The sequence below is a fragment of the Agathobaculum sp. TL06 genome (assembly GCF_054658635.1).
On record NZ_BAAGGY010000005.1, the window covers coordinates 57,502 to 147,395 of the forward strand.

Annotated in this window: 78 protein-coding genes (1 of these 78 running past the window's edge); 23 read left to right on the plus strand and 55 right to left on the minus strand. The window is 62.8% G+C overall.

What is annotated here, in order from left to right; genetic code table 11:
• Positions 1-105, minus strand: the 5' end (the start) of a protein-coding gene (locus ACYQ3S_RS04275) for a hypothetical protein (RefSeq protein WP_459687481.1). The gene continues 387 nt to the left of window position 1, outside the view; only the first 105 of its 492 coding nucleotides appear in the window; the start codon lies at positions 103-105; its stop codon lies beyond the left edge, outside the window.
• Positions 106-268: 163 nt separating this feature from the next.
• Here ACYQ3S_RS04275 and ACYQ3S_RS04280 point away from each other — a divergent pair, with 163 nt between their 5' ends.
• Positions 269-1,714 (plus strand): lipopolysaccharide biosynthesis protein, encoded by a 1,446-nt coding sequence (locus ACYQ3S_RS04280; protein ID WP_459687482.1) that lies wholly within the window; start codon positions 269-271, stop codon positions 1,712-1,714.
• Positions 1,715-1,764: 50 nt separating this feature from the next.
• On the opposite strand, the gene ACYQ3S_RS04285 is transcribed toward ACYQ3S_RS04280, so the two are convergent.
• Together ACYQ3S_RS04285 and ACYQ3S_RS04290 are read right to left on the minus strand one after the other, a co-directional pair.
• Positions 1,765-2,271 (minus strand): helix-turn-helix domain-containing protein, encoded by a 507-nt coding sequence (locus ACYQ3S_RS04285; protein WP_459687483.1) that lies wholly within the window; start codon positions 2,269-2,271, stop codon positions 1,765-1,767.
• A 181-nt stretch (positions 2,272-2,452) separates the two neighbouring features.
• A complete protein-coding gene (locus ACYQ3S_RS04290) occupies positions 2,453-2,662 on the minus strand; it encodes a helix-turn-helix domain-containing protein (protein ID WP_459687554.1) in 210 nt (69 codons plus the stop codon).
• A 90-nt stretch (positions 2,663-2,752) separates the two neighbouring features.
• Here ACYQ3S_RS04290 and ACYQ3S_RS04295 point away from each other — a divergent pair, with 90 nt between their 5' ends.
• The 3 genes from ACYQ3S_RS04295 to ACYQ3S_RS04305 all read left to right on the plus strand — a co-directional run bounded on the left by ACYQ3S_RS04295 (position 2,753) and on the right by ACYQ3S_RS04305 (position 7,118).
• Entirely contained in the window at positions 2,753-3,175 is a 423-nt protein-coding gene (locus tag ACYQ3S_RS04295) for a sigma factor-like helix-turn-helix DNA-binding protein (protein ID WP_459687484.1), read from the plus strand.
• A 103-nt stretch (positions 3,176-3,278) separates the two neighbouring features.
• Positions 3,279-4,604, plus strand: a complete 1,326-nt coding sequence (aspS, locus tag ACYQ3S_RS04300; protein ID WP_459687485.1) for an aspartate--tRNA(Asn) ligase — start codon at positions 3,279-3,281, stop codon at positions 4,602-4,604.
• A gap of 309 nt (positions 4,605-4,913) precedes the next feature.
• The gene (locus ACYQ3S_RS04305) at positions 4,914-7,118 is read left to right on the plus strand and encodes an S-layer homology domain-containing protein (RefSeq protein ID WP_459687486.1); all 2,205 of its coding nucleotides are present in this window, start codon (positions 4,914-4,916) and stop codon (positions 7,116-7,118) included.
• 102 nt (positions 7,119-7,220) lie between these two features.
• On the opposite strand, the gene ACYQ3S_RS04310 is transcribed toward ACYQ3S_RS04305, so the two are convergent.
• Positions 7,221-7,442, minus strand: coding sequence for a helix-turn-helix domain-containing protein (locus ACYQ3S_RS04310; protein ID WP_459687487.1), 222 nt, complete (start codon positions 7,440-7,442; stop codon positions 7,221-7,223).
• Between the two features lie 11 nt (positions 7,443-7,453).
• A complete protein-coding gene (locus ACYQ3S_RS04315; RefSeq protein ID WP_459687488.1) occupies positions 7,454-8,056 on the minus strand; it encodes a hypothetical protein in 603 nt (200 codons plus the stop codon).
• Between the two features lie 221 nt (positions 8,057-8,277).
• Here ACYQ3S_RS04315 and ACYQ3S_RS04320 point away from each other — a divergent pair, with 221 nt between their 5' ends.
• The 3 genes from ACYQ3S_RS04320 (at position 8,278) to ACYQ3S_RS04330 (ending at position 10,712) form a co-directional block, all read left to right on the plus strand.
• Entirely contained in the window at positions 8,278-8,817 is a 540-nt protein-coding gene (locus tag ACYQ3S_RS04320) for an RNA polymerase sigma factor (RefSeq protein ID WP_459687489.1), read from the plus strand.
• Entirely contained in the window at positions 8,798-10,180 is a 1,383-nt protein-coding gene (locus tag ACYQ3S_RS04325; protein WP_459687490.1) for a hypothetical protein, read from the plus strand. The genes ACYQ3S_RS04320 and ACYQ3S_RS04325 overlap by 20 nt, the downstream gene beginning before the upstream one ends.
• A gap of 274 nt (positions 10,181-10,454) precedes the next feature.
• On the plus strand, positions 10,455-10,712 hold the full coding sequence (locus tag ACYQ3S_RS04330) for a hypothetical protein (RefSeq protein WP_054328076.1): 258 nt from the start codon (positions 10,455-10,457) through the stop codon (positions 10,710-10,712).
• 38 nt (positions 10,713-10,750) lie between these two features.
• Here the strand turns inward: ACYQ3S_RS04330 and ACYQ3S_RS04335 are convergent, their stop codons facing one another.
• Genes ACYQ3S_RS04335 through ACYQ3S_RS04355 form a run of 5 tightly spaced genes read right to left on the minus strand, consistent with a single transcriptional unit; the run spans position 10,751 to position 14,365 of the window.
• Complete coding sequence (locus tag ACYQ3S_RS04335) at positions 10,751-11,500, minus strand: GNAT family N-acetyltransferase (protein ID WP_459687491.1); 750 nt, start codon at positions 11,498-11,500, stop codon at positions 10,751-10,753.
• A complete protein-coding gene (locus ACYQ3S_RS04340) occupies positions 11,497-12,561 on the minus strand; it encodes an aminopeptidase P family protein (protein WP_459687492.1) in 1,065 nt (354 codons plus the stop codon). The genes ACYQ3S_RS04335 and ACYQ3S_RS04340 overlap by 4 nt, the downstream gene beginning before the upstream one ends.
• Positions 12,562-12,568: 7 nt before the next feature.
• Positions 12,569-13,003, minus strand: a complete 435-nt coding sequence (gene aroQ, locus ACYQ3S_RS04345) for a type II 3-dehydroquinate dehydratase (RefSeq protein ID WP_459687493.1) — start codon at positions 13,001-13,003, stop codon at positions 12,569-12,571.
• Positions 13,000-13,860, minus strand: coding sequence for a TIM barrel protein (locus tag ACYQ3S_RS04350; protein ID WP_459687494.1), 861 nt, complete (start codon positions 13,858-13,860; stop codon positions 13,000-13,002). Before ACYQ3S_RS04350 ends, aroQ begins: the two co-directional genes overlap by 4 nt.
• Positions 13,853-14,365: a YqeG family HAD IIIA-type phosphatase gene (locus tag ACYQ3S_RS04355; protein WP_459687495.1), complete on the minus strand. Its 513-nt coding sequence runs from the start codon at positions 14,363-14,365 to the stop codon at positions 13,853-13,855. The genes ACYQ3S_RS04350 and ACYQ3S_RS04355 overlap by 8 nt, the downstream gene beginning before the upstream one ends.
• A 90-nt stretch (positions 14,366-14,455) precedes the next feature.
• On the opposite strand from ACYQ3S_RS04355, the gene ACYQ3S_RS04360 reads away from it, so the two are divergent.
• Positions 14,456-15,226, plus strand: coding sequence for a hypothetical protein (locus tag ACYQ3S_RS04360; RefSeq protein WP_459687496.1), 771 nt, complete (start codon positions 14,456-14,458; stop codon positions 15,224-15,226).
• On the opposite strand, the gene ybaK is transcribed toward ACYQ3S_RS04360, so the two are convergent.
• From ybaK to ACYQ3S_RS04385, 5 genes are all read right to left on the minus strand, one after another.
• Complete coding sequence (gene ybaK / locus ACYQ3S_RS04365; RefSeq protein WP_459687497.1) at positions 15,213-15,692, minus strand: Cys-tRNA(Pro) deacylase; 480 nt, start codon at positions 15,690-15,692, stop codon at positions 15,213-15,215. The two genes, ACYQ3S_RS04360 and ybaK, sit on opposite strands and share 14 nt — an antisense overlap.
• Before the next feature lie 115 nt (positions 15,693-15,807).
• On the minus strand, positions 15,808-17,658 hold the full coding sequence (locus ACYQ3S_RS04370) for an S-layer homology domain-containing protein (protein ID WP_459687498.1): 1,851 nt from the start codon (positions 17,656-17,658) through the stop codon (positions 15,808-15,810).
• Positions 17,659-17,775: 117 nt separating this feature from the next.
• Positions 17,776-18,951: an ABC transporter permease gene (locus ACYQ3S_RS04375; RefSeq protein ID WP_459687499.1), complete on the minus strand. Its 1,176-nt coding sequence runs from the start codon at positions 18,949-18,951 to the stop codon at positions 17,776-17,778.
• Between the two features lie 2 nt (positions 18,952-18,953).
• A complete protein-coding gene (locus tag ACYQ3S_RS04380; RefSeq protein ID WP_459687555.1) occupies positions 18,954-19,676 on the minus strand; it encodes an ABC transporter ATP-binding protein in 723 nt (240 codons plus the stop codon).
• Positions 19,676-21,487 (minus strand): efflux RND transporter periplasmic adaptor subunit, encoded by a 1,812-nt coding sequence (locus ACYQ3S_RS04385; protein ID WP_459687500.1) that lies wholly within the window; start codon positions 21,485-21,487, stop codon positions 19,676-19,678. The genes ACYQ3S_RS04380 and ACYQ3S_RS04385 overlap by 1 nt, the downstream gene beginning before the upstream one ends.
• A gap of 170 nt (positions 21,488-21,657) precedes the next feature.
• Between ACYQ3S_RS04385 and ACYQ3S_RS04390 the strand changes: the two genes are divergently transcribed.
• On the plus strand, positions 21,658-22,338 hold the full coding sequence (locus tag ACYQ3S_RS04390) for a response regulator transcription factor (protein ID WP_459687501.1): 681 nt from the start codon (positions 21,658-21,660) through the stop codon (positions 22,336-22,338).
• 332 nt (positions 22,339-22,670) lie between these two features.
• Here the strand turns inward: ACYQ3S_RS04390 and ACYQ3S_RS04395 are convergent, their stop codons facing one another.
• The 4 genes from ACYQ3S_RS04395 to ACYQ3S_RS04410 all read right to left on the minus strand — a co-directional run bounded on the left by ACYQ3S_RS04395 (position 22,671) and on the right by ACYQ3S_RS04410 (position 25,366).
• Positions 22,671-23,933 carry a DNA recombination protein RmuC gene (locus ACYQ3S_RS04395; RefSeq protein WP_459687502.1) on the minus strand — a complete coding sequence of 421 codons (1,263 nt, stop codon included), beginning with the start codon at positions 23,931-23,933 and terminating at the stop codon, positions 22,671-22,673.
• 28 nt (positions 23,934-23,961) lie between these two features.
• On the minus strand, positions 23,962-24,630 hold the full coding sequence (locus ACYQ3S_RS04400; protein WP_459687503.1) for a GTP pyrophosphokinase: 669 nt from the start codon (positions 24,628-24,630) through the stop codon (positions 23,962-23,964).
• 105 nt (positions 24,631-24,735) lie between these two features.
• Complete coding sequence (locus ACYQ3S_RS04405) at positions 24,736-25,149, minus strand: hypothetical protein (RefSeq protein WP_459687504.1); 414 nt, start codon at positions 25,147-25,149, stop codon at positions 24,736-24,738.
• Positions 25,136-25,366 carry a helix-turn-helix transcriptional regulator gene (locus ACYQ3S_RS04410; protein ID WP_459687505.1) on the minus strand — a complete coding sequence of 77 codons (231 nt, stop codon included), beginning with the start codon at positions 25,364-25,366 and terminating at the stop codon, positions 25,136-25,138. Before ACYQ3S_RS04410 ends, ACYQ3S_RS04405 begins: the two co-directional genes overlap by 14 nt.
• Positions 25,367-25,761: 395 nt before the next feature.
• Between ACYQ3S_RS04410 and ACYQ3S_RS04415 the strand changes: the two genes are divergently transcribed.
• Together ACYQ3S_RS04415 and ACYQ3S_RS04420 are read left to right on the plus strand one after the other, a co-directional pair.
• The gene (locus tag ACYQ3S_RS04415) at positions 25,762-27,417 is read left to right on the plus strand and encodes a tryptophanase (protein ID WP_459687506.1); all 1,656 of its coding nucleotides are present in this window, start codon (positions 25,762-25,764) and stop codon (positions 27,415-27,417) included.
• 181 nt (positions 27,418-27,598) lie between these two features.
• On the plus strand, positions 27,599-28,789 hold the full coding sequence (locus ACYQ3S_RS04420; RefSeq protein ID WP_459687507.1) for a pyridoxal phosphate-dependent aminotransferase: 1,191 nt from the start codon (positions 27,599-27,601) through the stop codon (positions 28,787-28,789).
• Between the two features lie 21 nt (positions 28,790-28,810).
• On the opposite strand, the gene ACYQ3S_RS04425 is transcribed toward ACYQ3S_RS04420, so the two are convergent.
• Complete coding sequence (locus tag ACYQ3S_RS04425) at positions 28,811-29,422, minus strand: GntR family transcriptional regulator (protein ID WP_459687508.1); 612 nt, start codon at positions 29,420-29,422, stop codon at positions 28,811-28,813.
• A gap of 129 nt (positions 29,423-29,551) precedes the next feature.
• Between ACYQ3S_RS04425 and ACYQ3S_RS04430 the strand changes: the two genes are divergently transcribed.
• From ACYQ3S_RS04430 to ACYQ3S_RS04440, 3 genes are all read left to right on the plus strand, one after another.
• Positions 29,552-30,823 carry a YkvI family membrane protein gene (locus tag ACYQ3S_RS04430; protein ID WP_459687509.1) on the plus strand — a complete coding sequence of 424 codons (1,272 nt, stop codon included), beginning with the start codon at positions 29,552-29,554 and terminating at the stop codon, positions 30,821-30,823.
• 102 nt (positions 30,824-30,925) lie between these two features.
• Positions 30,926-32,242, plus strand: coding sequence for a sensor histidine kinase (locus ACYQ3S_RS04435; protein WP_459687510.1), 1,317 nt, complete (start codon positions 30,926-30,928; stop codon positions 32,240-32,242).
• Positions 32,243-32,417: 175 nt separating this feature from the next.
• On the plus strand, positions 32,418-34,940 hold the full coding sequence (locus ACYQ3S_RS04440) for an ATP-binding protein (RefSeq protein ID WP_459687511.1): 2,523 nt from the start codon (positions 32,418-32,420) through the stop codon (positions 34,938-34,940).
• Positions 34,941-35,034: 94 nt separating this feature from the next.
• On the opposite strand, the gene ACYQ3S_RS04445 is transcribed toward ACYQ3S_RS04440, so the two are convergent.
• The 30 genes from ACYQ3S_RS04445 to ACYQ3S_RS04590 all read right to left on the minus strand — a co-directional run bounded on the left by ACYQ3S_RS04445 (position 35,035) and on the right by ACYQ3S_RS04590 (position 71,779).
• Positions 35,035-37,605, minus strand: coding sequence for a response regulator (locus ACYQ3S_RS04445; RefSeq protein WP_459687512.1), 2,571 nt, complete (start codon positions 37,603-37,605; stop codon positions 35,035-35,037).
• Between the two features lie 29 nt (positions 37,606-37,634).
• The gene (locus ACYQ3S_RS04450; protein ID WP_459687513.1) at positions 37,635-37,988 is read right to left on the minus strand and encodes an Hpt domain-containing protein; all 354 of its coding nucleotides are present in this window, start codon (positions 37,986-37,988) and stop codon (positions 37,635-37,637) included.
• Between the two features lie 16 nt (positions 37,989-38,004).
• Positions 38,005-39,111 (minus strand): HD domain-containing phosphohydrolase, encoded by a 1,107-nt coding sequence (locus tag ACYQ3S_RS04455; protein ID WP_459687514.1) that lies wholly within the window; start codon positions 39,109-39,111, stop codon positions 38,005-38,007.
• A 378-nt stretch (positions 39,112-39,489) separates the two neighbouring features.
• On the minus strand, positions 39,490-40,980 hold the full coding sequence (locus ACYQ3S_RS04460) for a PP2C family protein-serine/threonine phosphatase (RefSeq protein WP_459687515.1): 1,491 nt from the start codon (positions 40,978-40,980) through the stop codon (positions 39,490-39,492).
• Entirely contained in the window at positions 40,977-43,160 is a 2,184-nt protein-coding gene (locus ACYQ3S_RS04465) for an ATP-binding protein (RefSeq protein WP_459687516.1), read from the minus strand. The genes ACYQ3S_RS04460 and ACYQ3S_RS04465 overlap by 4 nt, the downstream gene beginning before the upstream one ends.
• Positions 43,161-43,174: 14 nt before the next feature.
• The gene (locus ACYQ3S_RS04470) at positions 43,175-43,552 is read right to left on the minus strand and encodes a DUF4280 domain-containing protein (RefSeq protein WP_459687517.1); all 378 of its coding nucleotides are present in this window, start codon (positions 43,550-43,552) and stop codon (positions 43,175-43,177) included.
• 11 nt (positions 43,553-43,563) lie between these two features.
• The gene (locus ACYQ3S_RS04475; protein ID WP_459687518.1) at positions 43,564-44,880 is read right to left on the minus strand and encodes a DUF4255 domain-containing protein; all 1,317 of its coding nucleotides are present in this window, start codon (positions 44,878-44,880) and stop codon (positions 43,564-43,566) included.
• A gap of 20 nt (positions 44,881-44,900) precedes the next feature.
• Positions 44,901-47,231: an MORN repeat-containing protein gene (locus ACYQ3S_RS04480; RefSeq protein WP_459687519.1), complete on the minus strand. Its 2,331-nt coding sequence runs from the start codon at positions 47,229-47,231 to the stop codon at positions 44,901-44,903.
• Between the two features lie 47 nt (positions 47,232-47,278).
• Complete coding sequence (locus ACYQ3S_RS04485) at positions 47,279-47,695, minus strand: hypothetical protein (RefSeq protein WP_459687520.1); 417 nt, start codon at positions 47,693-47,695, stop codon at positions 47,279-47,281.
• Between the two features lie 15 nt (positions 47,696-47,710).
• Positions 47,711-50,296: a HAMP domain-containing protein gene (locus tag ACYQ3S_RS04490; protein ID WP_459687521.1), complete on the minus strand. Its 2,586-nt coding sequence runs from the start codon at positions 50,294-50,296 to the stop codon at positions 47,711-47,713.
• Positions 50,297-50,300: 4 nt separating this feature from the next.
• Positions 50,301-51,029, minus strand: a complete 729-nt coding sequence (locus ACYQ3S_RS04495; RefSeq protein WP_459687522.1) for a hypothetical protein — start codon at positions 51,027-51,029, stop codon at positions 50,301-50,303.
• 28 nt (positions 51,030-51,057) lie between these two features.
• Complete coding sequence (locus tag ACYQ3S_RS04500) at positions 51,058-52,839, minus strand: immunoglobulin domain-containing family protein (RefSeq protein ID WP_459687523.1); 1,782 nt, start codon at positions 52,837-52,839, stop codon at positions 51,058-51,060.
• On the minus strand, positions 52,836-53,933 hold the full coding sequence (locus ACYQ3S_RS04505; protein ID WP_459687524.1) for a hypothetical protein: 1,098 nt from the start codon (positions 53,931-53,933) through the stop codon (positions 52,836-52,838). Before ACYQ3S_RS04505 ends, ACYQ3S_RS04500 begins: the two co-directional genes overlap by 4 nt.
• A gap of 29 nt (positions 53,934-53,962) precedes the next feature.
• Positions 53,963-56,020 (minus strand): baseplate J/gp47 family protein, encoded by a 2,058-nt coding sequence (locus ACYQ3S_RS04510; protein ID WP_459687525.1) that lies wholly within the window; start codon positions 56,018-56,020, stop codon positions 53,963-53,965.
• 30 nt (positions 56,021-56,050) lie between these two features.
• The gene (locus ACYQ3S_RS04515) at positions 56,051-58,942 is read right to left on the minus strand and encodes a baseplate J/gp47 family protein (protein WP_459687526.1); all 2,892 of its coding nucleotides are present in this window, start codon (positions 58,940-58,942) and stop codon (positions 56,051-56,053) included.
• Entirely contained in the window at positions 58,939-59,358 is a 420-nt protein-coding gene (locus ACYQ3S_RS04520; protein ID WP_459687527.1) for a GPW/gp25 family protein, read from the minus strand. The genes ACYQ3S_RS04515 and ACYQ3S_RS04520 overlap by 4 nt, the downstream gene beginning before the upstream one ends.
• A 52-nt stretch (positions 59,359-59,410) precedes the next feature.
• On the minus strand, positions 59,411-60,199 hold the full coding sequence (locus tag ACYQ3S_RS04525) for a phage baseplate assembly protein V (RefSeq protein ID WP_459687528.1): 789 nt from the start codon (positions 60,197-60,199) through the stop codon (positions 59,411-59,413).
• Positions 60,196-61,305: a phage late control D family protein gene (locus ACYQ3S_RS04530; RefSeq protein ID WP_459687529.1), complete on the minus strand. Its 1,110-nt coding sequence runs from the start codon at positions 61,303-61,305 to the stop codon at positions 60,196-60,198. The genes ACYQ3S_RS04525 and ACYQ3S_RS04530 overlap by 4 nt, the downstream gene beginning before the upstream one ends.
• Positions 61,306-61,329: 24 nt before the next feature.
• Entirely contained in the window at positions 61,330-62,067 is a 738-nt protein-coding gene (locus tag ACYQ3S_RS04535) for a CIS tube protein (protein WP_459687530.1), read from the minus strand.
• Between the two features lie 18 nt (positions 62,068-62,085).
• Complete coding sequence (locus tag ACYQ3S_RS04540; protein ID WP_459687531.1) at positions 62,086-65,466, minus strand: hypothetical protein; 3,381 nt, start codon at positions 65,464-65,466, stop codon at positions 62,086-62,088.
• Positions 65,466-65,885 (minus strand): phage tail protein, encoded by a 420-nt coding sequence (locus tag ACYQ3S_RS04545; RefSeq protein ID WP_262564140.1) that lies wholly within the window; start codon positions 65,883-65,885, stop codon positions 65,466-65,468. The genes ACYQ3S_RS04540 and ACYQ3S_RS04545 overlap by 1 nt, the downstream gene beginning before the upstream one ends.
• Before the next feature lie 45 nt (positions 65,886-65,930).
• A complete protein-coding gene (locus tag ACYQ3S_RS04550) occupies positions 65,931-66,416 on the minus strand; it encodes a phage tail protein (RefSeq protein ID WP_459687532.1) in 486 nt (161 codons plus the stop codon).
• A gap of 20 nt (positions 66,417-66,436) precedes the next feature.
• On the minus strand, positions 66,437-66,616 hold the full coding sequence (locus ACYQ3S_RS04555) for a DUF6760 family protein (protein WP_459687533.1): 180 nt from the start codon (positions 66,614-66,616) through the stop codon (positions 66,437-66,439).
• Between the two features lie 5 nt (positions 66,617-66,621).
• Entirely contained in the window at positions 66,622-66,981 is a 360-nt protein-coding gene (locus tag ACYQ3S_RS04560; protein ID WP_054326474.1) for a hypothetical protein, read from the minus strand.
• A gap of 125 nt (positions 66,982-67,106) precedes the next feature.
• Positions 67,107-67,586 carry a phage tail protein gene (locus tag ACYQ3S_RS04565; protein ID WP_459687534.1) on the minus strand — a complete coding sequence of 160 codons (480 nt, stop codon included), beginning with the start codon at positions 67,584-67,586 and terminating at the stop codon, positions 67,107-67,109.
• Between the two features lie 35 nt (positions 67,587-67,621).
• Positions 67,622-69,394, minus strand: coding sequence for a phage tail sheath subtilisin-like domain-containing protein (locus tag ACYQ3S_RS04570; protein ID WP_459687535.1), 1,773 nt, complete (start codon positions 69,392-69,394; stop codon positions 67,622-67,624).
• A gap of 163 nt (positions 69,395-69,557) precedes the next feature.
• On the minus strand, positions 69,558-69,953 hold the full coding sequence (locus tag ACYQ3S_RS04575) for a hypothetical protein (RefSeq protein ID WP_459687536.1): 396 nt from the start codon (positions 69,951-69,953) through the stop codon (positions 69,558-69,560).
• Positions 69,940-70,359, minus strand: a complete 420-nt coding sequence (locus ACYQ3S_RS04580) for a hypothetical protein (protein ID WP_459687537.1) — start codon at positions 70,357-70,359, stop codon at positions 69,940-69,942. The genes ACYQ3S_RS04575 and ACYQ3S_RS04580 overlap by 14 nt, the downstream gene beginning before the upstream one ends.
• On the minus strand, positions 70,346-71,392 hold the full coding sequence (locus ACYQ3S_RS04585) for a hypothetical protein (protein ID WP_459687538.1): 1,047 nt from the start codon (positions 71,390-71,392) through the stop codon (positions 70,346-70,348). Before ACYQ3S_RS04585 ends, ACYQ3S_RS04580 begins: the two co-directional genes overlap by 14 nt.
• A 24-nt stretch (positions 71,393-71,416) precedes the next feature.
• Positions 71,417-71,779, minus strand: a complete 363-nt coding sequence (locus ACYQ3S_RS04590) for a response regulator (RefSeq protein ID WP_459687539.1) — start codon at positions 71,777-71,779, stop codon at positions 71,417-71,419.
• A gap of 286 nt (positions 71,780-72,065) precedes the next feature.
• Here ACYQ3S_RS04590 and ACYQ3S_RS04595 point away from each other — a divergent pair, with 286 nt between their 5' ends.
• Positions 72,066-75,131: an eCIS core domain-containing protein gene (locus ACYQ3S_RS04595; protein WP_459687540.1), complete on the plus strand. Its 3,066-nt coding sequence runs from the start codon at positions 72,066-72,068 to the stop codon at positions 75,129-75,131.
• A gap of 91 nt (positions 75,132-75,222) precedes the next feature.
• Positions 75,223-75,708 (plus strand): hypothetical protein, encoded by a 486-nt coding sequence (locus ACYQ3S_RS04600; RefSeq protein WP_459687541.1) that lies wholly within the window; start codon positions 75,223-75,225, stop codon positions 75,706-75,708.
• Between the two features lie 62 nt (positions 75,709-75,770).
• On the opposite strand, the gene ACYQ3S_RS04605 is transcribed toward ACYQ3S_RS04600, so the two are convergent.
• Positions 75,771-76,514 (minus strand): LytR/AlgR family response regulator transcription factor, encoded by a 744-nt coding sequence (locus ACYQ3S_RS04605; RefSeq protein WP_459687542.1) that lies wholly within the window; start codon positions 76,512-76,514, stop codon positions 75,771-75,773.
• 1 nt (position 76,515) lies between these two features.
• Positions 76,516-77,238 carry a LytR/AlgR family response regulator transcription factor gene (locus tag ACYQ3S_RS04610; protein ID WP_459687543.1) on the minus strand — a complete coding sequence of 241 codons (723 nt, stop codon included), beginning with the start codon at positions 77,236-77,238 and terminating at the stop codon, positions 76,516-76,518.
• A gap of 145 nt (positions 77,239-77,383) precedes the next feature.
• On the opposite strand from ACYQ3S_RS04610, the gene ACYQ3S_RS04615 reads away from it, so the two are divergent.
• The 7 genes from ACYQ3S_RS04615 to ACYQ3S_RS04645 all read left to right on the plus strand — a co-directional run bounded on the left by ACYQ3S_RS04615 (position 77,384) and on the right by ACYQ3S_RS04645 (position 87,367).
• Entirely contained in the window at positions 77,384-78,166 is a 783-nt protein-coding gene (locus tag ACYQ3S_RS04615; protein ID WP_459687544.1) for a response regulator, read from the plus strand.
• A gap of 66 nt (positions 78,167-78,232) precedes the next feature.
• Positions 78,233-78,679, plus strand: a complete 447-nt coding sequence (locus ACYQ3S_RS04620) for a LytR/AlgR family response regulator transcription factor (protein ID WP_459687545.1) — start codon at positions 78,233-78,235, stop codon at positions 78,677-78,679.
• Positions 78,680-78,711: 32 nt separating this feature from the next.
• Positions 78,712-79,017, plus strand: a complete 306-nt coding sequence (locus tag ACYQ3S_RS04625; RefSeq protein ID WP_054326459.1) for an STAS domain-containing protein — start codon at positions 78,712-78,714, stop codon at positions 79,015-79,017.
• Positions 79,018-79,111: 94 nt separating this feature from the next.
• A complete protein-coding gene (locus ACYQ3S_RS04630) occupies positions 79,112-83,377 on the plus strand; it encodes an amino acid adenylation domain-containing protein (RefSeq protein ID WP_459687546.1) in 4,266 nt (1,421 codons plus the stop codon).
• Positions 83,378-83,406: 29 nt separating this feature from the next.
• Entirely contained in the window at positions 83,407-84,882 is a 1,476-nt protein-coding gene (locus ACYQ3S_RS04635; protein ID WP_459687547.1) for a PP2C family protein-serine/threonine phosphatase, read from the plus strand.
• Positions 84,879-85,289 carry an ATP-binding protein gene (locus tag ACYQ3S_RS04640; protein WP_459687548.1) on the plus strand — a complete coding sequence of 137 codons (411 nt, stop codon included), beginning with the start codon at positions 84,879-84,881 and terminating at the stop codon, positions 85,287-85,289. The genes ACYQ3S_RS04635 and ACYQ3S_RS04640 overlap by 4 nt, the downstream gene beginning before the upstream one ends.
• A 158-nt stretch (positions 85,290-85,447) precedes the next feature.
• Positions 85,448-87,367 (plus strand): sensor histidine kinase, encoded by a 1,920-nt coding sequence (locus ACYQ3S_RS04645; protein ID WP_459687549.1) that lies wholly within the window; start codon positions 85,448-85,450, stop codon positions 87,365-87,367.
• Between the two features lie 65 nt (positions 87,368-87,432).
• On the opposite strand, the gene rbsK is transcribed toward ACYQ3S_RS04645, so the two are convergent.
• The 3 genes from rbsK to ACYQ3S_RS04660 form a co-directional block, all read right to left on the minus strand.
• Positions 87,433-88,449, minus strand: a complete 1,017-nt coding sequence (rbsK, locus tag ACYQ3S_RS04650; RefSeq protein WP_459687550.1) for a ribokinase — start codon at positions 88,447-88,449, stop codon at positions 87,433-87,435.
• A 24-nt stretch (positions 88,450-88,473) separates the two neighbouring features.
• Entirely contained in the window at positions 88,474-89,481 is a 1,008-nt protein-coding gene (locus ACYQ3S_RS04655; RefSeq protein ID WP_459687551.1) for a Gfo/Idh/MocA family protein, read from the minus strand.
• Between the two features lie 48 nt (positions 89,482-89,529).
• Positions 89,530-89,894, minus strand: a 365-nt coding sequence (locus ACYQ3S_RS04660; RefSeq protein ID WP_459687552.1) for a sugar phosphate isomerase/epimerase family protein, incomplete at its 5' end; no start/stop codon positions are given.

The following is an 89,894-nucleotide window of genomic DNA, read 5'->3' on the forward strand; positions in this document are numbered from 1 at the left end:
CACGCCGGCCAGCCCGCCGCTGAACAGGTAGCCGCCCAAAATAACGGCCAGAAGCAAAATAAAAACATAAGGCGGTATCCTGATCTTCCCTCTTTGGCTGTACATTGCATTCCTCCGTTCACAGCTTGTGTATTGTTCCGTCCGGTTTTATCATAACATACCGCCGCGCCCGCCGCAAGGAAAAGGCGTTTCCGGCAAAGCCGTATTTGTTTTTGCCGCCCAACCATGCTATACTATAGCTATCTGACCGAAAGCGAGGGCTCCCCATTTGTCCGGTAAAAACACTATGACGCGCGACGCGATGCTGTTCCTCCCCGCCAAGGTGGTCGAAGGGCTGCTCGTCATCGCGTGCTCTTCCCTGTATACGCATATTTTCACACAGAACGCGGTCGGCACGTTCGGCATCGTCAACACGACCGTGCAGTTCTGTTATCTGGTCGTCGCGGGCTGGATGGCGAACGCCGCCACGCGCTATGTGGGCGAGGAATTCCGCAGGGACCGCGCCAGCGCGCTGTTTTCGACCGTTTCAGCCATCTATCTGCTGATCTGCGCGGCCGTCGCGGCCGTCGCGCTCTGCGCGGCCGCGGTCACGCGCGATCCGGTCTGGCTCGGCGGCGCGTGCATGTTCTTCAGCTATACCGTGTTCCAGATCCTCAACTCCGCGCTGATCCAGCTCGGCCGGATGCGCGCCTCCATCTCGCTCAGCCTGTTTTCCGCGGCGGGCAAGCTGGCCATCGCCTATGCGATCGTCCACGGCGCATCCGATTACCCCTCCGCCGCGCCCGCGTTCATCGCCAACACCCTCGCGGACGGTCTGGCCGGCCTGGGCGCGGTCTTTGCGCTGTCCATCCCGACGGTCGTGCGCCTGCGCTGGTTCTCCCGCCCCCTGCTGCACAAGTTTTTCGCCTACGGCGTGCCGCTCATGGGGGTATCGATCGCGGTCGCGCTGCTCAACATGATCGACCGCTATCTGGTGACGGGCTTTTTCGGCAAGGAGGCCTTTGCGGTCTACAACCAGAACAACTCGATCGCCTCCGGTATTTTTACGATGATCTCGGTCGGCATCATGCGCGGCGTATATCCGAACGTGCTGCGCGCCTGGCGCGACGGCGGACAGGCCGCCGCCAAGCCGCTGCTCGACCAGGGCGTGCGGCTGTATCTGCTGATCGCGGTGCCGGCTGTCGCGGGGCTGTCCGCGGTGGCGCTGCCCATGTCCCGCTTCCTGTTCGCGGCGGGGTACGACGCAGGCGCGCCGGTCATCGCCTACACCGCGCTCGCCATGCTTTTCATGGGGCTGACCGAATACGCCAACAAAGCGTATGAACTGGAGCAGTCCACCATCCATGTGCTGCAGAACAGCGCAGCGGCGGCGGCCATCAAGGTGGTGTGCAGCGTCGTGCTGCTCAAAACGCTCGGGTTCACCGGCGGCGCGCTCGGCTCGGTCGTCGCGTTTGCCTCGTATTTTATCATTACGGCGGTGCGCGTGCGCAAGCGCTTTATTTTCCGCGTACCCGCGAAAAACCTGGCGCGCATCCTGGTCTGTGCGCTGCTCTGCGGCGCGGCGGCGTTTGGCTGCACGCTGCTGCCCGTCAGCAACCTGCTGCGGCTGATCTGCGCGGTCGCGGCAGGCGCGGCGGTGTATGCAATAGCCATCATCGCCAGCGGCGAGGGCCGCGCGGAAGCGCAAGCCGTACTGAAAAGGCTGAAACGATAGGATAAAAGGCAGATACACTCATACGGTATCTGCCTTTCAGGTTTTATCATCTATTCCTTTCGTGTCAGGAAAAGTCCAAGGAATGCGGCAATCAGGATAATCGGCGCCGCTCTGACAAACAGCCATTCGAATGCGTGCAGCGCAACGCCGAGAACAGCCGTTTCCGGATCACTGTAGTCCCAGCCCAGGTAAGGGCTTTCCAATGCCAATACGCATGCAAAAATCACTGCTATGCCTGCGCACAATGCGATAAGGCACCAATGCAGCATCCTCTTTCCCGCGGCTTTTCTCTGTGCGAGCTGCAAGTTTATCACCTCCAGTTTTGCGGAAATCGCCTTTAAGTCATCGGCTTCCTGCTCCATGACGTTCTCTCCAAGCAGCGTGCTTACGGGTGTTTCAAGCGCTTCCGATAGGGCGATCAGCATATCGGAATCAGGAACTGACAAGCTTTGCTCCCACTTGGAAATTGTTTGCCGCACCACGTTCAGCTTTACAGCAAGCTCCTGCTGCGAAAGACCTTTTGATTTTCTGATTGCTTTTATATTTTCGTTGAGCATCAGGGGTAACCTCCTTTCTTCCGGTCTTTGTCATAATTATATGAGGAGCTGCCCGTTGCTGCAAGCAACGCATTTTAACATTGAAGCGGACCGTCCGTTTTGTCCTATTATTTCATTGTATTTTGCTGTACTGTGACAAAAATAAACAAAACGCACCGTTTTCCCTCAAAACAGTGCGTTTTCATTTTAAGTGTTTGTTGTCGGTCAACCCTGCCAGATAATCCAGACTCACTTGATAGTACTGCGCCAGCTTGATAAACAAAGCGAGCGGCAAATCGCGCTCTCCACGCTCATATTTGGAGTACAGGGATTGGTCGCAATGCAAATATGCCGCAACCTCTTTTTGCGTCAGGTCCTTATCCTCCCGCAAATCGCGGATTCTAAGCTTCATCATATCACCGTGACCATTATATTTTAGTACAATATGTCCACTTGTATTTTTGGACTAATAGTCCTAAAATATTTTTGAGGTGATTTCATTATGACCGAATGTTCCGAACAGAATTTGGGTATCCTGACCAAACGTCAGCGTGAAGTCTACCTGCTGCGGCAGCAAAAACTGACATTCCGAAAAATCGCCGAACAGCTTGGCGGCAGTCCTTCCGCTGTCCGCGCAGCCTACCAACTGGCGTTACGCCGCCTGCGAGAGCAACAGGCGAAATTGCTGCAAGCAGAGCTGGAGCAGCAGCCGGCTGATTTTCCGGTCACCCTCGGCGAACTTGACTTGATCTGCAAGGGCCTTCTCCTTTTATACCGCGATATGTACCGCCGCGTGGGCGTAAAGCCCTCAGACGGGAACGCCCTCCCACCGCAGGTTGAGCAGGTACTTGACCTGCTCCTCCGCGCCCACCAGACACATTTCAACGCCGCGCCGCCCGTTATCCTGCGCAAGAGTACAAAATAATGTGTCCCGCCTGCTTTTTCCCGTAAAAAAACTTGTTTATCTTCTCTTTTCATGGTACAATGTATTCCTGTATGAGAATGCTGAATAGAGAGGCGTTATAATTATGGAAATGATTCATGAAGCGGGACAGTACGTTGATACCGTCAAGCGCGTCTGCGGCGCGGTCGGCAGCGAGGTCACGTTCCGCGGCACCGTACACCGCGCCCGTGATATGTCCGATTTTTCGTTCGTCATCATGCGTGTCGAGCGCGGCCTGATTCAATGCACGTTCCAGGGGGACGAGATCGGCGGCGTCAAGCGCGCGGATATTCGGGACGCCATGGTGCTCGAGGTCACCGGCAAGGTGCATGAGGAACCCCGCGCCGAGCACGGCGTCGAGGTTGTGCTGAGCGCGGTCAAGGTCATCGGCCGCCCGTACGAGCAGCTTCCCGTGCCGCTGGGCAAAAAATATATGGGCCTGTCGCTCGACGTCGATCTGCCGCTGCGCCCGATCACCCTGCGCCATCCGGTCAAGCAGGCGGTGTTCCGTGTGCAGGGCGCGATTGCGGACGGCTTCGCCCAGTATATGCAGTCGCAGGGCTTTACCCACATCCACACACCCAAGATCGTTGTCGCGGGCGCGGAGGGCGGCGCGAACCTGTTCAAGCTGGACTACTTCGGTCAGCCCGCTTACCTGGCGCAGTCGCCCCAGTTCCACAAGCAGTACCTTGCGGGCGCGTTCGGCCGCGTGTTCGAAATCGGCTCGGTTTACCGCGCCGAGCGGCATAATACCTCGCGCCATTTGAATGAGTATATCGGCCTTGATTTCGAGATGGCCTATATCGATTCCATGTATGACGTGATGGCGATGGAAATCGGCATGCTCAAGGCGGTCATGGCTTATGTCAAGGAGCATTGCGCGGAGGAGCTGGCGCTTCTCAAGGCCGACGTGCCGGAGATCCGCGAGATCCCGACCATCCGCTTCCATGAGGCCAAGCAGATCATGGAGGAAAAATACGGCCATAAATCCAAAAACCGTTACGACCTCAATCCGGACGAAGAGGTCCTGCTGTGCCAGTGGGCCAAGGAGGAGCACGACAGCGAGTTCGTGTTCGTTACGCACTTCCCGTCCGCCAAGCGTCCGTTTTACGCGATGGACGATCCGGAGGACCCCAAGCTGGCGTTGTCGTTCGACCTGCTGTTCCGCGGGCTGGAGATCACGACGGGCGGCCAGCGCATTCATGATTATCAGGAGCAGATGGACAAACTCGCGGCCCGCAAGATGAACGCGGAGCTGTTTGAGTCGTTCACCATTCTGCACAAGTACGGCATGCCGCCGCACGGCGGTCTGGGCATCGGCCTGGAGCGCCTGACCATGCAGCTCCTGAAGCTGAACAATGTGCGCGACGCTTCCATGTTCCCGCGCGACATGAACCGCCTGGAGCCGTAAACCCTCCCTCCCCATTAATTACTTTGTTCTGAAAAAGGCCGCTGAAACGCATCGTTTCAGCGGTCTTTTCCCGTTGCCCGTCCTCAACAAGCCTGCACATGGTTTTACTCCAAAAAGTTCTGTTATTTTGTTGTTTTTCTATTTTCTTCTTGTTATGGAATCCACATTGTTCTAAAACCAGCTTTTTATCCTTGTTTTCCGCTCGAAATTGTCGTATAGTAAGCACCAGAGCGCGGTACCGCGCACCGTTACCGCCCGCACGACCGCGGGCTCACCGCTATACGACCAATGAGGAGAATGCAAATGCGAATGAAAAAATCACTGGCCGCGATCTTGTCCACCACGATGGCGCTGTCCATGCTGTCCGTTTCGGCCGCAGCCGCCGATGCAAAGCCCGTTATGGAGGACGCGGCAAACAGCTGGGCCGCCAGCTCGATCGACCGCTGGGTGCAGCACGGCATCGTAGAGGGCAACAGCGACGGCACCTTCAAGCCGTACCGCTCCCTGTCCCGCGGCGAGCTTGCCGCTATTTTCACCCGCATGTTCGGCTTGACCGAAAAGGCGGAAAACAAGTATGCCGACCTGACCGGCAGCGAGTGGTACGCGGACGCGATCCTGAAATGCACCGCAGCCGGCATCCTTGAAGGCGACGGAAAAAACGCCAATGCGGCGGACCCCGTCACCCGTCAGGAGGCAATGACCATGTTCGCCCGCGCAATGGGTATGGCGCCGGACGCCTCCCCCGACCTGAGCCAGTTCACCGACGGAGGCCGAGTCGCAGATTGGGCGGCGGGCTATATGGCGCCGCTCGCGGAAATGGGTATCCTGGACGGCGTAGGCGGCGGGCGTGTCGCGCCGGACGAGCATATCGACCGCGCTTCCACCATGGCGCTTCTGGACAAGGCGATCGAGGAATACATAACCTCGTCCGGCGAGGCTGTGCTGGAAAATGAAAACGGCTTTACCGTTATCAATGCCGCCGCCAGCGCGCGCGATACCGAGGGCGTCACCCTTTCCGGCAAGACCGCGGGCCTTGTCATTTCCGCGGGTACCACGGCGGATGTGACGGCGGACGGCCTTGCCGCCGGCAGCGTCCGGATTGATGGGCGGACCTCGGTCGCGCTGGACGGAGCTGCCCGCGCCGGCCGCGTGAACGTCCATGCCGCCGCGTCGGTCAGCGTCAGCGCCGCCGCCCAGGTCGGAGAGGTCACGCTTTACGGCGCGGATGCGTCGCTGTCCGTTTCCGGTTCGGCAGACCGCGTCGAAATCGCTGAAACCGCCGCCTCCGCTTCGGTCATGATTGCCGCGGATGCGTCTGTAGAAACCGTCGCTATTTCCGCAGCGCAAACAGAGCTGTCCGTTTCCGGCTCGGTCGCTTCGGTCGATGTGACCAAACAGGCCGCGGATACGCTGATTTCCGCGGAAAGCGGCGCGCAGATCGATCGGGTATCGACCGCCGGCACGGGTACGACCGTCAAGGGTGCGGGCAAGGTGTCCCATGTTGCGGTTTCCGACGGCGCTTCCGGCGTCACAGTCAACACCACCGGCTCCAAAATCGACAATAACAGCAGCGAGGCGGTAGCCTCCGGCACCGGCTCGATCCAGCCCGGCCATGCCGGCACCTCGAACGGCGAGAACGGCGCGCCGACGCAGGACGGCCCCTCGAGCGGCGGCTCGGGTTCGGGCGGCGGAGATACCGTCCAGCAGGCCGATATCGTCAAGGCGCCGCTCCTCGACCAGTCGGGAACCATTGACGCCGATGCGCTTGTGCGGGATTATCAGGTTTCCAGCACGGTCAAAGGGGATGTGACCGAGGTCACCATCAGCGGCGCGCACCTGATGAAGCACCAGAACGCCCAGGGCGTTTCCGACTACTGGATTGGCTTCGGCATTCCGGCCAAGGAGGGCAATACCTACTATGCCGGATACGGCGCTGTTCCGGAAGAGCTCGGCGCGCCCGTGGACTCCATTGCAGACCGCACCTATGAGGAAAACGGCAAGACCTATCATACGGTCTACTTCGGCCTGAAAGACGTGGATCTGGAAAACGGCGCGTATGTCGTCGTCAAAAACGGCGAGGACACCGCAGCCTATCGCGTCTCTTTCCAGGTTACGCTGGCGCCCGCGGTGGAAAATGTGCAGGTTTGGGTCGTAAACGACCAGGCCTCCTATGAGCGCCTCCCCGCGGACTATACGGACGCGCATCCGTGGGACGATGCCTACCTGCAGCCGGAAAACGCGGCCGCGCTTCCGTGGCTGGCGGTCAGCTATGACAGCAACGTGACCGGCGCGGTGGAAATCCAGGTGACCAAGGACGGCACGCCGGTCGGCAGCAAATCGCACGCGGAAAGCACGGTCAGCACAGGCAGCTACCAGCTCTGGCACCTGACCAAGCCCGCCGATTTCGAGGGCAGGGATTATTTTGACCAGGAGGATGCCGCTGGGACCTATGTCGTTACCATCCGCAAGGACGGCCAGACGGTATCGAGCGAGGCGCTCGTATACGCGCCGTAAGAGAGGCGCGCCGCCCTCCCATTCTCAAACACAGCCGGCTGCCGGCAGACGCGGCGCCGGACATGCGCAGGGGCGCTGGAAGCAAAGCTTCCAGCGCCCCTGTTATTTTTCTTCCGTTTCCTCGCGCCGGTACTCCAGGATATCTCCCGGCTGGCAGTCCAGCGCGCTGCAGATCGCGTTAAGCGTGGAAAAACGGATCGCACTGATCTTTCCGGTTTTGATTTTGGACAGGTTGACGTTGGAAATGCCCACCCGCTCGGCCAGCTCGCCCAGCGACATCTTCCGGTCCGCCATCACACGGTCAAGCCGCAATATGATTGCCATACGCCACCGCCCTACAGTGTCTCGTCGGCTTCCCGCTGCAAATGCGCGCCATAGGCAAACGCATAGGACAGGCACAAAACCACGCCGCCAAGCAGCAGGTAGTTCCAGTTGACCAGCGAGCCGCCGCCGGTTTCCATCACGATGCGCACGCCGCCGCGAAGCAGCGTCTCCTGCCGATCCACCGCAAAACCGCAGACAGTATAGAGCAGCTCGGGCAGGCCGCCGCGCAGCAGGCCCAGCGCCATCACAAGCAGGCCGATGCCGCGCACCGCACGGACATGGCACGGCAGGAACGGCGTCCCCTGCCGGTCGATTCCCCGGAATATAGCGCAGCCCAGCCGCAGGACCCCCGCGATCACAATCCAGAACAGCGTGCTCCACCAGAACGAGACCCCGCAGGCAAACCGTACCGCGCCCTGCCAGTCCTCCGTACCGGTCCAGCTTACGCCAAGGGAAAAATGCTCCACCAGCATCTCCGCGGGCTGGAACAGCAGCCACGTCCCATAGACAAGGCGCACCGCAACCAAAGCCACGGTGATCCAGAACAGGACCCGCAGCAGCGTCCCAATATCTGCGCATCTTGCCCGAACGATATTCTTCTGCGTTTCCAGCATACCTTTCACCTCTTCCTGAAGAATAGCACAGGTTTATATCTTTGTCAATTATAATTTAATGATAATCGATAAATATTATATAAATTTCATTAATCTTCGGTTTGCATCCCCTGTGCTGCTTTGGTAACAAAACGGAAAAAACTCGCGCGGGCATGTCACAAAACCAGGCCGCCGCACGTTATAAGAAATGAACATGTTCTTTTCAGAAAGGGGGGCGCCGGATGGACGCCCGCACCTTGGACGAGCGCTTCGCCCTGGGCGGGGAACAGGCGCTCGCCGATGCGATCGAGCTGTACGGCCAGCCGCTTTTGCGGTATTGCCATCACATCCTCTGTGATTACCACGAAGCGCAGGACGCCGTGCAGACCACCTTTATCAAGGCCTATGATAACCGCAGCCGTTTCCGGACAGGCACCAGCCTGAGCGCCTGGCTTTACCGCCTTGCCTATACCACCTGTATCGACATGCTGCGCCGCCGGAAGTTCCAGCTTCTCACACCGCCGCCAGCCGCCGCCGATCCGGATTATATCGGGGACAACCTGCGGCGGGCGCTGCAGGCCTTGTCGCCGGAGCAGAGAGCGCTGGTATTCGGCCGCGTGATCGAGCAGCGCAGCTTCGATGCGTTGGCTGTCATTTACGGAAAGCCCGCCGCCACCCTGCGCAAGCGCTATGAACGCGCCCGCAAAAAGCTCGCGCAGGCATTGGAAGGCACGCCGGCAGAAAGGAGGAGGAAGCAGCCGTATGAGTCCAACACCCGATGAAATCCGCATCCGCGAAGCGCTTGAGCGCATCCAGACACCCGCTTACGACATCGCCGGAGCCGTCAGGGAGCAGCGCGCCCGGCGCGGCAGGCGTATGCCGCTGCGCAGTCCGCGGCGGCTTGTCTCCGCCGTGCTGGCGGCGGCCCTGCTGACCGTAACGGCCGCCGCCGTATTTCAGGTTTCGGTCGGCTGGAAAACCATCTTTGGGCAGGATGTCGTAATTCCCGACGAGCTCGCCATCCCTCTGCAGAAGGGCGCCACCATGAACGGCTGCACGCTGACCGTGGAGGATGCCATCGTCACCCGCACCGGCGTCGCGCTCATCTATTCCTTCCGTTATGCGGATGGCTCCCCCCTTTCCAACCCAATCCACTTTGAAACGGTTTCCCTTTTGACCGACGGGACGGATACCGCCTATTCCAGCCGCGGGCAGAGCATCTTTACGGATTCCCGCGAGGCCGTCCAATATTTTTATCAGGAGTTCGCCCTTGCCGAAGACCCCGGCGACCGTGACCTTACCCTGACCATCGGCCCCGCCTCCAGCATGGAAACCAGCGAAGTCCTTACCGCCAGCCTTGACCTTGCGGCGGTTTATCAGGCGCATCCCATCGCGTTTCCCACCGACCAGCAGGACGCCTACCGCACCTCCGCCTATTTGGAGCAGGATACTTCCTCCGTCCCGCTTCCGCAGGCCTGGGAGCCTTCGGAGGTACAGTTCGCCGGCGTTGGTTTTATGGGGGACGAATTATGCCTTGCGCTGATCACACCGCCCTATGACCTCTATCAAGGCGTTTCCGGTGATATCGTTTCCCTGCTGGACACCCGAACGGGAAAAATGATCGATAATACCGGCAGCGGCACCTACCCGCTGGAGGGAGCGGACAGGGAAATCCGCGAGGCACGCTTCCAGGGCTTGACCGCAGACGACCTGCCATATCTGCAGCCGCAGATCATCTACACCCGCAGCGTGCCGCTGACGCAGAAGCCTTGGGAGGTTTCTTTCCGCGCCAAAAGCGCGCAGACCTATTCCCGCGCGCTCAGCCTGGACCTTTCGGACGGCAGCCATATTGACCATCTGTTCCTGTCCCCGCTCGGCATCCGGATCGAGGGGACGCGTCCCGCCTCACTGGACGAGGAGGGGTTCTTGGACCGCGCGCCCCATATCGCCGTGATCCTGCAGGACAACAGTATGATCGGCGCCTCGGTTTCCGAGTGCGGCCTGACCAGAGAGGAATCGTCCGCGCGCGAAACGTTCGAGGTCACTTATGTTTACCAGGCAGGCACTGACAGCCGGCGCTTCCTGTCCGTCTCCGACGTGACGGGCATCCGCATCGGCGATACGACAATATCGATAGCAGAGTAGAAAGCCCGTGGGGGCGAATAGCCGTGCGGCGGTGTGGGGCCGCTGCACGGCAAAAAGAGCAGCCGGTTGGATCGGGCTGCTCTTTCACTTATTGTACAATTTTTATTCTCTCGTTTTGTGCATCTCCCACAATTATTATGACCCACCGCCGGTTCAGCGGCTCAAAATGATGAAAATGCAGAAATCTGCAAAAAACGCTTTATTTTCCTGTCTTTTATGCTATAATGATAGCAGAAATCAGATTTTTGCAAGCATTGCACAGGAGGTAAGTACTATGACCAGAGGAATCCGCGTAAAAAATACGGACGACATTCAGAAGATCAACAAGATCGTCACCAAGTATGGCTTTGATATCTGGATCCACGGCAAGAGCGGCATGGTAGACGCCAAGAGCCTGCTCGGCATGTTCCTGCTCTCCCTCAACGAGCCTCTGCAGATCGTGCTGGAGGACAGCGTTGACCCGACCGCGTTGTTCAAGGATCTCGCCGATTACCTTGAGATCGACGACGAGGACGTTGACGAAAAGAAATGATTCCGCGCAAAAAGCCGCTGCTGAAGCAGCGGCTTTTTCTATTGCCATAGCTCATACGCCGGATATGCGCCTGCCGGAAGATAGCCCAGCGTTTCGGCCAGATGTGCGGATACCGGATTCGCGGCATCCCAGGACGGATGCAGCCCCCGTTCGAGGCACGCGAGGATAAGCGCCGCCGCGCAGGCGCGCGCCAGACCCAGCCTCCGGTGCGACGGATGGGTGTCGATCTCCACTTCAATGCCGTCCGGCCAGTCCGCATAGCAGGACGCGCCGCACAGCAGCAGCCCCGCCTTTACTGCCGCTATCCCCAGCCCATGCGCCGCAAAGTCATCCCAGTCAGGGTATTGGGAGGTCAGATCCCTGCTCCATTCCTCCTGCCCCGCCTGGCGGAACAGCGCCCCGTCCATCCGACGCAGGGCGTACCCATCCGGCACGCGGGCGGCCAGCACTGACAGCTTCTCACGCGGAAAGGCGCTCTTTTTTGCAAAGGCATACCGCTCCGTCAGGCGCGCCTGCAGATAGCACTGTTCGATCAGCGGCCGCCAGTCTGGTGTGCGCGGGATCAGTATGGTATATGGCCGTGCGTTCTCCGGCTGCCAGGCCACGACACGCGCGTCCGGCTCTCCCGCGAAAAAGCAGAAATCCCCGACGCGCACCTGCGCCGACCGGTACGCCCCATCCGCGACCGCATATCCCATCCGTCCGGCAAGATAGGCGTACAGCATGCCCTCCTCCCAGCCGTTTAGCAGCGGGCCGATGCATTGGGGCGACGCAACGCGCCCGATCACAGGACCACCAGCGCCTTGGGCGCTTCGGTCAGGTTGATACAGCCGTCCTCAATCACATACAGCATATCCTCGATGCGCACGCCGAAGCGTCCCGACAGATAGATGCCCGGCTCGGCGGTTACGACCGCCCCCGCCGGAAGCCGCGCCTCGCCGCGCGGTCCCGCGGTCGGCGCCTCATGGATCTCCAGGCCGACGCCATGGCCAAAGCCGTGGCCGAACGCATCGCCGTACCCCGCGTCCGCAATGACCTGACGCGCCGCCGCATCCACCGCCCGTCCGGTGACGCCCGCCTTGCAGCACGCAATCCCCGCAAGCTGCGCGTTCAGCACCGTATCATATACGGTCTGCATCTCGTCGGTCACATAGCCGACCGCCACCGTGCGCGTCATGTCCGAGCAGTATCCGTCCACAATGCAGCCAAAGTCCATGGTGACGAAATCCCCTGCCGCGATCGCCTTATCTGTCGGCACACCGTGCGGCTTGGAGCTGTTCGCACCCGATACGACGATAGGGTCGAACGACATGTTCTCCGCGCCGTAATGCAGCATCAGGTAGGTCAGCCGCGCGGCGACCTCTTTTTCGGTCACGCCAATCCGGATATCGTTCAGCACCTCTTCGAGCGCCCGCTCGGCAATGCGCTGTGCGGCGACAATCCGATTAACCTCATCGTCCTCTTTTGTGATGCGCAGGCGCTCCACACCATCCTCCAGGCGCATCGCCGCAGCGTGCAGCGCGGAGGACCAGGACATGTACTCCGCATAGGTCATCTGCTTGTCTTCCAGCGCGATTTTCTTTACGCCGTCCTGCTCGATCAGCTCGTTGATGACAGCGGAATAGCTCTTCCCGCTGCCGATCTCGCGCACCTCGAACCCTGATACCGCGGCGCGCGCCGCCTCGACATAGCGGAAATCCGTATAGAACACCGCCTGATCCGCCGACAGGTAGACCGCGCCGGCGGTCGAATGGAAGCCGGTCGCATACCGCCGGCTGATTTCACTGGTCAGCACCATCGCGTCATACGGCGCCTCGCACAGCAGCGCGCGCAATTCTTCCCGTTTCATAGCCGCCTCACCCGATGATCGCCTTGACCGCGTCCACGGCCAGCAGGTAGCTGTGCTTGCCGAAGCCCGCGATCACGCCCGCGCACACCGGCCCGATGACCGATTTGTGCCGGAACTCCTCGCGCGCATGCACGTTGGACATGTGGACCTCCACACAGGGCAGGCGCACCGCCGCGATCGCGTCCCGAAGCGCGTAGCTGTAATGCGTATACGCGCCCGCGTTGATTATAATGGCCGCGCAGTCCTCGCGCGCCGCGTGGATGCGGTCGATCAGCGCCCCTTCCACGTTGGACTGGAACACCGAGCAGCTCATGCCAAGGCGCTCGCACTTGGCCACGACCTCGGCGTTGATCGCGGCAAGCGTGTCCGAGCCGTAGATGCCCGGCTCGCGCTGGCCGGTCAGGTTGAGGTTTGGTCCATGAATCAGCAGCACTTTTTTCATTTTTCCGTCTCCTTTTTATATAAGTCCATCATCATCCGCGCGTCCTCGGCCTGTGTGCCGGCCGATTCGCAGATAAAGGTCGGCGTATAGCCGCGCGCCGCCGTTTCCTGCGCAACCGGCAGGAAATCCGGCCCGTATACGGTATCCGAAAAGGTCAGGTGGCGCACCTCGCCTTTGTCATTGTATTCGATATGGGAAAAGTGCGCGTGCAGAATGCGTGTCCGCTCCGCACCGATGCCGTTTTCCAGCCGATCGAACAGGCGCGCCACATCCTCCCGCGTGGACATCCCGCCGCCTGTGCGGCAGTTCAGGTGTCCGAAATCGATGCACGGCAGCAGGCGCTCGTCTGCCGCCACCAGCTCGCAGACCTCCTCCGCGGAACCGAGCACGCTTTTTTTGCCCATGGTTTCCAGACAGACCGCGCAGCCGGTCAGATGCTCCTCCTCCAGCGCGCGCAGGATGTTTTTCACATTTTCATGCGTGTTGCGCATCGCGCGCTCGCGCGTCAGCTTTCCCTGTCCGCCGCAATGGACCACCATGCGCACCGCGCCCAGCGGCACGGCAAGCCGCGCCGTATCCAGCACATACCCGATGTTTTTCTCCATCCGCTCGCTTTCCTCAGAGGAAAGGTTGATGAAATACGGCGCGTGAATGCTCATCTGGATGCCGTGCGCACGCGCGGCCGCACCGATCTTTTTCGCGGTATCCTCCCCGCAGCGCACGCCGCGGCCGCACTGGTATTCAAACGCGGTCAGCCCCCTGGCCGCAATCCAGGCGGGGGCGTCCTCGCTTTTTTTGAAGCCCTCGGCGGCAAAGGATTCCGAATTGCCGGCGGGTCCGAACCTTGCCTCAATCATGCCGCGCCCTCGCTTCCATCCGGCGCCTGCCGCGCTCGATAAAGCCGCGTTCGAGCTGGTAGCGCACATTCACCCAGAAAAAGCGGCGGTCCAGCGTCTGCACATAGCAGGTCAGCGCGCCGACACGGTTGCCGCCGAACACGTCGGTAAAGATCTGGTCGCCCACCACGGCAGTCTGGGAGAGCGGTACGCCCAGCCGTTCCGCCGCGCGCTGGAACCCGCCGGAAAACGGCTTCCCCGCGCGGCTGATGAAATCCACACCGAGCGCGGCGCAGAATTTCCCCACGCGCGCGGCCCTGTTATTGGAAAACACCAGCACCTTCAGCCCCGCGTCGCGCAGCGCGCGCACAAACGGCGCCAGCGAGTCCGGCGGCAGCGCGGCCTTATGCGAGGCCAGTGTGCCGTCCAGGTCGATCAGCACGCCGCGCACATGGTTCTCGCGCAGCAATTGCGGGGTAATGTCATAAATCGACTCAAATACATAGTCGGGAATCAGTTTGCTCATTCGTTTACTCCTGCGTTCTCACTTTGGGAATTGCCACATATAGTGTAATGGAATTTGTCCGAAAAGTCCAGAGCAAGGGAGTCGATCACAATGGTATATACGAAAAATCTCATCCTGGTATGCACCGGCCGCGACACGGTATATGCGGCGAAGCACGGCATCCCCGTGCTGCACCTCTGTCTTGGCATCACGCCCACGGGCGCGCTGCAGCGCCTGCAGCTTCCCACTGTGCAGGCGCGTTGCCTGCTCGGCCTGTGCGACCCGCCGCGCTCGCTCGCCGACTGCAATGCAGACAGGCTTGCCGCCGACCTGGTGTTCGAGGCAAAGCGCACGGGCGCGCCCGGTGTGTTCGCGGATTTTGAGCACGATACCCCGCGCGGCCGAATGCTGCTCGCTGCGTTCGACAAGGCGCTGCACGAGGCGGAAATCCCGTTCTACGTCCCGCTCGCCTGCGGCCGGTCGCTGACGCATGCGATCCTCACCACGCCGACCGCGCTGTCCGGCGGCAGCCTGACCGACTACATCTCCTCCCTGCAGGGCATTTACGGCGCGGCCCGCATCGCGGCGTTCCTGCAGCCGGTCTCGCAGGATTTCACGCTTCCGTCCAACTCGCCCAACGGCAAACCGCTCACCGACACCGAACGCGAAACCCTGCTCGGCCGCACCGGATCGCAGACCTTTTTCTCCCGCGAGCTGTGCGCCAAGTATTTCACCTATACGGACAGCGAGGGACGCGCGCACTTTGTCCTGTTCGACGACGCCTCCACGCTCGAAGCCAAGCTCGCACAGCTTTCCGGCTGCGGCGTGCAGGCCGTGTTCGCCCTGTTTCCGGACGCAAAGCAGCTGCTCAGTCCGTCGTGACCGGCGCGGTCCTGGCCTGCGTCAGGCCGAGCAGATCCGCCGGCGCGCACTCGATCTGGAAACCGATCCTGCCCGCGGAGACAATAACGGACGGCAGGCGGTTTACACTTTCGTCAAACACGGTCGGGAACGCCTTCTTCATCCCGACCGGCGAGCAGCCGCCGCGCACATACCCCGTCAGGCCGAGCAGTTCTCGGACATGCACCAGCTCGACCGCCTTTTCCTCCGCCGCCTTGGCCGCTTTTTTCAGGTCAAGCTCCTTCGCCACCGGAATGACGAACACATGGCAGCCGCCCGACCGGCCGCGCGCCACCAGCGTCTTGAACACCTGCGCCTCATCCTGCCCCAAAAGCCGCGCGACCGTTACGCCGTCCACCGCTTCCTTTCCGTGCGGATACGCATGCGCCGTATAGGGGATCCCGTGCTGCTCCAGCACCCGCATCACATTGGTTTTATCCGAAGCCATCGTCCTCGCTCCTATCTGCGTTTTATACAGATATTATAGCTATTGTTTGTGCAACAAGCAAGAAATATCAAAGGGGTTTCTCCTCAGAGAAACCCCTTTTCCCGCGTCGCCCGCTTTATTTTTCGCGCGCGATGATGATGCGGATGCGCCCGCAGTCCACGGTGTCCTTGTCATAATAGCAGGTGATGCTGTATGAATCGAAATTGTTCCGCAGCTCGGTCAGGGAGAGCAGGCTGTAGCTCGCGTTTTCGGACCGGTATACCGCGCATTCATCCGAAAACAGCCAACTGTCCCCGTCCTTGGACACGCCGAGCTGCGTGATGGCGTCCGGATTCTTGATCTCCTCCAGCGCGCGCACCGCGGAAAGCTGCCCGTCCTCGACCGTCAGCCTGGCCGGTCCGTTGGAGGCGCCCAGCGTTCTGCCGTTGGTGGAAAGCGTCTGTTTTTCTCCATTCACCAGATAGGTATAGCTGCCGGAAACGCTCATGTCGTCCGACTGCTCCTTGACGCTGGTGATGATGCCGTATTCATACAGGTCACCGGTAAAATCGCGCAGGATCAGGTCGGTGATCTCGCCCGCACCGTTCGTCGCGCAGTAGCGCACGTCCGTAGAGTCCAGCGTTGCGCCGTTCAAGCGGGAGTAATACACCCGCTTGGCGCTTGAGGCGTTGGTATCCAGGATGCGCACGTCCTTTGCCATCGTTTTGCTGCCGATCGTGTAGCCAGACACCGCCCCGCGCACCGTGGAGGACTTCAGGATAGAAACATCGGTTTCGGACGAGCCGAAACCGATGGATACCAAATCCCCTGTGCTGATCGAGGACCGTGTGCAGGGATATACATAGCTGTTGCCATCCATCGCCGTGACCGTAATGGTGCGCGAGGTATAGGCGTTGCCGACCGAATTGTAGTAGGTGCCGGTCCCCGTGGCGGTCACCATGCCGACAACCTCGGCCCCATATTCGTCCGCCGGCAGCGCGGCGGCGACCTTGCCGTCGCGCCCGAGCAGCAGGGTCACGATATCGCCTATATTCAGCCCACCCAGCGTGGACAGCTCGAAGGCGGCGTCGCTGGTCTCAAGCTCATAGGTGTTGCCCGCGACCGTCACAGAGGTCGGGGACGCCGCCGAGGGCGAGGCAGACTGGTAGGTGCCTGTCACCGCGTTGGCATACGCCCATACCGCGGAGCCGGTGTAATACACCACGTCGTACCGCTGTATCGCATCCGCGGAGGAGGCATAGCCGTTGCGGTACACGGTTTTCCCCTCTGTCGAAACGATGCTGGATATGCCGTTTTCCACAATGTAGGGTCCCTTCATCGTATCGGAAACGATATTCAGGTAATCGATCTCATCGTTCTCGTTCAGGGTGTAGCCCAGCGTCTGCGCGTAAACCTGTCCGTCCTTGGTATCCGCGTTGAGCAGGTTGTAAAACAGGTACATCATGTTCCGCCGCGTCATGGCCGAGCCCTGCGACGCGGTGACCTTGCTGTCCAGCCCCAGTGATTCGTACAGGGCGAGCTGCCCGTACGGATAGGAGCCGGAAAAGTCCTCGGTCGTATAGCCGAGCAGCTTGAGCACGCCGGTCGCGGCCTCCTCCAGCGTGACGGTTTTATCCGGCCGGAAGCTGCCGTCCAGATAGCCGGTCAGCCAGCCCTGCTGCACGGCGGTCTTGATATAGCCTGCCGCCCAGTGGGTATACGGCACATCCTTGAACGGGGAAGAATTGGACGTCCCCGCCACCTTGTCCTGATAGGTGGAGGCCGCGACCAGCATCTTCGCGTATTCCGCGCGGGTGACCGTTTTGTCCAGGTTCATATCCCCGTTTTGGTCGCCCACCATAATCTCCGTGGACCGGATCACCTGCTCGATCACGCTGTCCGACACCTCGGACGCGGCCAGCGCGGCGGGCAGGCCGCCCAGCAGCACTGCCGCCGCCGTCAGCAGCGAAAGCAGTTTTTTCTTCAAGAGTAACTCCTCCTTTTTTGTGCGCCCATCGCGGAGGCGAGGGCGGGTTATCCGAAAACGGTTTCCGCGGGAAGCGTTTTCGGTATCCAAGGGGGGACCAGCCCCCTCGGGTGCTTTTCAGTCGTACCGCAGCGCGTCGATCGGGTTGAGCTTCGCCGCCTTGTTCGCAGGCATGAAGCCGAAGAACACGCCGATAAACACGGAAACGCCGAAGCTGATTGCGACCGCGCCCACGCTCGGCGTCGTGGTCATGCCGATGATCTGACCGGCGATCACCGCGACCACCGAGCCGAACACAATGCCGATCACGCCGCCCAGAGCGGAGGTCGTACCCGCTTCGATCACGAACTGCCGCATGATATCCTTTTTCTTTGCGCCGAGCGACTTGCGGATACCGATTTCACGGGTGCGCTCCGTGACCGAGACCAGCATGATGTTCATAATGCCGATGCCGCCGACCAGCAGCGAGATGCCCGCGATGCCGACCAGCACCATGGTCATCATATTGGTCATCTCGGTCATGGAATCCACCATTTCCTGCATGTCAGAGATCATGTAATAATCGTCGTTCTGGAACACCGCATACAGCGCGTTATCGATCAGGGTGGTGCCTTCGCTGTTGAGGGACGCATCCCAGGTGGCAAACAGAAAGCTGGATATTGCGCCGAACGTCAGCTTGGAGGCCGTGGTATACGGCAGGTATATGCAGTCGTCTGCCGAGCCTTCGGAGGAATCATCCTGCTCCTCCAGCACGCCGACCACGGTCAGCGCGTTGCCGTTGACCTTGATGGTCTGCCCGACCGCATCGCCGCCCAGCATATTCGCCACATAGGTCCCGACGACCGCCACCCTGCCGCGGGCCTCCAGGTCCGCGTAGCTGATGAAGCGGCCCTCCCGCAGCGTCAGCTTGGATATCTCCGCGTACTGCTCGGAAACGCCGGTCACGCCTGTGGAGCTGAAGGAATCCGAATCCGTTCCTGTTTTCACCGAACCCATGACCGATACCGTCGGGCTCATGCCCATAAAGGTGTCCGTGTTTTCCTCATACAGCGCGTACATGTCGTCCGTATCCACCGTGCGCGAGGAGCCGCGTCCGGTTACGGTCACGGTCAGCGTATTGGTACCCATATCCTCGAACATGGAGGTCACCTCGCCCGTCATGCCCTGCATGAGCGAAACCAGAATGATGACCGACGCCACGCCGATGATAATGCCCAGCATGGTCAGGAACGCACGCATCTTGCTGCCCGACAGGCTTTTGAACGCCAGCTTGAACGCCTGTGTGAACCCCATCGTCAGTCCCCCCTCGGAAACGCGTCGCGCGCCGCGCCGTCAAAAATGATTTTGCCATCCGCCACGCGCACGACGCGCTTGGCCTCCTGCGCGATGCCGTTGTCATGCGTGATGAGCACGATTGTATTGCCCTCGTCGTTGAGCTTTTTCAAGAAGTCCAGCACCTCGCGGCTGGTGCGCGAATCGAGCGCGCCGGTCGGCTCGTCGGCCAGGATGACCGAAGGGTCGCCCGCCAGCGCCCGCGCGATGGAAACGCGCTGCTGCTGGCCGCCGGAAAGCTGCGCGGGCAGGTTTTTCTCCTTGCCCGCGAGCCCGACCCGTTTGAGCTGAAGCCGCGCCCGCTCGGCGCGCTCCTCGGCGGGCATGCCCGCGTAAAGCAGCGACAGCTCGACGTTTTCCTGCACGTTCAGCTTGGGGATCAGGTTGTACTGCTGGAAAATAAAGCCCAGCGTCTTATTGCGGATCTCGGCTTGCTCGTCGTCGGTCAGCTCGGACACGTCCTCGCCATTGAGCAGGTACTGCCCGCTGGTCGGCACGTCCAGACAGCCGATAATGTTCATCAGCGTCGACTTACCCGACCCCGACTGCCCGACGATGGCCACAAATTCTCCCTTGTATATCTTGAGCGAAACGCCATCCGAGGCATGCACCTCGGTATCGCCCATCTGGTAGATCTTATAAATATCGCGCAGCTCGATCAGCGGCGTCCTGGTTTCGGTTGTCATCACGGCATACCGCCTCCGCCGCCCGGGCCGCCCGGCATGCCGCCTCGGCCGCCTGCCATACCGCCGCCGGAGGGCATACCGCCCATGCCGCCCATATCGCCGCCCGGCATCATGCCGAAATCATCGCCGGACGAGTCGCGCTGCACCTCGGGTACATAGACGATGTCGCCCGGCTCGATGCCGGAGGTGATCTCAATATAGCTGTCGTCCGACAGGCCGGTTTCGACCTCGACCGCCCGCCATCCGTCGGGCAGCAGCACGCCGCCCACCATGGCGTTTTCCGTGTTTTTCGCGCTGTCATCCTTGACATAGACCGTGTTCCCGCGCTGCACCGCCGCGATCGGCACGGCGACCGCGTCCGCCGCCTCGTCCACCACGATAGTCGCGTCCACGTTCATGCCCGGCAGCAGGCCTTCCGGCGGGTTATCGATCTGCACGGTCACCGGATAGGTGGTCACACCGTTGGAGGTCGTACCCGCGACCGAAACCTTGGTTACAACGCCTTCGATCGTCCCCGCGTCCGTGAGCGAATCACAGGTGATATTGACCGCCTGGCCGACCTCCACCTCGTTCACATCCAGCTCGTCGAGCGAGATATCGAACGTCAGGTAGGAAAGGTCGTAAATGACCGCAAGCGTGGTCTGCCCATTGGTGGTGTCGAGCGTATCGCCCACCTTGGTGTTCTTGGTGATGACCGTCCCGTCAATCGGCGCGGTGATCGTGTAGTCGTCCAGCTTATCCACCGTATTCTGATAGGAAAGCTGTTGCTGTGCGAGCGACAAGCGGCTGCTCTCCACCTGCTGCTCGACCGAGGAGGAGGACAAAACCGCTATGACCGTGCCGGGCGAAACCTGCGCGCCCTCGCTCACCTTCAGGCTCGTCACCGTACCCGAAGCGTCCGAGGTGATCGTGGATTCCGACCGGTATGTAAAGCTCGCGCCCTGGTTGCTGGCGATGCCGTTCACGGTCGCAGAGGCGGTGGAGGACGTTGAAAGCCCGCCCGGATTGCTGACCTGTATCGTCACATATTTGACGATCTGGTAACCGTCCAGCACGGTTTCGGCCGCGTCGATCGCCGTGACCGTGCCGCTCAGCGTCTCGAACGAGCTGTCCATTGTCACGGTTGCGGCCGCGCCGACGCCGAAGCTTTCCACATCCGCGGAATTGAACGGCACCTCCAGCTCCATCACGGAGGAATCGCGCACATCCGCGATCGTCGCGCCCGCCTGCACCTCGTCGCCCACCTCAACATACAGTTCGGTAATCATGCCCGACTTTTTCGAGGTTACATTCAGGTCGTCCAGGCTTCCCAGCGTCTGGCTGTAGCTGTTCTGGCTCTGCTGCAGGGAAAGCTGCGCCTGCTCGACCGAGCTTTGTGCGTCCGAGCTGTCGATCTCATACATGACATCGCCCTTTTTTACCTCGTCGCCCTCCTCAAACGTGCAGGACAGCACCTCGCCCTGCACCGATGCGGTCACGCCGTACTGGTTGGCCGGCTCGATGGTTCCCGTCGCGGACAGCGTCAGCTGGATGTCCTGCCGGACCGCCTCGCTTTCCGTATAGGCCTGCGTTCCGTCCGCGCCGCCGGCTGTCAAAATATGATGCACGCCCCAGCCGCCGGCAAGCAGCACCACCGCCGCCACAGGGATGACCACCTTCTTTTTCAGCTTCCTGCGCTTTTTCTTTTTGCTGTGCGCGCCGGCCGGTGCCATATCCGCAGCCGTATCTTCCTTTTGCTTTTTCTTTCCCGAAAACAGCATTTTTCCTTTCCAGGGGGCCTTCCCGCGTAGTTTTTCAAACGGCAATTTCAAACCCTATTCCCTCCCGTGCTGGTTTATCAATTCGCGCTCTATCATAAGCGCAGTATATTGAAAAAGCATTGAAGAAATCCGGCTTTAACAAATTTTCCACCGCTCATACACAAAAACTCCATACACGGCCTGCAAAATAAAGGCATCATCTGCCAAAGGAGGCGCCGGCTATGCGTGTTCTGCTGATCGGCCCCAACCCCAATGAAAAAATCCTGCCGGCGCTGCGGCGCGACCATATCCTTGCCGACTGCCTGCCCCAGCCGGAGCAGACGCAGACCGGCTTTCCGGAAAACCTTTACGACGTGGTCGTCCTCTTTTCCGATACGGACGCCGCCGCCCTGCCCATCCGGCTCCGCATGGTGCGGGAGGACGGCGTTTCGGTTCCCATTCTTGTGGTTGCGCCGCGCTCCTCCGCGCGCGACCGCATCCGTGCGCTGGACGCCGGCGCGGACGATTTCCTGACCGAGCCGTTCCTGATCGCCGAGCTGCTGGCACGGGTGCGCGCGCTCGGGCGGCGCGGACGCATCCTTCAGCCGCGGCTGCTGCGTGCGGGCGACCTGACGCTCGACCGCGGGCATTTTCTCCTTTCCGGCCGCGCGGGCGAGGTGCGCCTCTCCAGCAAGGAGCTGCAGCTGGCGGAGCTGTTTCTACTCCATCCCGGCCAGATCCTGCCGCGCGACACCTTGCGGCAAAAGGTCTGGGGCTGCGATACCGAGGCGCGCTACAACAACATTGAAGTATACCTGTCCCTCCTGCGGCGCAAGCTGCGCGCGGTCGATTCCGTTGTCCAAATCCAGGCCGAGCGCGGCGTTGGCTACTATCTGGAGGTCCAGCCCAATATGCAGGCATAATAAAACGCCGCAGCGGTCATCCCGCTGCGGCGTTCTTGCTTTTTACAGGCCGCGGTACTTACCGCGCTCGATCGGGCCGAACCAACTGTCCGCGATGCGCTTCAGCAGGGTCCACAGCCCGCCGAACCTCAAACCATAGTGTTTCATGCCATGCCCCTTCCTCTGTCCGCATTTCCTGTCCCGCGCCTTATGTATCACAAGGCTTGTCCTTGATTGTATTGTACCCCTTTTTTCTTGCGGTTTCCCTCTCAAAATAATGAAAATTTTCTTAAGATTTTGTTAATCTTCTCCTGAAAAAGGGGCTGTCCCCCCGGGACAGCCCCTTTTTCTCTTTACTCCTCCGGCTCCGCCGCGTCCTCTCCCAAGGCAAGCACGGTTTCGCTTTCCGCTTCGCTCAGCTCGGTCACGCTTTTGAGCTTGCGCCGAATCGCGCGGGTGCGCGTGCCGACCAGCTTGTCCAGCTCGCGGCTGGCCTGATCCAAACGGGTCTGCGTCTGCGTCAGGCAGGCCTCAAATTTATCAAACTCGGTCTTGACCGCCCCGAGCACACTCCATACCTCGCCGGACCGCTTTTGTATCGCAATCGTGCGGAACGACATTTGCAGCGAATTAAGCAGCGCCGCCATCGTGCTCGGCCCCGCGATGTTCACATGGTAATCGCGCTGCAGCACCTCCACCATGCCGCGGCTGACCGCTTCCGCATACAACCCCTCGAACGGCAGGAACAGGATGCCGAAATCCGTCGTATACGGCGGCTCCAGATATTTGTCGCGGATATCCTTTGCTTCCGCTTTCAGCGTGTTGACCAGCGTTTTGGCGCAGGCGTCGATCTGTTCGCGCGCGCCGTTCTCATAGGCGTCGCGCAGCGCGCCATACGTCTCGCCTGGGAATTTGGAGTCAATCGGCAGCCAGATAAAGCCCCCATCCTCCACCGGCAGCTTGACCGCGTATTCAACCACGTTGCGGCTTCCCGGCCGTGTGGCGACGTTCACCTCATACTGCTCGGGCGCAAGGATATCCTCCAGAATGGCGCCGAGCTGGATCTCGCCCACAATGCCGCGGGTCTTGACATTGGTGAGGACCTTTTTCAAATCGCCCACGCCCTGCGCCAGCGTCTGCATCTCACCAAGGCCCTTATAGACCTGTTCCAGCCGCTCATTGACCAGCTTGAACGATTCATTCATGCGGTCGGACAGCGTTTTCTGCAGCTTTTCGTCCACGATCCGCCGCATATCGTCCAGCTTCCTATTGTTATCCTCCTGCAGGGCGCGCAGGTTTTTATCCACGGCTGCGCGGATGTTTTCCAGGCTTTGCGTCGTTTCCGCCGTAAAGCCGTGCAGCCGCTTTTCAAACTGCCCCAACTGGTCGGTCACGCCGCCCATCCTGCCGGACAGGCTTTTCTCCATCGCGGAAAGCTGGTCCAACTGCGCCGCGCGGCCTTCCTTCAGATTTTGGCTGACCAGCGTCCCCAGCGCCGCGATCGCGCCGCTGTCCTCCTGCCGTTCCTGGACCGCGGGCTTCCGCGTCAGCAGGATGATGACCAGCACCAGCAGGATAACGACCAGTACCAGCGTGGCCACAGATAGGTATTGCATTGTCTCGGTCCTTTCTCAGCTTTGTGTTTTACTGCAGGACATGCAGCTCCTTGGCAATGCGCTGCATCTCCTCATCGGTCGCCGCGATGACATCCGCGCACTCCTTCAGGTCGTCCGAAATGTGCGGCGGCACCTGCACATCGGATTTATACCGAAGCTGATGCTCCAGGCTCGCCCAGAAATCCATGGCAATCGTCCGCAGCTGCAGCTCAATCCGCACCGGCTTGGTCGTTTCCGACAGGAAAATCGGCACCTCCAGGATCAGGTGCAGGCTGCGGTAACCATTCGGCTTGGGGTTGGCAATATAATCCTTCTTTTCGATCAGTGTCAGGTCGCTTTGCCGCATCAGCATATCCGCCACCGTATAGATATCCTGGATAAAGGGGCAGATCACGCGGATGCCGCCGATGTCGTTCAGGTTATCCATCATGGACTGTAGAGAAATCGGGAAGCCGCGCCGCTTGAGCTTTTTGATAATGCTGCGCGGCGATTTGATGCGGCTCTTGATCGAATCAATCGGACTTGGCTTGCCGGAGATATTCGATTCGTCGCTCAAAATATCCAGCTTTGTCTTGATCTCTCGGATTCCCGCCTCATACAGCAGCATGATCTGCTGCAGCTGCATGGCGGATTCCAGCAGTTTTTCCGCGTCGTGTTCACCCAGCATATCCATTTCGAGAAAATCGGTCAGTTCCATTGCATTCCTCCTGCGCACAGGTTTTACATTTCTTTATTTGCATTATAGCATAAAAGCGCCGGCCGGGCAATCCGGCCGGCGCAGCCTGCGCAAAAACAGACGGCATCAAAGCCTTTTGTTGTAATACACCAGCGTAAGCAATTCGACAAGCAGCATCGCGGTAAGCATCAAGCCAAACGCTGCCAGCATCCCGCCAAAGAACGCCTCCATCACCTGCATCCCGAAAATACTGAACAGGATGCACACAAAGCATACCAGTTCCGCGATGCCCAATGCGCGGCTTTTGGCGCGCCACTCAACCATGCGGTTTCGCTCATCCAGTTCGGCGATCTTGTCCTCGCGCGACATTTCCCGGGAAAAGCTGCGGACCAGCCCTCCGCCGCCGATCAGCAGGCACAGAACCGTCATAACCGTTCCTTTCAGGTCAAAGCCTTGCCATATGCCGGTCAGCAGCAGGAGCGCGCCAAGCACAATAAAGCCCAGTCCATACCGGAACGTTTTTTTGTTATAAATTTTCATACCGCTTATCCTCCTCTTCTCTGTTTTCTTTCAGACAATAGAGTTCCTCGATCGATGTGCCGAACTGCTCCGCTAAACGGTAGGCCAGCAGCAGCGAGGGGTTGTACTGTCCTTTTTCCAGCGAAATGATCGTTCTGGAGGACACATGGACCAGCTCCGCTAATTGCTGCTGTGTTATGCCAGCGGCCGTTCGCAGTTCCTTTACACGGTTTTTCACTACATCACCGCCGAATATGAAGTTTATTTCATGTGAAGTATACTTCATATTATATAGATATTATCTGAATTGTCAAGGGGGAAATTACCCGACTTCGCGGTCAATACAAAACCCATGATATCCTATTTTTTTATCCCTCAAGAATCCTCTGTTTCTTACCATCCGTTGTTACACAGGCTTCCTGTTTGCCCATACACTGGTTGGTAACTTCCCAACGCGCGGCCGTTGTTCTATGCAATTTTGCTAAAATACTCCGTGATATTTTTTATAATTCATATATTGTTTTTTTCTTTTCAAAAAGATATATTTTTATAAGTTAGATATCATATATATAAATTGATATCAATTATGTGGAAAACGAAAGAGAAGGATGAAGGATGAAAGAGGTAATAAATATGGACAAAAAAATGGCTCACTATCCGCTGGATGTACCTGCACCGCATCACTATACGTTCGCTGTTCGTGATATCCCCGAAGTCACGATCGAGCAGCGCGAGCGCGCGCTGAACGCGACGCACTGGAACGAGTTCGCGTTTCCGGCCGCTATGCTGACGGTCGATATGCTGTCGGACTCGGGTACCACCGCGATGACCAACCATCAGTGGGCGTCGCTGTTCCTGGGCGACGAGGCGTATGGCCGCAACACGGGCTACTATGTACTGCTTGATACCTTCCGCGACATTTTCGAGCGCGGGGGCGAAAAGAACTGGAAGAAGATCATCGACCTGGTGCGCACGGACTGCCGCGACGTAGAGAAGATGATGAACGAGGTATACCTGTGCGAGTACGAGGGCGGGCTGTTCAACGGCGGCGCCAAGCAGATGGAGCGTCCGAACTCCTTTATCATCCAGCAGGGCCGCGCGGCGGAGTCCGTGCTGATGGAGATTGTCCGCAATATTCTGGCCCGCCGTTACCCGGGCAAGAAGTTCACCATCCCGTCCAACGGCCACTTTGACACGACCGAGGGCAACATCAAGCAGATGGGCTCGATCCCGCGCAACCTGTACAACAAGGAATTGCTGTACGAAGTACCCGAAGGCGGCCGCTACGAGAAGAACCCGTTCAAGGGCAATATGGACATTGAGAAGCTCGAGCAGCTCATCCAGGGCGTGGGTCCGGAGAACGTGCCGCTGGTATTCTGCTGCATCACGAACAATCCGGTATGCGGCCAGGCGGTCTCCATGGCGAACATCAAGGAGATCAACCGCGTGGCGCACAAGTACAACATCCCGCTGGTATTCGACGTTGCACGCTGGGCGGAGAACTGCTACTTCATCAAGATGAACGAAGAGGGCTACGCCGACAAGTCCATCGCGGAGATCGCGACCGAGATGTTCCAGTACTGCGACGCGTTCACCATGTCCGCCAAGAAGGACGGCCATGCGAACATGGGCGGCATGCTGGCGTTCCGCGACAAGGGCCTGTTCTGGAAGAACTTCTCCGACTTTGACGAGAACGGCAACATCATCACCGACGTCGGCGTTACGCTGAAGGTCAAGCAGATCTCCTGCTACGGCAACGACTCGTACGGCGGCATGTCGGGCCGTGATATCATGGCGCTGGCGGTCGGCCTGTACGAGAGCTGCGACTTCAACTACCTGAACGAGCGCGTTGCACAGTGCAACTATCTGGCCGAGGGCTTCTACAAGGCGGGCGTCAAGGGCGTTGTGCTGCCGGCTGGCGGCCATGCGGTGTACATCAACATGGATGAGTTCTTTGACGGCAAGCGCGGCCACGATACCTTCGCGGGCGAGGGCTTCTCGCTGGAGCTGATCCGCCGCTACGGCATCCGTGTATCCGAGCTGGGCGACTACTCCATGGAATACGACCTGAAGACCCCAGAGCAGCAGGCTGAGCTGGCGAACGTGGTCCGCTTTGCGATCGATCGCAGCCGTCTGACCCAGGAGCATCTGGATTACGTCATCGCGGCGGTCAAGGCGCTGTATGAGGATCGCGAGTCCATCCCGAATATGCGCATCGTTTGGGGCCACAAGCTGCCGATGCGTCACTTCCATGCCTTCCTCGAGCCCTACCCCAACGAAGAAAAGTAACCATATCCGTGTGAAAATCTGGGCGTAACCTGCGCCGCGTGGAAAGCGCGCGGCCCCGGAACAGCATGCAGCGCCGGTGAACAACCCTATCGGTTTCACCGGCGCTGCCATAATAACGCTTTTGTATTTCCCAAGCACAGCAAAACAACATCTACCGTACAAAAATCAAGGAGGGGTAACCATGACGCCTTGCCGGATATCGGCAAATCCCTATATCTGCGGCTACATCCCGAAGGACTATGCCGGCAACACACCGGAGGGGAATGTAAAGATCGACTGCTCCCTCGGCGTCAACGCCGACCTTCTGGGCAACTGCATTTTCCAGCGTCTGCACGCATTTCAGCAGAAAACGGATATCTACAACGGCGACTATGCCGAAATCAAATATTACCCGCACGGGGAATCCCTCAAGCACGCGCTTGCCGACTGGTACCACCGGAACCATGTGGGCGAGGGCTGGCTGACAGAGAAAAACTTCATCCTCGGCAACGGCTCGTATGATATCCTGTGCAATCTGAACCTCCTGTGCCTGACGCATGGGCAAAAGGTCCTCGGGCGTGCGCCCCAGTTCACCGCATACATCGACCATGTCAATTGCAGCGGTTCTTCTTATGAATGCTACTATCTGGATAAAGCGCAAAACTATCGTTTTGACGCGGCTGGCTATATCGCGTGCATGAGCGCCGAATATCGTCTGTTCATTGTAGAAAACCCGAACAACCCCACCGGACAGGCCATTCCTCTGGCCGCGCTGCGAAGCATCGCGCAGCGGGCGCAGGCGCTTGGCCGGATTCTGGTTGTGGACGAAGCCTATGCGGAATATATCCCGTTCGCCAGCAGCGCCATCAACCTCGTTGCGGAATTCCCGCAGCTGATCGTCACCCGAAGCTTTTCCAAGGGCTGGGGCATGGCGGGCGTGCGGCTGGGCTACGCGGTCGCCTCGACCGAAAGCGACCTTCTGGAGCAGCTCTCCAAGCTGGTGCTGCCTTTCAACAGCAACGGCATCGCCCGGGCGCTTGCGGAAACCGCGCTTCAGACCAAGCTGGAACATCCGCAGGACCCCTTCGGGATACTCCCTGTCAAGCAGAGCAAGCGCGAGCTGTCCGAAGCGGTCGCGCGATACAGCCGGCAGTTCGGCAAGCCGCTCCGCATTGCCGAAACCTATGACAGCACGCCAATCCTCATGCTGTATTACGATGGCGACCCGGGCTTTCATTTGCAGCGGCACCTGATGAAAAGCGGCATTCTTACCGTCAGCTGCGAGTCGTATGTGGGTCTGGACAGCCGCGCGGTGCGTCTGATGCTGCCGGAGCGGTCCAGCATCCCGCTGCTGCTCACGCTGCTAGCGCAGGCGGTGCAAAGCCTTCCCTGAGCGCAGCGCGGGCAGAGCCGCTCACAGGAGCGGGAACAGGAACCTCTGGCGCTCATCCAGATAATGCAGCGCCATCCTCTCGTCCCGCGCTGTGATCGCATCGAGCAGAGCCCGCGTGCTCTCCAGGCTTTTGAGATGCTCTTCCGTTGTGGAGGCGGAGCGCTTGCGAATCACGGCAATGTAGCTGGAATAAGTCTCCAAAATGGATTCGACCCGCTGGTATTTTGCAATGTGGTACATCATCTGATAGAATTTTTCCACCTCTTGCAGTCCATCCTCGATCATATTGTTGCGAATAAAGACATCGATCCGGTCAAAGGATTTTGTCAGGGCGGCAAATTCCTCCTCCGTCCCCACGCGGATCACGCGCTTGACGATCACGCCCTCCAGGGCCTGCCGGATATCGTCTATCTCTTCGAAAAAGCTGTCCGGCAGCTCGAGTACAAAATAGCCGCGGTTATGGATATGCTCCACCATGCACTCGTCCTGCAATCGCTGCAGCGCGCGTTTGACATACAGGCGGCTGACCTTGTATTCCGTCGCGATCGGGATCTCCCCAAGCCGTTCACCGGCCTTCAGGTCACCGTTCAGTATCCGCGCGCGGAGCGCCTGATATAAGTCCTCTGCATTCATATCATGCAACTTCTCCCTCACTCTATCGTACTTTTATGGTTCCATTATAGCAAAATTGCCGTATGCTTGCAATCTGATTCACGGAAATGCCGGCAGGCAACCACACAAATACCATGGGAGGTAAAAAAGATGAAAAAGGTAACCTCATTCGGCGTGGCCATGACCTTCGTCGGCTCCATGATCGGCGCGGGCTTTGCTTCCGGCCAGGAGCTTCTGCAATTCTTCGGCGGGTTCGGCCTGCACGGATTTGCAGGGATATTCGTATCGGCGGCGCTGTACGCGATATACGGCGCGCTGATCATGCTGCTTGCCCGCCGCATGCAGACGGACAACTACAATCTGCTGATCGTCCCCGGCGGCAACAGGCTCCTGCTGGACATTGTGGACGTATTCATGGCGTTCCTGCTGTTCGGCATGTTTGCCATCATGATTGCCGGCGCCGGCTCGCTTCTGGACGCGCAGTTCGGCCTGACCCCGCTGCTCGGCGGCGTCATCATGGTCGTCCTTTCCATCCTGACGGTCTACTGGGGCTCGGACAGCCTGATTGCAAGCTTTAATATCGTGGTCCCTCTGATGACGGTTGCCGCGCTGGCGGTAAGCATCGCGGCGATACTGCGGGCGCCCGTAGTTGCTTTCTCCGACCCGACAGGCGCCATCCAGCCCAACAGCATGGTCGGCAACTGGTTTCTCTCCGCCCTCCTCTTTGTTTTTTACAGCACGCTGGGCGGTGTGGGCGCGCTCCCTCCCCTTGCCCTGAAAATGAAAAACGACCGCGGCGCGGCCCTCGCCCCCGTCCTGAGCGCGGCTATCCTCGGGCTTTTCGCAGCCGTTGTCTACATAGCGGTCATTTCGCACGCGGGAACGGTAGCGGGCGCTGATATGCCCATGCTCTCCCTGGCGTCCGAAGTCAGCCCGGCAGTCGGAATCGTTTACGTCCTCGTCCTGTTCGCGGCCATTTACACCACGGCCGTCGGCGCGCTGTTCGGCATTAAGGCGCGCGTGGACACCATTGGCAGACTCTCCGCCTCCAGAAAGAATATGGTCATTATCGCGGTTGCCGTTGTGGCGCTGCTCTCGACCCAGATCGGCTTTGTCAATCTGGTATCCTTCCTCTATTCGCTGTACGGCTACATGGGTATTTTGATCTTCCTCGGCATGCTGGTCAATTATAATCCTGGCAAAGCGCGGGAAAGCCGCGCAGGAAAAGGCATGATCCTTTCACGAGGCGCAGCCGCAGGGGCGCGCGGGGCTTTTCGCCCTGCGCGCCCCTGCGGCTGCCACCTGTCCCCATACGCTCCTCGCAGCTTTTCAAAATCAATATTTCGTCCCCCTCTCCACCGCGCACAACGAAACGCGCCTGTTTTCCCCGTACAACTTCCCTGCCTATTGTGGGACGGGTGAAAAAATGCTATAATTTTAATAAAATAGCACACAAAAACGAAATATCGATTTCGTCCCCCGCCAGGGGGCCGTCAAATCGAAAGAAACAAGGGGGGACGAACCATGAGTCTGCATGTCACCAACATGATTTTCAACACCGTGCTGATTTTCTGCCAACTCAATACCATGGCGGCGGCGCTCCCCTCCCGCTTTTCCCGCAAAGCCACCTTCCTGTTCTTTAACGCCGTGGGACTGGCCCTGTTGGGCTGCTGCGGTGTGCTGGCGGCGCTTTTCGATCCGGATACCGCCATCTCCATATTCGGCACCGCCTACTGGTTCCCTCAGATCGCTGCGGGGCTTTTTGTTGCCCAGCGGCGGGACGGGCAGTTCTGGTGCATCTTTTTTTCCTGCGACGTGGCTTCCGTCCTGAGTTCTACCGCGGGCTATGTGATCGGGTCCTGGTTTTTCCCCTTTGACACCGCAAACCTTGGCATGCTTTCCGTGCGCAGCCTGGGCGTCATCCTGGGGACCGTCTTTGCGGTGCGCTTCCTGATCCCCCGCTTCAAGCACCTGTGGCACGCCGAAGGGGTACCCTGGGCGCCGCTGGCCATGACGGTGTTCATGCTGGAGCTGATGATCCTCGCCATGACCACCTATCCCGAGCTGATCTTCTACCGCCAGGGCGAGCATATCAACCTGCTGCTCGTATGCGTAGTCAGCGGCGTGGTGCTGTCCATGCTGGTGATTTCCCTGAGTCGGGTAAAGGCCGCCGCGGATCACGCCAAGGAGCTGGAGGTCCAACTGGCCATGTCCGAACGGTATTACGCCGAGCTTACGGCCCAGCTGCAGGAAAACCGCATCCGGCTTCACGATTTACGCCACCATGTCAACGCCTTGAGCGGCCTGTGCAGCCAGGGCGATATGGCAGGGATCGTTTCCTATGTCGCGGGAATGGAGCAGTCCATCCCCTCCTCCAGCTACCGGCCCTATTGCGTCAGCGGCGCGGTGAACGCGCTGCTGGGCCACTACGAGACTACCTGCAGGGAGCGGGGCATCGACTTTGACTGCCAGATGTGCCTGCCCGTCCTGAAGGTCGTCGATCCGCTGCATCTGTGCGTCATTTTCGGCAACGCGCTGCAAAACGCACTGGAAGCGATGGAAAAGCTGCCGCAGGACGCGCCCCGCTGGCTCAAAATCCGCGCGGCCTGGACGGACGGGCGCATCGCCATCACCGTGTCCAACCCCTTTGCCGGAACGGTGTCGTTCGCGCGCGGCGGCCTCCCCGCCAGCAGCAAACGGCAGGCGGGGCATGGCTTCGGCCTGTTGAGCATCCAAAACACGGTGCGCCGCTACAGCGGATGGTTCAACGCAGAGGCGCAGGGTCAGACATTCGTGCTTCAGGCTGTGCTGAAGGACCTCCCCATGCAGCGGCCATCCTGATGTGTTTCTGCGGAACCGCATCACGGGTAATGCGCCCGCCGTACCATACAGCGAAATGCGGCGGCAATATTGCAAAGCCCCGTTACGCTGTGATAAAATAGTAAAATACAGAGCTATCAGCGGAGAAACGCTTTGTTTCACGCAGTATCCAAGCAACAGGGGGATATCGTCCATTATGAAACGGCCGCTTCGATTTTCCATTAACACGGTTTTGAGCTTTGTCCTTTTGCTCCTGATCGCGCTTTTGATGTTTATCAGTGTTTCCCTGGTTCGGGACAAGCTGATGCACAACACACAGGAGATGGGCATGTCCCTGGCGCAAAGCTATGGCGCTGAAACCGAGCTGCGGCTGGACGATTACCTCAAGGCACTGGATATGGCGGGCAAATATATGGACGAGCTGTGTCGGGAAGACGCAGGGAACGGCGCACTGCAGGCATGGCTGCGGAGCTACAGCGACAAGCTGGAAGAACTGTTCGGAAGCTATATCGTGGACCCTTACGCCGTGATCGGCGGGGAGATCATTGCGGCTTACCCCTGGGAGGGGGATGCGACATATGATTACGGCTCTGCCGACTGGTACCGCAGCGCGCTGTCCGCCGGCGGCGGGATCGTATTCAGCGACGTATACACAGACGCGATCACAGGCAGTCCGGTTTTCACCATCTCCCGCAGCCTGGAAAGAACAGGGGACGTGCTGGCTATGGATGTCTACCTGACCAACGAAAGCGTCATGGATATCGAGGACACGGTTCCCGAAAGCTATCATTTCATTATTTTGGATTCCAAGGGAGAGCTGTTGTACAGCCGGCTGGACAAGGAGGCCGGCTCGGAAGAGGTTGCCCGCTATCTCGCAGAACTGACCGCCGGTGTGGAGAACGGCTCGCTGTTTGCCTATGACGCGACCATCACCGGTCCGGAGGGGCGGAACCGCGGCGTATACTACGCTGTCATGAACAATGGCTGGTCGGTCATCATCACCGTTCCGCTGGAGGATATCCTCATGGGCGCGGACAGCCCGCTGGTCGGCATTCTGGCCGCTATCAGCATCATGCTGTTCCTCATCCTTACCATTCTGGTGTTCCGCGATCTGAGGAACCGGAAAAAGATATCGGCCGACAGCAACACGATCCATATCCTCAGCGACTCGTTCTACGCCATCTATCGGGTGGACTTTGACGCGGAAACCTATACGGCGATCAAAATGTCGCCCGATCTGATCGGCACGCTCCCCACCCACGGGGAGTATGCGCATCTGCTGGATACCGTCAAACAGCTCGTGCGCAGCGAAACCTATCAGGAGTTTGAACAGAATTTCTCCATCCCCAGCATCCGCCAGCGGGTGCTGCAGGAAATTCCGGATTACGGCGGCGACTACAAGCGCAAGTTTGACGACACCTATAAGTGGGTCAATATCCGTACCATCTACGAGAAAAACCTGGCGCCCCATGAGGTGATCCTGTGCTTCCGAGATGTGGATATCGAAAAGAAACAGCAGCTTCAGTACACCGCATTGCTGGAGGACGCGCTTTCCACCGCCAAGCAGAGCACCAAGGCGCAGACGACCTTTTTCAGCAATATGTCCCACGACATGCGCACCCCGCTCAACGCCATCATCGGCTTTGCCGCCCTGGCGCAGCAGGAGCCGGAGGACTGTGCCAGGCACCAGGACTACCTGCAGAAGATCGAATTTTCCGCCAAGCAGCTGCTAAGCCTGATTAACGACATCCTGGAAATGAGCAAGATGGAGGCCGGTCAGACCTCGCTGGACAACAAGCCTTTCGGCCTGCGCGCCTTTATCGACGAGACGACCGCCCATTTCCATGTGCAGGCGGCGCAGCAGAAAAAGCACTTTTCGGTGCAGACCGAGCTCCACGATGATACGGTGAAGGGCGATTCTTTCAAGCTTGGCCAGATCATGAACAACCTGCTCTCCAACGCCTTCAAGTACAGCGACGCGGGAGCGGATATCCGTTTGGAGGTCCGGCAGCAGGAGTACCAGAACCGCAGCAGGTTCCTCTTCACCGTCTCTGACAGCGGTATCGGGATGTCTCAGGAATTTCTGGAGCATATTTTCGAGCCCTATGCACGCGAAACCCACTTCACGGCCAAATCCACCGTGGGGACGGGCTTGGGCATGGCCATCGTCAAGAACCTGGTCCAGCAGATGAGCGGCGAGATCCATGTGGAAAGCGAGCTGGGCAAGGGAACGTCCTTCTATGTGACGCTGCCCCTGGAGACGAATGTGCGGCTCAGTCCGCCGGAAACCAGGGAGGAAAACGGCAAAACGCCTGCGGACCTGTCCGGAAGGCGCATCCTGATCGCAGAGGACAACGAACTGAATATGGAGATCGCCGTGGAGCTGCTCTCCATGAACGGCGTTGAGGTGCTGCAGGCGTGGAACGGTCGGGAGGCCGTGCAGATTTTCACTGCGGCCGCGCCCTACTCCATCGATGCGATCCTGATGGATATGCAGATGCCGGTGATGGACGGCTGCGAAGCGGCCCGCGCCATCCGCGCCTTGGATAAACCGGACGCCGCCACCGTCCCCATTATCGCTGTCACCGCGAACGCTTTTACAGAAGATATGGACAAGACCGCAGCCGCCGGCATGAACGGCCACATCCCCAAGCCCATTGATTTCACCCTGCTCCATAAAACCCTGGAGGAGTTCCTGCCTGACGTTTCAACACCATAAAAAAGAAGAAAATTCCGGCAAAGAGGACGCGGCTGCGTCTTCTTTGCCGGAATTTATTATGCACAAAAGATCAGTCTACCCAGGCCGTCCCCACTTACTGTGCGAAATGCTTTTGCAGCGTCCGCAGCAGCTCGGGTATATCCAGCGGCTTGGCCACATGACCGTTCATACCAACCGCCAGGCATTTGCTGACATCCTCCGCGAAAGCGTCCGCCGTCATGGCAATAATGGGGATGCTTTTAGCGTCGGGGCGGTCCAGGGCGCGGATGGCCTCTGCGGCTTCCAGACCGTTCATCACCGGCATGCGCAGATCCATCAATATCGCGTCATAGTAGCCGGGGACGTGCGCCTGGAACTGCTCCACGCAAAGCCTGCCGTTTTCCGCCCAATCCAGCGCAAACCCAACGGAGGACAGCAGCTCGTTGGCGATCTCCCAGTTCAGCTCATTGTCCTCAGCCACCAGCAGGCGGCGGCCGGTGAAGTCGGCCTTGGTCTCCAAAGCCGGCTCGGGCGCCTGCTCCGCGTCCGCAAACGGCTGAAGTCCCAGATACAGGGTGGACTTAAACAGCGGCTTGGAGATAAAGCCGCTGACGCCGGCAGCCCGCGCCTCCTCCTCGATATCGCTCCAGTCGTAAGCCGAAATCAACAGGATCGGCACCTCGTCACCGATGCGGCGGCGCAGTTCCCGAGCGGTTTGGATACCGTCCATGCTGGGCATCTTCCAGTCCAGCAGGATGATGTAATAGTCCTGATGCTTTTCATGGCGGCGCTGCGCCATTTCCACCGCCGCGGCGCCGTCCAGCGCCCATTCGGCGTGTACGCCGGTCTCCTCCAGCGCGGCGGCAGCGCTGCGGCACAGGGCCTCGTCGTCGTCCACCACCAGGACGTTCCAGTCGGGCAGGAGCATTTCCGCGCTGTCCCCCGCGCCGCGCTCCATATCAAAGGTCACATAGAACGTGGTACCCCGTCCCTGCGCGCTGTCCACCGTGATGCTGCCGCCGGCAGCGTCCACGATATGCTTGGTGATGGCCATGCCCAGACCGGTCCCCTCGGTCCGCCGCACACGCGTCCGGTCCTCCCGCTCGAAAGAGTGGAAAATTTTCTTCTGAAATTCCTCCGACATACCGATGCCGGTATCCTGCACGCAGAAATGGGTGCGCACATATTCCGCGCCCTTGGGCGAGGCCTCCTGGGACACGGTCACGGTGATGCTGCCGCCCTCGGGGGTAAACTTGAGCGCGTTGGAGAGCAGGTTCATCAGCACCTGCCCCAGCCGCACGCTGTCGGTGTAGACATTTTCGCTCAGGATATCCTGAATAAACACATCAAAGCTCTGCCCTTTGGCCTTCACCTGGGGCTGCACGATACTCACCAGGCTCTCCACCGTCTCCCGCAGGGAAACCAGGTCGCGGTTGAGGGTCATACGGCCGCTCTCGATCTTGGACATATCCAGCACATCGTTGATCAGCCCCAGCAGGTGCCGGCTGGACACAGTGATCTTGCGCAGGCAGTCCTGCACCTTGCCCGTGTCCGCCGGATTGGCAGCGGCGATGGCCGTCATGCCGATAATGGCGTTCATGGGCGTGCGGATATCGTGGCTCATGTTGGACAAAAACTCGCTCTTGGCACGGCTGGCTTCGAGCGCGTCCTCCCGCGCCTTGGCCAGCTCTGCCATCTGCCGGCGGGAGATGCGCATATAGGCAAAGAAAATCGCGATGGTGGCCGCCACCAGCAAAGAGCAGCTAATCAGGGCCAGGCCGACGCTGCGGCCGGTCATTTCGTTCAGCGCCTCGTCCAGGAACCCGTGGGGCATCACGCAGACCATCGTCCACTCGGTGTTGCCCATAGGGGCGCAATAAAAATGGCGGATCTCCCCTTTTATCTCAGTCGCCAGGCTGTAAGATTCCCGCGCCGTCATCGCTTGGCGCATCCGCTCAACCTGCGTCTCGATTTCCCAGTCGCCGGATTCCTCCCCGTTCAGCAGCAGCCAGTCGAAGATGCTCTCGGCAGGGGTATCTAAGCTGTTGATGACAAAAGACCCATCCGGACGGATCACATGAGTAACGATCATGGTGGCGTCCGCCCCCAGGGAGAGCGCGTCGCTGAGCTTTTCCAGCGGCAGGCCCACCACCAGGGCGGTACACCGTCCGCCGCTGGGCAGGGGATAGCCTACCGTATCCGGATAGCCCACCGACAGCCCGTAGAGCAGCATCATGGACCCGTCCGCCTCGGTACCCACGGTCACCAGGGTCTCGCCGTTGTTCATGGCGGTGAGGAAATGCTCCTGATTCTCCACCTCCACCGGCTCGCCGTAGATCGTCACGGCGTTGCCCTCGGTGTCATACAGGAACAGGTGGGTGAATTCCCGCAGCTCGCCCGCCGCCGTCAGTTCCCCGATCACAGTCTCGTCCAGCGTTTCCACGGTCTGGGGGTCCACCACCTGCGTGATCCCCCGCACCTGCGCCATGCGCTTTTCTACCAGCGTGTCGAAGTGGTTTTGTATCTGAATGGACATGCCTTCCATGTAGGAGGTGGCGACCTTGTTCATGGTTTCGGTACCCTGCCCGATCACAGCCGCCGTGACGCCGATGAACACCAGCACGCACAGGGCGATAAGCCCGCTGAAAGAAATCCAGAGGAACCGGATGAGTTTTTTTCTCTCCATAGAATCACCCCTTTTTCCCCAGCGTATTCTCAGAGCTGTCCGATCGCGCCGGTCACGCGCGCATAAGCGGCGGAAATCTCCGGCATCAGGCCGGCCGCGCCCGCCCAGTCCTCCGCCCGAAACAGGGCCACCTGACGGGTCAACAGGTCGAACAGGGCGGTCATGGACAGGTTCCCGCACATCCCCTTGAGGGTATGCGCTGCGGTCAGCGCCGCCTCATGGTCGCCGCGCTCCACAGCCGACACCAGTCCGGCGTAATTGGGATCGGCCGGAAATTTCTTCAAAAACCGTTCCAGCAGCGCCTCGCTGCCCATCAGACGTTCGAGCGCGCCCTCCACGTCCACGCCCGCTTCCCGCAGACAGGTTTTTATCTCTTCCTGCATCTTCTGTTCTCCTCTCTTATTTCTGCCCCGCCAACCCGCGGTACAGCTCCGCCAGCCGTGGCTCGACCTGGAAAAAGCAGTCCAGCAAACGGGGGTTGAACGTCCCGCATTGTCCGGTGCGGATCATTTCCAGCACCTGCTCCCGAGGGAACGCATCTTTGTAGACCCGCTTGCAGCTCAGCGCGTCATACACATCCGCAATGGCCACTGCCTGCGCCCAGGGGGTGATCTCGTCTCCCTTGAGGCCGTCCGGATAGCCCCTGCCGTCCCACCGCTCATGGTGGTGGCGGGCGATGTCATAAGCGTAGGGATAGGACTTGTGGCGTCTGAGCTGGGGGATGCGTTCCAGCAGTTCCCCGCCTCGCGTGGTGTGAGTCTTCATGATCTCAAACTCCTCCGCGGTCAGCTTCCCGGGCTTGCTCAGGATGGAGTCAGGAATGGCGATTTTGCCCACGTCGTGCATAATAGCCGCCACGGAGATCATCTCGATATCATCCGGCGTCAGGCCGGGGCAGAAGTCCGTGTGGGACAGCAGGATAGCGGTAATATCGTGGATGCGCTGGACGTGTCCGCCGGATTCCTCGCTGCGGAACTCGATGGCGGTAGCCAGCGACTCGACCATACCCTGATTCAGTTCCAATAGCTGCCGGTTCTTTTCCAGCAGCTCGGTGTCCTGCTCCTCCACACGGCTTTGCAGCCGCCGTCTTGCCTGGAACAGCTCTACCACCGAGTTCACCCGACGCAGCACCATATAGGGAACCACCGGCTTGCTGATGACATCCATGACCCCCATCTCGTAGGCGGCTTTCATGGAGGCGTCCGGCTCGGCTGTAATGAGGAACACGGGGAGCGTTTCCAGCAGGGCCGCATCCTCCTCTTTCAGCCGCCGCAGGACCTCCAGCCCGCTGATATCCGGCATGACCACATCCAGCAGCACCGCGCACAAATGGCCGCGCCCCCGCAGGATGGCCTGCAGTCCGGAGCAGCCGTTGTCCGCCTCCTCGATGGCATAATAGGGGGCGAACAAATGCTGCAGTATCCCGCGGTTGATTTCGTCGTCATCAATAATCAGAATGGTATTCATATCAGGTGCGCACGCAGGCGGCTGATTGATACGTTCCATGTCGCGTTTCCTCCTGTTCCAGACATCCAGCGCAGGATGGAGCCTTACAGTCGGCCGCCCGCTCTGTTGGGGGAAGCGAGGCGTACCGCACAGGATGCTGGAAAATTTAGCGTTGTAAAGTTATTTTTATTATACCATTACCGTCCGGTAAATTTCAAGTAGGGCCGCCCGCATGGGCAGCATATCGGCGCCGGATGCGGCGTTACGGCTCAGAATGTCGTCCTGCGGGTCGCGGACGTAATCCATACCGCGCGTTGCCGCCGCTTTCCCTCCCGCCTATTATCTCACATGCAAAAGCACCGTCCGACTCTCTTGTCGGACGGTGCTTTCACACCATAGGAAGGCTTCAAGCCGTGGGACTCCGCACGCCATATCGGTTCAGCTTAGGAAACACACAATGGTGATCGTGTCCCGCTCCTCCCCCGGTTTGAAGGTGATGTAATCCGCGTTGTCTCGGATGAAGCTGACCGCGTTTTCCGCCGGTTCCGCGTCCGCGGACTCCATCGGGTCCACGCCGCCCAGCACCGCCGTTACGCGGATATTGACCATCTGCGCATCCGGCGCCACGCCGCACTCTACCATCACATGGCTGTCCGGCTCCGCCCTGCGGCAGCAGAGCGCGAACACCTCGTCCACCACGACCGCTTCACGCGCGTAGTGCCGCTTGTCGATGCCGTTGTCCTCGAACTGCTTTTTGAGGAACGCGGTCACCTCGCCGGCATACTCCGGCCGTGCGGGTACGTCGCAATGCGCCAGTTCCTTATCGCCCTTGCAGAACAGCAGGGTAAGCAGGGCAAAGCCGCCGTTGTCCCGTCCGCTTCCACAGTGCGCCAGCGCGTGATCGGCCACAAAGCGCAGCAGCCCGCCGCCGTCCAGATTTTTGCTGCGGCTGGTGTTGAGGTCGGCGCGCAGGCGCTGCCCGCCGTAGGCCTCGCCCGTCCGGTCGGGCAGGTCGGGCAGCCCCGCTGTGTGCAGGAAGATGCGGTCGCCCTGCTTGAAGCGCAGCTCCTGCGAGCGGTAGGATACGTTCTCATTCATGCCCAGCGGCGCATAGACCGGCGCCTCCAGCCACTCATAGCGGTCCTCGTTGCGCATGAGCAGCGGCTGCTGCTGCCCCGCGTTGACATAGGTAAAGCGCCCGTCCGCCGTGCTGAGCGTGGCCACCAGCGCGTTCAGGCTGAACTGGCTGCCCAGGTCGTACAGCTGGGTGTTCACATCCGCCATCGTCTCCTCCAGCGAGCGCCCCTGCCGCAGGCGGCTGCGGATGGTCGTCTGCGCGATGACCATGAACAGCGCTTCCGCCACGCCGCCGCCCGGCGTCTGCCCCAGCACGATGCACAGCAGGCCGGGATCGATGAAGAAATAGTCGTAAAAGCGGCAGTCCCGCCCCATGCCCTGCTCGATCAGGCCGTTCACCTCAAAGTGCGCGCGGCTGGGGATATCGGGCAGCACCTGCGGCAGTGCAGACGCGCAGATCTCCTCCGCCATGCTGCGGCGCGCGCGTTCCTCGGCCTCCTGTGCGGCCGAACGGCAGGCCTGTTCCAGCCGGTCATCCTCCCGCTCGGCCAGGCGCTGGATGGCCTGCGCCAGCGCGCCGACCGCGCCGCCGCGTCCGGTCAGGTCGGGCGGAAGCGCGTCCTCCTCGTCCGCGGCGCAGCGTTCGACCGCTTCGCGCAGGTCGTCCAGACCGTCGTCAGACCCGTCCCGCAGCTGGCGCAGCGCCCACGCCGCCAGCGCGGCGCCCGCGGCCGCCATTCCGACACAGGCCGCGGCCAGCCCTGCGGACGGCCGCACCGCCGCCAGCAGCAGGATATCCACGGCGGTCGCCGCCAGCACGCCGGCCAGTATGTTGCGTTGTTGCTTGTTCATCTTGCATCCTCTCCGTTACGGGCCTGTTCCCCCTCGTCTGTCAGCAGGTCGGCATACTCGCGCAGCTCCTCCCGCACGACGACGATGTCGTTTTTCTTCATTTCGCCCACCGCGGCGCGCAGCAGGTGCCGCATGCCGATCGGGTTGTCCTCGCCCGCCGCCATGAACGCGGCCGACAGCACGATATTCTTGATATGCCCGCCGGACAGCTCGAACTTCTCCGCCAGAAAGCCCCAGTCGATATCCCCGGCCAGCGGGGCCGCGGCCGGCCGCATGCGCCGGTAGATATCCTCGCGCATGCGGCGGTCCGGAAAGGGGAAATGCACCACATAGGTGATGCGGCGCATGAACGCCTCGTCGATGTTGCCGATCAGGTTGGTCGCCAGGATGCACACCCCGTCGTACTCCTCGATCTGCTGCAGCAGGTACGCGACCTCGACGTTGGCGTTGCGGTCGTGCGAGTCCTTCACCTCGCTGCGCTTGCCGAACAGCGCGTCGCATTCGTCAAAAAACAGGATACAGTTGGAGTTCTTCGCCTCGGCGAACACCGCCTGCAGGTTTTTCTCGGTCTCGCCGATGTATTTGCTGACGATCTGCGAAATGTTGATCTTGTACATCTCCATGTTGAGCTGGCGCGCGATGATCTGCGCGCACATGGTCTTGCCCGTGCCGGGCGCGCCCGCAAACAGGATGGACAGGCCGCGTCCATAGGCGACCTTTTTTTCAAAGCCCCACTGATGATACACGCGGTAGCGGTAGCGGATATGCCCGCAGGCCTGCTGCATCAACCGCTTCTGCGCGGCGGGCAGCACCACGTCGTCCCAGGTGTACGCCGCCGGCACACGGTGCGCCAGATCGCCCAGCTTATGCACCACCTGCCGGTAACAGGCGGCATGCAGCCGCGCGCCGTCCAGCATTTCCTGCCCGTCCAGCGCCGCCATCCCCGCCGCCTGGCGGCAGGCCTGCCGGATCTGCTGCGGGGAGAAATGGAACTTGGCCGCCAGCTCCTCGGCGGTCACGTCGGGCGCCAGGCGGCTGTCCCGCAGGTGGGTGCGGAATAGCTCGAGGCGCTCGCTCTCGGTCAGCGGCGGCAGCTCCAGATCGACGGTCAGCCGCTGCACCCGCGCCCGCACCGGCAGGCGCGACAGCAGGAACAGGCGGTCCCTGCCGGTTTCCATGGCGCAGAGCGCGTCCACTAACTGCTGCGGTGCGGCGGTCCGGTCGCCCGCCTCGTTTTCCCGATCCAGATGGTAAAAGCACAGGTAGGCGTCCAGCAGGCAGGCCGCGAGCGCGGCCTCCCCGGCGCGTGCGCGCCAGTCCTCCCCTTCCAGATCAGCAAACACGCCGCGCTGCCGGTGCCGCGCCAGCAGGTGCTCGATCTGGAACCGCTTGCCGCTGCCCGCCCCGCCGGACAGGCAGAGTACGCAGGGCAGGCGCTCCTCCATCATGCGGTCCAGCCGCCGCGCGGCCTCCCCCTGCACGATGAGCGGGCCGTCCGGACGGCGCGCCGCCCCGTCAAAGACCGTCAAGCCCTGCCGGTCCGCGATCGCCCCACCGGAAAGGTATTCCAGCGTCAGCGGCTGCAGCACAAGTTCGCCCCGCGCCAGCGCGTCCGGCTCGAACAGGCGGGAAAACCGCCCCGGCCGGGCGAACCGCGCCAGATACTGCTCCATATCGCCGCCCTTGGGCAGGAAAAGCTGCACTGCCAGCGCAGCGCCCGGGCTTTTGCGGGTCATATCGTCCTGCAGGTAGGCGAGCAGCTTTTCATATTTGCGGTCGAGCACAGCCGCGTACGCCAATATCACGCAGTTCTGCTCGAACGCATCCAGACCGCAGCGCTCGAACAGACGGAGCAGCGGGATATCCGCCCCGCCCGTGCGCCCCAGCCGCAGGGCGATCGCCGCCTGCGCCTCCCCGAGCTGCGCGCTCTCCTCCGGCTCCAGCTCCTCCTCCAGCCCCATCTGGGCGGATCGGGCAAGCTGGTGCTCGAACTCCTCGCGCGTCACCACCAGCCCGAGCATGTTTTTCATCTCGCTCGCCGGGCCGAGCCATTGATGGTGCGCGTAAAAATAGTACAGCCGCAGGTCGAGCCACACGAACAGGTCGCGCATCAGCGTCCATTGGCTGTCATACCCCGCGCCGGTCGTCAGGTCGACCGGCCGGATCTCCTCCGCCCGCATCGCGTCCCCTCCTTTTACGGTGTTTTGACCGTTACCGCCGGCGTCATCGTCACCTGAATCACGCCGCCGTACTGGCACATCAGCTTGCTCGTGTTATTGAGCAGCGGCTTGCCGCAAACCGTGACGGTCGGCGCGCCGGGCGTCCACGGCGCGACCGTTACCGGTATGCAGGCGCTGGGCGTCAGCACGCCCAGCGCGGCGGCGGTCGCCGCCGCGACCGCCGGATTGGCCGGACAGGCGCACATGCCGAAGGTCGTGCATTTGTTGTCCATAATGGTCGCCGCGGGCATGCCGCCCATCGTGACCGTCTGCTGGGAAGTGACCGGCAGCACCATCGGCACGGTGCCGAACGAACAGGTGCATACCGCTGTGTTGACAACTGGATTTGCCATACTCTTTCTCCTTATTCAAACCGCAGTGTGACCGCCTGCTCCCCGTTCGTGACAGGCTCGGCATACTGTATGCTGCCGCCGCAGAACACGGCCAGCCGCACCGCCTCGCGCAGCATCACGCTGATGCGGCCCTGACCGTCCGTGCGGTACTGCTGCGCAGGCAGGAGCGCCCTGCCGCGCGTGTGCGCGTGCGCCAGCGGCGCGGCCAGACGGCCCTCCTCCCCCTCGACCGCCTGCAGGTGGACCAGCTCGGGCGACTCTTTCTCCTCAAGCAGGAACACGCCCGGCACGGGCAGCGCGTCCGCCGCGCCCCGGCTGAACAGGCGCAGCGTCTGCGCGCCCTGCTCCGCCTTATCCTGCGCCAGTTTGAGCGGCGCAGGCTCGGCCGCCGCCAGCCAGACCGGCTGGTCCGCCAGCGGCCTCCCGCCGCGCGTGACGGTCAGGCGCACCGTGGCCGCGTCCTTGCCAAAGGGATAGCCCAGTCCGGGCTTGAGGTCGGCGCTGCCTTCCCATACCGCATCCGGCTGGATATCCATGACCAGCTCCTCGGTCTGGAAGCCGCGCAGGCTGACCGACAGGGTATGCCGACCGGCCGGCAGGCCGGTCCAGACCCGATAACCGCCCGGCTTTGCCTGCGGCTGGCTGGGCGCGCCGTCCACGCGGAACAGCGCGCCGCTGGTTTCGACCGGCGTACCCAAAAACCCGTCCCGCAGCCGCAGCACCGCGCTCACGCGGCGCTGCACCTGGCCCTCGTGCGTCTCCGGATCGATCGCGACCTCGAAATCGGTGACGCGCGTGATGCGGCGCTGCCGGCGGGAGGCAATCGTCACGCCGGTGACCATGAGCACGAAGGACAGCTTGTATTCCTTGGAGGTATTGTTCCAGATCTTGAGCAGCTGCTCGAGCGGCACCTTTTCCACCGCCAGATGGAGCTGCGCGCGCTCCTCCGCGAGCGAGCCGGCCAGGTACCGCTGCGGCACGACCGGATTGTCCCGCAGGGTCTGGATCGCCGCGCCGATGATGCGGTGCTGGTCGGCCTGCCGGAGCTGCGCCGGCGCTTTGGAATGGGCGGTCACCAGATAGCGCAGGGTATACTGCGCCGCCGTGCGGCGCTGGGTGTTCTGGTCCATCTGGTAATAGCCGCTCGTCATGTTCTGGTTTTCTTCCTCGATATGATACAGGTACAGCGTAAGCTGGTTGTTCTCGCTCTCATGCGGAGAGCACAGCGCGATCAGCTCTCGGTTGCCCAGCGGCTCGGGAGTCAGGCTGTCGCGCAGCAGTTCCACCACGGCGTTGCCTGCCTCGACGATGGCAGTATAATCAGCCAAGCCCGTTCACTTCCTTTCCGTTATTGTGCGGATGTATCGTACAGCGGCAGCAGCGCCTCCGCCAGCCAGCCCTGCGTGCGCGATACCCAGCCGCCGGTCAGCTCGTTGAGCGTATTGACCTGACGGGTGAACGCGCCGACCGCCTGATAGAGCGCGGTCTGGCTGTCCGCGCGCGCGGAGAGCGCGTCGTACCAGTCCGTCTTGCTGCCCGTACCCATCGCATAGGCGCCCGCCGCGTCCGATGCCGCGGACGCGGCCTGCTCATAGGCGGACCGCGCGCTGCTTACACCGCTGTACGCCGCCGCAAGATCGGCCAGCGCCGTTTTGAGCGCCAGTGTGCGCGCGTCGTCCGCCGCACTGTCGCCACTGTCCGCATCACCGCCGGCCTGCACATAAGCAGCCGCCACCAGCGCCAGATCGTTGACCTGCAGCGTCGTCGGGTCGAACAGCACGGACAGCCCGCTCAGGTCGTACAGCGCGGGGTCGCCGCCGCCCACGGCGGCCGCTTCCATCGCGGCCTTGGCCATTTCGGTAGTGCAGGCGCTGATCTGACCGTTCAGTTCAGTCTGGCGGCTCTGCAGCGCGGATACCGCGTCCGCGCTGCCCGTGCCGCTCGCCTGCGCGTTCTGCGCGTCGCGCAGCAGCTCCTGCGTGCGCGTCAGACTGCCCTCGAGCGCGGCGCGCTGCTCCGCGTTCTCCCAATAGTCCAGCATCGCCTCAACCGCGCGCGCCGCGTCCGACGCGGTGGCGCAGCCGGAAAACGCGCCGCTCACGTCCGCCTGGCCGTAATACGGGTTTTCCGCGCTCTGCTGCACCGCGCCGGTGCCGTTCATCCGGTCGAGCGACGCCAGGAACGCCTCGAGCTGTGCCTGCTCCTTGGCCGCGGCCTCCGCTTCCGCCGCAGCGTCCGCATCCGACGCGGCCGGCAGGGCGGTGGTCAGCGCCCAGCGTACCAGCACGGCCTGGTCGTTTTTGCGCAGCACTTCGGCGTTGCAGCCGTCCAGCGCATAGATCTCGCTGGCATACGAGCCCGCGGACAGGTTCACGCCGTCGGTCTTGCTGTACTGCCGCGTGCTTACCGCGGGAGACGGCCAGCCGTCCAGCGTCACGTTCGCCTGCCCCGGCAGCAGGGCAAAGCGGGATTCGCGCGGCGCGGACAGGTAGACCGTATGCACTGCCGGCTCGCTGTCCGCGGTCTGGTAGCTGCACAGCGCGGACAGGCCGATGACGGGCGAGCTGATGACAAAGCCGCCGTTTACCTTGTCGTAGTCGGCCGTGCTGCTCTCGCCGAGCGCCTCGCGGAACTCCTCCGCGGTCAGCGTCACCAGCCAGGCGCCGTCCACGGTGCCGTTCGCCATCTGGCCGACATAGGCGGTCTTGCCGCTCTGAGTGTACAGGGTGCCGAAGCCCATGGGGACCGTGCCGTCCGCCTCGCCGTCATAATACAGCCGTCCCGCCTTGTACCACTGGATCGAGCCGTCGGGCGCGCCGTCCGCAAATACTGCGTCGATACGCTCGTTTTCCGCCGGATACAGGCTGCCTTCGCCGCTGTACAGTCCCTGCGCGAAGCCGCCCTCGTATCGCTTGACGCCCTGCTCGTCGTATGCCGTCCCCTGGCCCTCATACAGGCCGTCCGCAAACGCGCCCTTATACTGCACGCCGCCGTTTGCGTAATACGCCGTACCCTCGCCGGACTGCACGCCGCCGGCAAAGCCTCCCTCGTACAGCAGCACGCCGCCCTGATACAGCGTCCCTTCTCCCTCGTAGCGCCCGGCGGAAAACTCGCCCTCGTACAGCAGAAGCCCCGCCTCATAGGCCGTGCCTTTGCCCTCGCGGCGGCCGTCTGCGAACGCGCCCTCGTAAAGGAGCAGCCCCGCCTCGTCGTATTCCTTGCCCTGGCCCTGCAGCAGACCGTCCTCCAGCCGTCCCTCGTACAGGGGGAGGGTTTTCTCCGCATCCGAATAGACGACCACACGGCCGGTCCAGCTTTCGATGCGGCGGTCCTCCACATAAAAATGCGCGGTGAAGAAATGGCTCAGCAGGAACGGCCACGCCACGAAATACGCCAGCAGCGCCAGCACGATCACGCCGACCGCCAGCGTGAGCAGAAATTTTTTGGAGATGAACAGCCGTCCGGTCTCCACATAATCGCCGCGCGAGGTCGGCTTTTTGGCGATCGCGGCGGCAGACTGCAGCGAGTCCGCCGCCACCTTGGTCGCCTGCCGCGAAAAATTGGTGAGCCGTTTGAGACGCGCCCACAGCCCCACCAGACGGCGGGTGAAAAACGCACGGATCGTGCGGAAAAAGATCCCGAAGGACCGCAGCAGTTGTGTCAGCAAATGGCTCAGCAAAATGTGTTCCTCCTCAGGCGTGTACCCCTGTTACACGTCATACTCTCTCAGATGCTCAAAACCGAATAATGGACCAGCACCCACAGCGCGGCCAGCGCCAGCACCACCGCCGCCGCAAGCCCTGCCGCCCGCCGGAGCAGCCTGCGCCGGTAATCCGGCGGGGTGTAAAGCGTCTGCTCCGGCGAGCGGCGGACGTAGCCGTCCGCGCAGGTGTACGGCGGCGCGCCCTCGTCCGGCGCCTCCCATGCCGCGTCGTCCTCCAGTTCCTCCGGCTGCCTGCCCGCGCGACGGCGCGCGGCATCGCGCCCCGCTCCGTCGATCGTGCTGTTGGCCCTGCCGGCCAGACGGCTGATCTCACCGATCAGGCTGGTCTTGCGGCGCAGCTTTGCCGCCTCGCCCGCGGCGCGGTTTTTGACCGTGGATTCGATCTGTTTGCGGATGATGTCAAGCTGTGTCAAGCCCATCGTGCAGCCCTCCCGTCATATTTCATATTCCAGGCTGACCTCCTGCTCCGGACGGCCGGCCAGCCGGTCGGCCAGGTAGAGGTAATAGCGCGCCCCGCCGTCGCTCGGGTGGTCGTGTACCAACTCGAGGAAGATGCGCTTGGCGGCGGCAAAATCATGGCTGTATAGCGCGAACACGCCCTGCGAGAACTGCCGGCCGGTCGTCTCCTTGCCGCGGCGCACGCCGTACGGGTCGCCGTCGAATATCTCGTAAACACGGAGCAGCCCATCCCCCTGGCGGCTTTTTCCCATATAGCGGCTGCCATAGCCCGCCGCACCGGCGATCACGTTTTCCGTACACAGGATGCCCGCGTCCAGCCGCCCTGCCAGACCGATCAGGTGGCGCGCGGTGGTAAAGCTGGCGGAAATCGTGGCCGGCTCCATCTGGTTCTCGTCGCCGACGACGCCGATCATCACCTCGCCCACGTCCAGCGCAATGCGCAGCGTGACCGTCGGCAGGCCGTCGATCGCGCGCTGTTCGTTGAGCGAGAGCACCTCCTGCTGCACGGCCACCGCCGTGCTGACCGCGTCAGCCTCGCCGCCGCCCAGCACCACGTCATAGCCATTGTAGGCAAAGTTGAACACCGTGCCGCCCTTGCGCGCCACGATCGCGGCCGTGCGCTCGATCACCTCGTTGATGCTTTCAAACAGGGCGCGCGTGGCGTTGTCGTATACCCGTCCTGGGAACTCGAACCATACCTGCATCGCGGACATGCGCCGCGATGCGAACGTGCGCTTGTCAACCTCCAAAACCGAGTCCTTGCCCAACAGGGCGAGCACATGCTCGGGTACGAACCGCAGATAGGCGCGGATCACCCCCGCAAGATTGTCCTCCTGCCGCTGCATGGCGCGCGCCATGCTGTTGAACGACGCGGCCAGCCCTTCCAGCTCGTCTCCGGTGGAAAGCGAAAGCCGCGCGGCTGTGTCCCCGCCGGACAGCCGCTCCATCGCGCGGCTGACGCGGCCCAGCCCCCGGCCGACCAGCAGCAGCACGATCACCGCCGCCGCCCAAAGCAGCGCGATGCCCGCCCACAGGCCGGATATGCTGCGCGCTGTGCTTTCCTCCAGCCGCGCGCCCAGCGCACCGCCCGCCGCTGTCAGGAAAATCGCTTTCCCCTCCCGATACAGGCAGAGGCGGAACACCTCTCCCTCCTGCGAGAAGGCGCTGCCGTTTGACACAGCCTGCCGCGCCAGCGCTTCGGAAAAGCCCGGCGAAAGCGCCGCCCTGCTCCCCGCCGGCAGCGCGCCGCCGCGCACCAGCCAGCCGTCCCCGCTCTGTTCGTATACCGCGGCCGTTACCGCCGCATAATCACCCGAGGACAGAGCGCTCAGGCTGTTCTCGATCTGCGCGGGCAGTTCTTCGTCCGGCGCGCCGCTGTCCGCCGCTATCACCGCGGCGCCTGCCAGCACGCTTTCCACCTCTCGCACCAGATTGCCGCGCGCCATCGGCCCGACCAGCAGGCCGCCAGCCAACGTGCCGGCCGCCAGCGCGCACACGGCCAGTACGCCGCCCGCGCCGACCGCCAGCGGCAGGAAGCTGTGCCGCCGGCCGCACAGCAGGTACCAGACCAGCGCCGTTGCCAGCAGCCAGCCGAGCAGCAGACCGGCCAGTATCGCAATGCTGGCCGCGTCCGAGCGGTACAGCAGGCCGTTCAGCGAATCCACGCGGCTCTCGGTCACCCGTTCGAGCGTGCGCCCGTCCCGCAGCAGCAGCACGCTGCCGTCCCCGCCGAAGGACAGGCTGTTCAGCCCGTCCAGCGCCGCGCTGCGCCCGAGGTCGAACACCTCCGCACACGCCGTTCCGGCGAGGTCGCAATAAAACACCTTTAGGCTGGCGCCGTCTATGTAAAAAAGACCCGTGCCAACCTGTGTCAAATATGTCACTATGCAGTTGTCCAGGGAAAAGTCCACGCTCTTCCCGTCCAGCTCGAGCCACCCCGCGCCGCCGAGCGCGGCCGTCCCGTCCGCCAGCACCGCAGCCGCGGACGCGCCGTGGGCGGGCAGAAGCCCGCCTTGTTGCAGGCCGCTTCCCGCGCCGCCGCAGCGGTATATCTGCGCCATGCCGTCATCCACCAGCGCAAACTGCACCGCACCGTCCTGCTCGCTGAAGCCGGACAGGAACGTACCCTGCCCTGTCGCCGCGCCCGTGCAGGGATACACGAGCAGGCGCTCCGCTTCCCCGTCCGTCGGGATGCGGTAAACGGACAGGTTCTGCGCTGCGCTGTCCGCCCGCTCATATACGCCGAGCCACACCGCCCCGTCCGCCGCCGGATACAGGCCCGCGACCGTGCAGTCCGCCGCTGAAACCGGCAGCCGTACGGTCCGCTCGCCCGTGCGCCGTCCGTCCAGCGTGCCGGTCGTCAGGCGGAAAGCGTCGTCCATCCGGCTGACCGCCGCGGCCGATTCTTCCCCTGCCGACGCGGCCAGATACCGTTCGGTCCCCCAGCCGTTGACCAGCACAGATAGACAGTCCGCCGCGAGCGGCTGGAAGAACAGCGCCAGCACAAACGCGGCCAATATGCCGATGATGATGAATGATATCTTGTTTCGTGCCGCACCCACAGCCTTACCTCCGGTTTCGTCTGAACGACCTCTTTATGTTTTTCCACAGGAACGCAAACCAGCGCTTGAACGCATTTTTTTGGTCGAGCGCCTCGTATTCCGCCGTAATTTCCTCCACCGCCCGATGCCAGCCCGCATACAGCGGAACGATGGACAGGAACTCCCCCCGTTCCAGCCGGCGGCAGAACGCGCGCTCCGCGTCCCCCTGCCGGAAGCGGGGCGCCAGTATCTTGCGCGCGTGGTCGGAGGCCAGCAGCGCCAGCTCGCGCGCGTTCATCTCCTCCATCGGGCGGATGCGAAAGCGCAGGGCAATGCGTTTTTCCCCCGCGTCCACCCGTACGTTATCTGACAGCAGCGCCGCACAGCCGACCGCCGGCGGCAGGTCCGCCAGCAGCAGCGCCTGGTGAAGAAGCTGCTCGGCAAAGGCCAGCCGGTCGCGCCAGGACCACTCCGCGCCGCGGTAAAACACTCGATCGATCGGCACGCCGCCGCAGGGCCGGAATACCGCGGCGAGACTCTCCTCCGCCAGAAAAGCCTCGCAGAAGGCCGGACAGTCCTTTATCTCGGAGAAGATCCGCGCATAGATGGGCAGCCACGCCCCCTCATAGATATTGAGCAGGCGCACAGGGGTTTCGCGCTCCGTGATATCCACGGCCTCCGCAAAGGCATAATCGTCTCCCGCCTCCAACACGCGGACGATCTTATACCGCCCGCGCACCATCACCGTTTCCATGCGCGCCCTCCTTTCCCGTTATCCTGCTTTATTCCACGATGACGAACGCGCTCGCCGTCACGCTCTCGTCCACGCCCGCGGTGGCGACAATCTCATAGGTACCCGCCAGCTCGGGCGCCTGGTAGATGCCGTTGCGGTCGATCGCGCCGCCGTTTTCCTCGCGCACCTGCCAGCGCACGCTCTTATCCTCGCTGCCGACCACATCGGCCTCAAAGCGCAGCGTACCGCGGCAGCTCACGCGCGAAAACTCCGGCGTGACGCTGATGCTCACCTTGCGCTGCGCCAGGATGCGGCTGGTGTCCCGCTCGGGCTTCTGCGCGAAGTAATGCACGGTCAGGCGGTTGCCGTCCACGCTGTCGTGCAGCCACAGGCCGATGCGCATGGTGCCGCGCTCCGGATAGACCAGCGCCGCGGCCTCCGCCCAGGGCGGCGCGGCCGGCGCATTCTTGCCCTTGAACACCTCGCTGCTGCCGTACAGCAGGGCGGTCTCGCCACCGCTCGCCTTGTCCTCAAATTCCACGCTCAGGCGAATATCCACCGCGCCCGGTCCCAGCCCGTGCGCGATCTCGTCCGAATACACGCGGCTGTTGACGCGGATGCCGCCCGGCAGGGTCAGGTCCACCGTGCCGTGCGCGACCGAGTAGTCGTACTGCTCCGGAGAGGGGATGCCGAAGTCAAAATGCAGCGCGCCGGTCGCCGCCTGATAGACCGCCTTCACATCCGGCTTCTGCCAGTATTCCAGGCTGCGCACCGAGGTCGTGACCGCCTGCGGCCCGCCGCCCCCGCCGGTCTGTCCGGCCTGACGGCCGAGCGCCTGCCCGAACGGCAGGTCGGTCACGCCGCTCAGGAACACGCCGCCTGCGGAGTTGATCAGCTCGAGCTTTGCCAGGTAGATCGGGATGTCGCGGCCGAGCAGGCGGCGGTCCAGATTGTCCGCCGTGCGCACGCGCGCGTCCAGGTCCGCCTGGTCGCTGCACAGGTGTACGCCGGCCTCGACCTCGATGTAGTTCTTATACCGGTGGCTGCCCAGCTCGAGATCGAGCTCGCCGCCGGAGGGGAACAGCTTGCTGTCCACATCGCGGAGCTGACGGGCGCGGAGTGTGAAAGCCGCCGTATACACGCGGCGCTTTTCCTCCGGACTTTCGCTGAATTCCATGCACACGCGGCCGTTCTCGCTTTCGACGAACGCGCTCTCGCCGTCCAGCCGGAAATGGACGGGCGGCGTTTTTTCATTCTTGACCACCAGCATCTGCACCTCGAACTCCTGCCCGCCGCACACGTTGGACGGCACGCTCAGCACGAGCGTCAGTTCGTTCGAGGCGTACAGCACGGTCACATTTTCGCGGCCGGCGGCTTCCAGCAGCCCCTGGTAGGCGGGCGGCTGGGCGGTCAGGTACACGCGGCAGCCCTCGCGCGTCATATTGAACTGCCGGCTCTCGCCTGTATCTGCGCCCACTGCGTTGACCGGCTCGATATCGGTCTCGTCATAGGCCATGCAGAGGTAGCCGGTGCTCTGCCCGAGGAGCGTCTCCTGCCCCTCGATCATCTGCAGCTTGCGCAGCATGGGCTCTTCGAGCACAATCATGCGGCCCTGATAATCCAGCGCCATGCCGCTCTCAATCAGCAGGGTCGTATCGTCGCTCGCTGCCACGCCAAGGCCGCACACCACGCCCGCGCCGAAGCGCAGCCGGTTGAACAGCTGGGTTTTGCTGCGGTTGTAGCGCTGCTCGATCTCAAAATCGCGCACGGTCAACAGCTTTCCGTAAAAATACCGGTTGCGTTCCATGGGGAAAAAATCAGCATTGCTCATGTTGTGGCTCCTCCGATCGTTGTATCATAATGAATCGTGACGTTTTCGTCTATCACCGCGGGGACATAGCTGCCCACGCGCGAGTTGATGCCCAGGTAGGTGTGCCAGTCAAGCTGCACGCACTGCTTGAGCAGCACCAGTTCGAGCGACATCCCCGCTGGGATCAGTTCCTGCATCCGCGCCAGAAACCATTCCATCCGGTCGCGGCTGGCAAAGGCGTCCTCGTCCAGCAGGACAAAAAAGCGGTAGGGGTCGTCGCCGTACAGCCTGCGGTACAGCGCGGGGTTGCGGCACTCCGCCCGATTGGGGTCCACCATGAAATGCTCGATGATGAGCGGCTCCCGTCCGGTCAGGCGGTGTACGCTGCGCCGCACGCCCGCCACGGTGTACAGGGCTTCATAGTCGTCCAGCGCGGTACGGATGCGTGCGCGCACGTCCTTTTCCCCCGGCTCCACGCACACCCACTGCGCCAGGCAGCCCAGCATCGCATCCGAAGCGCCCGCAGCGTCGAGCTGCCGGGGCAGGGCCTCCACCGCGTCCTCCATATCCTGAAACATGCTGTTGTAAATGGAAAGGTAACGCTGGGTGAAGTCGTTCCCCCGATAGATCGACGGCAGGTAGTCGATCATATGGTCGCCGCCCATGCGCAGGTGCAGCGCCGTGACGGAGGGCGCACACGCGCCGGTCGCCGTCAGCTCGAAGGCGATCCACAGGTAGCGGCCGGCGCCGGAAAGCCAGCAGTCCGTGCCGGGCGGCTCGGGCGCGCCGTAGCAGCGCCGCAGCAGCGGCAGGGGATCGTCCTCCCCGGGCGCGGCAAAAGCGGCCTGCAGTTCCTCCCACGCGGCCCAGTCCGGCGCGTCCGCGCAGTGGGTGTAGATGCGCAGCCCGCAGTCCTGCGGCAGCACGGCATCCACGATCAGCCGGCTCCAGGCAAAGCCCTTCTCCCCGCTGTCCACGGGCGGCAGGCAGAACGCGCCCGCGTGGTGCGGAGGCGGCAGCACCAGCGCGTCGCCCTCGCACGCCACATGGTGGAACAGCCCATTCTGCCACTGCTCGCGGCAGCATAATGTCATAAGATCCTTGATGGCGCTCACGTTTTCCCTCCTTTACAGAAGACCGGCGGCTATATGCGGCCGATCTCCACCTCCGCGCGCCGCAGCACGGCGACCCCGTCCGGCGGTACGCGGATATCGCCCGCCGCGGTCTGATACGCGTCCGGCCCCGCGCCGCGCAGTTCCAGCCGCTGTACCTCCAGCACGCCGGGCAGCTTCTGCACCAGCGCCAGCATGTCGCTCCGCCGCACCGGCGCGCCGATATCCGCGCGCGCGGCCGACAGCCGCGCTTCCAGCGCGTCCTCCACCGCACGGCGGTCCAGCGTGCCGTTGGTGCGCAGCTGCACGGCGATATCCACGTCCACATACCGCGGGCCGATCGCCTGCGTGCGCACGCCAATCGTCCGGCGCTGCTCCAGCCGGCGGTTCACTGCCGCCAGAAAACGCGCGTCCGGCGCAGGGCGTTTCTCCTCGGAGGCCGGAATCACGACCACCGTCACCATCGCGCGCCCGCGCGCACCCACGGGCGCCTGCGGGTCATAATCCGGCAGCGCCCTGGCCGCCGCGACGCGCAGGCCGGGCGTGCGCCGCGCCTGCTCCTCATAATCGGCGGCGGACAGGCATTTTTCGGTATGGCAAAGCTGCCGCAGCAGCCGCTGCCCCGCCTCGGCCACAGATTCCCCGTCCCGCCCGCCGCAGGCGGCGGTGTTGCCGGCCGGCTGGCCGCCGTCCTCGAAATACAAACCCGCGTTCGCCGGTATATTGCCCATGCCGCACTGGGAGACCGTCAGGTCCATCACCAGCACCGCCCCCTTGCCCGGCACGACCATCGCGCCGTATCGCCCGTTGCCGAAAGAAACCGTCTCCCGCACCGGATCGTAGGTGAACGCCCGATCGCGCGGGCCGCAGGCATACAGGTCGTCCACACAGTGCCACACCGCGGGACGGACCGCGCCGTCCGGCTCGAGCGTCTGGCACAGCAGGCCAAAGCGCTGCGGCAGCACGGTCTGGCCGTCCAGGTTCAGGTACAGTTCCTCCCCCGGCCGGCCCACGGTATCGAACAGCAGATCGTGTACCCGAACCGGATCCAGGCAGACCACCAACACGTTGGCCGCCCCATCCATGGCCGCGGCCTGCGCATCAAGCAGCAGGGTGCGCCCCTGCGCCCCGTCCTCCTCCTGATACTGCTCGAGCTGGGTCAGCCCCTGCGCCGTGCGCAGGAACACGGCCAGCTCCGCCGTGCGCGCGAGCGCGTCCTCCAGCGCGACCCGCTGCCCCGCCCCCGCTTCCACGGTGAACCAGTGGCTGCGGGCGCGGGTCTGCTGCTGCGCCGCCTGATACCGGCGGTCGGACACGCCGCACAGGCGCGGCTGCTCCTCGCAGCCCGCGCGAATGAGCGTCAGCCGCAGCCAGCGCAGGCCGTCCGCATCCGCGGGCCAGTCCGCGGGCGCGGCCAGGCGCACATAACCGCTCCGGCTGAACGCATAGGTTTCATCGGAGAGCGGCCGCACCTGCGCCGCCCCCTCAAAGGTCCACGCGATGTCCCGCGGCGGGTCCTGCCCCGCGTCGAACGAGTTGCGGGCCGCACCCTGCGGCGGCGTTACGTCGAACCACAGCCGCAGCGTCCCGCCCGTCTCGCCGGAAAAGCCCAGCCGCAGCGCGCTGCCGCTCTGCCCGCTGAACAGAAAGGGCCGCAGCTCCATGCTGCCGGACAGCAGATCGGCCACGTCCGTAGCGCGCCCCTCCTGCTCGATCTGTGCGCGCTCGAGCGCCGTGCGGCGCGCCGTAACCGGCTCGAGCAGCTCAAAGCACACCTCCTGCCGGCTGGTCAGGCGGCTGAGTGCGGGCCGCGCCTGCGTGTCCGCCGCCTCCAGCGCGCAGACCGCGGGCTGCGGCGGCGCGGGACGCACCCCTGCCAGCGCCAGCAGCCCCCGCCGCAGGGAGGGCGTGAGCTGGTCCATCTGGTATTGCTGCATCTCCTTATACCAGGCCATCAGCTCCAAAAGCGTGATGCCCGGGTCGTGCGCGTTGTGGTCGGTCCACTGTGGACACAGCCACGGCAGGCGGCCGACCGCCTCGTGCATGATATCCTCAAAGCGCTGGTCGTCCAGCTTGCGCGGGATCAGCACAGGCCGTCCCTCCTTTCCTGGTCCGTTTTTCTATCGCACCCGTACATAATGCACGCCACTGCGTACCACTGCATACGGGAAATCCGCATCATGTTCCAAGGGGACGAGCCGCGCGCGGCCGTCCTCGTCAAACGCGCCCTCGGCCAGTATCCGCTCGATCGTATGCACGCCCGGCGTATCGCGCACCACGCGCCACAGCTCGTCCGTGCGGATCTGGCTGCCGATCCGGCGCTGCCGCCAGGTATCGCCGATCAGCATTTCGATCCGGCGGATGATCTCCCGCTGGATCTCCGCCGCGCGGTCGAGCTCCTCCAGTTCGACCGTGATGCGCGTGCTCACGGTGATCACGGTCGCCGGACAGACGTGCAGCCTGCCCTCGGCGGTCAGGCAGCAGCCGCACCGCTCCGCAAGGAAGGCGTAGATGCGGTCGCACAGCCGGTCGGCGGCGGGTCCGTCGTCCACGCCGGTCACGACCACGGTCACATGCCCGGGCGCGCGGGCGCCCTTTTCGTCCCGTCCGGAAAAGCATTTCACATGCAGCGCCTGCGGGAAAGCCTCGATCACCAGCTCCTCAAAATCGCTCGCGCCCGCCGCGCGGCCGCGGTGGCGCAGGCGCTTGTTGCCGACCGCCTCGATCCGCTCCTGCGGGAAGCGGTCGGTGCCGCCGCCCATTGGCGTGATGTTGACCACGCCGCTGATGCGGGGCAGCGCGCCGACCAGCGCGTTCACCCGCCCCGCAGGTACATTGCCGCGCGCGCCGCCGCCGCTGACATAGCGGACGCAGACCGTGCGGTCGCCCGGGGCAGGCACACGGCCGCGCCGCCCGTCGCCAAAGGACACCGTCCCCGCATACGGGTCGAGCACGAACGCGCGCGCGTCCGGTGCGGCCAGCGCCAAGTCGTCCACCTGCCGCCACCGCACCCAGCAGTGCGTCAGCACGCTGTCCGCCCATTCCAGGCGCACGTCCTCGGGCTGCTGCTCGGCCAGGTGCTGCGCATCTGCCAGCGGCAGCGCGCCTGCCTCGTCCACCCACACCTCGCAGGCGGCCACAGGCGTGCGCAGGAGCGTGACCGTCTTGCCCGCGTCATAGGGCGCGGTGTTGAAATACAGGGCCTGCTCCCGCTGAAGCTGCCGCGCCGTGACCGTATTCAGCCGCACCGCGGCGACGCACGGCTCCGGCCCCTGGAAGCCCGAGCTGCGGCTGACGCGCAGCCAGCAGCCCTCCGCCCCAAACAGGGAAACGCGCGGCAGGCGCTCGGGCAGGTACAGCATCACCTGTCCGGTGTGATGCAGGTTGCCCGTCAGGTCGACGGCCGCGACCGCCTCGAACCGCTCGCCCGTGCAGCACTCCCACACCAGCTTGTCGGTCAGCGGCACGCGGCCGACGACCTCGAACAGCAGGGAAAGCGGCATCGCGTGCGGCGAATGGTCGAACCGCAGGTACATGGCGCGCGGTGCCGGCTCCATCGACTCGAGCGCGGATAGATGCAGGTCGGTGATGCGGTCCGCGCCCTCGACCACCGTGCGGCGGCCGTTGTTCTCCGCGCCGCACTGCGCCGCGGGTACGAGCGCGTCGTACGCCCAGGACAGCTCGGCTCCGCGCACGAACGGCACGATCCAGCGCGCATAGTCGGAAAAGCGGTTTTCCACCTCGGCCACGCGGGCGCGGATATACAGGCCCGTCTCGGCGTTGACCTCGCACAGCGCAATATCGTCCGGCACGGTAAAGCGGGTCTCGAGCACACCGTCCCGCCTGCAGGAGAAGGGGTTCCTGTCGCCCTCGGTCTCCAGCCGCCGCCAGCCGGCGCCGTTGTAATACTCCCACACCACGGCGGAGATATAGGCGTCGTCCGGCTTGCGCTCGACCGCGCCCTTTTTATCAATGATCGCCTGCGTGAAGTTATAGTGCGGCGGCTGCTCGGGAGGTTCCTCCACGATCGGCGTAATATCCAGCCGCAGGTTAGCCGTTGCGCCGCGCTTGGTCAGCGCCGTGTCCGACCGGATATAAAACAGCGCGTAGGGCATGGGCCGCCGGCCGAAGCAATAGCCGCCCTCCGGCAGCGCGATGGGCAGGTCGCCGCAAAACAGCGTATCCGCCCGATAGCGCGCCAGCGGTGCGGAGCGCAGGCGGGCGCCCTCGATGGTCAGCGCCGCGTCCGGCCGGCCGGTGCAGCAGATACACCGTCTGCCCGTCTCGTCCGCGTCGATCGACAGGCTACTGCGCTTCTCCAGCACCAACCTGCCGTTTTCCGCGCGCACCGTGTCGAACGGCAGGCTTTCGCCCGCGTGTACATAGCTCCACTGCAGCGCGGCCAGCTTCTTTGCGCTCTCTTCTTCCAGATAGCGCGCGCTCTGCCGCAGCTCCAGCTCCACCGTACACGGGCAGTCCAGCCGCAGCACGTCCGGCTGGCTGAGCCAGAAGCGGTGACGCTGCAGGTTGTCTCCGCAGGGGGTAAAAAACCGCTGCGGCCGCGTCAGGTCGGTCTTTTCCAGCCAGTCCGCCGCGCCGTCCGCATAGTAGATATCCAGTAGGCGCGCCGGAGTGGCCTCGATGGCGCGCTCGGTCTCATAAACGATATTGTCGCCCTGTCCGTCCGGCGTGAACACCTGCGTACCCGCCGGCACGGCCACCGGCTCCTCCACCGTTTCATGCACGGTGAACTGCAGCGTGCCGGCCGCGGGCGCGGGCGCGGGCGGGCGGAAGCCGATCAGGTTGAGGAATTCGGTATACAGCTTTTCCGGCACGGAGTTCATGCGGTCAACCGTCTGCTCGAACATGCGGCAGAACAGCTCGGCCAGCGCCGCGCCCGGGTCGTCCTGCGCGTCCTCAAAGCGCCATTCCGGCGTGTAGGCCGCGGCCAGCGACCGGACCTGCCGCCGCAGATCGTCCAGCGTGCGCGGGTCCAGCGAGGGGGTGTTCACAGCGCATTGCCCCCTTCCGATCCTTCCGTCAGGTAAAACGGATAAACATGGTTATAGCGGTTGTTGGTGCTGCGCACCGTATAGCTGACCTCCACCACGATCGCGCCGGTCAGCCGGTTCAGTTCGCGGCAGGCCACCTCCACGTCCACAATGCGGGGCTCCTGCAGCAAAAGCTGCTCGCGCACCTCATAGGCGATGCTCTGCATCATGGAGCTGGAGGCGGCGGCAAAGGTATATTCGATCACGTTGGAGCCAAAGCCGGGCCGCATCACGCGCTCGCCCTGCACGGTATTCAGGATAATGCCGATGGCCTCGCGGATGTCCTCCTCCTGCCCGACCATGGCGAATTTGCCCGTGCGCGGGTCCACCTGCAGGGGGAATTTCAGTCCCCGTCCCAAAAACTCCTTGCCGTTCACTTGCTTCCGCTCCTTTCCGCGGCCCGCGCCGCGCGGGGTTTCCCGCCCGCTCTCAGTTGATATTGACCATCAGGCCCTTGACGGTCGTGTTGCCGCTGGCCGTCAGCTCAAGCGTACCGTTCGACTTGACCGCGGCCTGCGAGCCGCCCTCGAGCGTCAGTCCGGCAGAGGCCTTGGCCTCGATGTTCGCGCCCTGCACGGCTACCTTGCCCTCGCCCTTGGCCGTGATGTTGCCGGATTCCTCTATCGTAAGCGCGGCCTTCCCCACGGACAGCTCAATCTTTTTCGCCGCCTGCAGGGTGATGCCGCCTTCCTTCAGGTCCATCAGCAGGGCGTTTTTGCTCTCCTTGTCCCGCAGCTCGACCTTCTGCGCCTCGTCGTCCAGCACCAGCGCCGCGCCCGAGGGCATGGTCAGCGTGACCTTGTGCTTTTCCTCCTCATCGTGCATCAGCAGCTCGATTCCGGAAGGGGTGCGCAGCGCGTAGTCCTGCACCTTGCCGTCCGCGATAATGTACGGCGGCTTGACCTCGGTCGTCCACAGCCGTCCGATCACAACCGGCCGGTGCGGATCCCCGTCCAGATAATCCAACAGGACCAGGTCGTCCACCCGCGGGAACCAGAAAAAGCCGTACTCCATGCCGCCCGCCGCCGTCGTCACATAGCACCAGTCGGTCTCCTCGGTGTTTTCCGCCCCGACCGGCAGGCATTTGACACGGTTGAATTTCTCCGGATCGGTCACATTGGTCACCCTGGCGAGCATCGGTCCGCGGCGGTCCATTTCCCGCTGCAGCCCCGCGCCGCTTTCCCGAAAGAGCGAATCCAACTGTTCCGCTATACTCATTTGGTTTTCGCCCCTTTCACCTCAAACGTGGTGGAATACCCCTCGCTGTCAAACCGATGCTTGACGCGGCTGACAAAATAGCTGCCATTCGTGCTGCTGTCCAGCCCGTCGATCTCGATATACCGGCCGGGAATAAGCTCGGGGATGCCGATGCACGCCCCCTCGCCCGATACCAGCCCCATCGCAATGCTGTTGAGCCGGTTCTGGGCCATCAGCTCGCACTCCTCCTGGGTGCGGGCGTATTCGCTGTATTCGCGCAGCACGGCCGACTGCAGGGCGGGCGCCAGCTTTGCCGCGGACTGCTCCGCCGCGCCGCCGATGGTGACCGTATCCGCCGTACCCTTGATGGGCTTCTGGTTGACGTCCCGCCCCCAGACCTCGACCCTGCCGACCTGATGCGCCAGCGAAACGCGTTTGGTAAAGCTGCGCAGGCCCGCGCCCACCGCCAGCTTGATCAGCGGCTTGGTGTCCGATGCCACATCGTCAAAAATCAGTTCCCCATCCACGGCAAACAGACTCGCCCCGTACCGTCCGGCCAGTAGGTTCAAAAAGCTCCAGTCGTCGATCTGCTCCTTGATGATGGGCGTTTTCAGCTTCTGGAAGCCGGAGAGCAGCCCGACCGTCGCGCTTTTGGCATAGCCCTTGGCCACGCTTTTGCCCAAAATGTCCTCCACCAGGTTTTTGGCCTGCCGCTGGCCCGCATACAGCGGCTCGCGCATGCTCATCAGGTAGCCCAGGCCGTCGATGCCGGTGATCTCGATGCGCGGCCCTTCGTTGCCGTTATACACAAAGGAATATTCGTCGATATAGCCGTAAAAGATCTCCTCCATCTTGACATAGCCGCCCTTGACGGCCAGCTTGGCGCCGACCTTGACCGACTTGTCGAAGTCGTTCTTCCACTTGCTCGCTTCGGCCTTGTACTGGCTGTCCACGGTGAAGGAGCAGCCGCCCGCGCTGCCGTCCGCGTTCAGCTCCACCTCCAGGTTGAGGATGGGGATCTCGCGGCTGGAATAAGTGGTGCTGCCGATGGTGACCTCCAGGGCGGGCGTTATGAAATTGACGTATTTCTGCTGAAGCGCCTCGTAGGTATAGGTCGCTTTGTCCAAAGCCGTCCGCCTCCTTCCGGTCCCTCAGTCGATCGCCGGCAGGACCAGCCGCTCGCCCGAGCGCAGCCTGCGCGGGTTGGACAGGCCGTTGGCCGACGCGATCGTGCGCCACTGCTCGGGCTGCCCGTATTCCTTGACCGCCATCGCCCACAGGGAGTCCCCCTGCACGACCGTGCGGTACTTGGTGGTGTCCGGAGATTCAAACGGGTGCATTTTTGCGTCTTCCAGCAGGTTGGTCACCTGATGGAACACGCATTCCATCGTCGCCCGCACCGGCATGCCTTTTTCGTTGAACTTGGTAAAGGTCTGCGTACACTGCGCCAGGTATCCGTAAAACTGCAGCGACGACCATTCCAGCTTGAGCGGCGGGATGGAATGGATGGAGGTATCAAAGCGCATCAGGTTGTAGATTTCCTGGGTGTAATCGCGCACGTCGAGCATCTTCGCCGCGGAGGGCAGCAGGCTGTTGCCGGCAAACTTGGCCTTGTCGATCGGCGAGCCGCCCACCTCCGCTCCGGCGGACATGGTATCGAAAAACAACGTAAAGCTCAGCGTTTCCGAGTCGCCGGACGGCACCTGCGATTCCTGCCCGTTTGCGCCGAACGCGTTTTCCTTGGTCATGTTCACGCTGCGCGACTGCACATATTGCTCCGGATTATAGAGCACGGTGATTTTTTTCCCTTTTTCATCGCCTGCTGTCACTGTGATCGTCATTTTTTCCAGCGGCATCAGGATGTTGGGGTTGGGTACGCCAACGAACATCGTCCGGCTCCTTTCTGCTTATTTTCCGCTGCGTCGCAGCTCGCGCCGCAGCCGCTCCTCGATCATGCGGTACACCTTGTCCGCCGCGCGGCGCAGCTCGCTGTCGCTCAGGCGGGCGGGGGCTGCAGGACGCTGCGTTTCCGGCTGCCGGTTCTCTCGGAATATGACCGGCGCGGCTTTCGGCATCGCGCCCGGCGCGGTCCATTCGATCTGCCCCGGCTGCGTCCCCGCCGTCTGCTGCTGCGCCGCTGAAAAGCGGTGCGTGTTCTGGCTGTCCGCGCGGGGCGGCTGCTGCAGGAAGCGCTGCGCCCATTCGGGCAGCGCGCCGGCCTGGGGCGGCGTTTCACGGCCCGTTTTCTGCTCCGCCGCCTGTATGGGCAGGTAGGACAGCTCGTTTCCGTCCGCCGCCGCGAACTGGGCAGACGCAGCCTGCGGCTGTGCCAGGGCATTGGACAGCGGCGCCATCGGGCGCGCCGCCGCGATCTGATTCGCCGGCAGCGGCCGCATCAGCGCGGTCTGTACCGGCTGTATGGGGTGTGACGGCAGGCGGCTGGCCAGATGGCGCAGTACCGTGCGCGGTTGTCCCGCCGTCTGCCCCTGCCCGTCCGCGGCTGTCCCGCGTGACGCTGCCTGCGCCGCGCGGCTGGCTGGCTGTGCCTGCGCTGCGGCCGGCAGCGCCGCTCCCTCAACCTTGTACACCAGACCGGTATCCGTCTGCGAAACGCCCGCCGCGCCGCCCGTGACAGGCCGCGCAGACCGCGGCTCCTCCGCTTTGCCGCGTCCGGCCGGTATCTGGAAAGGCTCGGCTGCCTCCGCCGGTACAGTATAGGGCGCCGCCATGATATCGGTCTGTCCCGCCGCGCCCGCGGCGCGAGCGGATGCGGCGGCTGTCCGGTCTCCGTCTGCTGCCGGTTCCCGTACCGTCTGCGCCCGTTCCTCCCGCCATGTCAGCGGCTCAGGCGGTTCTATCCCTGTGATCGGCGCTGGCCGCAGGCTGCCAGGCACGGCCTGCGGCGATTTCCCGCCGTCCGCTTGTGGTACCGCCTGCGCCGGCCGTTCCGCTGTGCGGTTGCCCGACAGTACGGCGGTATTCGCGCCGGCAGGCTTGCGCCCAACGGCTGACGACTCGGCCCGCCGGTCTTTTCCGGTTTCCTGTCCGGCTGTCTGTTCGGAAAGCGGCCGCGCCGGCCGTTCGTCTAACGCGGAACGCGCTTCCTTCTGCTTTGCTGTCTGTTGTCCCGACCGGATATGCAGTTTTTCCGCTTCTGCCGCATCCTTTTGGTAGAACAGCGGCTCCGCAGAAAGCGCCGCCGCTTCCGCCGGCGTGTCAGGCGTGTACTGGGCTGCCCTTGCCCGCGGCATGCCGTCCTGTCCTAGGAAATCAGTTTCAGATGGCGGCTGTGCTTCCCCTGTCTGCATTTCAGGGGTCTGGGCTTTCTCCGGTATCGCAATCTCTGCCGCCCGCCGCGCAACCCGCGTCTCCGTTTCCAACTGGAGCGGCGCGCTCCTTTCCTGTGATGGGTGCGCGGCGGGGACTGCCATGCTGTGCGGTTCATCCCCTCCGCGCGCAGAACGCCCGTCATCCGTTTCCCGCGAAAGCAGGGGACGTTCCCGCCCCTCGGCGCGGTGCAGCAGCGTTTCCGGCGGCAGAGCCGCCTGCGGCGGTTCTGCGCCAGGCAGGGCCTTTTCGGCCGCGGTCGGGTCGCTGGCTACGCGTCCTGCCAGCATTGCCTGCAGCGCCGCCGCGCCGGATTGCCCTGCCTGAGCCGCTCCCCTGTCCGTTTTGAGCGCTTTCCGGCCGTCATCCGGTTCGCCGCGAGCGGCGGTCCGGTTATCTGCATCTGCCGCCGAACCAGCCTGCGCCGGCCTTGCATCCTTTTCGGTAGAAAACGCTTCGTATTTCCGTTGCTCCTGCGCTTCGGCGCGGTGCAGCAGCATTTCCGGCGGCAAAGCCGCCGCGCCGGATTGCCCTGCCTGAGCCGCGGCCGTGTCCGCTTTGAACGGCCTTGCGTCCGACAAAATATCCGCGCCGTCTGCCGCGCGGCGCAGGCTCGCATTTTGCGGCGATGCTACAGCGGATTGTTCCGTCTGGGCCGCAGCCGTATCCGCTTGGCGTGCCGCGCGGGTGGTATCCACAACGGCATCCGGCTTACCGGATTCCGCAGTTGCCCGGCTTTCCTTATGTATCGCGCCCGTCCGCGCCGGTTTGCTGTCCATTTTTTCGGACAACGCCGCACGCTCCCGTTCTTCCGTGCCGCGCGGCGGCGTCTCCGGCGGTCGGACCGTCTGCGGTGCGGCTGTGCCGCCGCCCGCACCGTTTTCTTCCCGCTGCACCGACCGCCGCACGGCCTGTTCGACCGCGCGGTCCAGCCGCTGCACCATCCGGCGCATGGCGCCGTCCTGCGGCGCGCCGTCCGTCTCCTGCGCGGCGACATGCGGATGGGTCAGCGTCTGTTCTTGCGCAGGCACGCCGCTCGGGACCGCTGCGGCTTCCGCCTGCTCCAGCGCGCGTTGTCTGCGTAAGCGGAGTTGGTCGGGCAGCAGGATGCTCCCGCCGAGGGGCTGTCCCTTCTCCGCGCCCCTTATCCCTTTGGATGCGGCAAAGCCCGGATGTTCCTCCTGCCAGCGGGGCGACCAGCCTTCTCCGGCTGGGGCGGCTGTGCTCCACGAAACCGGTGTGAGCGGGGTAAGCGCCCGTCCGGTCTGTCCGTACGCTGCGGTCTGCCGCGCGCGGCCCGCCCCTGCACGGCGTGCCTGCCGCACTGCGGCGGCGGCCTGCCTGCCGATGGGCGCGCGGAACGGCTTTCCGGCGGCCGTGCGGCCCGCCTGCGGCGTATCCGTCAATTTGCCCTCGGGTCGTGCGGCCTGCCGCGCGTTTTCCGCAGCCGCAACTGCCTGAACGGCCGCAGCCAGCGACCTTTCCCGCGCGGACAGGATGGTATCCGCCGCATGCCTCTGTGCGGCCGCGGGTGCGGCTCCTGCCGCCCCGTGCCGTGCCGCGCGCGTTGGCTCCTGCGGCAGCTCAAACCGCACGTTTACATGCGCCTGCGCGGGCGCGGCCTCGCTGACGCGGCGCTCGAGCAGGTAGACCCGTTCCAAAATACGTTCCACCGCCTGCGCCTGCCGTTTATCCGCCTGCCGCCGCTCCTGCTTGAGCGTTTCCAACACAACCTTGAGGTCCACGTCCAGATGCAGCTCCCGCTCCGGCGCATGGGCGGGGACAGGCTCACCCTCCTCCAGCAGCGCGAGCGGCTCCTCGCGGTACAGGCCGGTCTGCCAGGCGCTGCGGGCGCGGATCTCGTCACCGAACGCAAGCGACAACAGCCCAAATAGAGACAGGCCCAGCCTGTCCCTTTTCGCTACCGCCATATCCGGTTTTGTTACGGCAATTGAATCCATCAGCAGCACCCATTGTATATCAGTTCAATCCGGCTGACCGCCAGCGCGGCCTGGTTGCTGTCCAGCGACGGCCCCACATACTTCTGCAGGTACGCGCCCACGATCGACCAGGTGCGCTGGGGCGTGCCGAAGCTGTCCTTGAGGATGACCGTCCCCGCCAGCGGGATGGACATGCCCAGGTTGCACATGTTCATCAGCAGCGAAACCGAATCCACGCTGGTCACCGTACCCTGTTCGAGCACAAGCACCTGCGGCTTGTTCTGCTTGAAAAAGAACCGCGGGTAATTCAGCCCGCCTTCGTTGAAAATCTCATACTCGACCTCCATATCCAGGCCGGAGACCGAGGTGAACTTACCTTCCAGCACAGCGCCTGTGCCGATCAGCATCACCTCAAAATAAGCGCCCGACAAATACGCCATGCCGCAGTACACCTCCTTGCTGTCCGTCTGGGCGGTTTGGCCATATTATCCCGACTGGGGCGGCTCGTGCGTGATGCGCTCCATGCCGGTGATGGCAAAGGTAAGGCTTTCCGAAAGCACCTCGCTGCGCCCGCCGTCCATCGGCGTCAGCTCGTAGCCGATAGGCAACGCGTCCCTGAGCGACCAGGTCACGCCGCGGTTGCCCTTGTCGTCCAGCGCCACGATGTTGAGCGTGCGCCGCAGCCCCGCGCCCTTCGGCCCTGCCTCCGGCCCTGCGGCCGCGGAGAACAGCCAGTCCAGAAAATCGTTATCCCCCACCACACCCTTGGTCAGCGTGACCGGCTCAAAGCGCGTCAGCACGGGGATATAGTCCTGCACGCCACGGTTGTCATTGCCCGAGCGCGCCTGCACGGTGTCAACGGTCATTTTCACGCCGGAAAAATGCGCGAACGCCGCCACGGCCACGCCGCCGCTCTCCACCTCCACCAGGAAGCGGAAAGCCTTAAAGGGTTCCTGATAGGTGACGCCCATCTCGCTTTCCCTCCCTGCTTTCAGCGGAATTCAAAGGTGTTCTGCTCGGTATTGCTGAGCTTTTTGTTCACAGCCGAGACCTCCCTGCACCACCGGCGGCGTTCCAGATGGTTCAGGCGCATGACCTCGTCTCGGGACCAGTGCAGGTAGTACGACAGGAACGTCATCTCCTGATACATGCGCTCCTGCGGATACAGCACCAGTCCTAGCTCAACAAAAAATCCAGCGGCACCTCAACCTCCTGGTTGCAGTGCGGGCAGGTCACCTTGTAAACCGGCAGCTCGGACATATTGATGCGCTGGTACAGGTCCTGCAGATAGGCGAGATCCATGGTGAACAGGTTCTCGATCACCCGCGTGTTGATGCTGCTGAGCGTACCCAGCCGCGTGATGACGCGCGAGAGCAGGATGATGGTCAGGTAACCGGAATTCTGCTGCACGCGCGGGTCGCGCAGGGGCAGGATCTCGTCCGCCGCAGTCGCCAGGCGCATGGTGCCGCGCCGGTGTACGTCGCCGTTCTGGTCCACATAGCCGCGCGGCAGTTCAAACTCAAATTCAGTCTCCATGTAGCTTCTCCTTTCGCTTCAAAGGGGTCGGAAGTGCGCGGGCGCTTGACGGGAAGCGGCCTCCCGCGCGCTTCCGGCCGCCCCGGCGGGAAGCCGGGGCGCAGGCCGAAAACAGAGCGCTGTTATCAGATCGTGGAAGGCTCGCCCGCTACGCCGCCCGGCGTGTGCTCGAGGCCCTCGTGGCACAGCTCGAGCGACTGGATGGCGACCTCGCCGCCCATGCCGTTCAGGTCGGGTACGGTGTAGCCCACCGGCCACGCGTTGATCAGGTTCCAGGACGGGCCGGGGTTACCCGCGTCGTCGATCAGGGTGATGGTCACGTTGTGGCGCACCATGCCGGTCGGGGGCGCGGTGTTGGTCGGCGCGACCGCGTATACCCAGTCGAGGAAGTCGGAATCGTCGGACACGCCCCAGCGCAGGGTGACGTTGCCGAACTTGGTCAGGCCCGCGAGCTTGCGCGGGGTGTTGCGCAGGTCGTCGCCCTCGCGGTATTCGACCGCATCGACCGAGGAGCTCATGCCCGAAACCTCGGAAAAGCCCGCGCGGCTGATGCCGTCGATCTCGACCTGGTATCGGAATACTCTATATGGATAGTTGATTGCCATTTATGTTCGTCCTTTCTGCCAACAGTGGGCTTTATTTATTCGCCGGTCGCGGTCTTCTGCGTGATGCGGAAAATCACGAATTCAGCGGGCTTGACCGGCGCGATACCGATCTGGCAGATCAGACGGCCGTTGTCGATATCATCCTGCGTCATGGTCGTCGGGCCGCACTCCACGAAGAACGCCTGCTCCGGACTGGAGCCGGCCAGCGCGCCGTCGCGCCAGCAGGTCGCGAGGAAAGTCTCGATCGTGCGGGTCACGCGGCTCCACAGCGTTTCGCTGTTGGGCTCGAATACCACCCAGTTGGTGTTGGCCTTGATCGACTCCTCGATGAAGATGAACAGGCGGCGCACGTTGAGGTACTTCCACAGCCCGTTCGAGCTGATCGTGCGCGCGCCCCATACGCGGATGCCCTGGCCGGGCAGCGCGCGGATCAGGTTGACGCCGATCGGGTTGAGGATATCCTGCTCGCCCACGTTGTAATTGCAGGACAGGCCGGTGCAGCCGCGGACGACCTCGTTCGCCGGGGCCTTATGCACGCCGCGGCTGTTGTCGCTGCGGGCGTAGATGCCTGCCATCGCGCCGGAGGGCGGGAAATAATCCGCGCGTTTGGCGCCCGCGTCGAACATCTGCAGCCACGGATGGTACATCGCCGCGTAGGTCGAGTCGTACATATCGCGGAAGGTGGCCACGTCGTTCGTCTTTTTCAGGTCCATCGGCACGTCGAGGATGGCAAAGCAGCTCTTGCGGTTCTCGCAGAAGCCGATCAGCGCCGCCTGCACCTCGGGCGCGGTCACGCCGGGGATCGCCAGCACGGATACCACGCCGTTCTCCTGGAACGCCTGCAGGCCGGTGCGGCGGCCCGGGCCGTCGTCCGCGCCGATGTACGCGTCCGGTGTGACGTTCTGCACCGAGCCGTCGCTGCCGCCCTGCAGTGTCAGCACCATTTCGTCCCCCGCGCCGCCGCACAGCTCATACGGCGTGATGCCGGCCGCCTTGGCCGGCGCCGCGGACGCTTCCTTTTTCTCCTTGCCCTCTTCCTTGGCCGTCGGCGCGGGCGCCGCCGCCTTGACCGGCACGACCTCCACGCGGATCAGGTCGCTCTTGGCGGTCTTGACCGGCGCGTAGTTGAGCGCCTCGGGCTTGAGGGACAGGTTTTCAAAAACCTCCACCGTATCGTCCAGACGGGCGGTGATGGTGATTTCGCAGGTGCGGATGTACTTGTCCGTGCCGACCTTGGTATCCGCCACGGCCAGCGCACAGGGCGCGTCCAGGGTGACGACCTTGTCGAGTACGCTCTTGATAGTCGCGTAGGCGGCGGTCTTGCCGTCGAACAGCTCGACCACGTCGCCGGCGTTGAACCCGTCCGCGTTCTTGAGCGTCAGGTCCGCGCCGCCCGCCGCGAGCACCTGGGTCTTGGCCTTGCTGGAGGGCGCGACAGTCACGCGCATCTTTTCCGCCCAGGCGCCCTGGTTGGCCGCGGTGATGCGCAGCGCGCCGGCCGTCAGGGAGGCGGCCTTTGCGTCGCCCGGCACGGCGCGCATGATGTAGGCGCGCGCGCCGCCGTTCATGAAGAACTGCTCGACCGCATAGGGCAGATAGCGTGCGTCGCCATAGCCCGCCTTGCTCAGATAGCCGCCATACATGCGCGTGTAGTCGGCAAAGCTGGTGACCAGCTGTGGCTGGCCGATCGCAGGGCCGCGCTCCGCCAGGCCGACAAAACCCGCCGTGCTGGTGCTGACGCCCTGCATCGGGGTCGCACCCGAGTCATACTCCTCCACATACACACCTGGGGATAAATATTCTGCCATGTTTTTGCTTCACGCCATTGTAGTTGGCTGGGGGCCGGTCGTGAAGCTCCCCTCCTTTCTGAATTGTACTGGGTCTGCTTCTATTTTCGCGGACGTTTGAGAAATAAACCAGGCCTCGGGTCGCCCGGTTTATTTCTCAAACCCGATCCCGCACAAAAAACGGTCAGCCGCGGCAGGCGTTCTGGAACGCGCCCCAATAGCGCGCCATCACCGCCGCACTGTATTCGAGCGCCTCCGCCAGCCGCTCGCGCGCGCCGTAAGGGTCGCCCAGGTCGGCGCGGATGCGGAAGGCCGGCGTTTCGCCCTGGAGGAACATCGCGCCGCGTGTCAACGCGCCGTTCGCTTCGCCGCAGGCTTCGAGCGCCGCCGCCCGTTCGCGCGCGGTCATGGGGTAGCGGCTGTAGATCAGCACCTCGCCCTGCCTGCACCGGCAGGCAAGCTCCCACACCATCGCGCCCTCGCGGAAGCGGAAGCGCGTCCATGCGCCGCTCCGCTCCCACGGTACGTCGCTGTCGCGCAGCAGCGCTTCCAGCAGCCTGCGGCATTCATCCTCCTGCAAAAGGGACACCTCCCTGTCCGGCCAGCCCGTCGGGCGCGGCCGGTGCGGCCTGCACCGCGGGCAGCGCCGCCCAGTCGGGTGGAGCGAACGCCGCGGCGGGCGCCGTTTTGATATCCTTGGGCGCTGTCCGCACCGCGTCGGGTGGCGGCAGCGCCGTGATCGGCTCGATCCGTCTGTCCTGTCCCGCCAGCAGGTCGAGCAGGGCGCTGTTGCCCATCTGTGCAGAAAGCGCCAGCACCATCGCGGCGGGCAGGCGCGTCAGCGGCACGCCCGCCTGCACGGCCTGCAGCGCAAGCCGCAGGGTATGCTGTTCGTTTTGCGCAGCGCCGCGGCGCTGCTTGTCCTCCTGCGCCTGTAGGGGACGATGCGCCGGCGTTCTGGCGGCGTTCTGTTCAGTCTGCTGCATGGCCGTCCTCCCCGTCCTGCGGCGGCTCCGGCGCGCTGTCGTCCGGCTGATCCGGCGGCTCGGGCGGCGCTTCGGCCTGTTCGACCGCCTGTACCAGCTCGTCGGTAAAGCCGGGGGCTTCAAATAAGGTAAGGGCCTCGGTCGCGCGGTCCGCGATCAGCCGCAGCTTGTTGATGAATTCATTGCGCATTTGCGCCTTTTTGCCGATCATCGCCTGCACGCGCACATAGGCGTTTTGCAATAGCTGCCGCTCCCCGTCGTCGCCGCTCTCGCGCAGGCGGGCGCTGTACTGCCTGGCCAGCGCGCGTTCGCGGCTGTCGTCCAGGAACGGGTACATCCTGCGCAGCGTCTGCGCGCCGCCGCCCGCGCCCATGTCGCTTTTTCCAGCCGCGAGGTCGGCCATGGACTCCACCACCTGCCGTGCGTCCGCGAGCGTATCGACCACCAGGCCGACCGCGCTGTCCGCAAAGCCGCGGTTGAACACCACGTTGTCCGGTCCGTGTCCGGGGATGACGCGCTGCTGCGAGCCGCCCTCGAACAGGCGGCGCTGCTGCTCCCTGACCGGCTGGGACTGCCCGACCGTGCGCTTCAGGCAGGAAACCAGCATCATTTTGCCTGTCCCCGCCATCACCGCGCCGGCCAGCGTGCCGCGCTGGAACGCCGTTTCGGAAAACCGCCGCACCATATCCTGATTATCCGGCCAGCGCATCTGATACAGGTCCTTCGCGTTGGTCGGGTCGGGCTTTTGCGCGTCCTGCGCCGGTCCGGTTTGCTGTCCCGCCCGCTGCGGCGGCTGCGCGGCCTGCCCCGTGCGGGTAAAACCACCGGCGCTCTCCCCTGCCAGCGCCGCCGCGTGGCGGCGGCCGATCTCGTCAAAGGCCTGCTGGAAGTCTTCGGTGATGTGGTACAGCGGGTCGCGGTGAGAGAAAAACTCGCTGCCCGCCGCCCAGGCGAGCTGGCGGCGCGTGTCCTTCTCCGTAACCGGCGGCGCGGCCGCCTGCGCCTGCCTGCGTTTTACCCAAGCGTGCTGCAAGACCAGCCCTCCCCGTACTTTTCCTCAAAACCGTTCCAGCGCCAGGCGCATGCTGCGCGCCACATGGCGGAACTCCACCGGCCGCAGGATAAAATCCGCAAAATGCAGGTGCAGCCCCTGTATGGCATACTGCGTGGTATCGTCGATCAGGATGATGCGGCAGGCGCGGTCGCGCTCCTGCAGCGCGCGGGCGGCTAAAAAGCCCGCACTGCTGCCGAAACCGATATAGGCGATCTGTATTGCCCCAGGCGCCTGTCGGGACAGCTCCTGCGGCGTGCTGATGCGCACCACGGCCGCAGGCAGGCTGCGCAGCCTGCAATACTGTTCGATCCATTCGCACAGCCGGGCCTGTTCCTCCGCCTGTGCGGTGCATACCGCCAGCTTCATTGATGAACGCCCCCACCAGTTGTCGTCTGATATCCTGACCGGTTTTGCGCAGGCTCCCGCCTCCGCTGTTTTGATTGTACCTGAAAAGAAATCCGGTTTTAAGCGATTGCGCACAAACGGCCCGAAAGTGTAACAACATGCAAACCGCCCGCAGATTCCGCTATGCTATAATGACAATAGAATGATACGCCGTTCGGCGCGTTTCGACCGTTCCCGCACCGTGCCTTGCCGCGCGGCGGGAGCATCGCCGCATGAGACCCCATCGACCGAGAAAAGGGTGACGTTTATGCAAACCTATCAGAAGAAAGCCAAGCCTTCCGCGCGCACCGTGCCGCGCAGCCGCCCCGCAGCCGCCCGCGCGCCGCAGCAGGGTCCCCTGCGCGGGGTGAGCGACCTGTCTCCGGTCGAGCGCGCCGGACGGCCGGTTGACCTGCCTGCGGCGATCCAGTCCAAAATGGAGAGTGCCTTCGGCGCGGACCTGTCCGGCGTCAAGCTGTATGAGAGCCAGGCGGTCGCGGATGCGGGTGCGGACGCGCTGGCGCAGGGCAGCCATATCGCCTTTGCGCCCGGCCAGCTCGACCTGGTTTCCATGCGCGGGCAGGCGCTGCTCGGACATGAACTGAGCCACGTTGTCAGCCAGGCGCGCGGCGAAGCGCGCGGCTCCGGCCTGCTGGAAAACCATGTGCTCGAAGCCCGCGCCGACCGCGAGGGCAGGATGGCCGCGATGGGGCAGAGCATCTATCCGAGCGCGGGCGCGACCCCGGGTGCAGCCGCCGCCGTTGCTGCGGCGGGCGCAGCCGGACCGGTGCAGGCGAAATGGTCCAACCCGTTCAAGCGCAGGCGCCCCGCCGCCCCCGCGCCGGCGCAGACTCAGGCTCCGGCACCCGCGCCGCCCCCGGCGCCGGAGCGTGTGGACAGACGCCTGGGAGCTTCCAACATCGAAGGGGACTCTCTGGGCGGCAACGCGCTGGACGCAGGGCTGGCGGCAACCGACCAGTTCAATGATTTCAGCTCGACCGTGGAGACCCTCGCCTCCACCTGGGATGATGAAAGCGCCGTGCTCGGCCGCTTTGGCGAAAAAGCGGGCGCTGTCAACGACAGTGCCTTTATGGGGCATGCCGCAGCGATCGGCAGTATGATCGGCACGGCGAAAAACACAGTCGATACCGCCAGGGATATCAAGGATACCGTCACCGACCAGTATGCCGGGGCGGCGGAAAAGGCCGCGTCGGTCACCGGCAGCGTCGCCTCTTGGGGTTCGGATGCGCTCGGCACGGCCAAAAATCTGACCGGTCAGATCATCCAGAACGAGGCGGTACAGGATGCCGTCGGCAGCCAGCTCGAAGCGCACGGCAGCTACTTCCAGATGGTCGCCGGCACGGCAGGTGCAGCAAAGGCCGCGATCCACGGCCACGAGGCCACCGGCGACCGCCTGGCCGCCGAGCGGGCGGGCCGCATGATCGCCTCGGATTCCGCACAGCGCGCCGCCTCGGGCGACGCGGAAAAGATCAAAAACGATAAGCTGCTGCGCAGCATGGCGACCAACGCCCGCAACGCCGCCAAGGTCCGCAAGGCGGAAAGCGTGCAGGAGGGCGTGAACGCCGGTATGGACATCGTCAACGGCGGGCTCGGCCTGATTCCCGGCGTCGGCAACCTTGCCGCGATGGGCGGCTCCGCCGTGAAAGCGATCGTCAACGCGGGGATGGAAGCCCACGTCGACCAGAAGCGCAAGGAAGCGCGTGAAAAGAACCTGGATAACCAGTCGCTGCGCGCATCGCTGGAGAAAAAGCTCGGCATGCGCGACGACCTGCCGGAAAAGAAAAAGAACGAGATCCGCCACCGCGCCAAGCATATCGCCAACCAGATCACCTCGGGCGAGCGCGGCGCCACGACCAACAAGGTCGCGGGCATGCACAAAACGCAAAACGACGTGACGGCGCTCAACACGCTTTCCTCGCAGGACAGCGACGAGGGCAGGCGCGCCCGCGGCATCGTCAACGCCATGGGCATCGGCACCGACGCACAGGGCGGGATGCTCGACACCGACGCAGCCGCCGCACAGGTCAACGCGGACTTTGCACGGGGCGGCTCGGTGGAGGAGCAGATCGGCGCGGCCGATGCGCACCAGTTCGAAAAGGAACACACCGTGCAGGCCGAGCTAAAGCGTCAGCAGGCCGCGGCTGAAGCAAAAAAACAGAAAAAGGCGGATAAGCAGGCGCAGGAGCAAAAGGAGCAGGCCGCGCGCACCCGCTTCAACAGCCTGTCCGAAGGAGAACGGCAGAGGATCCGCGCGGATAACGAGCGCCATTCGGCGGAAAAGAGCCGCTCGATCGACGAGGGGATCAAAAACCAGAACCTCAAGTGGTATGAGTTCCGCAAAAAACGGCAGGCCAGAAAGGTGCTCGACCTGGAATATGATATCCAGCACCAGTTCGGCGACGAATTCGGTGGGCATGACGTTTCCGAAAAGCAGGCCAAACTTGACGCCATCCGCGAACAGATGGCCTCCGATCAGAGCGCCAAGGAAAACCGGAAGCACCTCAAGGCCGCCCGTAAGGAGGCCCGCAAGGAGGATAAGGCCTACAAAAACCATCGCGACGAGCAGCGCAAGCTGGCCGGCATCAAATGGTACGAATTCAAGAAGAAAAAGGAATTCAACAACGAATACGACTACGCCACGGGTACCAAGGAGCGGCCGGACGCAAAGAACGACAAGCCCTGGTACAAGCGCGCGGGCGATCATGTGAAAGACAAGTGGTATTCCATGCGCCGCAAGCACCAGCGCGCCCGCGACAGCTTTGTCAATGAAGAAGAGGACTTCAAGCAGCTCAGCGGCTGGCGCAAGGCGAAGCTGGTCATACAGAACCCGCTGGCCTTCCTCAAGTCCAAAACCAAGAAGGGCCGCGCGGCGACCGCCAAGCGCAACGCCGAGGCCGCGGCGGACAGCCAGATGCTGGAGCAGCTCATGAACAACCCTGATTCTGTCGGTGAGGACGGCTCGGTTTCGCTGCCGCACAATTCCAATGTATCTGCGGACGCGCTGCAGGCCGCCAAGGCCAACCTGAAGCCGGTGGACGCCTCCCAGCTCTCCACCAGCAACAAGCGCCGCCGCATCACCACCGGAACGCACGCGATCGATGAGATCCGGCAGGCGCGGGAGCAGGCGGAAAGCAGCGCCGCCCCCGAACAGGCGCCGCCGGCGGCGGCCCCCTCCGACGCCTCCGAGCAGTATGACCCGCATATGATGTCTGTTTCCGCCAAGGTGAAGCGGTATAACACACCGGACGGCGTGAAAGCGCCGGTCCGCGAGGAGGAGCTCGCGCCCTGGTACCGCAAAAAGACCAAAAAATGAGCAGGCGGGGCGCTTATCCCGTGATACCGCACCCTCCTGCGTGCAAACTATGCTATAATAGCACCACCCTCATACCGAAAGGACCTGACTTATGGAACGTTCCAAACAGATCATGGATGCGCTCGAAGCACTGCTGCGCGAGCAGGGCTTTGACGTCCAGCCGGACGGCCGTCTGGACGAACATCCCGGCGTCAACCTGCTGATCCCGCTGCAGGAGGACGGCACCGAGCTGGTGTTTGCCGAGCTGCACTTCATCGCAGGCCCGCAGGGCTTTGATGTGATTCAGCTCTACACCACGCTGGTGGGCGAGCTGCAGCCGCAGGCCGCGGCCGAGACCGCCAAGGCCATCGCCGTGTGGAACCAGGATCTTCTGCTCGGCGCCTTCGCTTTGCGGGACGGCAGCCAGCTCTACCACCGCTACTGCCTGACCGTGCCGCATTCGCTCGACCCCGGGCAGGCGGCGGCGCTGGCGCTTGACGCGTTTTCGTTCATCCTCGGCCAGATCGCCGAGTACCACGGGGACGCGCTGCTGCTCGCCTCCGGCACCACCTTTGAGACGCTGTGCGCGATGGGCTGACCACGCGCACAGGCATGAAAAAGGGAACGGCCCTGCCGGACCGTTCCCCCTGTCTTATCTTTTCAGAACATACCGGCCGCGCCGCCGTTTTTCCAGTTGCGCAGAAACAGCCAGTCCATGAATTTCCGGCGCGTCGCCGCCGCGTCCGAGGAGCCGATCGGCACCAGGTCGCCGTTATCCATGACAAAATCCCGTTTTTCCATGCGCAGGATGTGTCGCTGGTTGACCAGAAAGCTCCGGTGGCAGCGCAGGAAGCTTTCGCTTGCGATCTCCTCCTCCAGTGCGTTCATGCCGCGCGGGGTCTGGACCACGCGCCCTGCGGTGTGGATGAATGCGGTGTGCCGCCGGATCTCTATGTATAAAATGTCCCGCAACAAAATTTCTATTTCGTCCCATTCCGAGCGCACGCTGATCGTGCGGAAATATTCCCGCTTTTCCTGCAGGCACCAGTCCAGCGCCGCGTCCAGATCCCGCTGGGCGACCGGCTTGACCAGATAGTCCGAAGCCTGCAGCTCATAGCTGGCGATGCCGTGCTCCATGCTGGTGGTGACGAACAGCAGGGCGCATTCGCTGTCCTGCGCGCGCAGGCGGCGGGCGGCCTCCATCCCGTCCGGACCATCCATATAAATATCCATCAGGATGATGTCCCACCGGCCCGGCCGGAACAGGTCGAGGAACGCCGCGCCGCTTTCCAACAGCTCGATTTCCCACGTTACGCCCTTGCGGCGGCCGTAGTTTTTCAATAGACGCGCCATCTGCAGGCGCTCTTCTTCCAGATCGTCGCATATGGCGACCGATATCCGCATGTTATCCCTCCTCCGCGCCGCGCGCCCGCCGGTAAGCGGCCAGCGCCTCCTGCACCTGCCGGAGTCTGCCGCGCGCGACCGATATCACCCTGTCGTTGCACATGATAAGCTCCCCGCCGGACACCCGTCGGACCGCCCCCAGATGCACCACAAAGCTTTTCTGCACCCGCAGGAAAGGCGGCTGCGGCAGCGACTCCTCCAGCGCGGACAGCGCGCAGTTCACCTGCAGCGCCCCGCCGGTACGGTAGAGGACGCTGGTGCGTCCGGCCGCCTCGGCATAGAACAGCTGGTACAGCGGGATATGCACACGCCTGTGCTGCGCGGGCAGGTCGAGCCAGCCCAGCCCCTTCTGCCAAAAGCTGAAGCAGCGTTCCATCGCGGCGTCCAGCCCGCTGTAGGTAACCGGCTTAGGTACAAGCGCGTTCGGATGGCACTGGTATACGTCGATCGCCGTGCGGTCGTCCCCGGCCAGCAGCACCAGGCCGCAGTCCGGATACGCCGCGCGTACCGCCTGCAGGCGGGCAATATCCTGCCGGACCAGCCCTGCGCTGTCCACCAGGAGCAGCGCGCACCCGTCCGCATCCAGGGTGGCGGGCGACCCGCTTTCCATCACGAGCTGCAGCTCGACGCAGATTTCCTCCGCCCAGGCGCGCAGGAACGCGCCGACCCTTTGGGCGGTTTTCTCTTCATTTGTATAAACGGCAAATCGCACCATTTTTCCCATGCCGCATTCAACCCCGCTGTTTTTTGTTTTCCCCCCTGTTGGATTTATCTTACCACAGTTTGCACGCGAAGTGGCGGTTTCTGTCGTGAACAGGAATTTTTTCTTGTTCCGCGCCCGCGCGCGGCATCCCCAAGGAGAAACGCACATGAACTTTTTAGCGATCGACGACGAGCCCCTGTGCCTGGACGATCTCCGTCTTGCTTTGGCGGAAGCCGCCCCCGACTGCTGCTGCGCCTGCTTTTCTTCCCCCGCGCAGGCGCTGGCGCACGCCCGAACCCATCCGCTCGACGCCGCTTTCCTGGATATCGAGATGGGCGATGTGAACGGGCTGGCGCTGGCCAAGCAGCTCAAGGACCTGCAGCCCGACCTGCACATCATTTTCGTGACCGGCTATGAAAAATATGCGGTATCCGCCTTTGCCCTGCATGCCAGCGGCTATCTGCTCAAACCGGTGGATACGGACGAGCTGAGGCGGGAGCTGACCTTTTTATACGGCGATATCCCCGCCCCGCATGCCATACGGGTGCAAACCTTCGGCGGGTTTGAGGTATGGGTGAACGGCGCTCCCCTCGCATTCGGCCGCGCCAAGGCCAAGGAACTGTTCGCCTGTCTGATCGACCGCCGCGGCGCGGGGCTGACCACACGGGAGGCGTGCAGCCTGCTGTGGGAGGACGGCGTTTACAATATCGCGCGCAAAAACTATTTCCAAACCATTGTACACGACCTGCGCAGCACGCTCAGGCAGGCCGGCATCGAGCATATCCTGGTCAAAAGCCACAACAGCATCTCGGTCCGCGCCGGCGAGATCGACTGCGACAGCTACCGCTTTCTCGACGGGGAGCCGCAGGCGGTCAACAGCTACCGCCACAACTATCTGCCGAGCTATAGCTGGGCGGAATTTTCCGTAGGCAAAATGGAAGGCCTGTGATCGCTCTGTTGTCCTTTTGTCGTCCTTGTCAGAGTATACTGTAGGCTGACAAAGGAGGTAAACGCCATGGATATCCCCGCCGCGGTCCGCGGCTCGTCCGTTCCGCTGCGCGTGCATGCCGACGCGCCTGTCCGGCAGCGCAGCACGCGGCCATCCCCGCAGAATGCAGCCCGCACCATCACGCTGCGCAGCTGCGGCGAAGCACAGGCGCTTCCCGTCGAACAGATCGTGTACGCGGAGGTGTTCGACCACGAGCTGCATATCCATACCGCAGATGGCAGCACCTATTGCGGCAGGGGACATCTTTCCGCGCTGGAGCAGCGGCTTTCCAGCTGCGATTTTCTGCGCTGCCACCGGAGCTATCTGGTACACCTGCCCTATGTCGTCGGACTGCGCCGGTACCGGATCACCCTGTCCGGCGGCGCGGCGCTCCCCGTAAGCAAGCAGAATTATCTGCTGATCCAGCGGGCGCTTGCCGCCTACCGGCTGCGGACAGGCCGCCCCCATCCCTGACAGAAACCATTTGGAAAAGGAGTTATATCATTATGAACATCAGCAAAAGCACCGAAAACGGCCAGACCGTCCTCAAGCTGAACGGACGCCTGGACACCACCACCGCTCCGGATTTCCAGGACACCCTGCTCGGTGAGATCAAGACCGGCAAGAGCATCCTGCTGGACTTTTCCGAGCTGGCCTATGTCAGCAGCGCCGGGCTGCGCTCCCTGCTCACCGGACAGAAGGCGGTCGCCGCGGGCGGCCAGACGATGACCCTGCGCCATGTTTCGGACGAGATCATGGAGGTGTTCGATATGACCGGCTTTTCCGATATCCTGACAATTGAATCCGCCTGACAGCACGCAAGCTGTCGGGCTTACTGGCGGCTGTCTGCATCTACGGACAGCCGTTCCGCTATCCGAGTATCGAAAGATTGGAGATTTGGCATCTATGGACATCCACCACAACCGTATCCCATTGACCCGACCGCAGTATCAGATCTGGCTTGCAAGCGAAAGCTGTCCGGACAAGGCGCTGTATACCGAATCCATACTGCTGACCTTTGACAACGCCCCCGCCCCCGCGCAGCTCGACCGCGCGCTCAATCGCCTGGTGCAGACGACCGAGACCCTCCGCATCCGCGTGACGCGCGGCAAGGACGGGCCGCTGCAGTACGACGCGGGCTATACGCCCTTCGCCTGCCGCGTGATCCCGCTTTCCGGCGAGGAGGAGCTTGCCGCCGTGTTCAACGAGCAGTCGCGCTACTGCTTTGACCTGTACGACAGCGCGCTGTTCAATGCGGCCATCTATACCCTGCCCGGCAAAACCGCGCTGCTGCTGCGCGTACACCATATTGTGGCGGACAGTTACGCCATGGCGGCTGTGTACAGCCGCCTGCTGGCGATCTGCGCGGGCGAGGAGCCCCAGCCGTTCGTCTCCTTCCTTTCCCGCGCGGCGGCGGCCGGCGCGGATGTGGAAGAGGAGCGCCTGGCGGACCGCGGCTTCTGGCAGGATTACCTCAGCGGGGCCGAGACCGGCCGACTGCCCCATCCCATGCCCGACCAGTCCGGCCACCGGCTCGTGTGGTCGTCGCACACGGTCGGGAAGGAACGCTCCGACCGGCTGCGCGTCTTTGCCGCGCAGCAGAACGTCACGCCATACTGCGTATTTTTCGCCGCGTATGCGGTCTATCTGTCGCGCATGCTGGGTACGGAGGATGTCGTCATCATCACCCCCCGCCTCAACCGCGGCACGGATGAGGACCGCAACGCCGCGGGCATGTACACGCTCGCGGTTCCGGTGCGCCTGCATATCGCGCCGGACGCCAGCTTTGCCGCGCTGTGTCAGGAGGTGCAGACGCAGAACCGGCTGGCGGCGGCGCACAAGGGCTACGGCCTGTCCGAAATCATGGGCGACCTGTCCCGCACAGGCATGGCGGGCGCGCTGTCGCACTTTACTCTGTCCTACCAGAACTTTACCCTGCCGCTGCACGGGCTTCCCGTGCGGTGCGCGATGCACTTCGGCGGCGCTATGACCAACCTGCTCACCCTGCACATCCTGGACTGGAGCGGCACGGGCGATTACCAGTTCCGGCTCGACTACCGCGCCGCTTATTACACACCGCATGAGATCACGCAGACCGCGCAAATGCTGCGCGCCATTCTCGACCAGGGCATCGGGGACTGCACCCTGCCCTGCCGCTCCATCGAGCTGCTGACCGACGAGGACAAATGCTGCCAGCGCGCACTGCTCTCCGGTCCGGTGCTGCCGGTTGACCCGAACGATACCATCATCACCCGCTTCCGCGCGCAGGCGGCGCTTCATCCGGACCGGCGCGCCCTGTCCGGCAAAGGCCCCAGCTACACCTTCCGCGAGCTGGACGAGGCCTCTGACCGTGTCGCGCGCAACCTGATCGCCGCCGGTGTGCAGCCGCAGTCCTATGTGGCCTTCCTGCTGCCGCGCACCACCGCCCTGCCCGTGATGCTGCTGGGTATTCTCAAGGCGGGCGCGGCCTATGTGCCGATCGACTGCTCCTATCCCGAGGAACGCATCCGCTTTATCCTGTCGGACAGCAAGGCCGGCCTGTTGGTTACGGAGGCGGACATCACGGGCGCCGGCTGTCCGGTTATTGCGCCCGCCCCGCTGTTTGACCCGCCGCGGCAGCCGGACACACCGCTGCCCGCGGTCGGCCAGGACTGGCTGTGCTACATCATCTATACCTCGGGTACAACCGGCAAGCCCAAGGGCGTCATGATCGAGCACCGCGGCATCGTCAACTTCATGCAGCCGGACAACAATGAATTCAACCGCGATATCTGCGCCAATGGCAAAGGCATCGTGGCGGTCGGCTCGGTCTGCTTTGATATTTCCATGTTCGAGCTGTTCTCCACCCTGCTCAACGGCGTACCCGTCGTATTCGCGGACGAGGAAGGGATGAACAATCCGGATGCGCTCGCGCGGTACATCACGGAGAATGGCGCCAACATCCTGCACTGCACGCCCTCCCGCCTGCTCGCCTATCTGGAGGAGCCCTCGTTCCGCGAGGCCATGCGCGGCGTGGATATCGTGCTCGCGGCCGGCGAGGCCTTTACCCAGCCCCTGCTGGACGCGCTGCACAAGGCCACCCCCGCGCGCCTGTATAACGGCTACGGCCCGACCGAAATCACCATCGGCGCGACGGTCGGCCGCATTCGGGAGCGCATCACCATCGGCTCGACCATCGCTGGGGCGCGCATCTACCTGCTGGATAAGGACCGCCGCATCGTGCCGCCCGGCGCAACCGGCGAGATCGCCGTGGCGGGCTACGGCGTGGCGCGCGGCTATCTCGGCCGTCCCGACCTGACCGCAGAACGCTTCATCGAGCTGCGCGACGGTCCGGTCAGCGATCGGGTATACCTCACCGGCGACTATGGCTACGCCCTGCCCGACGGCAGCCTCGCCTACTGCGGCCGCAACGACGAGCAGGTCAAGCTGCGCGGGCTGCGCATCGAACTGAAGGAGGTCGAGCGCTGCATCGAGTCCTTCCCCGGCATCCGCCAGTGCGCCGCGCTCGTCCGCACGATCGACGGGCGGGAGCACCTCTGCTGCTTTTACTCCGCCGCCGAGCCCTGCGATGTGGACGAGCTGAAGCAATACGCCGGCGGCTTCCTGACGCGCTACATGGTACCCGACCTGTTCGTGTATCTGCCCGATCTGCCGCACACCTCAAACGGCAAGATCGACAAACGCGCGCTGGCCAATCAGGCGATCCATGTGGAGCGCACCTACATCCCGCCGCGCAACGCGCGCGAGCGGACCATGTGCCGCATCTTTTCGCAGGTGCTGACCCTGCCCGAAGAAGAGATCGGCGCGACCGACAGCTTCTTCGATTTGGGCGGCACCTCGCTGCAGGCGGCGCAGATCGTGCTCCTGGCCAAGCATGAGGGCTTCGAGCTGGAATACGGCCAGGTGTTTGAGCATCCCACCGTGCGCGATCTGGTGCAGTGCTGCGACCAGGGCGGCGGCGACCTGCCCGAGCCTGTCCTTCCGGAAGCGGGCAGCCTGCCCTGCACCCAGCAGGAAGCGGCCCTCCTGCGCGACGCGCTTTGCCGCAACCGCAATTACCGCAAGGGCCTGCACCCGCTCGGCACCGTGCTGCTCACCGGCGCGACCGGCTTCCTCGGCATCCATGTGCTGTACGAGCTGCTCACTACGGGCTATAACAAGATCTACTGCATGGTGCGCCCCAAAAACAACCTGACACCGGAAAAGCGTCTCAAAGGCTCGCTTTTCTACTATTTCGAAAACAACTTTGCCGAAGCCTTCGGCCACCGGCTGTTCGCGGTGGATGGCGACCTGATGCGCGAGGATATCGCCAGCCTGCCGGACGGCGTCAAGATCGACACGGTCATCCACTGCGCGGCGGACGTCAGCCACTTCGGTGTCGGCAACCGCATCCGCCAGACCAATGTGGACGGTGTGCGCAACGTGATCGCGTTCTGCAAACAGCATGACGCCGCGCTCGTCCACATCTCCACGCTCAGCGTGGGCGGCTTTATCGAGCGCGAGATGGCCGAGATCGGCGTATCTCTCAGCGAGCAGCGCCTGTGGGTGCGGCAGGACCTGTCCAACGACTACCTGGAAAGCAAATTCACGGCCGAAAAGCTCATCCTGCTCGAAACCGCGAACGGCCTGCGCGCCAAGATCATGCGCGTGGGCAACCTGCAGGGGCGCATCACGGACGGCGAGTTCCAGATGAACCGCGCCACCAACGGCTTCACCAAGCTGCTGCAATCCATCGTCCGCACCGGACTCTGCCCGCAGTCCATGGCGTGCAGCTGGATCAATTTCTCTCCGGTGGACGCGGTCGCCCGCGCGATCTGCCGTCTGGCGGGCAGCGCGGAGGAATACACCGTGTTCCATATCTTCGACAGCAATGACCTGCCGGTCAGCAAGCTGCTCACGCACATTTCCGCGCTTGGCTATCCGGTCCGCGCGGTGGACGACAGGGAATTCGACAAATTCATGCTGCACGCCGCCGAGGACCCCGCGTTCAACGGCGCGCTGGACGGCTTCCTGACCCGCGTGACCGGCGGGCGCCATCTGATCGAAACGCCCTGCGAAAGCGGCTTCTCCATCCGTGCGCTCGAGCAGGAGGGCTTCCTCTGGCCCGAGATCTCGGACGAATACCTGTCCGCGTATCTGACCGGACTGGATACACTGGGCGCGTTCCAGTAAAAATCTCCCCATGACAGGAGGAATCATCCATGCAAGTTGAATTTTCCGTGACGCTGCTGTGGTCGCTGGCGAACAATCTGTCCTTTTGGGTGGCGGCTCTGCTCACCAACAGCACGCTGACCCGCCGCCGGAACGCGGGGCAGACCTTCCTCGGCTGGGTCCTGTTCGCGGCGCTGCACCTTGCCATATGCGTCGCCAGCTACTCCATCAATATTACGGACGACAACATCAATTTTTTGAGCATGCTGGTGCTCATGCCGGTGGCGGCGGTGGCGCTGTATAACGACGAGCGCGCGGCGCGCGTGTTCACCTCGGTCATGGGCGCACTGATCGCCAACGTGACCACGTTCTTCTTCTGCGGCACCACGCTCAGCTTTATCGACAACACCCCCAATCCGTACAATATGCGCACGATCGGCATTTTCCTCTGCATCAAGGCGTTCTGGTTCACGGTGATGTTCTTTGCCTACCGCCGCTTTGTCAGCAAGATCGTGCAGCAGGTCATCTCGGTGCTGGGCAAGCAGCTGAAAAACTATGTCCCCATTCCGGTCTACTGCTTTGTCGCGTTTGCGATCGTCAACCGGCTGACCAACACCCTCGGCATCCTGCCCGGCCTGCCGGATACCCGCGTGTATTTTATCATTTTTTATTTGATTATTTGCTCGGTATTCGTTATCCTGTATTATGAGATCTTTTCCACCGCGCTGTGGTCCTCCCGCGCGCTCAAGACCGAGGCGGAGCTGAACGTTGCCAGCAACATCCAGCGCGATATGCTGCCCAACATCTTCCCCGCCTTTCCGGACCGGAACGAGTTTGACGTTTACGCCACCATGGATCCGGCCAAGGAGGTCGGCGGCGATTTTTACGACTTCTTCATGATCGACCAGACCCACCTTGCCATCGTCATTGCGGACGTGTCGGGCAAGGGCGTGCCGGCCGCGCTGTTCATGGTTATTGCCAAGACCATCATCCGCAACCAGGCGCAGTCCAGCCTGTCGCCGGCGGAGATCTTCACCCGCGCCAACGAGCAGCTTTGCGAAAACAACGGCGAGGGGCTGTTCGTCACTGCCTATCTCGGCATCCTCGACCTGCGCACCGGCGTGCTGACCTATGCCAACGCGGGCCACAACCCGCCCATGATCCAGCAGGAGGGCGGCCGCTTTGAATGGCTCAAGCTGCGCCCGGGCTTCGTGCTCGCCGGCATGGAGGGCATGCGCTATAAGGAATTTCAGGTCACACTGAAGCCGGGCGACTGCCTGTTCCTGTATACGGACGGTGTGACCGAGGCGACCAACGCCGCGCTTGAGCTGTACGGCGAAAAACGGCTGGAGGCCGCGCTCAACACCGACGCCGCGAAAGGGCTCGCCCCCGACCAGCTGCTGCCTTATGTCAAATCCCAGGTGGACCTGTTCGTCTCCGGCGCGCCGCAGGCGGATGACATCACCATGCTGGGGCTGCAGTTCTGTGAGTACATGCCGTCCAATGCCAAGGAGGAGACACTATGAAAACGATCACCGTACCAGCACTGACTGAACAGCTCGATACGGTGCTGGAATTTGTACAGGGCGAGCTTGACCAGATCAACTGTTCGCCCAAAATCTGCAACCAGATTGCGATCGCGGTGGAGGAAATTTTCGTCAACATTGCCCACTACGCCTACCGGCCCGACGTGGGCGACGCGACCATCCGCTGCCAGGTCAGCACACAGGGCCAGCCGCAGATCACGATTGAATTCCTGGATTCCGGCAAGCCCTATGACCCGCTGAAAAACGACGAGCCGGACACCACCCTCCCCGCGGAGGAGCGCCGCATCGGCGGCCTGGGCATTTTCATGGTCAAACGGCTGATGGATACCGTCCAATATGAATACAGGGACGGAAAAAACATCCTGACCCTGCAAAAACTCGTATAGTACTACCGCGAAGCCTCCGCCGGTTTCCCGTGCGGAGGCCTCGCCATGTGGGGATGGGCCGCATATGGCGCTGCATTCCGCCATTCCCAGCCGGACGCGCGCGGCGCGCCTGTCCCCCGCGTATTCTCTTTATCCTGCTTTTCCGGAGGTATCCCGCCTTGAAAAGAATCGTATTCGCCGTATTGACAACGCTGATTATCCTGACCGCCTTTTCCCCCGTGCTGCTCACCTATGTCTCCCCCATGGAGGACGCCTCCTATAATCTTTCGATCATCGGGGAGGATGGCCAGCCGTGGCAGGGCAGCAAGGGCTGGACGGTGTACACCTGCACGGAGGGCGCGGTGAAGGAGCTGACGCCCACCGGCTACGGCGCCTATTACGGGCTGGACTACCCGGGGCAGACGTTCTATTTTTCCCGCCGGCTGACCGAGGAGCTCGACAGCCCGACCCTGCGCATCGGCGCGGCAAACCGCACCTTCAGCGTGTTTCTGGACGACGAGCTGATCTACACCGACTGTCCGGAGCTGGACAACCGCATCGGCTATCTTACGCTCCCCATGCTGGAGGCGGACCGCTTCGAACCGCTGGTGGTGTCCCTTCCGGCGGGCTATGCGGGAAAAACGCTCACCATCGCGCAGTCCACCTATGCCGTGGGCAGCGACGCCCCCGGCTCGGACGCCGATGTGTTCCCCGCAGATATCACACTCTATTGCGGCTACGCCTATGAAAGCGGGCTGATCGCCCAGACCGCCCGCCATATGATCCCCGCGGCCCTGCTCTTCTCGGTAGGGGTTTTTATGTTAATCATCTTCATTTGGAACGCCTCCTCCGGCCTGCTGGACGCCAGTTTGCCGCTGCTTGCCCAGCTTTCCTTTGTCCTGATGCTCCGCGAGATCGTGCAGGCGCCGTTCTTTTTCTACTATTTCGGCGTCCTGCCGATCGACCTGACCGCTCTTTGCCTATATGTGTCGGCCTCCCTGCTGCTCAGCCTGCTCGTCTGCCCGCTTTCCGGCTGGCTGCGCTGGATGATGCTGGCCGTCGCGTTGCTGCAGTTCGGCGTCGTCTGCTATAACACGGTCTGCGAATATCAGGGGACGGCGCATGCGCTGCTTTGCGCCAAAGCGACGGTGTGCGCCCTTTTGCTTGCCTTTCTTCTGGCGCTGCTGGCCTGGCGGCGCGGCTCGGCTTTCCACCGGCAGTTCTGCTTACTCGTGCTGACCGGCGGCATAATCGCCGCCCTGTGCCTGCTGCTCGGTCCGCGGTTTTTCCCAGAACTGCAGCCGGCTGGCGGCGCGCAGGCCACCGCGCTTTCCCTGCTGCTCGTCCTGATGCCGCTGTGCTTTGTTGCAGCCCTGATCGCCCTGGCCATCCAGACCGTCAAAAGCCTGGTGCGCCGCCGGTCGGAAACCTCCATCCTGCTCGCCAAGGAGCAGTTCGCCCGCGTCAGCTACGACACCCTGCGCGCACAGACCGAGCAGACCATGGAACTGCGCCACGACATGCGACACCATCTGACCGTGCTGCGCGCCCTGCTGCGGAAGCAGGATTATACACAGGCGCAGGAATATGTGGACGGCCTCATTTCCCAGAGCAGATCGATTACACCGGTCGTCCGCTGCGGCAATCAAATGTTGGATATCATCCTCAACGGAACGCTGGCGGCAGCCTTGCGCGACAAGGTTCGGGTGGAGGTCGTTCACGCGGCGGCGCCTGCCTCGCTCCCGTTGTCCGACCCCGACCTTGCTTCGCTGGTGATGAACGTGATGGAGAACGCCGTGCATGCCGCGTGCAGCTCGCCGGCCGGCGAGCGCTTCATCCAGCTCGATATCCGCACCAAGGATAATTTCCTCGTTTTCTGCTGCTGCAACAGCGCGCCGCTGTCCGAACCCGCCGCGGGACCGAAAGAGAGCGGTCCGCTCTCTTCCCACGGCTATGGTCTGAAGATCATTGACCGCATTCTCAAGCAGGCCGGCGGCTTCAGCCGGATTGAAACCGGCCGCGGCCAGTTCCAGCTCACCTTTGGCCTCCCCTTGCGCTACCCTGAAAAAACGGCGGCGCATAAAATGAAGCAGGGCTAACGGATAAGGCCGGCAGTTTTTCACGCATCCATGTGAAAAACTGCCGGCCTTTCCACTTTTCTCCCCTATTTCGTCAAGGTCCCTGACCGTTCCAGCATGTCCAGTATATCCGTATCGATCCCACGGCACCCCTTTTCCGCGATCAGCGCTTTCACCTCTGTGATCGTCGGCAGGCTTGGCATCGCGCCCATGCGGGAGACCGTGATCGCCGCCGCATGGCTGGCGAACGCCAGCGCCTGCCGCTCATCCAGCCCCGCGGTGAGCCCCGTGCAGAACGCGGCGACAAACGAATCCCCCGCCGCGGTCGTATCGGCGATCTTATCCATATGGACGGACGGGATATAAACCGTGCCGTTTTGGTTGACGCAGACCGAGCCGTTTGCGCCCAGCGTAACGATCAGGTTTTTCACCCCGCGCTGCATGAAATAGCCTGCGGCCCTGTGCAGATCCTCCTGATTGATGCCATCGTCAACGGCGATCTGCTGTCCGGACATCAGCGCCGCCTCATGCTCATTGGGGGATAGATAGGTCACATGGCCAAGCAGCGTATCCGACAGCGCCGCAGCGGGCGCGGGGTTGAGCATAACGGGTACGCCGGCCTCATAGGCCCATGCGGCCACGGACTCCACCACCTCCATGGGCAGCTCAAGCTGCAGCATCACCAGGTCGTAGTCCGCAACGCGGGCTTTCAGCCAGGCGATCTCCTCCACCGTCAAGGTAAAGTTCGCCCCTGGGCAGACAATGATCCGGTTTTTTGCGTCGTTTTCGCTCACTTCAAGCGTAATGTGCGCAACGCCCGTCGCCTCGGCCGGATCGGTCAGCACCCTGGAAATGTCCACGCCCGCAGCGGATGCCGTTTCGAGCAGCGTTTTGCCGAAGCCGTCCCGACCGACCTTGCCGACCATAGTGACCTCCGCCCCCAATCGGGCGCACTGGACCGCCTGATTGCTGCCCTTGCCGCCCGGGGCGGTGGTGAATTTCATGCCAATGACGGTTTCCCCCTCGCGCGGCGCGCGTTTCGTGGACGCCACCAGATCCATCATGATGCTGCCTACCACCAGAATATGAGGAATTTTTCCCATGCCTTTCTCCTTGTCTCCCGCTTTTCAGAATCGTCCGCCCAGCATTTCCTTTGCGCCGCTGTATACCGCCTTGGCATTCATTTCGTCCAGAATCGTCCGCGCCGCGAGCATCTCTTTCAGCGACGCCCGCGGACGGGTTCCGCTGGCAAAATCCTGCAGCGTGGTGCGGGCGAAAATCGCGTAATAGGGATCGCTGTCCGTGTTCAGCGCGATATGCGCCGGCGCAGCGCCGAAGGTGCGCAACTCCAGATCGTTGTCCGCGAGGATGCAGTAACCGTTTTCGGTCACGATCGTCCAGCGGTTTTCACGCTTGGCACCGTCCGACATCGGATAGGCACACCCGCTCTCTATCAGAAGCGACGCGCCCGAATCCATACGCAGCATGGAGGAGGCATACGTCTCGATATCATATTCCGAGGTATACTGGTAAATCGAAGCCAGCGTTTCAGCGTCCCCGCTTTCCGTCAGGTAGAGCGCCATATCGATAAAGTGTACGCCGAGGTTGGTCATACAGCCGCCTCCCGCGGTCTCCTGCGACAGCATCCAGCGCGCGCTTTCCAGATAGCGCGACGGCGGTCCTGCGATAAACCGGTAGGACATATGCATAATTTTACCGGAAAGATACCGGTTTTTCAAGTCGTTTACCGTGTCGCTGTACCGCCAGACAAACGGGATGGCGCAGAAAGTCCCTTTCTGTTCCGCCGTATTATACAGAAGCTCCACCTCCCGCCGGTTCAGTCCGGCGGGCTTTTCCATTGTGAACGGTAGGTTCTGCTCCAGCAGATAGGCCGCTACCGAACACATCCGCGCATGCGGCGCAAAAGCGAATACGAAATCCGGCTTCACGTCACGGAGCATCTGCTTTTCATCCGTATAATACGGGCAGCCGAACCGCCTGGCAACGCGCGCGGCATGCGCCGCGTCATCGTCGCTGACCGCAACGACCGAGCGTTCCGGCAGTCCGGCAAAGTAAAGGGGTACATGCCAATGGCTCACGCCGAGCAGCGCAATTCTCATATGTTCCATATTCATGATTCAAGCCCTCCCACTTACAAAAGCCGTATGTAGTTTCCCAGCCGGTCAGGGCTGGATCCGGCGCAGGTATTCCAGCGACCGCTTCATACCGATGGATGCGTCCGGAATATCGTCCGGATGCCAGCGGCGCTCATATTCGAGCGACAGCCAGCCGTCATAACCGCGCGCTTTGACCGCGCGCAGGATCTCTGGCCACGGTATAACGCCCTCGCCCACGATGCGCGTGTACACGTTGCGCTCGGATTCATCCGGCCGCGCCACATGGGAGGAGGAAAACGCCACGCCTTCTTTGAATACCAGATCCTTTACATGCATGTATGCCACATACTGCTGCTGTAGGGGAAGCGCTTCTTCATATCCTTCGTTTCCGGTAAAGGTCAGGTTTGCCTGATCGTACAGGATGCGGACTG

What these genes read in the sequence shown, in the direction of transcription:
- ACYQ3S_RS04360 (WP_459687496.1), top strand. Translation starts at nt 14,456, where the DNA reads ATGGTATATACGAAAAATCTCATCCTGGTATGCACCGGCCGCGACACG.
- ACYQ3S_RS04455 (WP_459687514.1), bottom strand. Translation starts at nt 39,111, where the DNA reads ATGGAACGTATCAATCAGCCGCCTGCGTGCGCACCTGATATGAATACC.
- ACYQ3S_RS04355 (WP_459687495.1), bottom strand. Translation starts at nt 14,365, where the DNA reads ATGAGCAAACTGATTCCCGACTATGTATTTGAGTCGATTTATGACATT.
- ACYQ3S_RS04465 (WP_459687516.1), bottom strand. Translation starts at nt 43,160, where the DNA reads ATGCGGGCGGAGGAGATCCGGCCGGTCGACCTGACGACCGGCGCGGGG.
- ACYQ3S_RS04615 (WP_459687544.1), top strand. Translation starts at nt 77,384, where the DNA reads ATGAACTTTTTAGCGATCGACGACGAGCCCCTGTGCCTGGACGATCTC.
- aroQ (WP_459687493.1), bottom strand. Translation starts at nt 13,003, where the DNA reads ATGAAAAAAGTGCTGCTGATTCATGGACCAAACCTCAACCTGACCGGC.
- ACYQ3S_RS04470 (WP_459687517.1), bottom strand. Translation starts at nt 43,552, where the DNA reads ATGGCAAATCCAGTTGTCAACACAGCGGTATGCACCTGTTCGTTCGGC.
- ACYQ3S_RS04590 (WP_459687539.1), bottom strand. Translation starts at nt 71,779, where the DNA reads ATGAAGCTGGCGGTATGCACCGCACAGGCGGAGGAACAGGCCCGGCTG.
- ACYQ3S_RS04580 (WP_459687537.1), bottom strand. Translation starts at nt 70,359, where the DNA reads ATGCAGCAGACTGAACAGAACGCCGCCAGAACGCCGGCGCATCGTCCC.
- ACYQ3S_RS04550 (WP_459687532.1), bottom strand. Translation starts at nt 66,416, where the DNA reads ATGGGCGTCACCTATCAGGAACCCTTTAAGGCTTTCCGCTTCCTGGTG.
- ACYQ3S_RS04375 (WP_459687499.1), bottom strand. Translation starts at nt 18,951, where the DNA reads ATGGGGTTCACACAGGCGTTCAAGCTGGCGTTCAAAAGCCTGTCGGGC.
- ACYQ3S_RS04540 (WP_459687531.1), bottom strand. Translation starts at nt 65,466, where the DNA reads ATGGATTCAATTGCCGTAACAAAACCGGATATGGCGGTAGCGAAAAGG.
- ACYQ3S_RS04600 (WP_459687541.1), top strand. Translation starts at nt 75,223, where the DNA reads ATGGAACGTTCCAAACAGATCATGGATGCGCTCGAAGCACTGCTGCGC.
- ACYQ3S_RS04655 (WP_459687551.1), bottom strand. Translation starts at nt 89,481, where the DNA reads ATGAATATGGAACATATGAGAATTGCGCTGCTCGGCGTGAGCCATTGG.
- ACYQ3S_RS04485 (WP_459687520.1), bottom strand. Translation starts at nt 47,695, where the DNA reads ATGGGCTTGACACAGCTTGACATCATCCGCAAACAGATCGAATCCACG.
- ACYQ3S_RS04560 (WP_054326474.1), bottom strand. Translation starts at nt 66,981, where the DNA reads ATGGAGACTGAATTTGAGTTTGAACTGCCGCGCGGCTATGTGGACCAG.
- ACYQ3S_RS04610 (WP_459687543.1), bottom strand. Translation starts at nt 77,238, where the DNA reads ATGGGAAAAATGGTGCGATTTGCCGTTTATACAAATGAAGAGAAAACC.
- ACYQ3S_RS04630 (WP_459687546.1), top strand. Translation starts at nt 79,112, where the DNA reads ATGGACATCCACCACAACCGTATCCCATTGACCCGACCGCAGTATCAG.
- ACYQ3S_RS04395 (WP_459687502.1), bottom strand. Translation starts at nt 23,933, where the DNA reads ATGCAATACCTATCTGTGGCCACGCTGGTACTGGTCGTTATCCTGCTG.
- ACYQ3S_RS04320 (WP_459687489.1), top strand. Translation starts at nt 8,278, where the DNA reads ATGGACGCCCGCACCTTGGACGAGCGCTTCGCCCTGGGCGGGGAACAG.
- ACYQ3S_RS04625 (WP_054326459.1), top strand. Translation starts at nt 78,712, where the DNA reads ATGAACATCAGCAAAAGCACCGAAAACGGCCAGACCGTCCTCAAGCTG.
- ACYQ3S_RS04565 (WP_459687534.1), bottom strand. Translation starts at nt 67,586, where the DNA reads ATGGCAATCAACTATCCATATAGAGTATTCCGATACCAGGTCGAGATC.
- ACYQ3S_RS04440 (WP_459687511.1), top strand. Translation starts at nt 32,418, where the DNA reads ATGAAACGGCCGCTTCGATTTTCCATTAACACGGTTTTGAGCTTTGTC.
- ACYQ3S_RS04380 (WP_459687555.1), bottom strand. Translation starts at nt 19,676, where the DNA reads ATGACAACCGAAACCAGGACGCCGCTGATCGAGCTGCGCGATATTTAT.
- ACYQ3S_RS04420 (WP_459687507.1), top strand. Translation starts at nt 27,599, where the DNA reads ATGACGCCTTGCCGGATATCGGCAAATCCCTATATCTGCGGCTACATC.
- ACYQ3S_RS04525 (WP_459687528.1), bottom strand. Translation starts at nt 60,199, where the DNA reads ATGAGTATAGCGGAACAGTTGGATTCGCTCTTTCGGGAAAGCGGCGCG.
- ACYQ3S_RS04295 (WP_459687484.1), top strand. Translation starts at nt 2,753, where the DNA reads ATGACCGAATGTTCCGAACAGAATTTGGGTATCCTGACCAAACGTCAG.
- ACYQ3S_RS04415 (WP_459687506.1), top strand. Translation starts at nt 25,762, where the DNA reads ATGGACAAAAAAATGGCTCACTATCCGCTGGATGTACCTGCACCGCAT.
- ACYQ3S_RS04570 (WP_459687535.1), bottom strand. Translation starts at nt 69,394, where the DNA reads ATGGCAGAATATTTATCCCCAGGTGTGTATGTGGAGGAGTATGACTCG.
- ACYQ3S_RS04405 (WP_459687504.1), bottom strand. Translation starts at nt 25,149, where the DNA reads ATGAAAATTTATAACAAAAAAACGTTCCGGTATGGACTGGGCTTTATT.
- ACYQ3S_RS04605 (WP_459687542.1), bottom strand. Translation starts at nt 76,514, where the DNA reads ATGCGGATATCGGTCGCCATATGCGACGATCTGGAAGAAGAGCGCCTG.
- ACYQ3S_RS04350 (WP_459687494.1), bottom strand. Translation starts at nt 13,860, where the DNA reads ATGATTGAGGCAAGGTTCGGACCCGCCGGCAATTCGGAATCCTTTGCC.
- ybaK (WP_459687497.1), bottom strand. Translation starts at nt 15,692, where the DNA reads ATGGCTTCGGATAAAACCAATGTGATGCGGGTGCTGGAGCAGCACGGG.
- ACYQ3S_RS04285 (WP_459687483.1), bottom strand. Translation starts at nt 2,271, where the DNA reads ATGCTCAACGAAAATATAAAAGCAATCAGAAAATCAAAAGGTCTTTCG.
- ACYQ3S_RS04445 (WP_459687512.1), bottom strand. Translation starts at nt 37,605, where the DNA reads ATGGAGAGAAAAAAACTCATCCGGTTCCTCTGGATTTCTTTCAGCGGG.
- ACYQ3S_RS04425 (WP_459687508.1), bottom strand. Translation starts at nt 29,422, where the DNA reads ATGAATGCAGAGGACTTATATCAGGCGCTCCGCGCGCGGATACTGAAC.
- ACYQ3S_RS04535 (WP_459687530.1), bottom strand. Translation starts at nt 62,067, where the DNA reads ATGTTCGTTGGCGTACCCAACCCCAACATCCTGATGCCGCTGGAAAAA.
- ACYQ3S_RS04430 (WP_459687509.1), top strand. Translation starts at nt 29,552, where the DNA reads ATGAAAAAGGTAACCTCATTCGGCGTGGCCATGACCTTCGTCGGCTCC.
- ACYQ3S_RS04310 (WP_459687487.1), bottom strand. Translation starts at nt 7,442, where the DNA reads ATGGCAATCATATTGCGGCTTGACCGTGTGATGGCGGACCGGAAGATG.
- ACYQ3S_RS04435 (WP_459687510.1), top strand. Translation starts at nt 30,926, where the DNA reads ATGAGTCTGCATGTCACCAACATGATTTTCAACACCGTGCTGATTTTC.
- ACYQ3S_RS04330 (WP_054328076.1), top strand. Translation starts at nt 10,455, where the DNA reads ATGACCAGAGGAATCCGCGTAAAAAATACGGACGACATTCAGAAGATC.
- ACYQ3S_RS04500 (WP_459687523.1), bottom strand. Translation starts at nt 52,839, where the DNA reads ATGAGCAATGCTGATTTTTTCCCCATGGAACGCAACCGGTATTTTTAC.
- ACYQ3S_RS04640 (WP_459687548.1), top strand. Translation starts at nt 84,879, where the DNA reads ATGAAAACGATCACCGTACCAGCACTGACTGAACAGCTCGATACGGTG.
- ACYQ3S_RS04390 (WP_459687501.1), top strand. Translation starts at nt 21,658, where the DNA reads ATGCGTGTTCTGCTGATCGGCCCCAACCCCAATGAAAAAATCCTGCCG.
- ACYQ3S_RS04495 (WP_459687522.1), bottom strand. Translation starts at nt 51,029, where the DNA reads ATGGAAACGGTGATGGTGCGCGGGCGGTATAAGATCGTCCGCGTGTTG.
- ACYQ3S_RS04305 (WP_459687486.1), top strand. Translation starts at nt 4,914, where the DNA reads ATGAAAAAATCACTGGCCGCGATCTTGTCCACCACGATGGCGCTGTCC.
- ACYQ3S_RS04325 (WP_459687490.1), top strand. Translation starts at nt 8,798, where the DNA reads ATGAGTCCAACACCCGATGAAATCCGCATCCGCGAAGCGCTTGAGCGC.
- ACYQ3S_RS04290 (WP_459687554.1), bottom strand. Translation starts at nt 2,662, where the DNA reads ATGAAGCTTAGAATCCGCGATTTGCGGGAGGATAAGGACCTGACGCAA.
- ACYQ3S_RS04450 (WP_459687513.1), bottom strand. Translation starts at nt 37,988, where the DNA reads ATGCAGGAAGAGATAAAAACCTGTCTGCGGGAAGCGGGCGTGGACGTG.
- ACYQ3S_RS04545 (WP_262564140.1), bottom strand. Translation starts at nt 65,885, where the DNA reads ATGGCGTATTTGTCGGGCGCTTATTTTGAGGTGATGCTGATCGGCACA.
- ACYQ3S_RS04460 (WP_459687515.1), bottom strand. Translation starts at nt 40,980, where the DNA reads ATGAACAAGCAACAACGCAACATACTGGCCGGCGTGCTGGCGGCGACC.
- ACYQ3S_RS04315 (WP_459687488.1), bottom strand. Translation starts at nt 8,056, where the DNA reads ATGCTGGAAACGCAGAAGAATATCGTTCGGGCAAGATGCGCAGATATT.
- ACYQ3S_RS04620 (WP_459687545.1), top strand. Translation starts at nt 78,233, where the DNA reads ATGGATATCCCCGCCGCGGTCCGCGGCTCGTCCGTTCCGCTGCGCGTG.
- aspS (WP_459687485.1), top strand. Translation starts at nt 3,279, where the DNA reads ATGGAAATGATTCATGAAGCGGGACAGTACGTTGATACCGTCAAGCGC.
- rbsK (WP_459687550.1), bottom strand. Translation starts at nt 88,449, where the DNA reads ATGGGAAAAATTCCTCATATTCTGGTGGTAGGCAGCATCATGATGGAT.
- ACYQ3S_RS04595 (WP_459687540.1), top strand. Translation starts at nt 72,066, where the DNA reads ATGCAAACCTATCAGAAGAAAGCCAAGCCTTCCGCGCGCACCGTGCCG.
- ACYQ3S_RS04340 (WP_459687492.1), bottom strand. Translation starts at nt 12,561, where the DNA reads ATGAAACGGGAAGAATTGCGCGCGCTGCTGTGCGAGGCGCCGTATGAC.
- ACYQ3S_RS04635 (WP_459687547.1), top strand. Translation starts at nt 83,407, where the DNA reads ATGCAAGTTGAATTTTCCGTGACGCTGCTGTGGTCGCTGGCGAACAAT.
- ACYQ3S_RS04400 (WP_459687503.1), bottom strand. Translation starts at nt 24,630, where the DNA reads ATGGAACTGACCGATTTTCTCGAAATGGATATGCTGGGTGAACACGAC.